Raw genomic sequence first — 115,343 nt, 5'->3', positions numbered from 1 at the left:
CAGTTGCCTGCCGACGAGTTCTATGCAGATTCGTTTACTTCTGAGGCTGATCTGGCGAATTGATATCAGCAAACTTTTTGCGTCTGTGCCAGAAATTATTTTGACGCAGTGCGCAAAAAGTCCTATTATCCGTTTTATGAAAATTTTTACTGACATGTCCTCACCAAATATTGCACGACGTCGCAACTCGCTGAGCGAGCCTGGGCCGATGTAGGAGTGAGCGTGCGCGTAAAAAGCTGCACCACGAATATCCAGCCACAGGTTCCGCCCTGTGGCTTTTTTTATTAGGACTTACGTAAAACTGCCCCAGCTGCGTTGCAGCTCCTCTCCTAGGAGCCGCGTACTAAAGTACTGTCGTCGTCGCTGCCGGTGTAGTCGGGGTTTCAGACAATGTATTGTCTGCCGACGTAACGAACCGCCCCTGTAAGGGCGGTTTCCTAAAGCGATAGCCTTGCTGGGACAATTTTGCGTAAGCCCTATTTATTTTTGAGTTTTTGTCTACCCCACCCACTGTAACGACCTTAGGAGTCTTGAAATGGAATTCAGTCAGTACAACGTAAATTCCCTGATGTACATCACCCCACGCCCCGAACTGGTGTTCGTTGAAGGCAAGGGCATGTACTTGACTGATCACAAGGGCAAGCGATATCTGGATTATCTGCAAGGCTGGGCCGTCAACTGCCTCGGCCATTGCCCTGACGTGATTCACGATGCCCTGGTAACGCAATCAAAAAAATTGCTGAACCCCTCCCCGGCTTTCTACAATGCCCCGATGGTGGAGTTTGCTGATCTGCTGACCAAGAACTCTTGCTTTGACCGCGTGTTTTTCACCAATAGCGGCGCAGAAGCCAATGAAGGCGCGGTCAAACTGGCGCGCAAATGGGGGCAATTGAACAAGAATGGCGCATTTGAAATCATTACCTTCGACCATGGTTTTCATGGCCGCACCCTGGCGATGATGTCAGCCTCCGGCAAACCAGGCTGGGACACGATCTTTGCCCCGCAAGTCAGCGGCTTCCCTAAAGCGGATCTGAACGATATCGCTTCAGTAGAAAAACTGATCACCGACAAAACCGTCGGTGTCATGCTGGAACCAGTACAAGGCGAAGGCGGTGTCATTCCAGCCAGCCCTGAATTCATGCAAGCCCTGCGTGAATTGACGAAGAAGCACGGCCTGTTGCTCATCGTTGATGAAGTGCAGACTGGCATGGGCCGCACCGGTGAATTGTTTGGCTATCAATTATCCAACATAGAACCAGACATCATGACCCTGGCCAAAGGCATAGGTGGCGGCGTACCACTGGGTGCCTTGCTGTGCCGTGAAGAAGTAGCCTGCTTCGTGCCCGGCGACCAGGGCGGTACTTATAACGGCGCACCTTTGATGGCAGCAGTCGGCAAAGCGGTATTCAATGAATTGAACAAACCTGGCTTCCTGACTTCGGTCAAGGAAAAAGGCGAATACCTGAGCCAGCAACTGGAAAAGCTGTCTGAAGAGTTTGGCATGCAAGGCGAGCGTGGTTTTGGTTTGCTGCGCGCGCTGAAGCTGGGCGACAATATCGGCGGCAAGCTGGTGGAAGCTGCCCGTGATATGGAGCCAGTAGGTTTACTGATCAATTCCCCCCGCCCTGACCTGCTGCGCTTCATGCCAGCCCTGAATGTGACGAAGGAAGAAATTGACGAGTTGATCAGCATGTTGCGTGTGGTGATTGCTGAAGTAAAAAAATCAGACGCCGGTAAATAATCTCTCCTGCAGGAAGGCCACGAAAGTGGCCGTTTTCAAAGCCAGCCAGTCGCGCGCTGGATAAACTGCATACACTGGTGAGCCACTGGGCAATTGATAATTGTCCAGCACGGCCACCAACTCTCCACTCTTCAAATGCTTGCTGACGATGAGTTTGTCGATCAGCAGGATACCCGCCCCCGAGCAGGCAGCAGTCACCAGGGCAATGCCATTATTTGATTGAAAATGGCTGGTCACCCTGATCTTTTTTGGTTCGCCATCCTGTAGCAAAGTCCATTCATCGTTCGCGCGGCCTGCATTGATGTAGAGCAAACAGGCATGTTGCGCCAGGTCTTCAGCCACTACAGGCTTGCCTGCCTTTGCCAGATAAGCTGGCGAAGCACAGAGTATGCGCTGGCTATCCACCAGTTTGCGGGCAATGAGGTTGGAGTCATCCAGATGAGCAACCCGGATGGCAACATCAATTTGCCCGGCGATTAAATCCACCAGGCGGTCTTCCACTTGCAGGGCAAAGTCGATTTGTGGGTAACGCTGGCAAAACTCCGTCATGACTGGCACCAGTCTGGCGACGGCTGGCATGGGGCAAGTGACGCGCAAACGCCCTTTGACTTCTTGCTGATGCTGGCCAGCCATCTGCTCTATGTTTGCCAGCGCAACATCGATGCGCTGTGCCTCATGCAAGACTTGCTCACCGATTTCAGTCAGGGTCAGCTTGCGGGTCGAGCGTTGTATCAGGCGTGCGCCCAGGTCTTCTTCCAGCTTGGCCAGTTGCCGCGACAGCAAAGACTTGCCACACCCGAGCTGTATGGCTGCCTTGCTGATGCTGCCAGCACGGATAATCGTGGCAAATACCGCCAAGTGTTGTGGATTCAGCATGGAATGCCCTCTTTCATTGTCCCGTTTTAAGCAACAATATTATGCAATATACCTGTCTTATCAAGCAACAATATCCTGCCTATACTGCTCTCCATGGTCAGCGCATCGCTGCCTTAAACAACAGCCGTAAAACTCTGATAAGGACACAATATGAACGCCATCAACTATCAATTCAAACTCGCAGCCCGTCCACAAGGCAGCGTCAAAGCCAGCGATTTCCACCACGTTACTGAGCAATTGCGTGAATTGCAAGATGGCGAGGTTCTGATTAAAAACCTGTACATCTCGCTTGATCCTGCCATGCGTGGCTGGATGAGTGACAACAAGAATTCTTACATGCCACCAGTGGCGTTAGGCGAAGTCATGCGCGCCCTGGCTGTTGGTGAGGTAGTTGAATCAAATAATCCTAAATTTGCAGTCGGCGACCATGTCAGCGGCATGCTGGGTGTACAGGAATACGCCTACTCTGACGGCAAGGCCATCAGCAAGGTAGATCCCAAGCTGGCACCACTGCCGCTGTATCTGAGCACCCTGGGCATGCCAGGCATGACAGCCTACTTCGGCTTGCTGGAAGTAGGCCAGCCCAAGGAAGGCGATACGGTAGTCATATCCGGTGCCGCCGGTGCGGTGGGCACTATCGTCGGCCAGATTGCCAAGATCAAGGGAGCGCGTGTCGTGGGTATTGCAGGTGGCGCAGACAAAGTCCGCTACCTGACAGAAGAACTGGGTTTTGATGCTGCCATCGACTACAAGAGTGAAGATGTCGCTGCCGCTTTGAAGCAGCATTGCCCTGATGGCATTGATGTGTTTTTCGATAATGTCGGTGGTGAAATTCTCGATGCTGCCCTGGCCAACCTGGCTTTTGGTGCCCGTGTCGTGATCTGCGGTGCGATATCCCAGTACAACAATACGACGGCGATCAAAGGCCCATCCAATTATTTGAACCTGATGGTCAAGCGCGCAACGCTGAGGGGCGTCATGGTATCTGACTTTTATCCACGTGCGATGGAAGCAGCGATGGTCATGGGTGGCTGGATCATGTCCGGCAAATTGAAAAGCCGCGAAGATATCGTCGATGGCCTGGAAAATTTCCCTGACACTTTCCAGAAACTGTTCACAGGTGAAAACAATGGCAAGCTGATCTTGAAAGTCACCAAGGCTTAAGCATTGTATGAAGTAGCCACCAGTTTGCAGGTGGCTACTTCATCTTTCAAGATTTCAAGGTTTCAGGACAAAGTGCAGGACAGAGCGCGCAGGCAAAGTGTAATTGAATTTATTTTGCGTAATATTATTCAAACCTGTCCTGACCGTAATCGCGGCATTGCTGCCACTGACACCCCAGACCTGGGCATACTTCAGATTCACAGGATGGCTGAGCTGGAAGCTGCTCGTTACATTGCTGGCCTGGCGGTTAATGGCAATCACATGAATGACGTTCGGGTCATTGACATCGACTGCAGCATATACCGCCGCATTCGCATTATTGCTGGCGACTGCCTTGACTGAGGTAGCAGGAAAGACAGACTTATTGCCATCATAGTTTCTATAGATTTTAAAACCGGATGCAATGAACTGTTCGGCGTCACCGAAATAAGTCGCCAGATACACACCCTGCTTGCCAAAAGCACCCAAAGCATCGGCCTGGGCAATGGCGCCGGTGATATCGCTCTTGCCACCAAAATCATATTCCGTCACGGCCAGCTTGGTGCCTGGATAAAAATCACTAATGGATCTCTGTAACTTGGGCAGCATTTGCAAGGCCCGGCCATCGGTGAAACCATTGCCATTCTGGGTGATCCAGCTTGGCTCTACATAAGTGGCATCCCACAGGCTGCGCGCTGCCTGCACGCGGTCTGTCGCATTGTAAGAAGCTTGTGGATAATAGTGAAAAGAAAACACATCCAGCAAACGGCGGCCCGCAGTTTGCGATGCCTGATTCATTTTTGCCAGATAGGCATTGGCCAGGCTCATGCCATTGTAGCGATAACGGTCGCCAGTGTTATTGCTGTAATAAGGCTCGACATTGTATTGTCCCCAGTCAGCAGGTTGATGCGAGGCTGAACCATCCCACACGGCCCACAAACTGAACAAGCCCAGATAACCACTTACTGCCGGGCCAAAGGTCTCTGCACTGGCATCCATGCGCTTGATGGTCTTTGCCAGACCTATGTTTTTTTGTATGACGTCAGTTACGGTCGTCACTACAGGATAAAGATTGGCATGCGTACCACTCTCGCCGCTGTTCGTTGTCCAGTGATGCCAGAGGTCAGGCTCGTTATCGAGTTCATAGCCTTTAATACCTTGCGCAGAAGAGGCGGCGCCATATTTCTGCAACAGGAAATTGATCTCTTCATCAATATACACGACACCATCGTTCAAACCGGGGGTCAGGCTCAGGCCACCAGCAGATGCCGGTTTGTCATTGACGATATTCACCCAGCGCGAAGTATCAACATTGGAAGGCCCGGCGGTGCTTTGCCATAACTGGTAACCCATGCAAGTTGATGGCGGGTTCAGGTTGACGATGTCTTTGGGTAACTTGCCAGCAGCAGGCAATTGCAACAGGGAATAAGTGCCCAGTACCAGTGACTGGTCCTGGAAACTTTGCAAGGCCGCACCTGGCGCGTAATAGGCAAGACCATTGTTGGAATTGGGATTACCCGCTCCGGCTGTGGCACTGACACCAGCATTGGAAGAATGGCACCAGTCATTGCCAGAATTGCTGACACCGTTTTCCCAGTTATAGCTGGTCATATTATTGCCGCCCAGGCGGCGTGAGCGCATGTTCAGGCTTTGCAGGCTGGCTTGCCCGCCCTGGTTTTCCCAACCAGCACGATTGGTGCCATCGGCATAGGCGTTATAGCCATAGATCAGCGGGCTGATGGTTTTGCGTTCGGCCTGGGTATCGATAGAAAACGTGACACTCTGCGCTGAGGATGTCGAAATTTCCGCAGAAATACCTAAAATTAAAAGAACTTTGCACAAGCTGACTTGTCTCATGATGCACCTTTGGTCTGCCCGTAATTTATTAAGTCCATGCGTAATTTCCACGCGTAGTTTCCATGCGGAAATCCAGCACCCAGAGTACGACATATTTTTTAACATTTCAAGGCAGGTGTAAGCGCCAAATGTAAGCTTAAAACCTCATGTAAGCGTATTTCCCCCGTAAGCTTGAAAAGCTGCTTACAGTTTGTTGCAATTACCTGTATAAAGCTTTGTTTTCAGGCAATACCAGTTTGATATGAATGTATGCGTAGTGAAAAATAAGCAATGAGCAGTATGGCAATACAAAATTCGGTTCCTTTATTCGTTTCCTTTTTAAGCAGCTTCACCATAACAACATCCACCTCCTAATTCGAGACCACAAATGAGACTTTCCAAACTCACCCTCGCACTCAGCCTGACCAGCCTGATGACCTCGGCATTGGCCGCACCTGCTTATTATCGTTTTCCCAGCATACGCGGCGATGCAGTGGTGTTTACTGCAGAGGGTGATTTATGGAAAGTAGGCAGCAATGGCGGCCAGGCACAAAGACTGACCAGCCACCCGGCATCCGAAGTATTGCCAGCCATCTCGCCAGACGGTAAATGGCTGGCATTTTCCGCTGCCTACGAAGGTGCGGCGGAAGCCTATGTCATGCCCATGGCAGGTGGCGTGCCGAAGCGCATCAGTTTTGAAAACGACCAGGTAGGCGTACTGGGCTGGACCGCCAGTGGCGAAGTGCTGATCAGCACGCTCAATAGCACAGGCCCGGCCTCGCACCGCATCGTCGCGGCCATCAATCCGCAAACCCTGATACGCAAGGTCTTCCCGGTCGCGGATGCGAATGAAGCCGTGCTGGATGATAGCGGCAAATACCTGTACTTCACCCGCTTTGGCTTGCACATGACCAATGACAATGCCAAGCAATATAGAGGTGGTGCCATCGCCCAGCTCTGGCGTTACGATGTGCAGGGTAAAACCGAAGCCCAGCAATTATTTGCCGATGACAAAAGCAATAACCGCCGTCCCATGCTTTGGAAAGGCAAGCTGTATTTCATCAGTGACCGCAATGGTGCCTACAATATCTGGAGCGCCAATCCTGACGGCACCGATGCCCGTGTCCTGACCCAGCACAAGGATTGGGAAGTGCGTAACCCCAGCCTGGGTGACGGCAAGATCGCCTACCAGCTGGGGGCAGATTTGCATGTACTCGATATCAGCAGCGCCAAAGACCAAACCTTGAATATTGATCTGGTTTCTGATTTTGACCAGCAGCGCAAACGCCTTATCAGAACGCCGCTGGATTATCTGAGCAATGTAGAAATCGCAGGCAAGGAAGAGCGCCTGTTGTTCACCGCCCGCGGCCGCCTGACGATTGCAGGCACAGGCCCGCAAAGACGTATAGATTTGCCAGTGCCTGAAAACGCACGCGCACGTGAAGCCGTGTTTTCTCACGATGGCAAATCCGTCTACGCGATAGTCGACACCACAGGTGAAAACGAAATCTGGAAATTCCCAGCCGATGGCCTAGGCAAACCCGAGGTATTGAGCAGCAATGGTGACGTACACCGCTACCGCATCATCCCCTCCCCTGATGGCAAATGGCTGGCACATACCGACAAACGTGGCAGGCTGTGGCTGCTGGACCTGGCGACCAAAGCCAATCAGTTGATAGACGATGCAGGCAAGCTGGGTGCCGAGAGACAGGAAGAAGTTGTCTGGTCACCGGACAGCAAAACCATCGCCATCATCAGGGCCAACAATAAACTGCAAAGACCGCAGATAGGTTTGTACTCACTGGACAGCAAGCAACTGCATTTTGTCACCAGCGACAAATACAACTCGCATGCGCCGGTATTTTCCTCTGACGGACGCTGGCTGTATTTCTTCTCTGAACGCAATTTCCAGGTTAGTAATCGTACCCCCTGGGGCGACCGCAACATGGGCCCACATTTCGAAAAACGCACAGGCCTGTATGCACTGGCACTGCAGAGTGGCAACCGCTTCCCCTTCAAGGCTGACGACGAGTTGAGCAAGTCGCCAGCGAATGACAAGGCAACAGAAAAGCCAGCCGATAAAGTAACTGATAAGTCGACGGATAAAGCAGCAGAAAAAACCACCGACAAAGCAACAGACAAGCCAGACGAAAGCAAAAAAACATCCAAGCCCGCCATACAGTACGCTGGTCTGGCAGAAAGGCTGTACCAGGTGCCACTGGCCTATGGCAACTACCGCAGCCTGGCGATGGATGACAAGCGCATCTACTTCACTGAACAGGATGGCACGGATGGTAAAACCATCCTGAAGACACTGGCCATCAGCAAGAGTTCGCCACAGCCAGAAACCTTTGCCAGCAATGTGCGCCAGTTCGACTTGTCTGCCGACATGAAACACGTGTTTTACCAGACCCATAGCATGACGGGCGCTGGCGATTTCTACATTGTTGAAGCTGGTGCAAAACAACCGGGCGACCTCAGCAAAGCCAGAGTCAATGTCAGTGACTGGAGTTTCTTCCTCAGCCCCAAACAGGAATGGCAACAAATGTATGCCGACGCCTGGCGCATGCACAGGGATTATTTGTTCGACGACAAAATGCGTGGCGTAGACTGGAACAAGGTACGCAGCAAATATGCACCTCTGGTCGACCGCATTACCGACAGGACAGAATTGAATGACGTGCTGGGCCTGATGGCCAGTGAAGTCAGCACCCTGCATTCACAATCCCGCCCTGGCGATATCCGCCGCGCAGCGCCTGAAGGCCAGGCGACTTCCCTGGGCGCGGTATTGAGCCGCACGGCAGTGGGCTATCGCATCGACCACATCTATCGTACCGAAGCAGAATTGCCATCAGAACGCGCACCGCTGTCGCAACCAGACCTGGATATCCGTGAAGGTGATGTCATCACCGCCATCAATGGCCAGCCAGTGCTGGAAGCACGTGATATTTCTGACCTGCTGACCAACCAGGCTGACAAACAGGTGTTGATGCATGTCAAACGCGGCGAGCAGGCCAGCCGTGCGGTGATCGTGACGCCAGTCAATATGGTAAAACATGCCAACCTGCGTTATGGCGACTGGGAGCAAAGCCGTAGTGAACAGGTCAACAAGGTCTCACAAGGCCGCATCGGTTACCTGCATTTGCGCGCCATGGGTGCGCAGGATATCAATAGCTTTGCACGCGAGTTTTATAGCAATATAGAACGCGATGGCCTGATCATCGACGTGCGCCGCAACCGTGGTGGCAATATCGATAGCTGGATCATAGAAAAACTCTTGCGCAAGGCCTGGGCTTTCTGGGCGACACCGACTTCTGCACCGTACACCAATATGCAGCAAACCTTCCGCGGCCATCTGGTGGTGCTGGTGGATGAACTGACTTATTCCGACGGCGAAACTTTTGCTGCCGGCGTCAAGGCTTTGAAGCTGGGGCCACTGGTTGGCAAGCGTACGGCAGGTGCAGGTGTCTGGCTGTCTGACAATAACTCCCTGTCTGACAATGGCATGATCAGGGCAGCGGAAAATGCACAATTCGGCATGGATGGCCGCTGGCTGGTGGAAGGTGTGGGCGTCTCACCGGATGTTGAAGTCGACAATCTGCCGCACGCCACCTTCAATGGCAAAGACCAGCAACTGGAAGCAGCCATACAATTGCTGGAAAAAAAACTCAAGGAGCAACCTGTCAAACCCATGGTGCCGCAAGTCATTCCACCATTAAAATAATTTGTTCTTAGCTTACTTAAAATCCTCATAGCCAAGCGCTATGAGGATTTTTTTATCATAGAGACTGATGAAGCTATCCGTGAGCCAGCGCACAGAGTGCACATAAATACCAGCACATACTGGCAAGACAGTCTGGCTTATCGAAAGCAGGTCCATTATGATTATCGCTCCCATCAGCGCAGTTGCAGCACCGTTTACAGCAACTGCAACACCATCAGTGCAAAACACGCTGGCAATTGATATTGTCAGCAATGATGCAGTCTTGCCTGTCACCAGCAATCAACAAAGCGAACTGGAAGCGATTCGTGGCACCAGTGTGCTGGTCGATGTCTCTACCCTGGGCCAATTGCTCGACAGCACAGCACGGCTGCAAAGCAGGCAAGCTACCCAGGCAACGACGAACGTTCCCCAAACTAATACTACAAACGCCTCAGCCCAGGCAGATACCAAACAGACCAGCGCGAACATTGAGCAAATCACCACCATTGCCGGGCTGTTTGTTGATACTTTTAATCGCCTCCAGGCAAGCAATTCTAATCTTACTGAGAATCCCCTCATCCCAACCAGCAATGACAGTTTGTTGCAGGCGCTCAATGCCGCCAGGCCAGATGCGGCAGAAGCTGGTTTGTTCGAGCAATTATCAAAAATCGGAATTAGCTTACAGAGCCCTCCCGCACCAGGAAGTGACAGTTCACTGACGCTGGACGTCATCGACTTTCAAAGTGCGCTGGCGCAAAATCCTGGTGAGACCCTGACTTTGCTGACACAGGCATTGCAGGCTTTGGGCAATGCGGAAAACGATGTTCTTGCACAAAATCAAGATCTGGCCTCAGGCAATATCGCAGCCAGCTTAAGCGCGGGTCAGGCAACAGATGCTATCGCCGCCGCTACGATCAACCCGGATATCACGGCTGCTGCGAACACTGCAGCGACAGCAAGTGCGACAAATTCTGCCAACGCGCCAAATGCCAACAACAATTTTGCACTGCCAGTAGATGTAGATGAACAAGTGCCTGCAGATGCTGATGTCCAGCTCCAGCAAGTGTTGACAAATGAAGCTTTGCAATCGGCGATCATCAGCACCTCCAATACTGTTCAGGCAGATAATGCAACTGCTGAAAGTCAAACTGCAACGACCGCTAATATCCAGGCTGGAGCTACCAATAACGCTACAGCAAATGAGGAGCCTGCTGGTGCCGATGTAAATGCGGTTCCAGCGACAAACACTCAGGTCAGTGCATCTGCAAGCGCAAACCCTCTCAATGTTGATACAACACTGGCGGATAATCTGCTCAACAATATAAGCACGCCAGCATCCCTGCTCAATACCCAGACAGCCAATGCCGGTGAACCGGACATCGCAAGCAGCGTGCAGGAAAATGTATTCACGCAAAACCAGACTAATCCGCCTGTGAATGCCAATGCTTTAGCGGGCAATTCTTTGACGGCAACCGAGCCGGATGCTGCTGCACAAACGCAGACTAGCAATGCAGCCACTCAGTTGAATGCGCAGTTGAATGCGCAACTGAGTACAGCAGCTACATTAAATCAGAGCAGTACCACCAACACCAATCGCAGCACGGCGTCAGAAGCAACATCGACCAAAGCCCAGGCCACACTCAATAACAACAATAAGCCCGCAGAAGCAGCGAATACACAAAATCAGCCCGTGTCTTCTGCAATTGCCAGCAACACCAACGGCATTCTTATCAACAACCCTCTTGCGACTACAGGTTCACCGGAAGCGACTCAAAGAACAACGACAAATAACCCGGCGACGCAACCCAAACCCCTTGTCCTGGAAAACGAAGTCATCGTCAACAACAACGCCCGAGCCCCTGCGACAAGCGCACAGGCAAATGTCAATCCCCTGATTTCTGCTGCCGTAGCAGCCTATCGCGTGCGTGATGGCCTGCCGCAAACGCCAGCAGAAAAACCACGACAAGCACAGGCCGATGCCGTCACAGCACCAGAAGCCGTGTCAGCAGTAGAGCCAGTAGAGCTGGATTTACATGAAAACTCAGATGGTCAGCACCGTGAAGCTCAGGCTGAGCTGGAATATCAGCGCGCAGCAGATCTGGCGCGAGACAGAAGAAATGCAGCGACTGCCAGTAATCCAGATATTGATATCAATATCTGAAGCGCAATGCGCATAAGCATGAATGCTTGAAGCAGCGCTGATAATAAAAAACCTCCCGCATGCTACCAGAGCTGTGGGAGGTTTTCAGATGAACTCAGTTCAAACAAAATAATCAGAACTGATCTTCCGCCAGAGCCATGACGCCGGCACTACCTTCAACGATAGCAGAACGCAGGCCTTGAGCTGCCGACAGGATGTGGTCAGCAAAGTAACGTGCAGTCGCGATCTTGGCTTTCAGGAAGGCTGCATCACCCTCGCCTGCATCCAGTTTTTGCTGGGCGATGATGGCAGCACGTGCCATTTGCCAGCCACCGAAAACGATGCCCGCCAGTTTCAGGTACAGGACACTGCCGGCAAACACGCCCTTGATGTCTTGCTTGAAGTTAGTGACGACATAATCAACCACGTCTTCCAGCGCTGCAGTACCTGCTGCCAGTTGGCGCTGTATCGCCAGCATGTCGACAGAACCAATTGCCGTCAATTGTGCTTCTGTTGCGCGCATGTCAGCGATGAATGCTTTTGCAGTAGCGCCGCCATCGCGTGAAGTTTTACGGCCTACCAGGTCATTCGCCTGGATGGCTGTAGTACCTTCATAGATGGTCAGAATCTTGGCATCGCGGTAGTGTTGTGCCGCGCCAGTTTCTTCGATGAAGCCCATGCCGCCGTGGACCTGCACACCAGTCGATGTGACATCCAGCGACATTTCTGTCGACCAGCCTTTGACGATAGGCACCAGATATTCATACTTGGCCTGGTTGGCCTTGCGCACCGCTGCATCGGCATGATGATGGGCAAAGTCACTGATACCGGCAGCAACGTAGGCCAGCGCACGCGCGCCCTCAGTCTGGGCACGCATGGACATCAGCATGCGGCGTACGTCAGGATGATTGATGATGGCAACCGGGCCAGCAGAGCCAGCCAGGTCACGCGACTGCACGCGGTCTTTGGCGTATTGCACTGCCTTTTGGTAAGCGCGTTCTGCCACGCCTATGCCTTGCATGCCAACGCCAAAGCGGGCCGCATTCATCATGATGAACATGTATTCGAGGCCGCGGTTTTCTTCGCCAACCAGTGTGCCTATCGCGCCACCGTTGTCACCAAATTGCAGTACAGCGGTCGGGCTGGCCTTGATCCCCAGCTTGTGTTCTATCGATACGCAGTGTGCGTCATTGCGTGCACCCAGGCTGCCATCGGCATTCACCAAAAACTTGGGAACGATGAACAGGGAAATACCTTTGACGCCTTCTGGTGCATCAGGTGTACGTGCCAGCACCAGGTGGACGATATTTTCTGCCATATCGTGCTCACCATAGGTGATGAAAATCTTGGTACCGTAGACTTTAAAAGTACCATCGCCTTGAGGCACGGCACGGCTGCGCACCATCGCCAGGTCAGAACCAGCTTGTGGTTCGGTCAGGTTCATGGTGCCTGTCCATTTACCAGAAATCAGGTTTTCCAGATAGATGGCTTTTTGTTCGTCGCTGCCAGCAGTCAGCAGGGCTTCAATCGCGCCATCAGTCAGCAACGGGCACAGGGCAAACGAGATGCTGGCTGCATTGAGCATTTCTATGCATGGCGTTGCCACCAGCTTGGGCAAGCCCTGGCCGCCAAATTCTTGCGGATGCTGCACACCCTGCCAGCCTGCCTCACCAAACATCTTGAAGGCTTCTTTAAAACCCTTGCTGGTGAAGACTTCGCCGTCTTTCCAATAGCTTGGTGCCAGGTCACCCGGGAAGTTCAAAGGGGCAACCACTTCGCCAGCAAACTTGGCGTTTTCTTCCAGCACAGCTTCTACCGTTTCTGCCGTTGCATCTTCACAGCCAGGCAAGGCATTGACTTCCGCCAGACCAGCCAGTTCGTTGATGAGGAACAGCATGTCCTTGACAGGGGCAACATAGCTCATTTTTGTATCCCAAAAAAGAAAAAGGGGCAGGTCAGGAAGATCGCCTGAATAATGCGATAAACCGCTTACCTGCCCCGTCAGGCCGCCGCAGCGGCCAAAAAAATTAACCTAATTCAGCTACCAGTTGTGGAACGATATCAAACAGATCGCCAACGATGCCATAGTCAGCGACCGAGAAAATCGGTGCTTCTGGATCTTTGTTAATCGCCACGATGACTTTGGAATCTTTCATACCGGCCAGATGCTGGATCGCGCCAGAGATACCGACGGCGATATACAGTTGCGGAGCAACGATCTTGCCGGTCTGGCCAACTTGCCAGTCATTCGGTACAAAGCCTGCATCCACCGCAGCACGGGAAGCACCCATGGCAGCACCCAGCTTGTCAGCCAGTGGCTCCAGAATTTTGAAGTTGTCGCCAGAACCCATGCCACGGCCACCAGAAACAATGACTTTCGCAGCTGTCAGTTCAGGACGGTCAGACTTGGCTACTTCGCGGGAAACAAATGCAGATTTGCCAGAGTCAGCAACTGCAGTAACAGTTTCCAAAGCAGCAGAACCACCAGTAGCAGCAGCATCAAAACCTGTTGTACGCACAGTGATGACCTTGATGGCGTCTGTCGATTGTACGGTAGCGATGGCGTTACCGGCGTAGATAGGACGCTCGAAAGTGTCAGGACTGTCTACCTTGGTGATTTCAGAGATTTGCGATACGTCGAGCTTGGCAGCAACGCGTGGCAAAATGTTTTTGCCGTAAGCAGTTGCCGGTGCCAGGATATGGCTGTAGCCAGATGCAATTGCCAGTACTTGCTCAGCAATGTTTTCTGCCAGGCCATCAGCAAAATGCGCTGCATCTGCATGCAATACTTTACTGACGCCAGCGATTTGAGCGGCAGCCTGTGCTGCTGCGCCAGCATTGTGGCCAGCAACAAGTACGTGTACATCTGCGCCGCATTGTGCAGCAGCAGTAACAGTGTTCAATGTGCTGCCCTTGAGGCCAGCGTTGTCGTGTTCAGCGATGACGAGTGTAGTCATGATGTTTTCCACTTGATGTGTTGTCAGGATCAATATCCCGGCAACAAAAATTATTCTTAAATTCTGTCTTTATGAAAGCTGAAAACTATCAGCCAATAACCTTGGCTTCATTGCGCAGCTTGGCAACCAGGGTTGCTACGTCAGGTACTTTGATACCGGCGCTGCGTTTTGGTGGCTCAGTGACTTTCAGAGTCTTGACGCGGGAAGCAACGTCCACACCCAGGTCTGCTGGCTTGACATTGTCCAGTTGTTTTTTCTTGGCCTTCATGATGTTAGGCAAAGTCACATAACGTGGCTCATTCAAACGCAAGTCTGTCGTGATGATGGCTGGCAGTGTCAGGGACAGTGTTTCCAAGCCGCCGTCTACTTCACGAGTTACCGTAGCTTTACCGTCAGCAACGGTAACTTTGGAAGCGAAAGTCGCTTGTGGCCAGCCCAGCAGGGCTGCCAGCATCTGGCCAGTCTGGTTGCTGTCATCATCAATCGCCTGTTTGCCGAGGATGATCAGTTGTGGTTGCTCTTTGTCAGCCAGTGCCTTGAGCAATTTGGCTACTGCCAGCGGTTGCAGTTCTGCATCGCTTTCGACCAGGATGCCGCGGTCAGCACCAATCGCCATGGCAGTACGCAGGGTTTCCTGGCATTGCACTACGCCACAAGAGACAGCGATGACTTCAGTCACGACGCCAGCTTCTTTCAGGCGGGTCGCTTCTTCAACAGCGATTTCATCAAATGGGTTCATGGACATTTTGACGTTGGCGATATCAACGCCAGAGCCATCAGATTTAACACGTACTTTGACGTTGTAATCGACGACGCGTTTGACTGGTACCAGGACTTTCATAGTTCTGCCTTTATGAGCTAATTGGGGAATACCGAATTTAATACCGATTTATACGAAACTTGCTACGAATTTTAAAGCTTGATACTGAAAATTTGCTGCCTGACGTTCCATCACTTTGCTTGCGAGTAAGAAAGCCTGCCGGACTTCTGCATTGAGCAGGACCTCACAGGTCTGGTACTCAATAAGACCCGCACGAAGACTCTAATATTACTGCGCTTTCGCACCTGCAAATTGACGTATACGTAAATTCTATTGATTATAAAACGAAAACATCAAGATTTTGCACAATTTAGCACGAGCGTTCTTTTTAATCCACTTTGCCACTAGAGCAGAATGCCTAATCCAATATGGCACAGCATGCATACGAAGCCAATTCAAACCATATTAAATCGAAGATAAATCGCAATTTTTGGGAAAATTAAAGAGAAACTAAAATACAGAAACGAAAAAACCCGCAACAGAGTGCGGGTTTTCTTGCGCTGCTTTGCCGGCGGGTAAGCAGGCTGAACAAACTATCTGGCTTATTTGCGTTTGATGAAGTACTCAAACTCTTTGCTGTTTTCCTGATGCGACAACAGCTCATTGCCGGTTTGCTTGGAAAAGGCCTTGAAGTCCCTTACCGAACCAGGGTCAGTCGCCAGCACATGCAACACTTCACCAGTGAGCATTTCGGCCAGCGCCTTCTTGGTCTTTAAAATTGGAAGAGGACAGTTCAGTCCGCGTGCATCCAGTTCTTTATTGAATTGCATGATTTTCCCAGTAATACAAATTGAGTAAGCACATACGCTCTACAATTAATGCACCAATTCTACCGGAATTTTCATTCGTATGGTGCGTCGCAGCAGACTAACAACAAAAGAGCAATTATTTTAGAAAGTTTCTGCACTGAAATAGTGCAAATCCAGGAATTATTCTTTTATAGCCACTGCTCTCATCTTAGTCACTAAACTTACTGTTGACTTACTAAATCCAGATATTTCATCAAAACAATTGTAAAACTGCCTTTTAATTGCATTGCAGCATGAATCAGGCACTCATTCTTTTCCTAAACTGCAAGCCTTGTTTGCATTGCAAAAAAATGCTTACTTGCTTTCCCATTCCCTATAAACCGGCTCCAGGCCACGCTTGCGCATCCAGTCTGCCATGGCGTGACCGGTACCGGCATTCCAGGGCCGGAGTTTTTCAGGTTCTATGAGGCGGTATTCCAGCAATTCTGGCGAGAGGCTGACTGTGCCCGATGCCTTGACGTGATAGGCAATGATGAGCTCATTCTTACGAATGAATTCATAGACACCTATCAGTGTCACTTCATCCGCATCGAGATTGGTTTCTTCCTTGAGTTCACGCGCCACGCCCTGCTCGGGGGTTTCGCCGCGCTCCATGAAGCCGGTGATGAGGGCAAAGGTATTTTCTGGCCATGCTGCATTGCGGGCCAGCAGTATTTTGTCTTCAAATTCGACCAGGGCAGCCAGCACAGGAAGGGGATTGTCCCAATGGGTCCAGTGGCCTTCAGGGCAGGCCAGCCTGAGCTTGCCGGCTTCCTGTTCATCGGGACGTTCTATCAGAGATGTTGCACATACCGGGCAAAACTTTAATTCCATACTGACCTCAGAATTCCCTCAGCGGTATCATGGCCTGCCTGGGGTGCAGGCGCGCCATGGCATAACTGTCGACATACTGACCATTGCGAAAAGCATAGGCACGCATGGTGCCTTCTTTTTCAAAGCCAAATTTTTTATACAGATGGATGGCGGCAGTGTTATCGCAAAACACTGTCAATTCTATGCGCAGAAGATTGAGCCAGTTATCTGATAGATTCAGTAACTCGGTCAACAGCGCAGTGCCTATGCCGCGTCCGGAAAAAGAGTCGGCCACGCCCATGCCTAGCGAGGCAACGTGGCTACGTCTTTGCTTTTTTTCCATATGCAGGCTGGCCATACCCACCACCACACCATCATAGATGGCAACCAGGCGGGTATCATTGGGGTCAGTCTTTTCCAGCCGCTCTTGCCATATCTCTGTTGTTGGATGAGGCAATTGCAAAGTACCTGCATAGGTGCCGCCACTAGCGAACACCCGTTGCAGTTGTGCCGCATCTGAAATTTCAGCGCGACGTATGTGTATCATAGACGTGAAGTTACCCATTCAGTCACACCCTCCAAGGCTTTTGCCAGGCCACTGGCATCAGTACCACCCGCTTGCGCCATGTCAGGACGGCCACCACCTTTGCCGCCAACTTGCTGCGCCACGAAATTGACCAGATCACCCGCCTTGACTTTGGAGGTGCTGTCTGCCGTCACACCAGCAATCAGGCTGACCTTGCCATCATTGACCGCGGCCAGCACGATGGCGGCTGTTTTCAGCTTGTCCTTGAGCTTGTCCATGGTTTCGCGCAGGGCTGTCACATCAGCGCCGTCCAGCGTTGCTGCCAGTACCTTGATGCCTTTGACATCCACAGCCTGGTTCACCAGATCATCGCCCTGGCTGGAAGCCATTTTTGATTTCAGTGTTGCCAGTTCTTTTTCCAAAGCCTTGACATGATCCTGCACCTGGCCGATACGCAGCGTCAATTCTTCTGGCTGGGTTTTCAGGGCAGCGGCAGCTTCATTGATACGGCTATTCAGGTTTTGTACCAGTGCCAGTGCAACTTCACCAGTCACGGCTTCTACACGACGGATACCGGCAGCCACACCGCCTTCAGCCACGATCTTGAACAGGCCGATATCACCAGTACGGGATACGTGAGTACCACCGCACAGCTCGCGCGAAGTACCGATGTCGAGCACGCGCACTTCATCGCCATATTTCTCGCCGAACAGTGCCATCGCACCATGCTTGACCGCGTCGTCATAGCCCATGACTTGCGCCTGGGTTGCGGCGTTAGCCAGAATTTCACGGTTGACGATGGTTTCTACCTGACGAATTTCATCGGCAGTCATAGGGCCATTGTGGCTAAAGTCGAAGCGGGTTTTTTCCACATCAACCAGAGAACCTTTTTGTGCGACATGGCTGCCCAATACTTCACGCAAGGCCTTGTGCATCAGATGCGTGGCGGAGTGATTGCGCATGGTTTGTGCACGGATTTCTGCATTCACTTCCGCTTTGAGGCTTTGTGCCAGGCTCAGGCTGCCGGATTTCAGTACGCCGTGATGACCGAATACATCGGCTTGTACTTTCAGCGTGTCACTCACTTCAAACACCGTACCATCCGCTGTCACCAGTACACCGGAATCGCCAGCCTGACCGCCTGATTCAGCATAGAAAGGTGTAGTGTCGAGCACGACTACAGCTTGCTGGCCAGCCTTGATTTCATTGACGGCGCTGCCATCGACATACAATGCAACAACCTTGGCTTCGTGTTGCAATTGATCGTAGCCAACGAATTTGGTTTTGTCGCCGCTGTATTCCATTGCAGCAGCCATCTTGAATTTGCCGCCTTCGCGTGAATTCGTGCGCTGCTCTTCCATCGCTACGTTAAAACCAGCTTCATCCAGGACAACCTCGCGCTCACGGCAAATATCTGCTGTCAGGTCCAGCGGGAAGCCATAGGTATCATACAAAGTGAAAGCTGTTCTGCCATCCAGATTTTTGCTGTCTTTGGCAAGCGCGGCTTCCAAAATCTTCATGCCGTGTTCCAGCGTTTCACCGAAGCGCTCTTCTTCCTGCTTCAATACTTGAGCAACACGCTCAGCCGCTTCGGCCAGCTCAGGATAGGCAACTCCCATTTCCTTAACCAGATCAGGCACCAGCTTGTAGAAGAAAGGCTGGCTTTGTCCCAGCTTGTGACCATGACGCAAGGCACGACGGGTAATGCGACGCAGCACATAGCCACGGCCTTCATTACCAGGGATGATGCCGTCAACAATCAGGAAGCCTGCACAGCGGATATGATCGGCAATCACGCGCAGTGAATTGTTTTCCAGATCCGTACAGCCGGTTTCACGCGCAGCTGCCTTGATCAGGTTTTGGAAAGTATCGATTTCATAGTTGGAATGCACATGCTGCAAGACCGCAGACAGACGCTCCAGGCCCATGCCGGTATCCACGCATGGTTTAGGCAGAGGGTTCAGGACACCTGCTTCATCTTTATTGAACTGCATGAACACCAGGTTCCAGATTTCGATGAAACGGTCGCCGTCTTCATCTGGCGAACCTGGAGGGCCGCCCCAGATTTCCGGACCGTGGTCATAGAAAATCTCGGTACAAGGGCCGCAAGGGCCAGTGTCAGCCATTTGCCAGAAATTGTCGGATGCGTAACGCGCGCCCTTGTTGTCGCCGATGCGGATTATGCGCTCTACCGGCACGCCGATTTCGTTTTTCCAGATATCGTAAGCTTCGTCATCTTCCTGATAGACGGTGACGGTCAGCTTGTCTTTTGGCAAGCCGTAGACTGTGGTCAGCAATTCCCAGGCGTAGTGAATCGCATCTTTCTTGAAGTAATCGCCGAAAGAGAAATTGCCCAGCATTTCAAAGAAAGTGTGGTGACGCGCGGTGTAACCCACATTTTCCAGATCATTATGTTTACCGCCGGCACGTACGCTGCGTTGCGCTGTCGTGGCACGGGTGTAGGCACGTTTGTCCTGGCCGAGGAACACGTCCTTGAACTGCACCATACCGGAGTTGGTGAACAGCAGGGTAGGATCATTGCCGGGTATCAGGCTGGAAGAGCGCACACGGGTATGGCCCTTGGATTCGAAAAAGCTAAGGAATTTATCGCGGATTTCTGACGAGTTCATAAATGATGGTTCTAAGCTGAAAAATGGGTGTAATTAATGGTGGTAACTGCCGATTATACGGTATAAATTCAGCACATTATCTATGGTGCCTGGTGACAGACAAGCAAGTTTGTTGAAAAACCTTGTTAAAAACAGAAGACCTCTCAACACAGAGGCACAGAGACACAGAGAAAAACAGGAAGAAAACTGTTTATATTTCCTTCAATTTATCGTTGTTTTATCGTCATCACCAGCAGCGATAAGGGTAGTGATACGCAAAAATTGTGATTATCTTTTTACAAAAAGAAAACCGCCAGCGGTAACTGGCGGCTTGCTTTAGATATGTTCCAGCTTAACCAGCAACATTGGCATTGTGTTTTTTATTACGGATTTTCTTGCTGGCACGGTTTTCTTCATGCTCAAGCTTGGCGCGCTCTGCCTTGGTGACAACGCCGTCGGCTTTGGCGACTTGCTTGTCGGCTTCTATTTTGGCTTCGCGCTTTTCCAGATTGGCAGATTCTTTTGCGGTCAATGCACCGCTCTCCATACCTTTGGCAATGCGCTTTTGCTGCACTTCCTGGCGCTTGTCGATATTCGGAGTATTGGTCTGTGCAAAAACCGAACCAGCGATCAGGGTAGCGACGAGGGCAGCAGCAAATTTGATGGATTTCATGGTTTTTCCTTTAAAAGAAGAATCGGTGTACATCGGCTTGTCAGGATGAGCAAACTGCCCATGCGCCATTAACGAAGTCGGAATTTCTTTTGATGACAAGGAAAATGTAATCGGTGTAAGCACTCGTAACCATATTTTCCTGAAGGAATTTTTAAAAATCTGCCGGTATCAGGTCTATCCTGTCAGTGCAAAATGCATCGACTCCCCAATGCAGGATTTCTGCTGCTCTCTCAGGCGTATTGACTGTGTAGCAAAACACACCATAACCAGCATCCTTGACTTCCCTCACCTGCTCAGGTGTCAGATATTTATGATTGGTATGCAAGGCTTTGGCTGCCAACTCCTGCAGGCGCGCTTTCCAGTCGGGTGTGACTTTATCCACCAAAAAACCGCGTGGTATGGTGGGCGCAGCATGTTTGGCTGCCATCAAAGCGGCAAATGAAAACGAAGAAAACAGCGGCAGATGCAAGGCATCGACTACAGCAACATCGGCAAACAGGGTTTGCGTCTGTTCTGCCACTACCCGCCCGGTTTCTTCTTCGGTACCTGGGGACGGTTTGATTTCCACATTCATCCAGATGCCATGCTGGCGGCAAAAACGCACAACTTCCGCATACAGGGGGACTGGCTCTCCCTTGAAGCTATCTGCGAACCACTTTCCTGCATCCATCGCCTGCAAATCTGTCGCCAAAGTGTCAGCCACGCTACCACTGCCAGGCACGGTTCTGCCAAATTCAGGGTCATGCATGAGCACAGGGACGCCATCCTTTGATAACATGACATCAAATTCCACGGCGGCAAAGCCGTGCTCCCATCCACAGCGCATCGCTGCCAGGGTATTTTCTGGCGCAAGAGTTCCACCACCACGGTGGGCGATGACTTTAGGATAGGGCCACATGATGCGCTCCGTACAAGTAGATAAATATAATATTAATAGGATAATCGAAGATGCCGACATCGTCGCTACAAAAAACTGCTCTTGGCCATATCCGTGTGCTGGACTTGACGCGGGTACTGGCAGGCCCCTGGTGCGCACAAAACCTGGCCGACCTGGGAGCAGAAGTCATCAAGGTTGAGCGGCCAGGCAGCGGCGACGATACCCGCAGCTGGGGCCCACCTTATTTGCGCGATGCAGAAGGCAACAACACGACGGAGGCAGCTTATTACCTGGCGGCTAACCGTGGCAAGCAAGCCATCACGGTAGATATCGCCACGCCTGAAGGCCAGCAAATCATCCGTGAGTTGGCAGCAAAATCTGATGTGGTGCTGGAAAACTACAAGGTTGGTCAGTTAAAAAAATATGGTCTGGATTATGAATCCCTGAAACTCGTCAAGCCTGATCTGGTGTATTGCTCGATCACCGGCTTTGGCCAGGATGGCCCTTATGCCCACCGTGCTGGTTATGATTTTATTGTGCAAGGCATGGGCGGCTTCATGTCGCTGACGGGTGAACGTGATGACTTGCCTGGTGGCGGCCCGCAAAAAGCCGGTGTGGCAATTGCTGACCTGATGACAGGCATGTATTCCACCATCGCCGTCATGGCTGCGCTGACGCACAGGGACAGGACAGGCGAAGGCCAGTACATCGACATGGCGCTGCTGGATGTACAAGTATCCATGCTGGCCAATATGAATATGAATTACCTGGCCAGTGGCAATGCGCCCAAGCGCTGGGGCAATGCCCATCCAAATATCGTGCCTTACCAAACCTTTGCGACGGCAGATGGTCATATCATTGTGGCCGCAGGTAATGATGGCCAGTATAAAAAATTCGTGCAGATAGGTGGCTTGCCTGAGCTGGCAGATGACCCGCGTTTCAGCACCAACCCAAAACGGGTTGAGCACAGGGATGTGCTGGTGCCGATACTGGCAGACATGGTCAGGCGCAAGTCCAAGCAGGAATGGATCAGGCTGCTGGAAGAGGCTGGTGTGCCTTGCGGCCCCATCAATACCCTCAATGAAGTATTTGAAGACCCGCAAGTGCTGGCGCGCCAGATGCAGATCAATCTGCCCCACCCTACTGCAGGGCAAGTGAAGCTGGTGGCCAGCCCGATGAAGTTGTCGGCCACGCCCGTTACCTATCCTTCTGCACCGCCTTTACTGGGGCAACATACCGGGAGCGTTCTGGCTGCCGTGCTGGGTTACGACGAGCAACAACTGCAAGCCTTGAAGGCCAAAAACATCATATAAGAAGCTGGTTCATATCCTATGGCGTGGCTTGCTCACGCCAGATTTGTCGGTCTTTACGACAAAAAACACTGCCTTTGTCCTGTTTATCTATTGCAGGAAGAGCAGGCAGGTTAAGCTGCAAGCACGAAGATACCCGACTACTGATGAAATGAACAACAAATTTTTGCATCAAATACAGACTTATTTACAGTCTAAATTAAAGTCTGAACATTATCAGAGCCTGGTAGGTGTTATCGGTGACATGCCACGCCTGCTTGCCATCAATCTGGCCTGTGGCTTTGGTGTTCACTATATCCTGCACGCCCGAGGTAAGCTGTTTGAGCATATCGTGTTTTCCATGTTCATAGGCTTTTCAGCTTATTTACTGATCAAGATATTCAAGCGTTTGTTCTGGGGCGCCGGGACACCAAACACCATAGGCTTTTACATCATGTGTATCGTGGTGGCACCACTGGCTTTAATGGTAGGCATGTCTATTGCAGCGCTGGCATTCAACTATCCTGTTCCTGATGTGACTGCGATTAAGTCACCATACCTGCTCAGCTCTATAGCCATGACTTGTATCGTCAGCTTTATCGCTGCCTGGTCATTCTGGAGCCGTGCCAGAATTTCAGAGTTACAGGCCGCTGCCGAAGCAGAAAAAGCCAAAAATGCTGCGATAGAAAAACAAGCTATGCAAGCGCAGTTGCAAATGCTGCAGGCACAGATAGAACCACATATGCTGTTCAATACCCTGGCTAACCTGCAGGGTCTGATCGCGATAGACCCGCCACGCGCCCAGCACATGCTGGCGCAACTGATTGTCTATCTGCGCAATACTTTAAGCTCTTCCCGCGCTGAGCAAACCACGCTCAAACAGGAATTCACACTCATGCAAGCCTACCTGGAATTGCTGGCAATACGCATGGGAAAACGCCTGCAATACACCCTGGATTTGCCAGACGAATTACAGCAAACCCCGATAGCGCCGATGCTGCTGCAACCACTGGTGGAGAACGCCATCAAGCATGGCCTGGAACCCAAGATGGAAGGTGGCAGCATCCATGTCGTCGCAGAAAAACAAGGTTCACAATTACACCTGAAAGTCATAGACACTGGCCTGGGCCTGCCCTTCAATTATGATGACAGCAAAAATGTCAGCAACGCAGCAAATAACATAGGCAATGCCAATATCCGTGAGCGCCTGCTGGCTCTGTATGGACCACAAGCCAGCCTGAGCCTGCAAGCCAATCAACCTGAGGGGGCAATTGCCCATCTCAATATCCCTATCAAAGAATAATCGCCATGACAGCCAAACGCGCCCTGATTGCTGAAGACGAACCCATACTCTCGCTAACCCTGCAAAAAATGCTGGAAAAACTCTGGCCTGATCTGCAACTCTGTGCAGTGGTTGAAAACGGCGTACATGCAGTGCAGGAAGCCCTCGACAAGCAGCCAGATATACTCTTTCTCGATATTAAAATGCCAGGCAAGACAGGGCTGGAAGTAGCGCAGGAGCTGGCAGACGAATGGCCGGACGACAAAGCCTTTCCACTGATCGTGTATGTGACTGCTTACGATGAATATGCGATAGAAGCCTTTGAACATTCAGCCTCTGACTATGTCTTGAAACCCGTCACTGAAGAGCGCCTGGCCAAGACCGTACAAAGACTGCAAGCCAGGCTGGCAGATGGTGTGCAAAGGCCAAATGAGCTGGATCGCGTGCTGGAACAATTGCGCCATCTGGTGCCCGGCCAGGCTCTGCCCGGGGGCAATAGCAGCAACCAGGCGACACCAGAACGTCTGCGCATTATCCGCGCCGCCGTCGGCAACCAGATACGCATGATCAATGTCGATGATGTACTGTATTTTGAAGCGACTGACAAATACATCAATGTCGTCACCAGAGAACATTCATCCCTGATACGCAGCAGCCTGCGTGAACTCTTGCCGCAGCTGGACAACAGCATCTTCTGGCAAATCCACCGCAGCACCGTCGTCAACACCCTGCATATACAAGTCGCCAACAAGGATGACACTGGCAAGATCACGCTGAAACTCAAAGGCAGTGAAGACAAGCTGCAAGTCAGCCGGGTCTATGCGCATTTGTTCAGACAGATGTAAGCTATATCCTCAAAATTAAAATTGCGCACCAATGACGAACCCAAAAAACTTAAACGATTTGCAATGGCAATGCACCAGCTTTGCCGAATTAAGCAATTTGCAATTGCATGCAATATACCAGGCGCGTTCTGCTGTATTTGTCATTGAACAAAACTGCGTGTATCAGGACGTGGATGGCAAAGACCCTTTGTCGCATCACCTGACTGCCTGGACGCCGGAAGGCGAAGTGGCGGCTTACCTGCGCATAGTCCCCGCAGGCATCAGCTTTGATGAGGCGTCTCTTGGCCGTGTCATCAGTACCCAGGAATGGCGTGGCACGGGTGTTGGCAAGCAGCTAATTGCAAATGGCATCAAGGCTTTGCATGCGCTCTACCCTGGCGCCCCTGTCCGTATCGGTGCCCAGGCTTACCTTGAAAAATTCTATGGCAGCTTTGGTTTTGAGACGGTTTCTGACATCTATCTGGAAGATGATATTCCCCATATCGAGATGCTGTTGGTCGCAAAAGCCAGATTAAATCGCTTATAATGCTGCCAAATCAATGACTTACTGAATTTCATCATGCCCGCTGTAATACAAACACCCGATAAACCCTACGTCAATATTTCTGCCTACAAGTTCATCACCTTTGATGACACTGCTGAAAAACGCCAGGTATTTCTGGATAAATGCAAGGAACTGAATCTGAAAGGCACGGTATTGCTGACGCCTGAAGGTATCAATATGTTCCTGGCCGGTTTGCGCCATGAGATTGATGCCTATATGGACTGGCTGCATCAGGACCCGCGTTTTGCAGACGTTGTCGCCAAGGAGAGTTTTTCTGATCACCAGCCCTTCACCAAGATATTGGTCAAGCTGAAAGCAGAAATCATCACCATGCGCATGCCGCTGATCAAGCCTGAAGAAGGCCGTGCACCTGCAGTGGATGCCCACACACTGAAACGCTGGCTGGATCAGGGCCATGATGACAATGGTAAAGCCGTGGTCATGGTCGATACCCGCAATGATTTTGAAGTTGACGTTGGCAGCTTTGACAACACCATCGATTATCGCATTGCCAAGTTCACAGAATTCCCGGCTGTTATCGAAGCCAATCGCGATGCATTAAATGACAAGACCGTCGTGACTTTCTGCACTGGTGGCATACGCTGCGAGAAAGCCGCCATCCATATGCAAAATGTTGGCTTCGACAGCGTCTACCAGCTTGAAGGCGGCATTCTCAAATACTTTGAAGAAGTGGGTGGCGATCATTACCATGGCGACTGCTTTGTATTTGACTACCGCACCGCACTGAACCCGCAGCTTGAAGCAACCGACACCAAGCAATGCTTTGCCTGCCGTGCCGTTGTCACACCACGTGAGCAATTGTCACCCTGGTATATTTCCGGCAAATCTTGCCCGCATTGCAAGAAAGAATCCACAGGCGCAACTGAAGCGGAAGCCACTATTGCTCAATAGTCAAAGCTGCTGAGATAACTCTTTCAGATCAAAGCATTACTGTTTAAAGCAGTAATGCTTTTTTTATTTTCCGCAATGAACTTCACCAGGTTCAATCAGTCTATTCTTCCACTAGTTCTATAAACAAGAGCGCCTGCTCAGACAAAAAAACATCCTATCCAGAGACCTCCTATGAAACGCTTACTACTCAGCACTCTCGCCCTCAGCCTGCTGGCCAATGTTGCCCAGGCAGCAGACCCCAGCCCGACCACGGTAGTTGCCAAAGCGACTGCCCTTGGTTCTGGCATTTATCCCGAGAACATGGATAAGGCCGTACGCGCCCAGGATGATTTTTATCGCTATGCGCAAGGTGCATGGTTAAGCGCCAATGAAATTCCGGCAGACAAATCTGACTGGGGCACGTTCATGAAGGCGCGTGAAGATGTGCAGCAGCAATTGCGCACCATCGTTGAAAGCGCAGCCAAAGATGGCAACAAGCGCGCAGGTTCAGATTTGCAGAAAATCGGTGATCTTTACAATAGCTTCATGGATGAGAAAAAACTCAATGCCCTTGGCGTTGCCGCATTGAAAAGCGAACTGGCACAAATTGCATCCCTGAAAGATAAAGCTGCCATCGCCAGACTCATCGCTCATTTCCATGAAATTGGTGTCAACACGCCTATCCGTGCAGGCGTAGGCCAGGACAGCAAGAATTCCAGTCAGTACGCAGTCGATATATCCCAGGGCGGGCTGGGCTTGCCAAATCGTGATTATTACCTGAAGCAGGATGATGCCAGGATGGCTGACATCCGCGCCAAGTACAAAGCACACATAGAAAAAATGCTGACCCTGGCTGGCGAAAAAAATGCCACGGCACAAGCGGACAATATCATCGCACTGGAAACCGCACTGGCCAAGGCACAATGGACAGCCGTGGAAAACCGCGACCCGGTCAAGACTTACAATAAATTGGCAGTCAGCGAGTTGAACAAGATGACACCGGCCTTCAACTGGACCAGCTTCGTGCAAGCCGCCCACATACATGGCAAGGTCAATGAGCTCATCATACAGCAGCCAAGTTTCATCAAGGGCTTTGACGAGAGCCTGAACAATTTCTCACTGGATGCCTGGAAGTCTTATTTCAGCTGGCATCTGATCAGTGCCTACAGCCCTTTCCTGTCGTCAGATTTTGTCAATGAAGACTTTGGCTTCAAGGGTGCCACCATCGCCGGCATCAAGGAAAACCGCAGCCGTGATAAACGCGGTGTCGCACTGACAGATCAGGTGCTGGGCGAAACCGTAGGCAAGATTTATGTAGAAAAATACTTTTCACCTGAAGTCAAACAGCGCACGGAAAAAATGGTGGGCTACTTCCTCGAAGCTTTCAAACAAAGCATAGAGACACTGGACTGGATGAGTCCTGAAACCAAGAAACAGGCACAGATCAAGTTGTCCAAAATCAGCGTCAAGATAGGCTACCCAAGACAGTGGCGTGATTATTCCAGTCTGACGATAAAGAGCGATGATCTGGTAGGCAACCTCATGCGCGCACGCAAGGCACGTTATGACAGGGAAGTTGCCAAGCTCGGCAAACCTATAGACCGTGAAGAATGGCATATGACACCGCAAACGGTGAATGCCTATTACAGCCCTGAGATGAATGAAATCGTTTTCCCTGCTGCACGTTTGCAATCACCCCTGTTTGATGTGAATGCAGAAGATGCATTCAACTACGGCGCGCTGGGCATTTCCATCGGCCATGAAATCAGCCACGCTTTCGATGACCAGGGCGCGCAGTATGATGGCGACGGTAACTTGCGTAACTGGTGGACCGCAGAAGACCAGGAAAAATTCAAGAAAAAAACCAGGGTGCTGGTAGAGCAATACAATACCTACAGCCCCCTGCCTGGCCACTTCCTCAATGGCGAGCTGACCCTGGGCGAAAACATTGCCGACAATGCTGGCATAGTCATGGCATTGCGTGCCTACAAGCTGTCGCTGCAAGGCAAACCTGCACCGGTGATTGATGGCTGGACTGCAGAGCAACGTCTGTTCATGGGCCTGGCACAAGCACGCCGTGGCAAATCGCGCGAGCAACGTGCAATTACCCTTATCAAGACAGACCCACACTCCCCTGGCGAATTCCGAGTCAATGGCAGCCTGGTCAACCATCCTGATTTTTACTCTTCCTTTGACGTCAAACCTGGCGACAAGATGTATCTGACGCCGGACAAGCGTGTCAGCATCTGGTAATCGATATCCAGTAGCATCGGCATCATCATGCTACCTGCTCTACTCAATACGTATGGCAGGTAGCATGTACAGTATCAATTTTCCCATCAAGTACGGTTTCAGGAACTCATTTGCCAGTAGGAACCCAGACTATTCTGGTATCACATTCCACGACTTCTTCTGTAACTATTTGCTACTGACGACAAATAGCTTGTGATTTTGTGGTCTTATATTATTGTAGATGTACTTTCATCTACTAATCAGGAGACCAAATGTCATTCGCTTTCCGTAAAATCGCCCTCATTGCTGCCCTTTGTACCAGCAGCCTGTTACCGCTTTCTGCACATGCGGGCCGTGGTTGCATCTCTTGCGGCCCCTCGGGCGGCTCTGAAGCCCTGTCCATGGGCGTAGGCATTATCATGCTTGGTGGTTTTTCCATGGTGGCCGGATCAGGTGAGATGATCGTTGATACCGTCAAGGCAGGTGCTGACGGCGTGACTGTCGTACTCAAAGGCTCTACCCAGGCCGTCAGTACCACGGTCAGGTTATCTGGCAAGGGCATAGAAAAAGTCGGCCTGGTCAGCGGTGCTGTGGTCGAAGTCAGCGCGACGACAACCGGTTATCTGCTGGTAAGTGCTGGCAAGGTAATCGCGTTTATCCCTAACGAAATAGGTACTGCACTGATGCATCACAACAAGGTCTGATCACTTCATATGCGCAAAAACTCACTGACGTCCCCAACCACGCTGGTGCTGTTACAGCGTGCCTTGATTATCCTCACACTGGCTTGTACAGCCCCGGCATTTGCCGGACGCTCCTGTGAGGAAAATGTTTATGACCCCAAGAAAGTCATGCAAGCATTGGAGTTTGCGCACAAGACGCAAATCAAGCTGGATGAAAGCCAGGCCAGGGTGGCCATCATTGCCCGCGTAGGCCAGGATTTATCCAAATACAATTTGCGCTATTCACATCTGGGCCTGATAGAACGCCTGCCCGATGACACCTGGTCAGTCATGCATGAGCTGAACCAGTGTGGCACGGCCAATTCAGAATTATTTAGGGAAGGACTGGGTAATTTCTTCATGGACGACATGTTCGCCTTTGAAACCATGATCCTCATCCCCAACCCTGAATTGCAGCTAAAACTGCAGCAAGTCATGGCGGATGGCCGCGCCAAAAACTTGCATGCCGCACGCTATAACATGCTGTCCTATGCGTATTCCACCACCTACCAAAACTCTAACCAGTGGGCGCTCGAAGTCATCGCAGCAGCGCAAGCCAATGACGTGCGCATAGAAAACCGCACACAGGCACAAGCCTGGCTGAAGTCAGCATCGTATAAACCGGACACCCTGCAAATCCCTTCGCTGACTCGCCTGGGCGCGCGCATGTTCCGCGCCAATGTGGCATTTGATGATCACCCCTTTGATCGTCGCATGGCAGGGCAAATTGATACGGTCACGGTAGAGTCCATAGCCCGCTTCATGATGTCACGCGACAGCAAGACCGAAAAAATCGTAGTGAAGTAATAGCGGAAATAATAGCTAAAGCAACAGACCAGGAAAAGACACCCGCCTTAGCAGATACATGGCCAGATTTCACCTGCTGGCCATGACTGGTATTGCACGTTGCCGCTATCGATCAATAGCTCATCTCATAAAAAAACCACACACTCACGAATTAGAAGTTTTATTCAAATACCAAGAATAATCCTTGCCCGCCATCCCCGCTTCCCGCTAGCATGCTTTTAGAATAATAATAAGTTTGCCAATATCAAGATGCAGGCAGCTGCTACAGCCCGCCCTGCATTGCCAGATTTCTATAACAATCAGAGACAAGAGGTAAAAGCATGGATAAATTTTGGCTGCAATCCTACCCCAAGGGCGTACCCGCAGAAATCAACTATCAACAATACACTTCCCTGGTGCATATGCTGGAGGATTCTTTCCAGAAATATGCAGCACGCAAGGCCTATGTTTGCATGGACAAATATCTGACCTATGGCGAGGTGGATGACCTGTCGAAAAAGTTTGGTGCCTGGCTGCAAAGCAAGGGGCTGGAAAAAGGCGCACGTGTCGCCATCATGATGCCAAATGTCTTGCAATATCCTGTTGTCATCGCCGCAGTCCTGCGTGCGGGCTATACTGCAGTCAACGTCAATCCCCTGTACACACCGCGTGAACTTGAGCATCAATTGAATGACTCAGGTGCAGAAGCCATCATCATCCTGGAGAACTTTGCCACGACCTTGCAACAGGTCTTGAGCAAAACAAAAATCAAGCATGTCGTCGTCACCAGCATGGGCGACTTGCTGGGCGGCCTGAAGGGCACCATCGTTAATTTCGCAGTACGCCATATCAAGAAAATGGTGCCAGAATTTTCTCTGCCAACTGCCATCAGCTTCAAGAAAGTGCTGGCAGATGGTGCGTCCCTGCAGCTCAAACCTGTGACCATCACGCATGATGATATCGCCTTCCTGCAATACACAGGCGGCACTACCGGCGTCTCCAAGGGTGCCACTTTGTCGCACCGCAATGTCACAGCAAATGTCCTGCAAAATGAAGCTTGGGCACAGCCTGCGCTGAATAAGGCTCCCAAGGTAGAGTCCATGACCATCGTCTGTGCCCTGCCGCTTTACCATATCTTCGCGCTGACAAGCTGCTGCCTGATGGGTACACGCCTGGGTGGATTGAATATTCTGATCCCCAATCCCCGCGATATTCCTGGCTTGGTAAAAACCTTGTCCGGCCACCAGATCAGCATGCTGCCTGCCGTCAATACCCTGTACAACGGTTTGTTGAATAATCCTGATTTTGCCAAGCTGGATTTCTCTTTGCTGAAAGCCTGCAATGGTGGTGGTACTGCCGTGCAAAAATCAGTGGCAGAACGCTGGCAAGCCGTCACTGGCTGCCCTATCATCGAAGGCTACGGCTTGTCTGAGACTTCGCCCGTTGCGACTTGCAACCCAACTGATTCAACCGTCTTCAGCGGCACCATAGGCTTGCCACTGCCCTCGACAGAAATTGCCATCCTCGATGATGCAGGCAACCGAGTGCCTCTGGGTGAGCCAGGTGAAATTGCCATCCGTGGCCCGCAGACCATGGTAGGTTACTGGAACCGTCCGGATGAAACCGAGAAGGTCATGACAGCCGATGGTTTCTTTAAATCAGGTGACGTTGGCATCATGGAAGCCAATGGCTTTATCCGGGTTGTCGACCGCAAGAAAGACATGATACTGGTGTCCGGTTTCAATGTGTATCCGAATGAAATAGAAGGTGTGGTTGCCGGTCATCCTGGCGTGTTAGAATGCGCATGCATAGGTGTGCCAGATGCCAATTCCGGTGAAGCCGTGAAACTGTATGTCGTCAAAAAAGATGCGCAGTTGACCGATGACCAGTTGATGACTTATTGCAAGGAACAACTGACTTCCTACAAAAAACCCAAATACATAGAGTTCCGCACTGAATTGCCTAAATCAAATGTGGGCAAGATTTTGCGACGTGAATTGCGTGACGAGAAAAAAGTCGCGTAAGTATTTTGAAGGGAAAGCATTGCGCGTTTCCCTTTAAGAGATAAAACAAAAAACGCCTGACTGTGGGTTTAACCCATTGTCAGGCGTTTTTTTATGTTAGGAAACTGTTCCGGCTTTTTGCAAGAGGCTCTGCCAGCGCGTAGCCTGCTTACCCAGTCGTTTGCTGCGGCCTATATACGACCAGGGGTTGATGAAGCGCGTCACATAACGCCATACCACCAGCGCCGTATCACCCGGCCTGCGTGGTATCACGTGCAGGTGTACGTGGGCCACATGCTGGTTGGCTGCCTTGCCATTATTCAGGACCACGGCAGTCGCTTCACTTTCGCCTCCCAGGCGCAAGGCTGATGAAAAACGGCTCGCCAGTGCAAACAGGTAGGCCACTGTTTCTTCCGGCAATTCTTCTATATGCTGCTGATGCTGATGCGGTATCACCAGCAAATGCCCGCGCGTCATTGGAAAAGCATCAAGTATGGCGATGCAATGCTGGTCGCGGTAAACCACCGCAGCTTCACTCTGCCCATTCAGGATGTCGCAAAAAATGCATCTGTGTGTGCTTGCCATCAATTCTTCCTCGTGCAAGTGGATCAATTAATCAAGGTCAATAAGCTAAATCAATAAGCCGAATCAATAAGCTGAATCAATAAAAAACCCGCCAGAGTATGGCGGGCTGGCCTCGTCATTCTTTATTTTCTTTATAGTCCCTGCGTCACCGCTTCTCGTTTCAGCTTATCACCATCACCCGCCATTTTTTGCAGCGCCGGATAATCGATCTTGCCATTGGAATTGAAGGGCATCTTGCGCAGTTCTATCAAATCCTGAGGCACCATATAGGCAGGCAATTGCAAGGTGCACGCCTTGAGGATTTCCATTGATGATACGGTAAAGCCGCAGCCATACGCAAGCAAGCCTTGCACGCTGCCGTCAGCAGCCAGGGGCCAGGGTACGACGGCGACCAGATCAGACCCGCCCAGGCGGCGGATGACCGCCTCCACTTCTTGCACCTCGACCCGATAACCGCGTATTTTTACCTGGTTATCAATACGGCCACCATACAGCAAACCGGCCTGTGCATCATGGCTGGCCAGATCACCGGTACGATACCAGCGGCTGGCCTGTTTGCCCTCGAAGCGCATATTGAGAAAGCGTTGTCTTGTCAGTTCTGTGTTTTCCCAATACCCCTGGGCCAGTTGCGAGCCACCCAGGTAGAGCTCGCCAGTCTCGCCATCGGCTACCGGTGCAAAATGCTCATCCAGTATCACGACTTCCTGTCCCGGCAAAGGCGTACCTATCGGCACTACGGGCAAAGCAGCTATGCGTTGATCGTCTGCCTGGTAAGGGTAGACGGTAAAGGCAATCGTCGCCTCAGTAGGGCCATACAAATTCTCTATGACGGAATTGGGTGCAGCGGGTTGCCAGTCCTGCGCCAGGCTGGTGGGCAGGGCTTCGCCACAAAACAGGCTGTATTTGAGGCTGGGCAAAATACCAGGGCGCAATGCGTTATAGCGCTTCAGGCAAGCCGCCAGTGAAGGTACGGAAAACCAGTGCGTCAATTCATGTTGCTGAACAAACTTCAACGGCATCATCATCACGCGCCCTGGCACACTGTACAGACAGGCTCCGGAACTCAGACTGACAAAGATATCATGCACTGACAAGTCAAAAGTGAAGTCAAAGAACTGGGTAAAACGGTCACCCGGCCCAGGCTGGTAGCGTTCGATGATGTTGGCAACATAGGTGCTGGCATTGTCATTGGTGACGGCCACGCCCTTGGGCAAACCCGTGCTACCTGAAGTGAAGAGTACATAGGCGACGGCATTGGCTTTTTGCGGCAAGGCCAGGTTGGCCGTATCAGCCTCTGCCAGCTGGCGCTTGAGTATATAGGTATGCTGGCTGGCACTGGCGGCCCAGGTGGGCAGGCTGTCTGTCTCAGGCATGAGTACCATCAAGGGGTCGGGATAAGCTTGCAGGATTTCTTTAGCCGCATCCATGGAACGTTCATCGACAACGATGGATGTCGATGAAGACAGTTCCAGCATGCGCAAATTACGCTGCGCCGGGAACTTGGCATTCAGAGGTACATAACTCATCCCTGCCAGCAAACTGCCCAGCACCGAAGCATAGGCAGTAATGCTGCGTTCAACCAGCACGGCACAACGTTGCTGATGTGCGTTTTTAATTTCTCTGCCGAGAGTGCGCGATATCCTTGCTACCCGCAGCAGCAACTCGGCATAGGTATAAACCTGTTCATCCACCCACAATGCATTGCTATTGGGATGATTTCTGGCGGCATTGAGAAAACCGCTAATCAATAAATTTGCTGTTTTTTTCATGGCAATACCTCTCCCTGGCCACCGTAGCGGCCATGTGTGCGAAACGCTGTATCAATTGCGCAATGCCTGCGGCAATCAATCCGCAGGGCATTGCTTTAGTTCAAGGTAGCTATATCAACTTGCGATCAACGCATCCTGTGCCTGAACCTGGTGCTGATGCTGAGCAACAAATTGCTTGATCATGCTTGCCAGGTCTTCGTCATAGAAATGCGAGAAGTGATCGCCGTTTTCATCAAAGGACAACACGCCGTTTTCCAGTCCGGCTACCAGGAAGCGGCCCACATCAGGATGGGTCACCAGATCATTGCCGCCTACATGCACTAGTACAGGATGTGGTACATCAGCAGTCCATGCATCGGCACGCTCACTGAACAAACCATTCATCATGTTGGCATACCTGAACAGGGATTCCGGCGTGCGGAAAGGAACGCTGGTCATATATAGGAGGAAAGGGTCGGTACTGGTCAAAATGGTGGAGATCATTTTCCTGTCTTCACCATCATCCGAGGTCGCATGTGCACCATAAATCAGGTCGCAGTATTTTTGCGCAAAGCGATAATTGGCAGCGATTTTCGGGAATAGTGTACGGATATTTTTTTCAAATTCCGTGATCTTGATCTCATTCGATGCCGGCAATGAAACACCGCCATTGAGCAAGACTGCAGATGAAATACGATCAGGAAACTGGGCCATGGTACGCAGGCAGACCTGGGCACCACTACTCCAGCCAGCCACCGCAGCTTTGGCAATGCCAAAGTGATCAAGGATGGAAACCAGGTCCCTGGCATGGGTCAGGGAATGACATTTCGCCAGATCAAATTCATGCGTGATTGCAGGCACCCAACGGCTTTCCCAGGTGATGACCTGGAACTGATCAGACAGGCGTTTGGCCAGCGGGAACATGAAATCAGACGGCATGCCATAGGCGTTTGCCAGCACCAGTGGTGGCTTGCTGTTATCACCCAGTGTCAGCACGCACAGTTCCGTGCCATCTTCTGCCGTCACCTGAGTGCGGTTGAAAGTCGTGCCGCTTTGCTGTTCATCGAGCTCCTTGATGAAGGCAGTCAGATAAGTGCCATAGTCGGCCCAGCTCAGACCAGCATGTTTGGGCAGGCTGCGGGCGAAATTCTTGATGGTGCGGTAGTAGCCACCGTAGAACACGGTACGTTTGTCGAATAATTCTTCTATCGCTGTTGCCGGGGTATCACGCTCAGGGACGAAGTTGATGCTCTTCATGCCCAGTGCCACATCGATTTTTTCCAGCATTGTCTTGACGTTCAAGTCGCTGGAGTTGGTCAGGTGATACACCTTTTGATCGCCAAAACCGATATTGCTGAGATAAATCATATCGAACACACATTGATCCACAGGCACCAGATTGCCAGCTGCGGCCAGGTCACCGATGAGACGCAAAGGCGTCTGCAACTTGCTCAGGGTTTCGCGCAGGCGATACATTTCCTGTGTCAGGCCATAGATACCAAAACGTGTACCACCACTGCGGCGCGAAGCCAGTGGTCCCATGATGATGGCCGGGCGCAGGATGCGGTAATCCAGGCCATTGGCATCACAGTATCTGGCGACTTCATGCTCGCCTTCATTTTTACTGCTTTCGTAGAAATTGTTATAGGCAATATCGACAGGATGCAGGGTCTCAGGTATATCTCCAGCCACGCGGCCAGAAGTGTAGGCAGTGGAGATATGCAGATAGTGTTGGCAATTGGCGCGACGAGCCAGGTCCATCACATTTTGCGTGCCATTGATATTGTGATGATAGATTTCTTCTTTGTGGCGGTCTTCAAACTTCAGGCTGGCTGCACAGTGCCAGAACTCTGAGATATTGCCAGCCGCGAGCTTTTCCATATCAGCCTTGCTGATCGCGCACATGGTTTCTGTCATGTCGCCGAGTATGTATTCCAGCTTGCTGTCTATGTCAGCCTTGGGAATGGGCTGATTGTAAGCCGAGGCACATACTGCCAGCGCATCATAGACGCGCTGTTTCGCATGCTCCTGTGACTCGCCCCTGACCAGGACATAAATCTTGCCGCTCTGACGCAAACGCCAGAACAGGAAATTACTGCCGAGGAAACCGGTAGCGCCGGTCAGGATAATATTTTTTGTCGTATTGCGGTGGCGGTTAGTCAATTCCAGCAAATCACCGTAGCGATAATCAGTTAATTGGTGTTCCATCTTGTTTGTCCTTGTAATTATTCTGCAGATAAGCGTGTCGTTAAGGGAGCGGATTGAATGTGATTTACTGCATGTAATGCAGTTGCACCCTGTCCAGCGTCCTGACTTTGTCGAGTACGGTGTCGTCAACAACAACTTCCTTGCCACTGATTTCTTCTATGACGAGTACATATTCCACAAAGCTGAGGGAATCGACTACATCGTTTTCTATTAAATCAAGGTCGAGCGGGATATCGGATAGATATTTTTTCTTCGACAACAGCCACTGTCTGACTTCATTGATCTTGTCAAGATTGATAATCTGGTTCAAAACTTGTCTCCTTCTGGATTAAATTGGTGTCTCCCAGCAAAGCCAGGACTTTCTTGAGCAATTCACGGGTATGAAATTCTTGCCGCACTGGATGGCTCAGCAATGCGCTGCGCACGGCAATGCCACTGGCAAAACCGGCATCGCGATACATGGTCGGGTTGTATAAGGATTCGATCGTGACCTGCACATACTTGCGCAAGTGATTCGAAATTGTCTGCAATACTTCTGGCGGATAATCTTCGGTAATACCTTCAGCGAGCCTGGCCAGCAAGATGCGGCCAAAGGTGATGTGGCGCGATTCATCATTGCGATGCGCTTCATTGATTTCACGTATGAAAGGGTGGACCCTGTCATCCAGCGCGATCTTCAGGTTGTAGTAATGGCCGACTTCTTCAAAAATGAAAATCTGGGCGAAACGTACCAGCACAGCAAGCCGCGGATCAAGTTTCAGCGTCGTGATCTGTAATTTTTTATTGCCGTAAATCTTGCCTGCATAGTTTTCGCAAAACTTGGCGAAGTACCACATATGCTGGTTTTCTTCATCGATGAAATGATGCAGGTAATCATTTGCTTCTTTCAGCATGGGCGTATGCAAGAGTTCTGCCACGCCTGAGATCAACTCCTGCTCACCGGTTACATTGAGGCTGAAGAGATTGATGCATTCCCATTTGCTGAGCAATTTGCGCTGGGCTTCTGTTGCCTGCTCGTAATAGGGTGTGCCATAGATCGTCAATAATTCAGGGCTTACCCACCAGTCGGCTTCGCTGATATCGTCTACCCAGTCAAAGCGGGTAAAACTGAATACATGTCGCTCACGGGATAGCTGGACCAACTTGGCTATCCTGTCGGTGTACATGGTTTGTGTGATGCTCATCGTTTCCTGTCTCCAACATTACTTATTAATCAGTTAATTTTTATATTGCCATTTTGTGATATCGCTTTAACCACATTAATAAAAGTCCAACATTGACGTCCATCAAATTCGATAGAATTTTTCATCTAAGTTTCTGGCACAGAACTTGATCACGATAGGCCGGAAAAACCTAAGCCAGGGATGTAAAAATCACCAGATTGAGACACAGAAGGGAGAATCCGCTGATATTTCTCAGCAGAATTTTTGTTGATGGCGCAGGCTTGATGAGCAAGCAGACCAGTGCATAAATAGTGGCAAAAAAGACACACACTATCATTTCCAGAGAAAATAACTTGCGGCCGGAAACTGTGATCAAAATAGCACAACTCATACAAGCCAGCAAATTCATCAATCCTATTCCGAAACAAGTCTGGAACAGCGTCAGGACACCCGCATAACCGCTATGCAGGTCAAGCTTGCGACTCAGTTCATATTGCAGGGCACCGGCATATAACACCAGCATGAACAAGGCATGCGGTACATCAAAGTCAGCCCAGTCTGTGCTCAGAGAGAATTGCCAGGCAGCAAAACCGGGCAGCAAAAGGTAATGCAACAGCGAATACAGAATCGGCCGGCCTGCCAGACCAGGATGGGCCAGCAGGAAGGCACTTAGCATCAGAGCAAACCAGGTGAGCAGCGCCTGGCTGCGTTGAAAGGACAGCAAGTAACATAATTGCGCCAGCAAGACCAATAAGACCACTAGCCACAATTCCTGCTGGCTGACTTCGCCGCGCAGCAAGAATGAATCTCGCCCCGCTCTCTGATCCGTGGAAAAATCCAGCAGTTCATCCAGCAGCTTCAGCAGCAGGAAAAAGCTCAGGGACACTATCCAGGCCAGGATCACAGCCCAGGTGGCAAGTGAGTGCACAGACAGTACACACGTCGCCAGAAACACACTGGAAAACAACAGCCAGTCCTGCCATGAAAATGCCTGCCGCCCCCAGGTCAGGCAGCGCATTGCGGTTTTCATCTGCGACACACCAGGCCAGCAGCCCCATCCAGTTGCACTTCGTCGCCATCTTTCAGCAAGGCACTGATGCCACGCAAACCCACTACGGCGGGGATGCCCATCTCCCGCGCCACCACGGCAGAATGTGAAAGCACACTGCCGCGCTCGACGATCAAACCCGATATGCAGGGGAAGAATGGCACCCAGCCCGGATCAGTGCGGCGCGTCACCAGTATCTCGCCATTCAACTGCACATCACGGGTATCGTGTACCACCTTGACCCTGCCCTGCACCAGGCCAGAGCTGCAAGGCGTGCCTTTGTAGAGGCCCGCAACATCATCAATCATGCCTGCCGCGGCTGTGTCATCGGCACTGACCACGACCATGCGTTCTGGTCGCAGTTCACCATAGAAATGCAAACGTGGCGGTACTTCATCAAGCGTATGAAATGCGGCTTGTTCACGCTGGCGCAAGGGGATAATCCCGTTTGCCACATCCTGGCTGACGGCGCGTTGTTCTATCAGGCCAAATACTTCATCTATGCTCAGCAGATAGATATCTTCCACTTTTTGCAACTGCCCATTCTTGACGAAGTTGGCCCCCATCGCCCTGGTCAGATAACGCACAAAACCAAACACCTTGGTCCGGTAGAAGCGCAGTTCTTCCCTTTCTTTCACACAAGCGCGGGCATTGCGTATCAGCCACCAAGCCAGCAGGCGCAACAGGATATTGTTGCCACAGGCTTGCAATACGCTTTGCTCGGCAGTTTTTGCAACCTGGGTGTGTTCGCCATCAGCATCCTGGCTAATGGCATCATCGGGCATGAGGTAGTTTTTAAGCGCCTGTATGATAAAGGCAGGGTCATCCTTGATACTGATTTCTTCCAGCTTCAACTCATTGATGCAGCGAAATCCAAATTCATGTCGATAGGCATCCATGCGCTGCTTCAAGGCTTGCCATTCTGGCCCATGAGCTGCCTCTATCATTTGCTGCAATTCACGCACGCCATAGTTGCGCATGGCAAAAGTCAGATCAGGCACCTGCCTGATCCAGGCAGCGATGTCCATCAACATATTGGTAGGAGCCACGCTGGCCATGCCACCCTGCCCGCACAGCAAGTCATTATGCAATAGCGAAACTTGCTGTTCATCCTGGCAGATATAGCGCTTCAGGAACAGACGCAACAAACCATGGAAAGTCTCGGCAAAAAAATCATTGATGATAGGCGCACGCCAGTCGTTCAGGAGACGCTGTTCCACCCTGTCATAGGTGGCCAGCAATTCGACATTGTTCAAACCTGACATATCCAGTTGCATGTATGGCTGCATGAATACATCAAAATCACTGGCAAAGCAGCGGCATATGCTGTGGCGGCGCAGATAGAAATAAGTCATGCGCACACCCGCAGTCAGGGCACGCCAGCCAGATGCCAGACGCCCGCGCTGCATGGTATGGGCAAGCCCGGCCGTACCCGACCTTGCCTGCACACCGATGGAGGCGTCGAAGTTCTTTTTATTGGTATCAAAAAATGGCAGCAATGAAAGGCTGCGATACCAGCTATTCAAATTGTAATAAACATGGCCCTGATAGTAAGCGAGCATATTGCGAAATACTGGCTTCAAACTCTGTATCTCAGATGCAGGCACACCAAACAAGCCATAAAATTGTTCATAGACTTTTTCATATACCCTGCTGGCAAAAGAAAAAGTCAGCGGTGAAGTCACGCCGGAAAAACTTTCTACAATATTGGAATTGTCCAGTATGGTCCTTGCCGAGAACTTGCAGATATGCGAGAGATTGGAAACTGGCCTGGCCTGCAGTATGTACAACTGGTCTTTAACAAATCCCCATTCTATGTCTTGCGGTATGCCACCATAAGCGAGTTCTATATCATGTGCTACCTGAGCCAGTTGTCGCACTTGTTTCTCAGTCAGGCAGTCCTTGTGCGCGATCGCTGCATCGACATTTTTACGCTTCAGGCCATGGCGTTGCTCCTCATCGAAAAACAGGCCTGCCGCTTTTTCGACGATGACTTTTCTGGCGACAGCGCCTGACTCATCTATATACCAGGTATCACAATCCATCTCGCCGGAAACCACGCCCTCGCCTGCGCCATAGCTGGCACTGATGACCATTTCATCGGGATTGCAATTCATGGGATTGCCGGTAAACACCAGGCCAGATACATCGGCAAACACCATGCTCTGCACGACAACGGCAGGCCGTATGCAATCGCGCGTCAATGCATGCTCAGACCGGTAGGCAAAACTGCGGTCGTTATAGGCTGAGGCATAACATGCCAGTATCTTGCCGAAGATGGATGCATCCGCAGGGACGAACAGGAAACTGTCCAGTTGACCAGCAAAAGAATGCGTGCTGGCATCTTCATCTACGGCGGAAGAACGGACAGCAAAATGCTCACCCTGCCCCGCCAGCAGACGCAAGATTTCTTGCTCAGTGTTGGCGTCGAGTTTCTTTTCCAGTATTAGTTGACGCGCTGCGGCCATGGCAGCATCACGCTCAGGCCCAGCGCTATTGGCTGCAGCTAGGCAAAGCCCGTCGAGTATGGGCAAGTCTGCACCCATCAATTCTTCAAAGAAGGCGACCGGCAAGACGATGAAGTAAGGGACCTGGAAACCCGCGAGTTTCATTGTCAGCAAATTCTTGCCCTTGCCGCCCAGTTGGGCAACACTGGGATTCGCCTGTGTTGAAGACGAAGAAATAATTTCAGTTTGCATGTGTTTCCTGGATGCTGGATGGAGTCAGCAATGATGGGGTCAGTAATGATGGGTTCAGCAATGAATAAGCAATACCCTCCCCCTGCCTGACCAAGGTCTCTATGCCTAGTGCGCTGTGCTGCCGGATATCGGCATCAATGCTGATGACCCCAGCCTTGAAAAGTAAAATGATGGTAGAACCACCAAAATCGAAATAGCCTTTTTCTTCACCGCGTTCAACCAGGCCACCATCGACCTTGTGCTGGGTGATGCGGCCAACCACCAGGGCGCCCACATCAATTTGTATGACCTCACCAAAGTTGCGGGTTTGTATGCTGCAATATTCACGCTGGTTTTCTGTGAACACTGCCAGCATGTTTTGCAGGGCCAGGGGGCTGACTGAATGCAGGTAGCCATTGATACGCCTGACTGGCCCCTGCATGCCGTGGTCGATATGGATGTAGCGGTGATAATCGGCCGGTGCCAGCCTGAATACCAGGCAATCACCATCACGATATTTATCTGCCAGTTTTTCATCTCGCAGCAATTGCGCCAGGCTGAAATGCCGCCCCTTGACTGGCAAGACCTGGTCAGCCTGTATCTTCCACACTGACAATCGTGCATCAGCAGGAGAAAACAGGATGCGCTGGTCAGCAGGTACAGGACGCGAACCAGCTTTCAGTTTGCGCGTGAAGAAAGCACTGAAACAGGGATAGGCATGCAAGGGCAGCTCAACCTCGGCAATATCAATGTCGTGCAGCACAACAAATGCCTGGATTTGCCTGGCAGAAGACTTGCGCGACTTCAGCCAGCCATACAGTCTTGAAAACCAGGTTCTCTTGATGAAGATATCCGCCAGTGCCAGGCCAAGAGGGTGGCCGTAAAAAAACTGCATGAAGCTTTTTTCAAACACTTGCTCGCTGACCAGACGTGCCTGCTTCCTGTCATATAGCGTGATTTCAGAAACAGCACTCATGCACCGGCACTCACAGTTCTGGCACTACCCGGTTTGCGAAAACGCAGGCGTGAAATAAACAGGCTGCCAATCAGCAATGGCCATACATGCAACAACCACAATAGCCACGACAAAGGCCATGACAGCAAACCCGGCAGCATGGTCACAGGCAGCAGCAAGGCAGCATATGTCACGGGCAAGCCGCTGTAATACTTGCCCCGGCTATCTTCCAGCAAGCCATGCACAGTAAAATAAGCCAGGCGCAATACGGCGCAGGCTACATAAAATCCGGCACACAAATAAAAACTGACAGATGGTGAAGGTTGCAAGGCATAGATGAACACCATGGGTGCCATGCCAAAATTGATAACGTCGACCAGGCTATCAAGCGTCTGGCCAAACTGACTTTGTGCATCGCTGCGCTTGCCATGAGCAGACATGCTGCGCGCCACATGGCCATCCAGCAAATCGCAAATGCCTGCACACACCAGGGCCAGCAGCGCAAACCCGGGATAAGCATGCAATGACAGTATCATGCTCGACAAGCCACACAGCATGCCAGTCAGCGTAATGAGATTGGGAAGATTAAGATAAGCGAGTATCAGCATGGCGCAATCAGAATTTTTGATTTTTCAATTTCAACTGGAACAGCAACCAGTTCACCATCAGATGCAAACCACCGCAGATAATGACGATCTTGACGGCATCTATCCATTGCACGGGCATCAGCAACATCGCCAGCAATAAACAGCCAAGGACAGAATCAATCTGGTCAATGACGATGAATAGCCTGCCCTTCCAGCCATGGCTATTCTGACCGGGTGCGATGTCGAGGCGACGCTTGATATAACTGTTAGGCAGTTCTGCCAGCACATAGGCCAGGCCCAGCAGGGCACCTGTCAGTGCGGCCTTGAACAGGCAGTCAAGGCTGATAGTCGCTGCCAGATTGAGGAGCAAGAAAATCATTGCGGACCAGCAGGCAGTGCCTATCACCATGCCCCAAAAACCCTTCCAGGTTTTGTTGGCACCAAACAGGCGGCGGCCATCGCTGGCAAGGCGACCTGCATCCATGGGATGTTTCCAGCTATCAAGCCACTTTGATTTGACAAACACCATATTGCTGACACCACCCAGCAGCACAGGTGCAATCACCTGCGTCCACAATGCTGCCTCATTCATGGATGACCTCGACCAGACCACGTCCGCCATCTATGCGCACCAGTTGCCCATCCACCAGCAAGCCTGTCAGGTTTTTGACGGCCAGCACAGCGGGGATGCCATATTCGCGTGAAATCACCGCGGCGTGCGACAGCAAACCGCCTGTCTCAGTCGCCACTGCTGCCAGCAAGGGAAATTTTGCAGTCCAGCCCGGATCGGTAAATCGGGTGATGAGAATATCGCCCTTTTCCAGCCTTTCTGCATCCTGGATATTGGCGATCACCTTGACCCGGCCTTCGACTACGCCCTGGCTGCAAGGTATGCCCTTGAAACTGGTAGCTGCTGCGCTGGCATCGGACAATTCTGCCGTTTGCAAGAAACCCGCACCTATCTCGTCTGGTGGTGTGAAATGGCGGAAGGACTGGTAATAGTCGCGATTCTTGCGCCAGCGCTGGCTGGCACTGGTCGCATCCAGGCTGCCATCCAGTACGGCAACAACTTCATCTTTGCTGAGATGGAAAATATCTTCGACCTGTTCGAGTATGCCTGCGCCTTGCAAGTGCTTACCAACGCGTAGCGTCAGTTGTCTGACCCAATAGTAATAAGCTGTCGACAGGTCACGCAATTCTTCACGCCACCACAGGTAAAAGCGTAATTCTTCTATCTTCTTCAACATGCCAGCACGTTTATGGAAAGGCAGGCTGGCTGCGAATTGCCGCATTTTTTCTGCATGCTTTTCTGCCTGTTCATGGACACCATCATGTGGATTACTGCCGCCACCCAGCGCCAGGCATTGCTTGAGATTTTCAAATATGAATTGCGGGTTTTCGCCAAAGCGTTCTACGGTAATATCAAGTTCGCGGGTAGAACGATACTTGTGACGTTCCACTACGGCGGCCACCTTGTCCATGCCCATGAAGGGTGAACCGTTTCTCCAGTCGGCGATCAGTTGCGCCATGGGTGTATCAGACCAATAGGCGGCGGCAATCTCATTCTTGCGCAAGTCTTGTGCGCAATCCCATAAATCTATATTCAGATGCAGATGGGACAAACCTGCCAGGCCGGAAATGAAATCCAGTACAGTGTAGCTGGATTTCAATTTCTTGAAATCGTCACGGAACAGTGTCATCACATTATTGGTGCTGAAGATGTGATGGAAGTAGGTGTACTCGCTGCGATAGTATTCTTCGTTGACAAAGCGGGTATAGAAAGCAGGCAAGTCTTTATCCTGCAAGTTTGCCAGCACCTCAGGCAAGGCTTCCAGCCTGGCCATTTGCTCTTGCTTGAAGCCAGTCAGGCGAGACTTGCTGCGCCAGATGATCCATTTCAGCCGTATCAGCACATTCACACCACGTGCCAGTATCTTTGCTGTCATGGGTGTGACATGACCATTGCCTTCATAGTTGACCTTGACACCCACGCTTTCATCGAATTCACGTTCGACAAAGCCAGGCAGGGTTTTCACACCGGCCTTGATGGCACTCAGGTTCCAGTAAGGACGGGCAAAGAACATGCGGCCCCAGGCATCGACCTTGAACTCGGGATGTATGCGTATGCTGCTGGTGTAATTAGGGCAAATCGCTTCCCAGATATAGTCGTAGAGCGACCACATATACGTCGAGCATACAGAGGAAGAGACACCACCATCCTTGAAGTCGGCATTACTCCATTCCATATTGACGCCGGCATAATGGATGGCGGTAATCGGCCTGGCCTGCACGAAGTAAAACTGCCCACCCTGCATGGTCCATTCTATGTCCACCGGAAAGCCATAGGATTTTTGTATTCGCAGGCATTCTTGCGCCAGCATCAATACCTGTGCTTCATCCAGCACATGGCGCGAGCCTTGCTGCTCATCCAGCATCTCGGTTACATTACTGCCATCTGCCTGCGCCAGGATGCGCAAGGCCTTGTGATTTATGTCTCTGCCAGTTATTTCTTCGCAATACCAGTCATAACGATATTGATCAGGCGTCATCTGCCCGGCCACCAGGGCTTCACCCAGGCCGAAGCAGGCTTCAATCACCATCTCTGTATCATGCCCGCTTTGCGGATTGACTGAGAATGCCACGCCGCTGGCGTCGGCTATCACCATGCGCTGGAGTATGACTGCCATGCTCCCCTGTTCAAGCGCAATGCGGTTATGCGCGCAATAGCGCACCACACTGTCACCGAACAGCGAAGCCCAGCACTGCCTGATGGCATCCTGCAAGGCCAGTTCACCGCGCACATTCAATACTGTTTCATAGATACCGGCAAACGAAGCACCTGCCAGATCTTCTTGCGTGCAACTGCTGCGCACAGCCCAGGCCGCATTTTTCTGAGTCTCACTCAAATGGCGCAAGGCAAGGCTGATATCAGGCGGCATGCTACCAGCCAGCAGGCTTTGCCGGAAAGCGGCGACGGCATCATCGACACCGACTGCATCCGGCGTGCGCAGTTGCTGCAACACTGACTCCTGCATGGCCGAGAGCTGGTTATGCACGATGAAGTCGCGGAAAGCCTGGGTGCTCAGCACCAGGCCATCTGGCACCTGCACACCTATTTTCAATAAGGCCAGCTGCGAAGCAGCCTTGCTGCCAACAATGGCCAGCGCATCGTCCTGCTCCTGCAGTTCAGTAAAGGTATAGAGGTTTTTCATTCGTGACATCATTAACATTAATAACTCGCTTCCAGGCGCGGACGCGCCAAAGTCAATCCATGTAATTTGGCGAGCCGGGATATTTCCTGCACCTGGTCCTTGGTAATCTTGCCGTAGCTATAGTGGGATTTCAGATTGGCAAAGCCCATGATGATGGTTTCTGCATTGCAGGCAAAAGCCAGGCCCGGCTCCAGTGGTATGCCTGGTATGGTGTAGGCAGAATCCAGTGGCAGCCTGACCATGCCACCCTGTATCACCACGACATTGCTGCATTGCTCACGCACCGAGGCGTCGACATCCAGCGGTACTGCAATATCGCAAATAACCACGGGGCCCTCTGCTATGTGTTGCGGATAAATCAGGGCGGCAGGCGTGGTGCTGGCACTCAGTATCAGGTTGGCTTCTGTCAGGTCATCCAGATTTTCACTGATACGGATGGGTGGATTGAGCGTTTCCTCCTGCAATGCCTGATACAGATAGGCACCAATATCGACAGGGCGGGCAGCAGCAGGCAGGGCCAGCAGTTTATCGACACAGGCATAGGTAGCCAGGGCGCGCGGCACACCACTTAATGCCGCCCTCGTTTCCCGTTTCGCCAGCAAATCTTCAAACGCTTCATCGTAAATATTTTTTGCAAGCTGTTGCATGCGCCTGATCGATGCAGTAGTACCTATCAGCAGCAGGCGTGGCACGTGGCTGGCCATGAGTTCAGAATAAATACTGGCGATATTGCCAGCCGCCCCTACGGCAGCAAAGCAGCTTTTTTCCAACTCTATGCCTTGCTCGGCAGCTGTGTCCAGCAGGGCCTGTATGCCCATGGCCACGGTCAGCGAATTGCCACTGGTCAGGGCAACATCCTGGCGCAACTGCACGCGCTTGCAGTTGCCAGTCACGACAGAACTGTAGCCACCAAAACCTATGGCTTCGCAACCACGTTCAACGGCATAGTCAACTGCCCTTTGCACGCAATCCCTTATTTCATGCTGTTTGCCTGCCTTGACTTGCTCGACGATCATTTCAGAATCAAAATAAAGCGTGATGAATTCCAGCAGTACGCGCTCACCCGTGATGGATTCTATGACTTCCGATTTATGTACCAGCGGCCCCACCATGGGACTGAGTTTGCGCAGCCAGGCAGATGCCTCGGCATCGCTGAAATTGGCCAGCGAAGGGTCCCAGTGACGCAAATTGGAAATGATGGACAAGTGGCCGAGAAAAGCGACTTTCTTTTGCACATTTATTTCTTCATCTGCGTCTGCATCTGCTGTGCTTGTGGCATGTGGGAACATGGCGCGGTAATCATCCATCTCATCCAGAGCAGGCACATGCCGGTTACCGATGATGTAATTACTCATCTCATAGGCATTTTGCCGGCGCAGGATTTCACAGACATGGGTCAGTGCCGCCATCAGTTTCTGGCATTCTTCATCCGTGATCAGCGCCGCAGGTTCCAGCCTGATGGTGGCCGGGCTGGATAAGGTAGGTGCCACCCGTATGCCATGCTTGTTCAACAGGTAACCAGCAATCACATAGCCGAGCCGCCCTTCCATGAAGATATCGCGCAAGGTCGTGCTGCCTTGCTCACGTGGCATGAACTCCAGGCCCAGCAAAAGACCTGCACCACGCACTTCACGTATGACTTCAGGGTAAGTTTGCTGCAAGCCATTCAGCGCCTCTGTCAGCTTGCGTCCCTTGCTGGCACATTGTTCAAGCAGGCCTTCTTGCTCAATCACATCCAGTACCTGGCAAGCCAGGCTGGAAGAATAATCATCTTCAGCAAAAGTGGAGCTGTGCAAGAGGCCAAATTCTGGTTCATACCACTCCTCGTCCACCAGTATCGCGCTGATTTTTGCCAGCGCGCCGCCCAGGCTTTTTCCTAACAGACAGATATCCCCGCGTATGCTCAGTTGCTCTGCATACAGCAGGCTGCCTGTGCGCCCCATGCCGGTTTGTATTTCATCAATCACCAGCGGGAAATCGTGGGCATCTGCACATGCGCGCAAACCCTGCAGATACCCGATATCAAGAGGATGGACACCGCCCTCACCTTGTATGGGTTCCACAAAAAAAGCAGATACATTGCTAAATTCCTGCCTTTGCAGAACAAGCTCACCATCGCTTTCCAGCACTGTATACAAATGCACCCTGCTGCTGACGATCACATCCTGCACCGCATCAAGCTTGCCTGGTTCAAGAAAATGCACGGGTGCGCCAAGGCGTTCGAATGGTTGCCGGTAGCTGCTGTTGTTCGTCAGTTGCAAAGCCCCGGTAGTCTTGCCATGGAATGCCCTTTCCAGGCCCAGCAAGACTGGCCTTGCCGATGCAGCCTTGTGATTGAATTCCGTCAGCAAGGCAAACTGTTCAGACAGTGGCAAAGTGCTGGCAGCTTCACCCAGCAGATCATGCAAAATGTTCAGATCAGCAGCCCGCATGCTCAAACCTTCGCTTGATGCTCTGGCGGCTTCATACAAATCGCCATCTATACGTTTTTGCAGACGGTCTATGCGGGCGCGCTTGCCAAATTCAGCCAGCTTCAGCGCCAGCTCTACTGCTTCAGCACCAGAATTGGCCTGCAAGACCATATGCGGCCTGCCAGTGGTAGCTTGCATGTGCTCTGCCAGTCGCCGCCCCAGTTCGCCCGCATGCCGGCGCATGCCGAGTTGGCCGTGATGCACCATGCCGCCCTGTAGCATGGCGACTGCATGTGTCACCAGTTGTGGATGATTGTGTCCCAATAGCGTGGAGCCATAGCCACCCAGAAAGTCGATAACTTCTTTTTCACTGCCATCGTCATCGTGATACCAGAGGCGACTGCCTTCGCCCTTGAAATAATGCTTGTCCAGACCTGCGATATTCAACATTTCACTTAGTCTGGGCTGGCAGTACTGCGCATAATCAGAGGAAGAAGCTGTATTCAACTGCGGATTCATCTTATTTCTGTTTCCTGAATAAAAACATTGCCCGGTGATACAAAAGCCTGGCCTGAGTACAAAATCAAAGTGTGAAAATACCTGAACCCAGGCCATGAAATGGCAGGCACATACTCACAATAACGATCCAGACAACGAGGGGAGGACGGACCAAGATGGCCCGAAGATTTGTTTTATATTAATATCAATTAAGCATGCCCCACAAAGATTACGATAGAATCATCCATCTATTTTTCTGGTACATAAAATGCTAAATATCAGACGCCTGGCGTTGTTATACGGGCAAAGAACAGGTATCAACCCATGCAAGGGGCATGCATGAATCAGGCTGACAAATCCCTGCATCAGGACATAGACCGCATTTATCAGCAGGAATCGCGGCGGGTATTTGCAACCCTGGTACATTTGCTGGGCGATTTTGATCTGGCAGAAGAAGCCCTGCATGAAGCCTTCAAGGCAGCGCTGGAACAATGGCCAGAGAAGGGCATGCCCGAATATCCCTACACCTGGCTGGTGTCGGCAGGACGTTATAAGGCGATAGACAGCATACGCAGGCAAAAACGCTTTGATCCATTGGATCAGCACATGGAAACCGTGGAAGCGCTGGTGGATGAAAGCGCACAGCCGGGTGAGCCTGCAGCCACATCATTGATTATGGAAGACGACAGGCTGCGCCTGATCTTCACCTGCTGCCATCCAGCCCTGGCTGCCGATGCCCAGGTCGCGCTGACGCTGCGCGAAGTCTGTGGCCTGACAACGGAAGAAATCGCTCATGCCTTTCTGACGCCGCCCCCCACCCTGGCACAGCGCATCGTGCGCGCCAAGGCAAAAATCCGTGATGCAAAAATCCCTTATCAAGTTCCTGAAAAAGAAGAATTGCCAGCCCGCCTGCATAGTGTGCTGAGAGTAATTTATCTGGTTTTTAATGAAGGCTATTCCAGCTCAGCCGGTGCATCTGCGTTGCGCCTGGACCTGGCAGCAGAAGCCATACGGCTGACACGCCTGTTGCAAGACTTATTGCCCGAGCCAGAAGTCAGCGGCCTGCTGGCCCTGATGCTATTGCATGAGTCACGCCGCCCTGCCCGCACTGACGCCCAAGGTGAATTAATCGCACTTGACCAGCAAGACCGGCAGTTATGGAATCAGGCACTGATACAGGAAGGCTCAGCCTTGGTGGAGCAGGCTTTGCGTGCCGGTCGCTTTGGGGCATACACGCTGCAAGCGGCAATTTCTGCAGTCCACGCAGAGGCGACCGCATACACTGATACCGACTGGCCGCAGATTGTCGGCTTATATGATGCACTATTACGTGTCGAAGCCAGCAGCATCATAGAATTGAACCGGGCCATCGCTATCGCCATGTGTGCCGGTGGCCTGCAGAATGGCTTGCAACTGGTGGAAGCCCTGCTGGAAAAAGAAGAAATGCAAAACTATCACCTCGCTCATGCAGCGAGAGCCGACCTGTGTCGCCGCAATGGTGACATGGCACAGGCAAGGCGGTCGTATGAGCAGGCGCTGAAGCAATGCAGGCAAGAACCTGAGAAACGCTTTATAGAACGCCGCCTGGCTTCTTTAACATATTGAAATGCATGACAAATTTTTTATAAAAAACAAAATAAATCTGTCACACTCAGGCAGCAAAAAAATCACCCCATCTAGTTTATCTTCAGGAGATATATGCCAGAACTGCACCGCGTACTACCCGCTTTACTGATGAGCTTGCTTCCTGCATTTTGCATGGCTGAAGCTAAAGTCGAAACAATTTCAACCAGCCCTGCCTGCAAGACAGCAACACAGGCAATCAATGAAGAAGGCTATGTTGACATAGGTGGCATACAGCAATGGGTCACCATCAAGGGCAGGCATTGCAGCAATCCTGTCATCCTGATCCTGCATGGCGGACCTGGCAATACCATGAGCCCTTATGCCAGTTCTATTTACGGCGCATGGGAAAAAGATTACACCGTAGTGCAATGGGACCAGCGCGGTGCAGGCAAAACCTTTGGCAAGAACAAGCCCGACGAAGACACACCATTGACTGTTGCTCAGATGGCAGATGATGGCGTCGCACTGGCCGACTTTCTTACTCGCCATCTGGGCAAGAAAAAAATCATTTTGACAGGCAGTTCATGGGGTTCGATACTGGGTGTGCAGATGAGTGTATCCAGACCTGAATTATTTCATGCCTATGTCGGTACCTCGCAAGTCGTCAGCTACAAGGCGAACCAGGCAAGCAGCTACACCAGGGTACTAAGTCTGGCGCAAGCTGCCAATGACCAGGAAACCATCACAAAAGTGAGTGCCCTGGGCCCGCCACCGTGGAGCAACCCGCGCAATTTCGGCATCTTGCGCAAGGCTATCCGCAAATATGAAACACAACGCACAGACCCTGCTCCCAAAGCATGGTGGGTATCTGACCCAGCCTATTCCACACCAGAGGCGCTGGCGGATTACGAAGGGGGTGAAGATTACTCTTTCCTGAAATTTGTCGGCTACAAGGGTGACGGCATGTTCAGTAAAGTAGAATTTGCTGAACATGCCACCAGATTTGCCATCCCGGTGTTTTTTGTCCAGGGTGCAGAAGACTTGCTCACCATGCCTGAGATTACCCGCCAGTATGTGGATAGCATTACTGCACCGCACAAGGAATATATTCTGGTGCCACGTGCCGGGCATGATCCAAATTTACCGTTTATTGAGGCACAATTAAAACTTCTCAATGAGCGCGTGCGTCCACTGAGCAAGTAATAATTCAGCAGCATAAAATAATGCCCCATGGAAATTTCACGTATTTCAAAAAAAAATTTAAAAATATTTTTGTATTAGTGTCGATTTACCGCGCAGCCATTCGACTATCAAATGTGGAGACGCTTTCACACGATAATCCAACCTAATTGATAAAGGAAATGACCATGCCACATCCTATCGCCTATCTGTCCTTCAATGGTAACTGCAAGGAAGCCATGTACTATTATGAGCAAGTCCTGGGCGGCAAAATCACAGTCATGATGAGTGGTGCAGATTCTCCCATGGCAGCCATGATCCCGGCAGAATCTGCCCACCGCATCCTGCATGCACGCCTGGAACTGCCAGATGGTGGCTTGCTCTATGCAGGTGATTGCCCACAGCAAATGCCGTATGACGGTATCAAAGGTGTTTCTTTTACGCTGAATTACGATACGACAGAAGAAGCCACCAAGATCTTTAACGCGCTGGCAGAAGGCGGCCAGATCACCATGCCAGTGCAGCCTGCATTCTGGGCCAAGTCCTGGGGCATGCTGGTCGATAAATATGGCACGCCATGGATCATCAATGGCGAGCAACTGCCACTGTAATCAGATCAACATTAATCCATCCTTGCTGGAGCCACTATGAAATACCTATGTCTGGTGTATCTCGACAATGAGCACTGGAGTGCCTGCCCTGACGAAAAGTGTGCTGTGTATGCTCAGGGCTTGCTGGACAGTGGTCACATGCTGGCAGCAGAACCCCTGCATCCGGTACACACAGCCACAACGGTCAGGGTAAGGAATGGGCAATTGTCGGTTACCGATGGTCCATTTGCTGAAACCAAGGAAATGCTGGCTGGCTTTTATCTTATCGATGCCAGGGATTTGAATGAAGCCATACAACTGGCTTCAAAAATCCCGCCAGCCCAGCATGGCAGCATAGAAGTACGCCCGGTGCGCGCCCTGGACTTGCCAACTGCTGCAGCTACCTAGCAAATTAAAGGAGAACGACATGCACAAGCAAATTTTTGTCAACCTGCCTGTTAAAGACCTGGCCCGTGCCAAGGAATTCTGGAGCAGCCTGGGTTATAGCTTCGACTCAAAATTTAGCGGTGAAAAATCCGCCTGCATCATCATGGGTGAAAGCATCCTGGTCATGTTGCTGGTAGAAGACCTCTTTGCCAGTTTCGCCCACAAACCCGTCTGCGATGCGCATGAACGTGTAGAAGTTTTGCATGCACTCTCTTGTGACAACCGCGAGCATGTTGATACCCTCATTGCCAAAGCCAGGGCAGCCGGTGCCACCATCCCTGACGAAGCGGAAGACCATGGCTTCATGTATGCGCAAGGCTTCTATGATCTTGATGGCCATGGCTGGAATTGCTGCGCCTGGGTCCCTGAAGCTGAAAGTAAATAAGACGGCACAACTCAATGAGTCTGCGCACATCAGCACAACAAATTAAAGGAAGACAAAATGCATAAGCAAATTTTTGTAAATCTGTCGGTCAAGGACCTGCCTCGCTCCAAGGAATTCTGGAGCAGCCTGGGTTATAGGTTTGAAGCCAAATTCACCAATGACCAGGGTGCCTGCATGGTGATGGGAGACAACCTGTTCGTCATGTTACTGGTAGAAGAGTTCTTTGCCGGCTTCACCAACAAACCTATCAGCGATGCGCGTGAACGCACTGAAGTATTGAACTGCCTGTCTTGCGACAGCCGCGAACATGTAGACAGCCTTGTCGCCAAAGCAAAAGCAGCGGGTGCCACCGTACCAAAAGAACCAATAGATCATGGTTTCATGTATGGGCACGGCTTCCACGATATCGATGGTCATGTATGGGAATTGGTGCACATGGTAGCTGAAGGTGAGTGCCAGTAAATCTGTATGAGCTGAACCCGATTTACCAGATGAATTACCAAACCGCCTGTTTCTTCAGGCGGTTTTTTTATGCGTGTTCATTTTCACTTCCACGCAATTCGTCACGGCAAACTATGGCTTGGTCACACTGTCTGCCACCTCTCTTTTCTGGCGCGGCATACTTGAATATCTCTATGCAAACCCCTTCATGTCGTGGGAAATATAAAATGAAAATTCTTGGCCGGACAAACTTCACCTCTTTTTTATATCGTCTGATCAACTGTATCACGCTGAGCCTGCTGACGGCCGCTTCTGCATATGCGGCCATGCCAGATGCAGGCTATGATATTCAACAAGGTATCGTCTACCAGCGTATTGGTGATGAAGTGCTGACCGGTGATTTATACCGCCCCAGGGGAGACGGAAAGCATCCCGTATTGATCGCAGTGCATGGTGGCGACTGGCGGTTTGCCGATGCCAGTCTGTATAAACACTGGGGCCCCTATCTGGCAAAAAGTGGCTATGCCGTATTTGCGGTCAATTATCGCCTTGTGAAAGACAAGACCAATCTCTACCCGACAGCAGTGCATGATGTGCGCACTGCTGTGCAATTTTTGCGGCAGCAGGCAGCGACTTACCAGCTCGATCCTGAGCGCATGGGCCTGATGGGTGATTCTGCCGGAGCGCAGCTAGCCTCTATCGTCGCGCTGGCTGGTGATCAACCGCCGTTCTCGGATGGCATGAATCCCACCACAAAGGTCAAGGTATGCGTAGGTATTTATGGCAGTTACGATTTGACAGCAAAATGGGAACATTCGAATCGCTACTACCCTGACAATAATATTGCTCAGGGATTCCTGGGTAGCAGTCTGATTGATAACCGTAAAATCTATGTTGAGGCATCACCGCTGTCGTATGTGACGCGGGATAATAATCAAACACAGTTTTTGTTGAGCTGGGGGGCGAAGGATAAATTTGTTGATCCGAAAGAGCAGTCGATGGCTTTCATGCATGCATTGAAGCAGGCGGGCTTTTCTGTGAGTTCTGTTGTACTGAAAAATGCGGGGCATTATTGGGCTTCTGAGCCTATCAAAATCCCTGGGAGTGATTCTGGATATTTGGCACCGCGATTATTAGAATTTTTGAAGGAGAAGCTGTAGGCGGCATTTTTGCTACGTGTATGCTGTAAAGCGACCATTATTTGGATTGTTTGTGCAATATTGCATTGGCCGAGTTACAGCAATCTCAAAGTCGTCATTCCAGCGTGCTTTTAGCTGGAATCCAGTGGCGTTCGTGTAAGCTATTTCAAGAATTAGTTCAGATTCATCGTGATTGCGTATTGGAGTTTTTAAGTGCGATCACAAGTCATTGACGATTGCAGGTCGGGGGTAGCCCGACAGCTACATTCTTTTCTTGTCTCGCCAAGAAAAGAATGCAAAAGAAGGCGACCCAGGCGTCGCTGCCCCCTGATGGGGGTTCCCTTTGCTGCAAGACAAAAAATGGGAAGGCTCGAAAACTCGCTGCGCTCAAACATCGATCCTTCTTTTTCCATTTTCTGCCTTGCAGCAAAGGCATCGACACATGGGAACTGCAAAAGTCAAAAACAACGTCAACATCAACGTCAACACCACCTGCTTTCATATTCCTTAGGCTGGTGGCGAATCAAGGTTCCGGAGTCTCATAAAAAAACCCGCCAATCAATCCGGCGGGTCTTTTTACTTCAACAACTCATCTCACTTAAACTTCGCAGCCACTTCCGCAATACGCTTACCAAACAATTTCGCCGTTTCCAGATCACCTGGCAGTGGGCCTTCTTCTGGTGAAGAGTCAGATGGGGATTGCGTCATCAGGCCACTAAAGCTGCCGACGTAGTTGATGTCATTGCGTGTCGCTGCTTTGCTGTTGGCTGGCATCAGGCCTGTGCCTACCCAGATCATGGAGTGTTGCTGGGACAGGGTGAACAGGTAATGCAGGGTGGACAGTTTGTCGCCGTTCATCGTGGCAGAATTGGTGAAGCCTGCGGCAATCTTGTCTTTCCAGACCTGGCTATACCATGGCTTGGAAGAAGCATCGGCGAATTTTTTGAATTGCCAGGATACTGTGCCCATATAGGTTGGTGAACCAAAGACGATAGCATCAGCGGCGGCAAGGGTTTCCCACTGCGCGTCTGTGATATTGCCTTCGGCGTCAATCTTGATGAGTTCAGCATCGGCTCCTGCAGCGGCGGCACCTGCGTGGACTGCTTCTGCGGCCTTGGTGGTGTGGCCATAACCTGAATGATAGATAATCGCGACTTTAGACATGTGTTACTCCAGTGTGGATGTTGAGTTTTTACGCAAAAAGACAAATCACTGACGTATTTTCTCGCCAGCGATTTGCCTGTCTTTTCAGCTTAATGTGGCAGATCGAATACCAGTACTTCTGCCTGTTTGCCCTGCTCCAGCACGAGTTTTTCTTCGGCTGACATCATCACGGCATCGCCCTCTTTCAAGGCCATGCCATTTACCTGCAATTCACCACGCGCTACGTGGACATAGGTCAGGCGATCCTTTGCCAGTGCTACTTCCTGCTTTTGTTCTGCATCAAACAAGCCAATTTGCAGACGTGCGTTCTGGCGGATCTTGATGGAGCCATCAGCGCCATCGCCAGAAACGACCAGACGCAAACGACCCTGTTTTTCTTCACGGCTGAATTCTTTTTCACCGTAAAGAGGTTCGCCACCCAATTGGTCTGGCTGTATCCAGATTTGCAGCAAACGTGTGTGCTCGTTATTGGCCGGGTTGAATTCCGAATGGCGCACACCAGTACCTGCACTCATATACTGCACATTGCCTGGACGTATCGTACTGCCATTACCCATGCTGTCTTTGTGCGCAATCGCACCTTCAAGCACATAAGTAATGATCTCCATGTTCTGGTGAGGATGCGTACCAAAGCCCATGGCAGGAGCAATCCAGTCGTCATTAATCACGCGCAAGGGGCCAAAACCCATATGCTGAGGATCGTAATATTCTGCAAAAGAAAAACTATGATGCGATTTCAGCCAGCCGTGCTCGGCGTGGCCGCGTTCTTGTGATGGTCTGAGCGTAATCATATAAGTCCCTTTCAAATTTCCTGAAGAATGTGTTCAGGCGATGTACACACTATATACATGCAAATTCTTCGACATAAGGGTAGAATTTCATACAACTCATTCAAATTATTTGAACAAGCATGAATCTGACTCTGGAAGCCCTGCAAATCCTCGATGCCATAGACCGCAAGGGCAGCTTTGCGGCAGCTGCAGCGGCCCTGGATAAAGTACCCTCAGCCATCACCTACAGCATACGCAAGCTGGAAGAAGATCTGGATGTGCTGCTATATGACAGGCGTGGCCACAGGGCCAAGCTGACCATTGCTGGGGAGGAATTATTACTGCAAGGCAGGCATTTGCTGAATGCCGCACAGGAGCTGGAAAACCGCGTCAAACGCGCCGCCAGCGGCTGGGAGGCAGAGTTGCGCATTGTCATCGATGGCATCATACAATTCGAGGATATCATCCCCTTGATCAAGGAATTTGAACAACAGGCGTGCGGCACACGTATCCGTATCAGCCAGGAGATATTGTCTGGTGTCTGGGAAACCATGGTATCTGGCCGTGCTGACCTGGCGATAGGCGCTGCCTACTACGGGCCGGATGCCATACGCATGCAGGGTGAATTCCAGACCCGTTTGCTGGGCAGTGTGGAATGGGTGTTTGCCGTGGCACCACAGCACGCGCTGGCAGAGGCTGCAGAGCCGCTGACACCGGCGATTTTACAGGCCCACAGGGCGATAGCTATCGGTGATACTGGCCTGACCCTGCCATCGATGACAGCAGGCTTGCTGAGCGGCCAGGACACCCTGACCGTGCCCACCATGCAGGCCAAGCTGGCGGCACAACTGGCAGGCCTGGGTTGTGGGCATTTGCCACGCCGCCTGGCATTACCCCACCTGCGCAGCGGTGCGCTGATAGAAAAGAAGACCAGCGCGCACCGTCCGCCAGAAGATAACCGTCTGGTCTGGCGTAATGCCAACAAGGGCAAGGCGCTGCTGTGGTTTTTACAGAAGTTGCAAGACCCTGTCGTGCAACGTATGTTGATAGGTAACTGAAGAACATCCACGCCAACAAAACAGATGAAGCAAAAATACATAGGACGTTTCGCCCCCTCACCAACCGGCCCCTTGCACATGGGTTCACTAGTCGCTGCCATGGCTAGCTATCTGGATGCCAAAGCCCATGAGGGGCTATGGCTGCTGCGCATGGAAGACCTGGACTTTGACCGCAATGTTAAAGGTGCTGACCAGCACATTATCCAATCTCTGCAACGCAGCGGCATGCTCTGGGATGGTGACATCAACTGGCAAAGCAAGCGTCAGCACCTTTATGAGGCCGCCTTGCAAAAACTGGGCGACAATCTCTACCCCTGCGCCTGTTCACGCAAGGAAATCGCTGATTCGCGCCTGCGCCTGGGTGAAACAGCCAGCCAGATTTATCCGGGCACTTGCCGTCACGGTCTGGCAGAAGGCAAGGCAGCGCGCGCCTGGCGCTTGCGCGTGCCAGATCAAATCTATCGCTTTGAAGACAGACTGGCTGGCATGCAGCAGCAAAACCTGGCGACCGAAGTTGGGGACTTTGTATTGAAGCGCGCTGATGGTTTTTGGGCTTATCAGTTGGCAGTGGTAGTCGATGATGCTGCACAAGGCATCACCCATGTGGTGCGCGGTGCTGACCTGATAGATTCAACTGCGCGGCAAATCTACCTGCAAGAATTGCTGGGCTTGCCCACGCCAGCTTATTTACATGTACCTGTCGTCACCAATGCAGATGGTGAAAAATTGTCCAAGCAAACCGGGGCACTGGCATTTGATCAGGGCGATAATGATATATTGCACGATGCCCTGATGCCAGCAGCAAGCTTTTTAGGTTTGCAACTGAGTACAGGTATTGGCAGCAAAGAAGAATTCTGGGGCATGGCAACCCTGGCCTGGAAAAACAAACTGGATAACACGAAAAAGTAAACGCCTGCCTATGTCACATAACCTCATCAAAGCTGCCAGCGAAGGCAAATTCGATAAGCTAGTCACTCGCCTGGAACAAGGCGACGAAATAGAGAGCATCCACAAAGGCACGGGCAGATCAGCATTGGCAGAAGCCGCATTGAATGGTCACGCAGATATCGTGCACCACTTGTTGACCCTTACAGCAAAATTCGACGAACCTGACAAAGCCATGAGTTACACACCGTTTTTGTGGGCATGCGCACAGGGACATTTACCTGTCGCACGCCTGCTGGCTGAACATGGTGCAAATGTGGGATTTTCCAGCAAACCACATGGCTGGACGGCGTTGATGGTGGCCGCAGCAAATGGCCATGCAGAAGTTGTGCAATTTCTCCTGGGTCTGGGAGTTGAGCCAGGAACACTCAGCAGCGATGGCCGCAATGCTTACAGCATGGCTGTGAAAAACAGGCGTCAGCATATTGCCGACATCCTGGCACAAGCTGGCGCGACTACACCTGAACCACCGGCAGCGCCAGTTTATTTGCCCTGGCCTGCCAGCATTGGTGATGCAGGCGTTGACAGCAGCAATGCAGCATCAGTCCTGCAGCACTTCATACTGGCCATGCACCAGTGGGAAAAAGATGCTGCCAGCAAGCATGTCAAAATAATCGAGGGTAGCAAAGTACATGACTGGCCAGCCATGCAGGCTGAGATGGCTGCCATTTTTGAACGTTACTGCACGCCCAAAGAACGCCCCTATGGCAGAAATGGCGGCAGTTTCAGCACACCACCGGCCTATCAGCCTGCAGAAAGCCTGCTCAGCATGACAGATATCAGCAAACAAAAGAAAGAACTGCAAACCCGATATCTGGATCGCGAATTCAGCTATATCGCGATCTTGAAAAAAGGCGAATGGCGTCTCGATAGCAAGCGACAACGTCTCGTGGGTAGTGACTGGATACGGGATAATTTATAAGCACCCGATTCACAGAAGTAAGGGCATCATAAAACAAAGGCTGCATTGCAGCCTTTGTTGTTTATGCTTTCAATTTATTACCTTATTTCTTACCTTAATTCCTTAAGGATCAGTGCTCAGGATGTTCCCTGCCGCGCCCATGTCCATGGCGGTCATGTTCATCATAGCGCCTGTCATCACGCCTGTAGTCATTACGACGATCATCGCGTCTGTATTCATCACGACGGTAAGCATCGTGTCTGTAATTATGGTCACGATAATAACCATCACGATAACGCGGTACTACCTGGGTGTTGTACCAGTTTTCCTGAACAAAATATACTTGGCGGCCACAGGCATTGTAGCGATAGCAATGCTTTTCCCATTTATTTCTGTGGCCTGGTGGCACCACCAGATATACAGGAGGTTCAACTACTCTCACCCTTTCCACTATGCGTGGCTCACGATAAATAACCTGAGGTTGCGGAAAATTACCAACGTCAACACGGCCATAAAATCCAGGCTGTCCGAATTGCACAGAGACACCCACATCCTGTGCCTGCGTCTGTGCCGTCATGAAGAGTGCTGCACATGCAGAGGTCGCCAGCAATACTCTTTTACATGTCATGTTAATCATTGTGTACTCCATTTCCATTACGTAAACCAAAGAAGCAATACAGTGCTTACATCACTACAACGTTTGAGAAGCATATCTGTTGACTTCAAGAGTGAATTTACTTCTGCATGCACATCAAGTCTGTGCGTTAGCCAACACAAAACAAGCATGAAAAAATGTAAGCATCACATGCAGCAACTTATTTAGCCGGGAAATCCGCTGCCCATTGCTGTGCTCTTTGATCAAGAATGGCGCGACGTTCTGCCGGCACTTTAGTCGTCAACTGTGCCAGCGTGGTCCTGTGTGATGCACAGGCATACTGCGCATCACGTTTGCCAAACTTGCGCTTGAGCACGCATTCCAGTTGATTGGCACCAGCCACATCCTCATAGGCAGTTTCTAATGCTTCTGGCAAGACAGATTGATAACGCAATACCAGTTGTGCCGACATGCCGCGATATGCCGGGTCACTTACGCCTGCCAGGTGGGTGTATTTGACCGCATCCTTCAGTGCAGCGTATGCATCAGGATTTTTCTTGATATTGGGGATGCCTGGATTTGAAGTGGTTTCACTAGTACCGTCACCACTGCTCATGGTCATGGTCCAGCCTGATTTTTCTGTGATTTTTTCTTCGATACAGGCCAGGCGATTATTTGCCTCCGCTGCGACATAGGCTTGCGCTTCTGCATTACCTTCTGCTGCCAGTTTGCGGTTCTTATTCAGCCATGCCCGAAAATCAGCACGCAAAGGTTTGGCTGTAATCAAGTCGCAGTCATCAAGACTGATTTTTGCAGCCTGTGAACTTGCACTAGTCAGTGCCATACAAATCAGGAAACCGAGTTGTGGAATTTTAGGAAGAATTTTCATCAATATTTTTTATTTAATTTACTAACTCAATTAGAAATCTGAACCAAAGTTCAAGGGCGCTCATGCTGCCAGAGAGAAAATTGGATGGGAAACAATTTTACAAATTAACACTCTTGCTTTATTCAAAAGCCATCAAAACAACTTTCAATCACTTCTGTTATTAAAGCGAAATCGAAGCTTGTTTTAGCTACATGATTTCAACAATCCTTGACATTTTTTTGCTTCCTTTTGGCAAGGAATATTCATACCCTGAAACTGCAATTTTTAATTTCCAAACTTGAGGGCAAACTCGTTGAAAAGCGAGGACGCAAAGCTACCGGCCTACAGCGCAGATGCGCCATGGCAGCGGGGTTACCGGTGATGTCATGCCAGGGCGTTTGATCGCTCAGGCTCTTTATTGACTACCGAATCACCGCCCTCTGCTTACATCGGAGTGCATCGTGATGACCACAAAAAAAATAGGCAGTAAATTGCTCAAACCAATTGGCTGGATGAGCATCTTCTTCACCATCAACCTGCTCAGTGCGTGTGGCGGTGATAGTCCCCAAGCCACAAATGCAAATATCGCTTTGCCACCAGCAGAAGTAGCCACTGGTGTCAGCACACTGCAAACCACATTACCAGTCTTGCCAGACGATATCGCTACGCAGGAAACGCAACCTACGTTTCATCTGGCACCGGTGCTGCTTGATGCCCCGGCAGACCTGGATGCAAAAGATGCCAGCCGTTCTGCCCATATGCCGGTTGCCATGCAAGCCCTGCCACGTGACCTGCAGACTGTGCGTGGTCGTGGCCTGACTGTATCTGCCATACGTTCACTGCCACGTCAGCAACTTGCACCAGCACCTGCAAATGACAACGTCTTGCCGATGGCGGGTACCACACAAGTATCAACTTATACACCAGCGCAGATCAGAGCAGCCTATGGTTTGCCAGCACTGCCAGCCAGCATGAGCAACCTGACTGCTACACAAGCTGCGCAGTTTGGTGCGGGACAAACTATTTATGTCGTCAACGCAAAACATGATCCCAACATCCTTGCAGAACTGAATGCCTTTAATCAGAAATTTGGTCTGCCTGCCTGTACCGTGAAAAGCATACCAGTGACGACCAGCCTGCCACTGGCAGCAGCGTCTTCCAGTGCCTGCGAATTTTCAGTGGTATTCAGCACCAGCACTGGCGGCATGAGCAGCACAGCGCCCGCCTATGATTCTGGCTGGGCAACGGAAATTGCGCTGGATGTGCAATGGGCACATGCAACTGCACCTCTGGCACGCATCATCCTGATAGAAGCAGCAGACTCTTCCATGAGCAATATGGTAGGTGGTATCCGTCTGGCAAATGCCATGGGGCCTGGAATAGTGTCCATGAGTTTTGGTGCCAGTGAAGGCAGCTGGACTGCAGGTGTGGAAAGCACATTCAGCACTGCAAAAATGACTTACCTTGCGGCATCTGGTGATAATGGCCCCGCGGTTGAATGGCCTGCTGTTTCACCCAATGTGCTGGCAGTTGGCGGTACCAGCCTGACGTATTCAGGTTCAACCAGGACAGAAGTTGCCTGGTCCAATACCGGCGGCGGTGTCAGCGCCTACACTGCAACGCCCAGCTACCAGACCAATACCATCCCTGGCCTGGGCACGCCTGCGCGCAGGGCGGTGGCAGATGTATCCATGAATGCAGATCCCAATACTGGTCAGTACGTCGCCATCATGACGCCTGGCAGCAGCACGGTGAACTGGGTCAGTGCAGGCGGCACCAGCCTGGCTACGCCACAATGGGCTGGCGTCATCGCCATCGCCAATGCGACTTTGGCACAGGCTGGCAAGCCTGTCATGGGCGCACCACATGCTGTGCTGTACAACAAAATCGCCACAGTGCCAGGTACTTATGCCAGTGCTTTTGCCGATATCGCCAAGGGCAGCAACGGCACTTGCAGCAGTTGCACAGCAAAAACCGGGCATGACTTGTTGACAGGTCTTGGCACTCCCAATGTCAGCAGCCTGGTCAGCGCCCTGAATGGCACGGTACTTGTCGCGGCACCTGTGGTCAACTCTGCCAGCATCAGCGGCGAAGTTGGTACCGCCCTGAGCTTTACTGTATCGGCAACAGCCAGCAATCCTCTGACTTACACCCTGGGTGGCAACCCTGCTGGTATGAGCATCTCCAGCGCGGGCATAGTTACCTGGGTGACGCCTGTGGCAGGTTCTTATGCCGTGACTGTCACCGCACTGGATGCAAAAACCGGCCTGAGTGGCAAGGCCGTATATACCATCAACATCACCACACCTCTGCCACCCGTTGTGACGGCGGCCAGCATCAATGGCAAAGTGGCGACACCGCTGTCATTCAATGTAACAGCCAGTTCGGCTAATCCTCTGAGCTATAGCCTCAGCAGTGCACCTGCAGGCATGACAATCAACAGCACAGGCCTGGTGAACTGGTCATCCCCAGTCCTTGGCACGTATGCAGTCACAGTCAATGCGACAGACAGCAAAACCGGGCTGAGCGGCAAAGCCGTCTACACTGTCGTCATTGCACCGCAAGCGCCACCTGTAGTTACTGCTGCCAGCATCAACGGTGTAGCGGGTGTGGCATTTTCCTACAATGTCGTCGTCAGTGCCAGCAATGCAGTCAGCTATAGCCTGAGCAGCGCACCTGCAGGCATGAGTATTAATGCTGCCGGTACGATAAGCTGGACCAGCCCGCTCGCTGGCAAATACCTCATCACCGTGATTGCCAAAGACAGCAAGACCGGCTTGAGTGGCCAGGCCGTGATCAGCCTGACTGTTGCAGCTTCCGGTATCAGCATCAATGCGCCAACATCGATGACAGGTGTGGCAGGTAAGGCGCTGACGGGCACGATCAGCATTACAGCACCTGGTGCAAGCTCGATTTCAGTGTCCATCACCGGAGCACCGCTGGGCCTGAGCTTTGCGATGAGTGGCTTGGATATCACAACCAGCTGGGCCAGCCCTGTTACTGGCAGCTATACCTTGAAAATCACGGCAACAGATAATGCTGGCAGAACTGCTACGGCGAGTGTGCCTATCAGTATTACGGCGAAGTAAGCAAAATAAGCGAAATAAAAGAAATAAAAGAAATAAGCAAAAAAACGGGATCAATCAATTGAATTGATCCCGTTCTTCTTTCAGCTTGTCAGACTTTAATGCCCGCTATGTCCCTGCGGTTTCCTTACCTGCACTTCGACTTCTGAAGCAGTATGCGCACCACGATGTGCAGCATGCTGCATACCTGCATGGGCATGGGCAGGCTGACGCGGTGCTTCGCCAACGGGGCCACCATATTCATAGGCGACAGTCCCTTGGGGATGCTTATACCAGCCGGGGTCTTTATAGTCGCCCGGCTTCTGGTCCTTGCGCACCTTGACAACGCTGAACATGCCGCCCATCTCCAGGCCGCCAAATGGCCCTTCGCCTGTCATCATGGGAATGGTATTGTCCGGCAAGGGCATTTCCATTGCGCCCATGTCAGCCATGCCCTTATCCCCCATGGTCATGTAAGCGGGAATGAGCTTGTTGATTTTGCCTGCCACGTCTTTGTGATCAACACCTATCATTGACGGTACATTATGACCCATGGCATTCATGGTGTGATGGCTCTTATGGCAGTGGAAGGACCAGTCGCCCTCTTCATCGGCGACAAACTCCACCTGGCGCATCTGACCGACGGCAATATCCGTCGTTACCTCAGGCCAGCGTGCGGTTCTGGGCACAGGCCCACCGTCTGTGCCAGTCACGGTAAATTCATGGCCATGAATATGGATGGGGTGGTTGGTCATCGTCAGATTGCCTATGCGTATCCTGACCCTGTCATTCTTGCGTACATTCAGGGTATCGATGCCGGGGAAGATACGGCTATTCCATGACCACAGATTGAAATCTGTCATGGTCATGATATTGGGCTTGTAGGCACCAGGTTCTATATCATAGGCATTGAGCAGGAAGATAAAATCCCTGTCCACTTCATCAATCTGGGGATGTTTATTTTTGGGATGGGTAATCCATGAACCCATCATGCCCATGGCCATTTGCGTCATTTCATCGGCATGCGGGTGGTACATGAAAGTGCCGGGGCGGCGTGCCACAAATTCATAGACAAAGGTCTTGCCTGGCTGTATTGATGGCTGGGTCAGGCCGGATACACCATCCATGCCGTTCGGCAGGCGTTGGCCGTGCCAGTGAACGCTGGTATGTTCTGGCAAACGGTTGGTGACAAAGATGCGTACGCGATCACCCTCCACCACTTCTATTGTCGGGCCGGGACTCTGGCCGTTATAACCCCATAGATGCGCCTTCATGCCAGGTGCCATTTCACGCACCACGGGTTCTGCCACGAGATGGAATTCCTTGACGCCATTATTCATGCGCCATGGCAGGGTCCAGCCATTCAGGGTTACCACCGGATTATACGGGCGGCCAGTTTTAGGCTGCAGTGGCGGCATGGTGTCCGGGCTGGTTTGTGTGACTGCTTCTGGCAAGGCTGCCAGGGCCACTTTACTGACCGTACTTGCTGCCAGTGCGCCACCGGCGATACCAGTGATACCTGCCAATTTAAAAAAATCTCTTCTTGTACTCATTCTATTTCCTTCGCAGATCTTGTGATCAATGCGCTGCATCTGCCGTGGCAGTTGCTTTGACGGGGTTCAAATTACTGGCTGACGGGCGACCGATCAGCTCAGCCTGCAAGGCTGCATCTGCCAGCCAGAATTGTTGTTCTGCATTGATAGCAGCCAGCACGCTATTAATTTGCTCGCGGCTGTCGGCCAGCAGTTCAAACACGCTGATGAACATGCCGTTATAGCGCAACTGGTTTTCTGCCGAAATACGTTTGCGTAGCGGCAGGATTTCGTCGCGATATTGGCGGGCAATATCGTACATGCTGCGATAGGCTGAATAGCTGACGCGCAGATGTGAACCCGCATTATTCACCGTCGCTTGCAGGCGATAACTGGCGGCCAGGGTTTTGGCATTCATCGCTGTTCTCTGTGCATCGCCCCAGTCAAATAAGGGCAACCTCAGGCTGACTTCAAAGCCGCGTTTGATCTCGCTATGCCCTGCTGCATCAAAATTGGTATCGCGCCTGATACCCAGTTCAATATCCGAAAAACTGCTGACCAGGCCCAGACCCTGGCGCGCTGCGGCAGCGTCCAGTTCTTGCCTGGCCAGTTGTATATCAAGACGGTTTTTTGTGGCTTGCGGGCCTATGCTTTCTGGTGCCAGTGGTGTTGCTGGCAAATCAGGCAGGCGTTCTGGCAAGCGGAGAGTTTTCTCCTGCTCATCTGTCAGACCCAGCAAGCGCACCAGTTCTTCCCGCGCAGCGAGGCTGGCATGAAGGGCAAAGCTGAGCTGGGCCACGGCATCAGCCTTGAAAGCTTGCTGGCGCGCTGCCTGCAAGTTATTGAAGTTACCCGCCTTGAGCATGCGCTCAGCCAGCATGGCACTGGCATCAGCGGCTTCACCAACTTGTCTGGCGTATTCCAGGCTTTGCTGGGCCGCGACTGCCTTTACCCAGGCAACACGCACCTGGCTGACGCTGGCAATAACATCCAGACCTAACTGCGTCTGTGCGTGCGCCAGGCCATGTTGCGCCATGCTTTGTCTTTGCGGCAGGCTCAATAAATCGAGCAGGCCAAAACTCAGCAGGCGGCCAATTTCCAGTTCACCGGACTGGCGGCTGCGCTCAAAGTTAAAGAGAGGATTCTGGATGCGCCCCTCTTGCTCTGTATCCGCCCCACTTGCCTGGTGCTGCGCCAGCATGGCTTGCAAGGCCGGGCTATTGAGCAAGGCGATTTGTACGGCTGCATCTTGCGACAAGGGTACACGCAGCAAATTCGCTGCCTGGTCCTGCCTGTCCTTATGCTGTGCAGACGTGCTGGCCAGTGCCAGCCTCCCCTGGGTGTAAGCGGGATATTGCTGATTGATTTTTTGTGTACTCTGGTCGATATCAAAACTGGCACAGCCAGTCAATGCCAGCAAGGCTGGCAACAGATATCGGTAATGAATGTGCGACATGAGTCCTCGCGATATGAAGTGTGTTCTACCAAATTTGGGAATGCGTGTGATTGTCGCAGGTTCGGTTGCTTCGTAGGTTGGGCTACGGTTTACCAGCCCAACACTCGGCCTTAACAAACGTTTACCTTATTTCAACGCCCAGTGTTGGGCTGATAAGGCGTAGCCCAATCTACGAATTAATACGGTCTACGAGGTAAGTAAGCTGCGCAAGCTATTAATTCAGGCAAAAACAGCCCTGGGAGGACGTTCCAGCATGCGCGCAGCCACAGATGCTGGCAACAAGACCGGCAGCACCTGGGCATCATCATGCATGGGAATAAAGGCAGAAATTGAAGGAGCAGGCATCAGGGCGATGCCCATGCAACAGGGGGAAGTAGACTTGCAATGATTGCCCACTTTGGCCTTCACGGCATCAGTGCTAGTGCTGGCATTATCAGCGTCAGCGGCTGGCTGGCAGTGTTCATTGCCACTGGCAACAGAAACATCAGCCTGGACAGGCATATCCATGGCGCAGCCCAGTTTACTGGCAACAGCAAAGCCCTGCAGGGGCAGCAGTACCAGTAACAGGCAAGCAATCAATAAACGCCATGATTTTTTCATGTGCCGAAGTTATCACAATTCGGGCTTTTCAACAAACGGCCAAATCAACCCATCATTAAATTGAGTGCCAGCATCAACATCACAATACCCACCAGACTATCCAGCACCCGCCAGGCCATGGGTTTGGCGAACCAGGGGGCCAGCAGGCGGGCACCAAAGCCCAGAGCGGCAAACCAGATCGTGGCGTTCAAGATGGCACCCACAGCAAACCAGTATTTGCCATCACCAGGCTGCTGGCCGCCTATGGCACCCAGCAATACCACCGTATCCAGATAGGTGTGGGGGTTGAGCAAAGTCGCTCCCAGCACCGCCAGCGCGGCCTTGCCCGCCGTCAGGCTTAGCTCCCCCGCTTCAGCCACCAGGCTTTGCTGACTGGCGGCAGCCCGCAGAGAGCGCACGCCGTACCAGATCAAAAACGCCGCTCCGCCCCAGCGGGCTATCGTCAGCAAGACTGGCTGGCTATTGATCATGCCACCTATCCCCGCCACACCAGCCAGTATCAACAGCATTTCACAAGCGATGCAGATCATCACGGTCAAACCCACATGCTGCTTACGCAAACCCATGCGCAAGACATGCGCATTTTGCGAACCGATAGCCATGATCAAACCCGCACTCATGCCCATGCCCTTGAGTATAAAAGCCAACATCATCTGTCTCCCCGTTTGTTGATGCAGGGAGTTTGGACAAAAAAGGGTTTAATATGAAGTAAATTTAAAATATTTACGAATTCATTAAAATTTCTTAATTAACTTTTGAATGCATTTAAAGAAACATGCAAACAAGACTAGACAGCCGCCAATGCGAAGCCTTCCTCAGTGTCATTGACCATGGCAGCCTGGAACTAGCTGCGCAGGCCCTGAACCTGACCAGCTCGGCCATTTCCCAGCGCATCAAGGCACTGGAAATGGAGTTGGGTAATACCCTGCTGATACGCAGCCGTCCATGTCGTGCCACCGCTGCCGGGCAAAAGCTGGTGCAACATTTGCGCCGTGTGGCAGAACTGGAGCAGGATTTACAGAGTGAATTTGCGGGCCAGCAAAGTGCCGCTATCAGCATTGCGCTGGGTGTCAATGCCGACAGCCTGGATAGCTGGCTATTGCCCGCCCTGGCAGAATTCCTGATTGCAGAAAACATCTTGCTTGATGTTGCCATTGATGACCAGGACCATACCCATGACTTGCTAGAAAGCGGCATGGTACTAGGCTGCATATCGGCAGAGCCGCAAGCCATGCGCGGATGCCAGGCAGTGCCACTGGGGATCATGCGTTATCACCTGATTGCCAGCAAGGCATATTGCCAGCGCTGGTTCCCGCAAGGCATGACACGTGAGACAGCAAGGCTGGCACCAGTGCTGACCTTTAATCGCAAGGACAAATTGCAAGCCCAGATTTTGCTAGAGCATTTTGGTTTGCCGGAAAATGCTTATCCCACCCATTATGTACCCGCGACAACGCCCTACAACCGCGCCATCCTGCTGGGCCTGGGTTGGGGAGTCATCCCCGATGTGATGCTGAAAAACCTGGAACAGGACAAGCTCACCAGGCTGATGCCCGACCGGCCTGTGGATGTAGCGCTGTACTGGCATCACTGGAAAGTACAAACACCAAGGCTGGCGCGTCTGACAAATACCCTGGTCAGACAAGCAAGGGCAAGTTTGCTACCGATTAAACCGGTTGCGTGATTGCTTGTAAAACCGGTTCCAAAACTGGCTTGGAAATTACATCGGGAACAGCCTCGAATGCAGGTTGCACCTGATTACGTCCCTGTGACTTGGCGACGTAAAGGCGTTCGTCTGCACGCTGCACCAGGCTTTCCATGGTATCCGTGACTTTCAGTTCTGCCACGCCAAAACTGGCGGTGATCCGCAAGACTGTTCCATCCGGCATGCGAACGAAGAGATGCTGCTCCACCTGCCTGCGTATCCGCTCTGCCACTTCCAGCGCTGCCTGCAAATTTGTCTCTGGCAAGACCATGAGAAATTCTTCACCGCCGTAACGGACTATCCAGTCCACATCAACACGCAATTCTTTTGCCAGGCTTTTTGCGAAGGCCAGCAATACATGGTCACCGATGGCATGACCATACTCATCATTGACCTTCTTGAAAAAATCTATATCGCAAAAGATCAGGGACAAATGACGCTGATAGCGCACGGCTCTTTGTATTTCTGCCGGCATGCGTTCATTGAACAACAGGCGGTTGTAACAAGCAGTCAGGCCATCGGTGATGGATAGCTGCTTCAGGCTTTTCATGGCTGCTTCAAGCTGGCTGGTTCTTTCTGCGACCAGGGCATCCTGGTGGGCGATATGCTTTTGCAGGCTGTCTTGCATGGTGCAAAAACCATCGACGACGAGGTCAATTTCGTTATAGCCATTTCCTGGCTTGCGTTGTAATTCCAGCTTGGTCGACAACTGGTTGGCTTGCAGGTTTTTGACAAAATCTGCCAGTTGGCGCATGGGTTTTTCCAAGTCACGCCGCAAGATTGCCACCACAGCCATGAAGATAAACACCGACAAAATCACCACTTCGATGAAGACGATGATAAAACTGCGCAATAACTCCTTACGCAGCACTGCCTTGTCCACCACAAATTCAGCCTTGCCGACTGAGGTGCTGGCATCTGCAGGTGCAGGTATATCGAACACCATATGCTGCCCACTGACAAGATGATTGATATCTCCACCAGTAAAATGTTGCCCGGTACTGGCCTTGATGGCGACATAGGCAATACTTGGGTTTTTCAGGATCAGGGCGATTTGCTTTTGTATGGTTTGCGGTTCTATATCCCAGATGGCGACTGACAGCAAAGGCAAATGCGCGCGTGCGACATCGTTGACTGTCATATCAAAATTCTCTTCTATTGCGCGGTAATTCAGCCAGGCTTGCAGGCTGCTGACGCACACGACACACAGAATGACCCATTTGAAAACGCGACGTATCAACAAACTGGCAATTGGTTGCAATGCTGTATGGCTCATCTGCGTAAGTCTGCCTGGTTCAATAATTGACGAAAACTGAAATCATATTTTTTTGCTGCCGGATTGAGCACCTTGCTAAACCGCCTGAAGTCCAGCCGTTCATAATTCTGTGCGCCAAACAAATACTGGAAGCGACGGGCTTCGTGAGGAGTGAACAGGATAAACATCGATCTCTCAAGTTCGAGGCCTTCATCAGCAAAATCCTTGCCGTGATGGTAGTCGTACAGCATCACCAGGCTGAATGCCCCTGTGATGAAATGACCACCCGCCAGCGAGCTCAGGCTGCCTGATTCCAAAGCCGTGAAAGCTTCGGATGAAGTATTGATGCCACTGAAATAAGCGTCCCGCCCAGGCTTGCCACCGCGGGCACGCCAGCTCTCCATGGCACCAAAGGCCATCAAGTCATTGCCTGCCCAGACCAGCCTTGTATCTGGATAACGCTGATACAGCCAGGTACTTTGCTCCTGCGCCTTGGCTCGATTCCAGTCAGCGTAAATCACCTGGTCGATGACGACATTTTTTGCTTCGGCAACGGCGCGACGCATGCCTTCGTTGCGCTTATAAGAAGTGGTGGTTGACCTGTCACCTGCTATCGCCAGCATATGTAATTTACCGTCAGCCCCCATCAGTTTTTCTGCCATGCCACGCTGTATCAGCGCACGAGCAGTCAGATAACCAGCATCTCCGGCACGAGGCTCCAGTCCACCTAGCCAGCCTTTATAGATTTGCCGCGGCAGGCCAACTTTGTCACGTTCACCGGCATCACTAAAACCACTATAAGCAAAAAAGGTTTTGATATGGGCGGCATCAAGTATGCGCATGGCTTCGGCACCGACGGCATAGTCATTGGACAGAATCACATAGTCAGGCCGGGCGCTGACAGGCCGCGCTGCAATTTTTTTTGCCAGCTCCAGGGTTTTTAAATGATCGCGCTCGACATAGATGATTTCCAGTTGCATGCCCAGATTGTGGGCCGCAGCCATCATGCAATTATTGGCAGTCACCCAATACACTTCATCCGACCGGCCAGGATTGAGAAAGGTCACAGTCATGGCCATCACTGCAGCAGGTACGAAAAACATACAGCCGATAATCAGGCCAAGCATCAGGCCAAGCATCAAACGATAAATCCACATATCCGCCTCAGGGCATTCGATCATGCCTTAGTGAATACCGCAGATGTAAGCACTGCAGATCGCATAAGTCATCACCTGCCCGCAAATCCATAAATTTGCAGGCATACAGGTTTTTTGTCAGACTCTATTTTGGCGGTTTTGAAGAAAAAAAGTTGCTTACTTCACAAAAAATCACATTTATGCGCCAGTGCACACCGCTCCGCTGAAATCCCGTAGGAGCGGCTTCAGCCGCGAATTTCCAAGCCCATAAAAATGGCCGCAACGACAAAGTGGCGGCCAGGGAAAAATGTTCGCGGCTAAAGCCGCTCCTACATAATTAGGAACTCTGTTTCTCTAATTGCGCTTTTTCACGCTTGAGATTGATGATGGCCTGGCTGGTATACAAATCAGCAAACCAGGCGTCGGTGAACAGCTTGCCTGTTTCGGCCAGGCTTACAAAATAACTCAAGACTCGCCCCCGGCCAGCACGATACGCATCTTCTTCCACTTCGTCATACTCCATCCTGACAGCGGCAGCATAGGCATCATAAGTATCTGCAGCTTGCCCCAGAATTGCGAGGTCAACACTCAGCATGGCGTCTTTCAAAAGATGCACGAGGCTGGCGCTCTGGAAGTGGTCAGTCACGCGTATGAGATCTGCCACCTCTTGCAGGTGTTGCGTACCCAAAGCTGCATCCAGCCACAGCCTGGCGCTTTGCTCTTCATTCGACAGATCAGCGTGCTTGCCACCATAGACAGCATCATGAAACCAGAATGCTTTTTTCAATATCGCCACATCTGCTTTGGCAGCACCAGTATTGCTCGCCCAGGCCGAGATTTCGCTCAGGCCATGCACAAGATGATCAAGATTATGATAAGTGCGGCGTGTAGCGCCATAGGCATCATCACCAGTCAGATAATCAAACCAGTGGTCCAGCTTGGCACTGTCAACACCGGCCTCGCCTTCCCAGAGTTTTTGCCAGTCAGTGCGCAACCAGCTTTTGATCCAGGCGATATAAGCTGGCACGGGCATGAATTTTTTTACTGTCCAGTGCCAGCCCACTGGCCCTTGCAAGGCACGCACAAAACTGGAACTGACAGAACCAAGATCACGTGGCGGCATGACGAAGATAGTCTTGGCACCGTCGAGCACATCGACATTGGTTTGCTGTATCAGGTTTTCATAATCGAAGTCTGAGGTATTACGTATGCCGCGCACCAGATACTCTATGCCGTGGCGCTTGGCAGCGCGGGCTGTGTAATCGCCTTTGACAATGACGACACTGACATTATCCCAGCCGCATTCAGCCACACTGCGTTCAATGATGTCCTTGCGCTCAGGGGCAGAAAACTGCGGCTTCTTGCCAGGATTTTCAGAAATGAAAACCACGACCTCATCTGCCAGTGCACGTGCCTCTTGTATCACCCACAGGTGACCATTGGTGATGGGATCAAGAGTGCCAGAGAATGCGATTTTTTTCATTTGTTATCCCAGTGTGACTTATAAATAAGATGCTGCTGCAAGACCAGCCTGCTCAATTCTTCGCTGCTACCCTGATTGACCATCAGGGTATGGGCTTGTTCCCGGAAAGCATATTCATCTGCCTGCATATTGAAAACCTGCCGGATCTCGATTTCAGTCCAGTCTGGATTACGAAGACGTATCCGCTGCATACGTGTTTCTTCATCGGCCTGCAATAGCAAGACGCTATCGTACAGCAAGCCATCAACTTCATCAGGCAGCAGTGCCGATTCCCAAATGACATAAGCGGCTGTTTGCTGCAAAGTCCATTGCCGCATGGCTTGCATTACGTATGGTTGCAGCAAATTCCGCAAGCAACGATTGACATGACTATCGGTGGCCAGCACTGTGCGCAAGATGCCGCGCCGCAGGCAACCATCTTCTGTCAGCAATTGCGGCAATGCCTGAGCGATGTGGGCCATTACCGGATGCTGGCTATCCTGATGTATTGCGCGCGCCACCAGGTCTGCATCAATCACTGGCACGCCCAGCTTGAGAAAAGCAGCCGCAGCACTGGATTTGCCGCAGCCCATGCCACCAGTCAGTAGCACCACACGAGGCGGCCTGACTTTGTCAGCAGCGGAAATGAGAGCAGAACCCATGTCAATCTCCAATACTGGTTAATCAACCAATATTGAGAGATTAATACACCAACACTCAAACCGCAAGCTTATTTTGGTCATTTAACCAAATTAAAAAATATGATTGCTTGCCACCAAGGCCGACTCGCATGGTCAAGCTGGCGCTGTCATATCTCCGACATATTACAAATATATTATGCGACCACATCTACACTGACAAAGCTATACTTGATAAAAAAGGAAGAGCAATGATTTCTGACAGCCGGAGAAAGTTTCTGCAGTTTTCAGCCGCAAGTGCGGGTGCCAGCATGTTGCCAGGGGTGATACAGCAAGCTCTTGCTGTCCCCGCAAACAATGCCACTGGTACGCTGGCCGATGTTGGCCATGTGGTGATTTTCATGCAGGAAAACCGCTCCTTTGATCATTACTTTGGCACGCTCGCCGGTGTACGTGGCTTTGAAGACCCGCGCGCCATCAGTCTACCAAATGGTGCGCCAGTCTGGCAGCAACCCAATCCTGCCGGTGGCAGCGTCCTGCCTTTTCATTTCGATGCCAAGAACACCAGCGCCCTGTCCGTGGGCACCAATCATTCATGGAAAGGCTCGCAGCAAACCTGGCAAGGCTGGAATGCCTGGGTCAGCCAGAAGACCGTGCAAACCATGGGTTATTTCGACCGTGGTGACCTGCCGTTTTATTACGCACTGGCAGACGCCTTCACGATTTGCGATGCTTATCATTGCTCTATCTTCGGTGCGACCGACCCCAACCGCATGTATTCATTGACTGGAACAAGCCAGGGCTGGATAGGTGCCATGGGCAGCCTGTATAACATTGATGCCAAGGGTTATTACAATGGCGACCCGGCCAATGACAATGTCTCTGCCGCTGTCACAGCCAGTGCCCCCAACTGGCAAACCTATGCAGAAGTGCTGGAAGCCAGTCAGGTCAGCTGGAAGGTCTACCAGGAATGGGATAACTATGGCGATAACTACCTCGCCTATTTCAAGAATTTCCGCGTCAATGCAGACGGTAGCAGATTGAGCAGCAACTCGCCGCTGTACCAGAAAGCCCGCAGTCTGGCACCCGGTGCCAGTGTAGGTGGCAGCAAAGGTGATGGCCTGGTCAGTGCCTTTGCCAATGACGTGCGTAACAAGCGCCTGCCACAAGTATCATGGATATGCGCGCCCAATGATTACACCGAGCATTCGCCGAATTCCCCCAATGCAGGTGAAAACCTGACGGCCAGATTGCTGGCGGCCCTGGTGGCAGAGCCTGAAGTCTGGGCCAAGACCGTGTTTTTGTTGATGTATGACGAAAACGATGGTTTCTTTGACCATGTTCCGCCTCATATCCCACCCATTACCGCAGCCATGGGCCGTTCTACCCTGGCAGACAATGGTGTCTATGAAAAATACGGTACTGAGCCGGTCGGCCTGGGGCCTCGCGTCCCCATGCTGGTGATTTCACCCTGGAGCAAGGGTGGTAAAGTATGCTCCCAGGTTTTTGATCACACTTCCAAGCTGCGTTTTCTTGAAGAATGGCTGGTGAACGGTCTGGGCAAGGACAGGGCCGCCGTCAGTTGCAAGCAGATATCGCCGTGGAGGCGTACAGTCTGTGGCGATTTGACTTCTGCTTTTGATTTCAAATCACCAGACCAGAACTGGCCCGCGACAGTGCCAAAAACAGCAGCCTACGTCCCGGTCAATGGCAAACCCTATCCGGTGCCACCAGCCATCCAGATACAGCCGCGCCAGGAAGCATATCAGGCTGCACAAGGCCCACGCCCGGCCTGCCGCCTGCCTTACCTGCTGACGGCACAGGCAAAGCTCAATACCAGCAAGCAACTAGAAGTAGGCTTCAGCAATGCTGGCACGGCTGGTGCTGCGTTTATCGTGTATTCAAAAGTGCGCTCAGACGGCCCCTGGTATTACACCGTTGAAGCAGGCAAGCAGATACAGAAAGAAATCTGGAACTGGAGCAGCGATACCTATCACCTCAATGCCTATGGACCGAATGGTTTCATGCGCGAATGGGCTGGCAGCACCAGTGCAGTCATCAAGCCTGAGATACTGGCTGTGCATGACAACACTACCGGCAAACTGGTACTGACCTTATCCAATATCGATAATGCACAAGCTTGCACTTTCACCATCAGTGACAATGCCTATGGCAATCTCAAAAGCAGCCACTCACTCACCGGTGGACAAAGCTTGCGCCTGGAATATCCATTGATCAATAGTTTTGGCTGGTACGACTTCAGTATCACCAGCAATGTCGATACTCAGTTTTTGCGCAGGATTGCAGGCCATGTGGAAGCGGCAAGCGGTACTAGCAACAATAACCGCACGGATCCACTGATAGGCGGCAGCCGCAATGAAGCCCGCCTGAGCACGGCCACCCCACGCATCACACGCGGCAGCAATCTTGTCGTCTCTTATGCCGTACCGCAAGCCCAGGTCAATGCCAAAAACTGGATAGGCGTGTACGCAGCCGGTGCAGTGCCTGGTACGGTCAATTCATTGGTCTGGCAATATGCAGGCAATGCGCAGGGTAGTCTGACACTCAATACGGCCAACCTGGCCAGCGGCAATTATGCGGTCTGGTATTTATACAATGATGCTTATACACCGCTGACCAGTTCGCTGGCAGTGACTATTGCCTGAGACTGTTGAAATGAAAAGCCAGGTAAATAAAGATTTACTTGGTTTGCCAGCTTCATGTTTTTGGAAATATCGACGCAATGCTTCCAAAAGCACAATCATTTCAAAGCAGCAATACTAGTAGCACGTCAAAACCCCTCAAGATAATTGTCGATTTAGCATCTACTCTTTATATTCATCCCAAACACAGTTGATAAATCTACCAGGTTAATGAAAACAAGCCCTAAACAAGCCCATAAGCAGGCATACAAAATTGCAGCTAAACCACTGATTATTAAAGAAATATTAGTTTACTCATTTTTTAGCTCTTGAAAAGCATATCCCCCGCCCATATACTTAGCACTCGTTGGGAGAGAGTGCTAACAAAGTCTTTCCCCAGCTTAATTGAATTCCAATAGTAATTACTCGCAAATTTAAAGGAGCTTGTATGAACCTTCGTCCCCTGCATGATCGCCTGATCGTGAAACGCCTGGATCAAGAAACAAAAACCGCATCCGGTATCGTTCTGCCTGACGCTGCTGCTGAAAAGCCAGATCAAGGTGAAGTACTGGCTGTTGGTCCTGGCAAATTGCTGGACAACGGTACTGTGCGCGCCCTGGACGTCAAAGTCGGCGACCGCGTTTTGTTCGGTAAATATTCTGGTCAGGCTGTCAAAGTTGACGGCAACGAAGTTCTGGTGATGCGTGAAGAAGATATCTTCGCGGTCGTACAGAAGTAATCGACATCCACGATATCAATTAAAGAATTCGGAGAATTAATATGGCAGCTAAACAAGTAATTTTTGGTGATGACGCACGTGCGAAAATCGTCAATGGCGTCAACATCCTGGCGAACGCAGTTAAAGTAACTCTGGGCCCTAAAGGCCGTAACGTTGTTCTGGAACGCTCTTTCGGCGCGCCTACAGTAACCAAAGACGGTGTCTCAGTTGCTAAAGAGATCGAACTGAAAGACAAGCTGGAAAACATGGGTGCACAACTGGTGAAAGAAGTGGCTTCCCGCACTTCTGACAACGCTGGTGACGGTACAACGACAGCGACAGTTCTGGCACAAGCCATCGTTCGCGAAGGTTTCAAATATGTAGCAGCTGGCTTCAACCCAACTGACTTGAAACGCGGTATCGACAAAGCGGTGACAGCCATCGTTGCTGAAATCAAAACTCTGTCCAAGCCAACAACAACCAACAAAGAAATCGCTCAAGTTGGTTCCATTTCCGCTAACTCCGATGCAAACATCGGCGACATCATTGCCAAAGCAATGGACAAAGTCGGTAAAGAAGGCGTGATCACTGTTGAAGACGGCAAATCCCTGGACAACGAACTCGACATCGTTGAAGGTATGCAGTTTGACCGTGGCTATCTGTCACCATACTTCATCAACAATCCAGAAAAACAATCCGTTATCCTGGAAAATCCGTTCATCCTGTTGTTCGACAAAAAAATCTCGAACATCCGTGACCTGCTGCCAGTGTTGGAACAAGTTGCAAAATCCGGTCGCCCACTGCTGATCATCGCTGAAGATGTAGACGGCGAAGCGCTGGCAACTCTGGTTGTGAACAACATCCGTGGCATCCTGAAAACTGCAGCTGTTAAAGCTCCAGGCTTCGGTGACCGTCGCAAAGCCATGCTGGAAGACATCGCTATCCTGACCGGTGGTCAAGTGATTGCTGAAGAAGTTGGCCTGACACTGGAAAAAGCAACTCTGGCTGATCTGGGTCAAGCTAAACGCATCGAAATCGGCAAAGAAAACACGACAGTGATCGATGGCGCTGGCCAGGCTGTAGGTATCGAAGCACGCGTTAAACAAATCCGCGCGCAAATCGAAGAAGCAACTTCTGACTACGACCGTGAAAAACTGCAAGAACGCGTTGCCAAACTGGCAGGCGGCGTTGCTGTGATCAAGGTTGGTGCTGCAACTGAAGTTGAAATGAAAGAGAAAAAAGCACGCGTTGAAGATGCTCTGCACGCAACTCGCGCTGCCGTAGAAGAAGGCGTTGTTCCTGGCGGTGGCGTTGCCCTGCTGCGCGCACGTCAAGCTGCTGGCGACATCAAAGGCGACAATCCAGATCAAGAAGCAGGTATCAAACTGGTTCTGAAAGCAATCGAAGCACCTCTGCGTGAAATCGTTGCTAACGCCGGTGGCGAACCTAGCGTTGTTGTTAACGCCATCATCAATGGCAAAGGCAACTACGGCTTTAATGCTGCCAATGACACATACGGCGACATGATAGAAATGGGTATCCTGGACCCAGCTAAAGTAACTCGCTCTGCATTGCAAAATGCAGCGTCTGTTGCTGGCCTGATCCTGACTACTGACGCTCTGGTTGCTGAATTGTCTGAAGACAAACCAGCAATGGGTGGTGGTGATATGGGTGGTATGGGCGGTATGGGTGGCATGGGCGGCATGATGTAAGAACCCGTTCACGATCTTAAGCGCGAGCGCGGTTGTTGCTTATGTGGGGCTCATGCGCTGCTCAAAATGCTCATGTACTTAAGTACATTCCGCTTTTTGCGCTGCTCTTCACCCCGCTGACGCCCGCTCGCTACAGATCATAAACAGGTTCTACTAGCTGCTAGCTACTCTCAGTGATCCAACCGAGAGCCGCATTGCTCAAAACCCCGCAACTTGCGTTGCGGGGTTTTTTGTTACCCCTCACGATTTATCCACTTCGGCAACATCCCATTCAGGCAGCGCAGTTGAACATCCATTGCACGCCAAACTGGTCGGTCAGCTTGCCAAAATAATCTCCCCAGATTTGCACGGCCAGCGGCGTCGTCACATTTGCCCCCTGGCTCATAAGCGCAAATAGCTGATCAGTTTGCTCACGGCTATCCATCATCAGTATGTGGGCAGAACCCCGCATAGGCTCTGCATCATCATTGTCTGAGGCATAGAAAAGCACGCCCGGCCCCTCGAATCTGGCATGCATGATCTTGCCGCGCATGGCCTCGGTCTTCAGCGACATTCCGCCCTCACCATGACGCAGCATGTCGGTCACCCTGCCCAGGCCGCACTTCGCATAAAACTCCAGCGCCTGCTCGCATTGCGTTGTAAAAAACAGATAATTTGATTGCTGCATTGTACTTACCCCTGTTTAATGAAAACCTTGCTGCACCGCCTCATCCATCTCTGCATTGGAATAGCCCTTGCCCGCAATACCCCAGGTGCCATCTACGGCATATGTCACGTTGACATACGTCCGTTCCCGCGGATGCTGGCCCTGTTTAAGCTTGTCTATGATGTCCGTGACCTCACTGACAAAAGCCTGCTTGACCTCGGCGGTAGGAAAAGTGACTGAAGGAACCTTCACTTCGATAACCGCCAGCGACTGGTGCTTGCCACCAGCATAGCTGTGCGCCTCCGGGCTGACGACCAGGTGGCCGACTACGTTATGTGTCATGAACTTGTTGCCACTCAAGCCGTGCACGCGTAACAAAGCGTCTGCGACGAGAGGCAGCACTTCACGCTCCCCTTCAAGAGTAAGAAGGTCTGTAGTAACTTGAACTGAGATAGGCATAGCTTAACTCCTTGATCAAAATGAATGGTCGAGCCAAGGACCAGCCCTTGACTCCCGCATAACGGACGTTATATAACGGTCGTGATGTGATGTATCATTACATAACGATCGTTATTTTGTAAAGTTTTAAATAGCACTTTTATTCTGGAGATTTTTTACATGGCACACCGGGCGGGACAAAAAGAAGAAAGCAAGGCAAAGATACTTAAAAGCGCAGGTCGTGGATTTCGCAGCCGGGGTTTTGGTGGTTCCGGCGTTGATGGCTTGGCAAAGGACGCCGCAGTAACATCAGGTGCTTTCTATGCCCATTTCAAGTCGAAGGCAGATGCTTTCCGCGAAGCGGTGGTCGCCGGGCTGGAAGAGCTGAAGCTGGGAATCAGCCAGGCGCGCGAGCAACTGGGAAGTGGCTGGCGCACGGCATTCATCGATTTTTACCTCGGGGAGCGTCGCACTTGTGACCTGGCCGATAGCTGTGCATTACAAAGCCTGTCGCCTGAAGTGGCGCGGGCAGAGGAAAAAACGCGACAAGCCTATGAAACCGAATTACTGGCCATCATAGAAACAGTGGCTGCAGGCCTGGATGGACAAGCTGATACCAAACGCGAAGAAGCAACTGCCTTGCTGGCACTGCTGGTCGGCGGCGTCACCCTTGCCAGGGCTGTCAATGATCCTGCCATAAGCAAGGATATTGCTGCGGCAGTTCGCAAGGCAGCTTTGGATTTGAACAGCCACTGACGCCCGAATTTGCATGCATGGAATTCTGCCCCGGTCACGCTGACCGGGACAATTCAGGTCGGGGACAGTCATGCGACGATGCCAATTTCGCTATAAATCAAATAGAACAACAGCAAAATCCTTTTTTTCAACAAGCACGCTTGACAGAAAACATCTGTCGCTTGGATACTGCCGCACCTGAAAGAAAATTTTCATATTTCCGGCTTCGTGTTTCATATTTGCAATGATCTTGCGTATGCATCAACAAGCCGGGCATCATCATCAAGCAAGACAACCGCTTTGGAGAAAATATGGCGCTGCAACAATTAAGCGATGAGCAAATACGAACCTGGACCCGTGCCCAAAAGGACGAGTGGTGGTTCGCCAATATTTATCGGGGGGACATGGCGCAGTTGACCATACGCTCGGCATTCACTGGCTTTTTGCTTGGCGGCATATTGTCTGCAACTGCTTTATACATCGGTGCCAAGACCGGTATCACCATAGGTGTAGGCCTGACATCTGTCATTCTGGCCTTTGCGATTTTCAAAATACTCGCCAACCTGGGTCTGGCCAAGGATTTCACTATCCTTGAAAACAACTGTACGCAATCCATCGCCACAGCTGCTGGCTATATGACCATGCCGCTCAATACCGTGCTGTCAGCCTATATGCTGATCAGTGGCACGGTAGTCAGTTGGTGGCATCTGGTGGTGTGGATGAGTATCTGCTCCATCCTGGGTGTACTGGTGGCCTTCCCGATGAAGCGCCGCTTTATCAATGAAGATCAACTGCCCTTCCCTGAAGGCCGTGCCTGTGGCGTGGTGCTGGATGCGGTATATACGGGCGAAGCAGCCAGCGGCATGTACAAGGCGCGTCTGATGGCTTTCACCGCCATGTGGACAGCCATCTACCAGATGATCACCAGCGATGGCTGGATGAAATTCATCCAGTTCAAAATCCTGCGCATGGATAAATGGGCAGGCATGACAGAGGCCTGGCATTTCCAGGAGCGCGTTGACTCTTACTATTACGCAGCGGCAGTCAAATATGACATGCTGATCCCAAAAATCCTGGGTACAGACTTCCGTGCACTGGGCCTGCGCTTTACCATGGATGCTGCCATGCTGGGCGTTGGCGGCCTGATGGGCATACGTGTCGCCAGCAGCGTTTTGCTGGGCACCATCATCAATTTCGTTTTTCTGGCACCGTGGATGATACAGCGTGGCGACATCGTCGAACGTATCGCTCCTAGCGGTAAACTGGTACCGATTTCCCGTACCGAGATCGTCAACCAATGGGGTCTGTGGTGGGCGGTTTCCATGATGGTGGTGGCTTCCTTCATCAGCCTGGCAGCCAAGCCTGAATTGTTCACCAGTCTGTTCAAAAAATCTGACACCAAGAAAGTGGCTGACCAAACCAGCACTGTTCTTGATCATATCGAAGTACCGCTGATCATCTCTTACATCGGCATTCCTGTATTCAGTATCCTGGCTGCATGGACCACGCATGAATTCTTTGGCGTGCCATGGCTGATGTCCATCATCACCCTGCCGCTGGTGTTCATCCTGACCATCATCTGCGCCAATGCGATGGCCCTGACTTCATGGACACCAACTGGCACACTGTCAAAAATCACCCAGTTCAGCATGGGCGCTATCGACAGCACCAACCCTGCCAATAACCTGATACCTGCGGGCATGACAGCAGAAGTGGCATCGAATGCATCCAACCTGTTGTCTGATATCAAACCTGGTTACATGCTGGGTGCAAAACCAAGGCAGCAGGCGATAGGCCATATCATCGGTATTTTCTCAGGCGCGCTGGCTTGCGTACCGCTGTACTTCCTGCTGTTCTTGCCGCCAGATGCTGACGGCATACGCTCCACTGCCACTATTGTTTCCGACAAATTTGCCTTCCCAGGTGCGATGCAATGGAAGGGCGTTGCCGAACTGATCGCCAAAGGCTTCAGCAGCCTGCCAGCATCTGCCATCACCGGCATCATCGTGGCAGCCGTAGCCGCCACCATTATCGAACTGGCCCGCATCTTCACCAAAGGCCGCTTCCCCTTGTCCGCTGTTTCCATTGGTCTGGGCGTCATCCTGCCACCAGAATCCTGCCTGGCAATGTGGATAGGCGCAGCCATATTCTGGTGGATGGGTCGCAAGAACAGCACGCCTGGCAGCAAAGGCCATGATTTCTGGGTAGAGGGTTGCGAACCTATCTGCGCTGGCCTGATCTCTGGTGCAGCATTAATAGGTATCGGTAATGCGATTATCAATGTGTTGATCTGATACTGCGCTGAAACCTCGGACTTATAAACAACTGGCCCCGCTTTTGCGGGGCTTTTTCATGGATGTTTTTAAAAAGAAAATTATCAAATGCCAGGAACAAACACCTGTATTGCTGGTCAAGCTAAAGTGACACTCATTATTTACATGAGTTTTACATGAGCAAGGCAATACGATTTCCAGTATCAAGCTAGTAGCACTCGACATCAACAGCTTTAATCAACAGGAACACCAACCATGCCCATCGCAACTTTTCTTGCCACTGCAGCCCTGCTTGCCAGCCCCGCTGCTGCCACGATTCCTGGCACAATCCCCGGAACGACAGCCAATGTCGACGCTGCAACCCTTGCCGCCATCGAAGCGACTTGCTACGACTATATCGATGGCCAACTGGAAGCCGATCCAAAACGGGTAGCCCGGTCCCTGCATCCAGACCTGGCAAAACGCTCGGTGATAGGCGACACACCAGACGAGCGCCTGGGCTTGCGACGCATGTCCAAAGAAGAACTGGTCAGCCTGACCAAGGCGGGCGCACTAAAAACACCCAAGGCAGAATGGAGCCGTACCTGCGCCGTCCTCGATGTAACAGACAAGGCAGCCTCAGTACGTCTGGAAACCCCATGGTTTGTCGATTACTTCCACATGGGCAAATTTGAAGACCGCTGGATTATTGTGAATGCGCTTTGGTATAGCAAGCCGAAGAAAAGCAGTTAAATGAGAATGAGATAAGTGCCTGGCGATCATGTACTGGCTATAGAATTATCTCTGGCAACCACTTTATGCAAAGGTAAGAAGACAATGAATGCAATTATGCAATTGCACTCTCAATACGTATTGCTAAAACTGGGGATAGCAAATATTACCCCCTGCATCGATTGGGCAATCAAGCGTCTGCAATTAGATGAGGAAGGCGATGACCTTGAGGTAGTACTGTTAGCTGCAGCAAATGATAGTGAAGAAGCCCTACCCTTAATCGAAATCGTGCTGGAACGTTACATAGGTTTAGCTTCGATAGATTATGAATTTCTAGCTGGAAAGTACATCGCTGGTTTGCATTCGCGATACCTGGCAGGAGAAGAGTCGATACAATCAATTGACGCGATACTTACCAAACTCAGCTACAAGATAGATTATCCATCATGGTTTGTCATGCTTAGTCGAAACTGCGAATACGCGACAGATGTAGAGGATTTTCGAGAACCGTTCGAACAAGAATTTGAATACATTAGCAATTTATGGGATTCAGCTAATTCTAGAAGCGAGTTTGAAGCAAGCTATAGTCGTGAAGTATCAAACAGTCATGATTTTAAATAAGACCGAGAAATCACCTTTCATTTCCTTGCTATTTTTCATCTCAAATTTAAGAGGAAAAATACGCGGTTTTGACATTAGAATCAGGCACAAACGAAACCTTCCCAAGAGAACCGATTGAATGGAAAAATTTTCAGACCAAGTCTGGGCATGGTGGATGCAGGATGAATTCAAAAAAATTCTTTCCCTATGCGAGCTTTGCACTGGATTGAGTTTTTTGGCTTCATCCGCAAACGATCAAAGCGCTACAATTCCATACTGTCCAGCTTGTGAAGTCTGGATTGAAAAAATTCTTCCAGTCAATGACTTCTTAAACGAAATACGTGAGCCATCGTACATTCAGTTACGGCTGTCACTCGAACTCATCTTTCATCGGTGCAACTCTTTAAGTCATGATGCTTTTCATTGTGGTGACTGGAATATTTTTTCCAATACCGAATGGGAACCAGTCAGGGCAGCAGCACGTCAGGCTCTTGATTTAATAGGATGGTCAGAGTTCAAGGACGAGAAAGAACGGTTTGAACTCGATTGCAGGCAGAAACTTTATCCCCATCTGTATAAAACTTGATTATTTACTAAACGTTGAAAATTACAAATGAGCAGAGATATAGACTTTGAAACTACCCCCTACGTTCTGGAGTATTTCCAGCACTTGATGACTGACGAAGAGCGCGAAGCGGTAAACTCATTCACGTTTAACGTTGTAGCATCTGAAAAAACTGAATTAATGATTTTCACACCTGGGCGTAACGAGCCTAGTGAAAGCACAAAAAAACTATATTCGATTGGGAGTGCAAACTTCAGGGATCAAATAAAAGAGCGTTTACTGCTTGAACATCGCGCAGAAATTTACGCAAACGCATGCCCTACACCTAAATACGGCAAATTACCCAAAACACCTAAAGCAAAGCAGTGTCTGTCCTGCTCTCATTCATGGCGTGAAACAATAAGCTGAACCAGATCAGTATGTCCAAAGCAAAGCAATTACACATCAACATCCAGACCTGAACCCCATCTGCTGCCCCACAAACCCATCAAAAGCTTGTAACAGCGGCTGATATTTTGCCTCATCCTGCTCCAGCTGCATGAGCGCATAACAAGCTGCCTCCAGGGTCGACAACTGATCAGGCGCATGGGCTTTGCGGATGCGGTAATGGGATGCAGGCATGTTTTGCAGGCTCAGGCGCGGCAGTTGTTGCAAGACTGGGTTCAGATACAGCATCTTGCGGCTCTTGCGCCAGGTGGCGTCGATAATCACCAGTCTCAAATTCCCCAGGACATGATCCTGCAAGACAAACTCTGGCGCTTCATATTTCAGGTCAGTTGCTTCATTTTGCGTGGTTGCCGGATAAAGCAAGACGGCTTGCTTGCCATCTGCTTGCAACAGGCCAGTCAATAATTGTTCGTCAAATTGCTCAGCCTCGACCATGCGCGAATCTTGCAGGCACAGGTCAAGCAGGCGTGCGCTGCCCTTGGCATTATTCACTTCCAGAGGATGTTGCAATACCAATACCTCTGGCGTATTGGCAATACTGCAAATCCAGCTGCATATGCAGGCACTGGCCGGGCGGAAACAGCGTGGACAGGTTTTTCTTTGGGGCTTGGGTTCTGACATGCCAACATTGTGAAGGATTGTTATTTAAGCGGCAAGCCTGAACTGCACTCAAGCAAGCATGGATAGCTTCGTCTATCATGAACAAATACTTTTGACGCAACATTGACGAAATATTGACGCAACAGCCAGTCTTATGAAACTCCCAACTCTCCTTGCAGCAAGCTTGTTACTGGCTACCAGTGCCTGCGGCGGTGGTGGTGGCTCTACTGCCGCAACCACGACCACTACTGGCACGACTACCACGGGTACAACTACCGGCACGACTACAGGTACAGGATCAAATACTGGTACCACAACGGGAACAGGTACCGGGACAAGTACAGGTACAACGACTGGTACAGGAACTACGACAGGTACCGGTACAACTACGGGTACTGGCACAACGACCGGCACCACCGTCGTTACTCTTGAGAAAAAAGCTGCTGCCCTGGTTGCCAAACTGGGCAAGTCCAGCCGCTTCCTGGTTGGTCTCGGCAGTGCGGACCTGGCAGATATACAAAAGCAAGGCATTACCCCGGATATCTATGATCAGTACCTGGTCGGCGTAGGTGCAGGCTCCTGGCCGACATGGAATAGTCCTTCCGGTGCATATGTGCAAATCGTTGCGCAAAATGCCGACAAGCTGGGTGCTGTTCCCATGTTCACCCTTTATCAAATGGCCAGCAACGGTGACGGCAACCTGAGTGGCTTGACCAATACAACTTTCATGAAGGGCTATTGGGATAATGTGCGTCTGATGTTCCAGCAGATCAAGGCCTACGGTAAGCCAGCCCTGGTGAATTTTGAGCCAGACTTTTGGGGTTACACGCAAAGGATATCGAATAACGCTGACCCTGCGACCGTACCAGCCCAGGTCAACAGCAACCCTGATTGCAGCAACCAGCCCAATAGTGTCGCTGGTATCAGCTTATGCCTGATCCAGATGGCGAGAGCCATTGCACCAAACGCCTACATTGGCTTCCCCCCTGCCCTGTTTGGCGACCTGCATTCAACTGCCATGTCCTACATGCTGAAGCTGGGCGCAGACAAGGCTGACTTTATCGTCATGCAAACACTGGACAGGGATGCCGGTTGCTTTGAAACCGTTCCCCAGGTGTCATACTGCACCCGTGCGGGCACAGGCTGGTACTGGGATGAGTCCAACCTGACCTCACCCAATTTCAAGGAACATTTTGCGCTGGCCAAGACTTACTACCAGGGCTTGCAATTGCCTGTGCTGTGGTGGCAAACCCCGCTGGGAGTGCCATCCACACAACTGGGTGGCTCTGCCGGTAAATGGCGCGACAATAAGGTACGCTATTTCCTGACCCACACATCAGAAATGGTGGCAGTTGGTGGCCTGGGTGCTGTGTTCAGTACCGGTGAAGTGAACCAGACTTCCATCAATACCGACGGTGGACAGTTCAAGCTTTACTCAACAAATTATCTGGCAAAGCCTGCTGCCTTGCCTTAAATGAAGAAGCCAGCTATTGAAATTTTAGCTGGCTTTTTTTCTTAGTTAATTTCCAGTAAGGGAATGTGTTTCTGCTTCTTCCCCTCTGGCATTCTATCCATGGTTTGCCTCGCAATGCTGCTGCGTATTTCTTTCAACCTGCTGGCTTCTCTGTACAGCAAGTTATAACTCTCAAACGGTATCATCTTTCCATCTGGCAGGGCGAAGTGGATGCAGGACTTTTTCAATGCGCGCACGTCGAGTGAATAAGCATCCATGAACTGCACAATCAATACACGAAAGACATTGTCGTACCTGAGATTTTGCGGTGCAGAGATCAATGGCAGACAGCACATCAGTTCTGACAGACAATTAGCCTGTGACTCAGGCGAATGATTGGTAGAGAAGAGTTTGAAAATCTGGTCTTTCATACCCTGCTTTAAATTCTCGTCACGCTCGAAGACGATGGTATTGCCACTACCCTCCACCAAAGACTGTGGATCAAGATAGCGCGTCAGTGGTACGGTTTTTTCTTCCGTCTTCAAAGCATAGGCCATCGCAAGCGTATCTGGATTACAAGGTACGGGCACGATATCCTTGAGACTGAACAGGCTGCATTGCTCAGTGATTTTTCTGCGTATTTCTGATACCGTCAATCTATGCAGGCGCGGGTCATAATTCTGGACACGACCCGCATCCTGTATGGGTTGCAAGGTCACGCCGCGCACGCATTTTTGGGTCAGCCCAAAATTGATGATGTCGCCTATCTCATCGTCATTCAAACCTTTTTTCAGGGTCACGACCAGAGTGGTAGATAGATTAACTGCATTCAGATTTTCCAGTGCCTGCTGACGTATGCGGCGCAAGTCTGCACCACGCAAGGCCTTATGCACTTCTGCCCGGAAAGAATCAAATTGCAGATACACTTCCACACCCGGCGCATAGCTCGCCAGGCGCTCAACAAAGGCCTTGTCCTGCGCCAGCACTATGCCATTGGTATTGATCATGACATGCTTGATGGGGCGAGCTTTGGTAGCATCCAGAATTTCCCAGAATTGTGGATGCAGAGTTGGCTCGCCACCTGACAATTGCATGACGTCTGCCTCGCCTTCATTGGCAACCACGGTATCAAGCATCTTGATAATGTCAGCCAGTGGCTTGTGCTGTTCACGGTGTGTGCCGCTTTCTGCATAGCAGACCGGGCAATTCAAATTACAGTTATCTGTAATCTCAACGATGGATAAACAGGAATGCTGCATATGATCGGGGCACAAGCCACAGTCATAAGGACAGCCATATTCCATTTTGGTATTAAAAATTTGCGGCATTTCTGGATGCTTGACGAATACTTCGCGGCACAGCCTGTAGTATTCAACATCATCACTGACCAGCACGCGCTCAGTACCATGCGCGCTGCACCACTTGTCCATATAAACTTTATCATCCTTGAAAATGATCTTTGCTTCTACAGGGTGCAGGCAGCTGGAACATACCGAACTGGTGGTGTCGTAAAACAGATAAGGGCGGACTTTTCGGGACATATTATTTTTTACCCTTATAGTTAGTAGGATCGGGATATTCTTGTTCTGACTGGCGAACGGCCAAACGAAGTTCTTGTGCTATTGCCTTGGCTTCCTTGATCTGCTCCGAATTCAATGTGGCAGCAAATGCTGAGGCACGTTCTCTGTAATATTTGGGTAAAGGGCTGCGCGAGTTATCCAACAAATAAAGGAATGCTAAAGTTTTTGCATCTGAAAAATATTCATGACCAAACAAGCGCCATTTTCCCTTGGATGAAAACCCAGATTGCCCGCCGCAATGCAGGATAAATCTCGCAAACCAAAGATCAGAAATTTGTTCATTTCTTAAAACATATTTTCCGTCCAGATAGATGTTCTTCAAATCCTGGGCTGGATAATTCCAATTTCGCGAAAACGACGCTGCACATATTTTCTTTGCCGAATTTTCTATCAGCCTTATCCCTTCAGAATAAGAAAGTTCTATATCCCCTTGCTCCAGCTTAATCTGGTAGTCACTTTCGACAGGTGTCCCCTTAAGTAATAGCCATCCATAATAATACTCAGCATCTGGGTGTCCATCATCCGCGGCGCTTTTAATCAGAGCAATTCCCTTTTTTACGTCTTTTGGGAAATACCCAATATTCTTCAAATACTCTATACCAAGCTTGGTTTTGGCAGCAGGGTCATTTGCATTTGCTGCAATCACCAAATTATTATATTCAAGCTCGTACTTTCTCCTGCTTTCTTCTCTTGCAAGTTCCGCTTTCTTTGCAATCTCTTCTTTTTCCTGTGCAGTTAATTCTCTAGGAACGCTGACTGGATTTGTATTATTCCTCGAGCCAGAGCTAGAGCTCGCCATCAGATAATGCACACACCCAGTCCCACCTATCAAACTCAGCGCCACCATCAACATCGCAATACGCGAATTTCTATTAAGGTTCGAGTCCAAATTTTTCTCCTGTATTCAATCTAAGCATCTGACGCACAAGCAAAGGCAAGTAAATCACAAGCGCAATGATGCACAAGATTTGTATGCCACTAAAATAAGAAAAATAATAGTAAGGCACAGGCTTGATGCCATCGACAAGCAAGCGCCAGAACAGATAGCCTGCCAGGTACATTTTGAACATCAGGCCAGACTGGCTTTGCCAAGTCTGCCTGTATCGCAATAAATAGCTACCCCATGCCAGGACAAAAATCATGTCGTAAATCTGGGTGGGATGACGCGCGATACCATCACCAAAATCGACGCCCCATGGCAGACTCGTGGCATTGCCATAGGTGCCGTCATTTAAGCCAGCTAGAAAGCAGCCTATACGGCCTATTACGGTAGCCACCATCAAAGGGAAGACAAAATTATCTCCCGTTGATTGCGGCTGTTTGAGCAAGGCTTTGGCAAATTCCACGCCAAGCAAACCACCCAGCAAACCTCCGACGATGGATTGTCCTGACATCAATAGCTGCAGTTTATCTGACGCTGCCGCCCACATATGCGGGTACTCTATCCAGAATGCAGCTTTGTTCCCTATCGCTGCACCCAATACGCAACCGATAATCACGCCATAATGCCCGGGCGCCAGCAAACCCGCCAGCTGCTTACTTGCGCGCTGGCGGCGATACAGTTGCACACCGATGGCAATCGCCAGCCATTCAAAGATGAAATGCAAGATGTGCGCATCACTTGCTGAAAATACGTAAAGTTTCATTGTGAGGATAGATATAGCCTTGCCAGTGTGGCGCAGCCTGCAAGCCAAAAATCTGGCTTTTCATTATTAAGAGGATATGTTTTGAATTAACTTGTACATCAGCGCACAAACAAGCAAACCAGCTACACCCAGAACAAGAGGAATGAGGCTAAAGGAGATAGCAGCAGTAAATATGCCCATCACACCACAAGCACCAAAGCCTACCAGGGGAATAAAGCAGAGGAGGACAAGAAGGGCACGAAGAATTTTTTTAAAGCTGTCCATGGGCAAGCATTGTTGCATGACTTAATCAAATAACATCATAGCGTAAATACTTAGTCTTACCAGCATTGCCTTGTCAACATCGTCAAGAAATTTAGCCTGGTTCACTTTTATCGGTGTCAGAATTTTTCCTGGAAACGATAAGTTTCCTGAGAAAGAAACCACACACTGCGCTGATACCCAGACCAAGCGCCGTTAAACCTGCAATTGAGAGATTAAATGGTGTTTCGCTCATGAATGCAAGACCTAATATCCCACAGGCACCAAACCCTATCATCAACATCAGACAGAAAAAAATAGCGATGGCGCGGGCAAATATCTGTAGTTTCATGATCACTATTCGAGAATGAGAGAGAATCTTGTTAAAGTCAAAAGTATCGCTACCTGCTGATCAATTTTCGTGTTTCCCCATCCAGATAAACTCTTTGCCAGCGCGAAGTTCTATGGACTAGCGCAACTCTTCAACCAGTCTCAGATTGTCTTCAAAATTCCAGATACGACGTATTTCTATGACGTCATACTGTGCTGCGATATTCGGTGGGAAGGCTGAATATTTTGCATTCAGTCGCACGATACGGCGCACTGCCTCATCAATGTCAGCACGACCACTGGAGCGCACTATCGTAATATCTTCAACACTGCCATCACTACGGATGGAAACAACCACGACCGGGTCACCGCGTGCCCTGTCCTTGGCAAGCTGTGAATAATTCAGGCTACCATTGCGTTCTATTTTTTGCTTCCAGCTATCGATGTAAAGACGCAAAGGTACGTCTTTGTCCTGGCTGCCAAACAGGCTGCGGCGACGTGGTTTATCTTCAGCATCGCTACGTATAACTGGTGGTGTACCACGTAATACGTCAAGGCCACGGGCTTGCTCCCTGGCTTTGCTGGCCAGGTCACTACCCAGTACATTCTTGGGCAAGGTAAATGGGTCGGACTTATTACCCTGACCAGCACCATTGCCGGGGGTATTGGTGCCTGCGTTATTTTGCTGGCCTGAGCTCTGACCTGTGCTTAGTCCGGGGCTGACGCCAGCGTTGCTGCCCGGATTATTGGCGGCAAGCTGGGCTGCTGCGGCAGCAGCTTTTGCCGCTGCTGCGGCTTGTGCCTGAGCTGCGGCCTGGGCTTGCGCGGCCGCTTGAGCTTGAGCCTGTGCACGTTGTTCTGCCGCGACTTGTTCTGCACGCTGGCGTGCCGCTTGTTCATCAGCTTTTTGTCTGGCTGCCAGCTCTTCAGATTTTTGCTTCGCCAATAATTCTTCGTTCTTTTGCTTGGCGACTAATTCTTCTTGCTGCTTTTGGCGGACAGCAGCTTGCTGGCGTTGTTCATCCTGCTTGCGCTTTTCTGCCTCAAGGGCGATTTGCTGTTCTTTTGCTTGCTGTTCTTTTATCTGCTGTTCTTTTACCTGCTGCGCCAATTGCTGTGCGCGTTGTTTTTCTTCTTCCTGGCGTTTGCTATCGTCCTGGCGTTTTTGTTCAGCCAGCTTCACTTCTTCAGCCTGCGCCGCTTCACGCTGGGCGCGACGGTTTTGTTCTTCTGCTTCCAATTGTTTTTGCAGGGCTAGTGCGGCCGCCTGCTTGCGACTGGCTTCGTCAGCATCCTTGCGATTTTCTTCATCAAGCTGTTTGCTCATTTGCCTGACCTCGGCCTTGCCGTCTGTGGCCGCTTGTTGTGCCAGGTCTTCGGCTTGCTTGCGCATCAGCTCTTCACGCTTTTTGCGTTTTTGCTCTTTCTCGCGGGCTTTGGCAGCCAATTCTTGCGGCGTTTCCTGGTCTACCCCGTCTTGCGTAACATTGTCATATTGCTTCTTGGGATCAGGCTCGGCATCGGCTTTTTTGGGTATATCGTCAGGATTGGGGACTGCCATGGCAAAACTGTCATCACGCTGTATATCCTGAGTGATCACCCTCGCCACATCGGGTGCCTGTACTTTGCGCTGCTGTGCCGCAGGTGGTGTAGTATCGATTTTGGCTTTGCGCGCTGCGCGTGGCTTGGCAGTGGGCTTGCTTTGTACCGGCGTTGGGACGGGTGCCGCCTTTTGCGGAGCAACCAGGCGTATGCCTGCTATGGCAGCTTTGCTTTCTGTTTTGTCAGCGGCAGCAACTAGCGGGACACTGCTTGCGCTTACAGGGCTGGGCTTGGGTGTAACTTCCTTGCTTGACTGAAGCGGTGGCGTGGCAGTGGAAGTGGGAGCTACGGCAACAGGTTTTTCGCTCGTCGCTGCGGCACTGGCAGGCGCAGGCACATCTGCACTATTGTTTGGTGTTGAATTGGCAATCTGTATGCTGATTTGTGGCGACTCTGCCCTGCGCTTGGCCCATGGCGCCTCCAGCCCCGGCATGCCGAGTCCAGGCAAGCCAAACTGCAGGGAAAGGATAAATGCATGCACTGCGATAGAGATGAGCAAACCGCCTGTCAGGCGCTGCTTGATCTCTTTGGGCATCGTAGTTTCAGTTTGGTCTGGATACAGATTCATGCAACAGGTTTAATCAATTCCTCAGGTTTTGCAATAGCGTATGGCAATGACGCCTTGCAAACATTATCGCATGGCCAAAATGCGAAACGTACTTTACCATCTGTATGCATCAAAAAAGTGCTTCAGCATCATAAATTCATCACCTAAACTTGCTGGATAATCAAAAAGGAGCTGTAAATGAAACCATCCCTACGCATCTGTACTGTCACAGCCTTGTTCATTTTGTCAGGCCTGAGCGCTCCTGTCATGGCAGAAGTTGTGAGCGTCAGCAGCAATGGCTTCCAGGTCCGCCATGAAGTGCAACTGAATATCCCGCCTGAAGAAGCGTATGAATTGCTGGTGAACGTAGGTAGCTGGTGGAATGCTTCACATACTTATACTCACAACACAAAAAACTTGAGCATTGATGCACGTCCGGGTGGCTGTTTTTGCGAAAAATACCCAAATGGCGGTGGCGTGCAGCATATGAGTGTGGTCCATGCTGCACCGGGCAAAGCCTTGCGCATGGCAGGCGCACTTGGCCCCTTGCAGGCACATGGCTTGTCTGGCAGCATGAGCTGGGACTTTATTCCACAAAAGCCGGCAGGCAATAGTCCAACTTTAAGCAAGCTGGTGCTTACTTATAGTGTGGGAGGCTATATGCTGGGTGGTTTTGAAAAGTTTGCGCCCATGGTGGACAATATGCTGAGCGAGCAAATCACCCGCTACAAGAACCTCGCGAATACCGGCAAGGTGGACTGAGACGCCGTTTTCGCTCTGAAGCACAGACAATATTATCAGCATGACTATGCTGATTTCGTCGCGCACCTGCCAAATTTGTGTCAAGACAAAAATAGCCATTTTGTCTAAGCTGATGCCAATATCATCACGATTAATTCTACATTCAGGCTGTCCCGCAAACCGGGCAGCCTGATTTGGCAAACTTTCTCCACATCGGCAAAAAAACATGAAAAAAATCTCGGTCATTGACTCACACACTGGTGGTGAACCTACGCGCATTATTGTTGATGGCGGCCCGGACTTAGGCGCGGGAGATCTCGCTACGCGCTTGCAGATATTTCGTGACAAATTTGATCATTATCGCTCAGCTACAGTATGTGAGCCGCGCGGCTCTGATGTCATCGTAGGTGCACTGGCTTGCACCCCGCATGACCCATCCTGCACCGCTGGTGTGATTTTTTTCAATAATGTTGGCTACCTTGGCATGTGCGGCCACGGCATGATAGGTTTCATCGTCACCCTCGCTTATCAGGGCAAGATCACCGCAGGCAAGCACAAGATAGAAACCCCGGTAGGCATAGTCGAAGCAGAACTGCATGCCGATAACACAGTGACGGTGCACAATGTACCGGCTTATCGCTATCGCCAGGCAGTGCAAATCGATGTCGCAGGACATGGCCAGGTGACTGGCGATATCGCCTGGGGCGGTAACTGGTTCTTTTTGATCAACCAGCATGGACAAGACTTGCGCCTGTCGAATGTCGATCAATTGACAGACTTTAGCTGGCGCGTCAGGAAAGCACTGGAAGCCCAGGGCATCACCGGTGAAAACGGCGCACTGATAGACCATGTAGAATTATTTGGTGCACCGATGTCCGCCGACAATCATAGCCAGAACTTTGTGCTGTGCCCCGGCAAAGCCTATGACAGATCGCCCTGCGGCACTGGCACCAGCGCCAAACTGGCCTGTCTTGCTGCAGATGGCAAGCTGGCAGAAGGCCAGGTCTGGCGTCAGGAAAGTATATTGGGTAGCGTCTTTGAAGCCAGTTATCGCTATACAGAAGATGGCAAACTCTTGCCCAGCTTGCGTGGCAGCGCCTTCGTGAATGCAGAAGCGCAGTTATTGCTGGATGAGCGCGACCCCTTTGTCTGGGGCATACGCTAAATGGATTTGCCGCTTGATGCTCAATGAGCACTCAAGCGGCAAAGTCAATAATCACTTACTCAAGCTAAGAGTCAGCTTCAAAAATTAGCGTAAGAAGCGTCCGTCTTTCGATACCACGGTCAGCTCTGCATAATCAGAACCCTGGTGATTGTTTTTGCTGAAGTTAACGATAAAGCCATCAAAGTCAGTACGGCCCATGCCTTCGAGTGCTGTGATGATGCGATCGCTATTGACATCCTTGCCTGCACGTTTGATCGCTTCTACCAGCACCTTGGCATCCAGAAAACCTTCTATGCCCAGATAAGAATATTCCTTGACACCCATCTTGCTCATGACCTTCTGGTATTCACGCACCAGCGTGGTCGTGGCAGAGTAAGGGAAAGGCAAGACCTGGGAAATGATCACGCCCACACCGTCCTTGCCCAATGCCGTAATGCCCGCCTGCGATGCCAGTACCGACAGGGCAAAATATTGCATGCCCTTGACCTTTTTATTGAAGGCCTGGATAAAGTCACTCGATGGCTTGCCAGCAGTAATCAGGATGATGGTCTGCACATCGGCCGCTTCCATGGCGCTGACTGCCTTGTCGAGATCAGAAGAGTCGCTGTTGATGCTGACGGTCGCTGTCAGCTTCAACTGATGTTTGGTGATCGCCTGTTCTATGCCCGCCAGGCCTTCCTTGCCAAAGGCATTATTCTGTACCACCACACCTATCTTCTTGATGCCGCGTACATTCAGGTGATCAATGATTTTTTCTGTCTCTGTCGTGTAACCGGCACGGATATTGAAGATGCGGCGGTTGAATGGCTTGCGCACCACGTCAGCACCTGTCACCGGGGCAAAACTCAGGATATTGGCCTCTTCCAGCACTGGTAACAAGGCGGTATTGGCTGGTGTGCCCAGCATGCCAAACAGGGCGACGGCTTTTTCTTTTTCTATGAGTTCTTTTGCATTGGCAAGTGACTTCTTGGCGTCATAAGCATCATCCAGGGTAATCAGACGTATCTTGCGGCCATTCACGCCGCCTTGAGAATTGACGTAATCAAAATAGGCCTTGGCACCGGTGGAATGGGCAACCCCCAGTTCAGCCAGGATACCTGTCAGTGCAGTGGATTGACCAATCACGATGTCATTCGCATCAGCATGGGCGCTGACACTGCAGCACAGTATCAAATTGACGAGCAAAAGCCTGACCATCGCTTTACAGCGATTTAATTTTAAAAACATATTGTCTCCAGTTTTTCTTATCCCCCTGTACAAGATGCCAGGAAGTGTTTTGGTTTTCTGCGCCCGGGGTTCATTTCCTCAAGGCACTGTGCAGAGAATAAAACACATTTTTGTTAAAGATTGTCATCCGGATGACTATTGCCAAAATGAAATATTTTGGCTTTCTCTGGTTTTCATTTGCGCAGCATGACGTCGCGGTACTCGCTAGGCGTCATCCCTACTGTCGCCTTAAAGATACGGGAAAAGGCACTATGGTCCTGATAGCCACAGGCAACGGCAATATCCGTGATGCTCAATTTTGACTCTGCCAATAGCGAAGAAGCCGCATCCAGGCGTATCTTGACCATCATCTGTCTGGGTGTCAGTGAAAATATCTTGTGGAAATTACGCTCCAGTTGCGCCACAGACAGACCAGTCAGTTTGACGAGATCAGCCATGGCGATGGTCTGGGTATAATTTTGATGCAGGTGTTTGACGGCTGTGGCTATCTTGGCATACACAGGATGGCGCTGGTCTGGCATGGCCAGGTCGCGTGAAATACCGGTCATACCTATGATTTGATGGCGTGTATCCCGCAAAGGGATTTTTTGCGTCAGGCACCAGCCGGGTGAGCGGTTGGGATACAGATGCAGTTCAAGCTGATCATGAATTTCTTTCTTGCCACTCAGCACCAGCGCGTCCTGCGCCGCATAACTGGCGGCCAGCGAAACTGGAAAAAGCTCTTCTGCCTTCTTGCCCAGCAGAGCCTCCTTGTCGCGACCACCGCAGCGCCTGACCAGGGTGTGATTGACGACCAGGTAACGACCTTCGCTATCCTTGACGAAGAAAACAATGTCCGGCATGGCATCGAACAGGCTTTCAGAAAAAAACACATTCGCCATCTGGCTGGCCATTAGCTGGCGTTTTTCCTGAGCAGGAAAAGTGGATGATGGTAAAGGCAATTGATCAACTCCAAGGGCAAAGATAGTTCCGAAATATTTTTATTGCAATTAAAATAATTTATAAATATATTTAAATTATATTAATAATGCCTAGCTTAACTTAAAATCCGGTTTAAAATCTACACCTATGCTGATTTCTGCGCAAATCACCAGCAAATACGGACAGTCCATGGCAAAATCGAGTAAAGGAATATATTGCCACAGGTCAAAAAACAGCCTTAATAATACAAAAACACGTAGAATTTGAAGAGTACGGCTTTTTACAAGGTAAAATTCGTACACGAATAGGTAAAATCCATACAAAATACAGAACATGGATATCTGATGCTTGCTACTCCTGAAAAAATACTGACTTTCCCTCCCAAGCTGCGTGCAGCTGACGTTGCTTACGACGCCATAGAAAGCATGATAGTCACGCTGCAGTTAAAACCCGGCTCACCTGTAGTCGAGTCTGAACTGGTAGAAAGAACCGGCCTTGGTCGCACTCCGCTGCGCGAAGCCCTGATGCGGATGTCCTCGAATGGCCTGATACAACAGATGCCCAGGCGCGGCCTGATCATCAGCGACATCGAAGCTGCTGAACACATGACGCTGATAGAAACCCGCCGCGTCATAGAACGCCTGATCGCCGCCAGCGCCGCCCGCCGCGCCACGCCACAACACCGCAAAGACATCATAGAATGCGCCGACAAAATGCTGGTCGCCGCCAAACGCAATGACCTCAACGACTACATGGCAGCCGACCAGGCTTTGGACCATGTCGTCCACGAAGCCTGCCGCAACCCATCTGCCGTAGCAGCCGTCATCCCCCTCATCATCAAATGCCGCCGCTTCTGGTACGCCTTCCAGCACGAAGGCGACATAGAAGAAGGCGCCCGCTGCCATATGCTGGTGGCCAAGGCGATTGCCAAAGGCAACGAAGAACAGTCAGCCAAGGCGGCTGACGGTCTCATGGATTACCTGGAGTCGTTTGCGCGTAAGGTGATTGGGTAGGTTTGGCATCTTGGGGGTTAGAAACTCCCGTTGACTACAAATCCAACAAATATGCCCAAGGTCTAAGTGACGTCGAGGCTGCTTTTGACGTTGGGGTTGCTTTTGACGTTGGGGTTGCTTTTGACGTTGGGGTTGCTTTTGACGTTGGGGTTGCTTTTGACGTTGGGGTTGCTTTTGACCTTCAGCAGTTCCCATGCGTAGACGCCGTTTGTGCAGTACAGAAAATGGATTAAGAAGGACCGCTGTTTGAGCGTAGCGAGTTTCGGGCCTTCCCATTTTTTGTACTGCACAAACGGGAACCCCGTAGGGGCGGCTACGCCTGGGTCGCCTTTTTGGCCCACCTTTTTTGGCGAGACAAAAAGGTGGGTAGCCGCCGGTCTACCACCGGCCGGCAATCTTAAAATACGTGTGCAGGCACTTAAAAATCAGATACACAAAAAATTGAATCTGAAATTAGTTTACCTGCCAATGTGCCATGAACGTCGCTGGAGCGCCAGCCCGGTGGATTCCTGCTAGAAGCACGCAGGAATGACGTTACGAAGATTGCCCCTGAAATTGCATCCCAACGGTAGCAAACTGCACGATTAAAGAATGCCACAAAACCCACTCAATTGTGCCCAATTCTTTAGCAGCTAAGAGTATAATCTTGCCCCTATGGCATTCCACCCTTTTATTTCCAAACCCAACACCGAAGCAATCGCCCTGTCGACTGTCGTGTATGGGGTGCTGTATTTCGTGTTTATTGCGGTGCTCAAAGCATCCATGGCACCTCCAACTCTGGTGAATACAGATACTGGCTTATGGGGAAACCAGCTATTCATGGCAATCTTTGGTCTTGCTCAATATGTGGTGCCAGGTTTGCTGGTGGGATATCTGGCAGAGAAATCGCCAATGATGCATGGGTATTTGCTGGGCATAGCAACGACAGCACTGGTGTACTGCTATGCCAGTTTCGCCTATAGCGATAACCCTGCCCAGTTGCCAAATACTTATACCGTCTTGTACACCTGCTTTGTCGCTGGTGTCTGGTGTTCACTCGGTGCGGTCATTGCCGACCATCTCAGGACCAAAGATCCTGAGCCTGAACAATAAGAACGATATCAAGACCAGTCAGGTCTGCGTTTTTCCAGAAAAGCCTGTACACCTTCTTGCGCCGACGCATCCAGCATATTGCAGGCCATGGTTTGTCCGGCCAGTTGATACGCCGCGTCCACACCCATTTCCAGCTGTTTATAGAATAATTGCTTGCCCATGCTGATCGCCACAGCAGGTTTGGCGATGATGCTGGCCGCCAGTTCTGCGACACAGGTATCGAGTTGTTCGAGGCTGACGACACGATTGATCAAGCCACGCTGCATGGCGGTATGAGCATCAATGAAGTCACCCGTCAGCAGCATTTCCATGGCTTGCTTGCGCGAGATATTGCGCGACAAGGCGACCGCAGGCGTGGAGCAAAACAGGCCTACGTTGACGCCTGACACTGCAAAGCTGGCATTATCACTGGCAACAGCCAGATCGCACATGGCCACCAACTGGCAACCGGCTGCAGTGGTCAAGCCTTGCACACGGGCGATGACAGGCTGAGGCAGCTTCTGGATAGCCAGCATGAGCTTGCTGCATTGCTGGAACAGGCTCTTGTAATAGGCTTCCGAAGCATTTGCCTGCATTTGTTTCAGGTCATGGCCAGCACAAAATGCCTTGCCAGCAGCAGCCAGCACAACGACCCGCACACTATCATCAAGCGCGATGGCCTTGAACTCAGCCTGCAAGGCAGCCAGCATTTCTTCTGACAAAGGGTTGAAGCGTTCGCCACGATTCAGTGTCAGTGTGGTGACACCTGCTGCATCGCTGCGCAATACAAACGGTGCTTCTGCTGCGACACTCATTCTGCGTCTTCCGCTTCTGGCTCCATGCCAGTCTGTACACTCTTGCCCTGCCCCAGCAAGACTGGCGGCACATAGGTTGCCAGCAAATGCTCGCGGCTGGCCGGGGTTTCCAGGCTGACGCGTCCCAAGGCACCGCTGCGGTAATCGAGCAACAGGGTGTGAGAGGCTTTTTCATAATCCCAGTCACCACCTTTGAGCTTGTAGCCACGTTTTTTGGCTACGCCTTCAATAACGGAGACTGCATCGATGCCTTCGACTGGAAAGCCATAGCGCGCTGTGATGAACTTTGGATAATGAATCAGCAATTGCTCAGCCAGGAAGGTTGCGATTTCTTCCTCGATCAGCGCGTTCACGCCGACAGCATGGCTGGCTGCCAGCATCAGGCCGTCAGTAGGATGTTCTATCTTGGGCCAGAGCATGCCGGGTGTATCGGTCAAGATCATGTTCTTGCCGAGGTACAGGCGCTGCTGGGTCTTGGTCACAGCCGGTTCATCACCGACATTGGCGACACGTTTTTTGAGCAAGGCATTCATCAAGGTCGATTTACCGACATTGGGTATGCCCATGATCATCATGCGCAAAGGCTTGGTCGGCACGCCGCGATGTGGTGCCAGCTTCAGGGCAAGGCCCGGCACTTTGGCAACATCAGATGGCTTTTTGCAGCTCAGGGCGACAGCGAACACGCCTTTTTGGGCATTATAAAAATCCAGCCAGGCCTTGGTGGCATTGGGGTCGGCCAGATCAGCCTTGTTCAAGATCTTCAAACAAGGACGTTGGCGGAAGGTGCGCAGCGACTCAACCATGGGGTTGCAAGAGGCTTGAGGAATGCGGGCATCCTGCACTTCTATCACCAGATCGGTGTTTTCCATGGTTTCCGCCGCCTTCTTGCGGGCGGCGTTCATGTGGCCGGGGAACCATTGTATGGACATGCTTATTCTTCTTTTTAGCAAAAACAAAGCGATATTGTACGGAACTCTGCCCTGCTTGCGCCGGATTTTGCCTTATTCGTCTTAAAACAAGGTAATTTGCGGGCTATTTCTTGCTATCTGATGGTCTATTTTGCAAACTTATCTGCTTGAAAGCATGGCCCACTTGATACCTTGCTTGCTACTTAGTCATCATCAAGGTTTTGGATGACATTATTTCTTTGGCGTTTGCCCTGCCTGCTTTTCTTCCAGCTTTTTCACTCCTGCTGCCAGATAGTCTGTTAAATCATTCGGCACGGTTAATGACAGCTGGTAATGCCTGATTTCAAAACCTTTGGCGGTTTGCTCTATCACACCGGTCGCCTGACAGATACCCATCTGGGTTTGTAATTGCTCATCAAACCAGATGAATTTACGGTCTTCTGACATGCTGATATGGCGGTTAAACGACTTGAAGGCCCAGGCAGACGGGCGTTCGAAAAAGCGTTTGGCCCAGGCTTTGAATTCATCCCTGGTCCAGCGTTCAGTCTTGTCAGTGCCTATGTAGACGCCGTCTTTTGCCATTTTGTCGAAGTATTGCAGCCTCGCATGGGCAGCATCGTCATGCCATTCATCGATGAACTGGGCGACTTTGGCGGTGAGGCTTGCAGTGTCGTCTGCCGCATGAACCAGAGTCGTTTGCATCGCCAGTAGAGCCAATAGTGTGGCCAGTGCTTTTTTCATATTCATGTCCTGTGATGAAGGTCAGTTCTGCTGGTCCAGGTACTCTGCGCGGGTGATGCGATAAATCAGGCTGGCAGCTTCACCCGGCACATCGTCAACTTTGGAATAAAGCTGCATGCCAATTTTTTCCAGGGTGCGGCGCGAGGGAAGGTTGGCAGGTCTGACCAGGCCATACACTGCGTCTTCTGCCAGCGCGACAAAGGCGGCATGCAAGGCAGCCCTGGCCATTTCCGTCGCATAACCCTTGCCCCAGGTATGGGCAGCAAAGCGGAAATACATGTTCAAGCCACTGAAGTCACCAATCTGCTTGTGCATGATGCCACCGAAGCCCAGCACCTGATGTGGTTCGTCTATAGTGCAAACGGTCCAGTAACCGACAGGCTGGCGATCCCAGGCACCTGCCCAGTCATCCAGCAAGAGTTGGGTGGCCTCTCGCGATCTGGGGCCGCTGGGATTATGGATATTGGTGGCGGGATCGCCATGAATAATGGCGGCAGCGTCGATGTCGCTACGCTCCAGCTTGCGCAACAAGAGACGCTCCGTCTTCAAGGGGCTGAGACTACTGTAAGCTATCATGCGTCAGTCCAGATCAGCCAGAACTTTGAGGTGAGCCACCACACTCCTTGCCAGCGCAGACAGGTTATACCCGCCTTCGAGGCAACTGACGATGCGCTTATTGGAAAACTCCTCAGCTATCTGCATGATTTCTTTGGTGATCCAGGCATAGTCGGCTTCGACCAGACCCATCTGTCCCATATCATCTTCACGATGGGCATCAAAACCGGCAGAGATGAAGATCATTTCTGGTTCAAATTTGCGCAAGGCCGGTAACCACTGCTCGGTAATCAACTGGCGCACAACGTCACCATAGCTGTGTGCAGGCACAGGGATATTCACCATATTGCTGGCCGGATGCTCAGTACCGGTATAGGGATAATAAGGGTGCTGGAAAAAACTGACCATGAGTACCCGCTCATCATTGCGAAAGGCTTCTTCGGTACCGTTGCCGTGGTGAACATCAAAATCGACGATGGCAATGCGCCGCAAACCGCGCACTTCCAGCGCATGTTTGGCGGCCACGGCGACGTTATTGAACATGCAAAAGCCCATGGCTTCGCTGGGTGTCGCATGGTGACCAGGCGGGCGTACGGAGCAAAAGGCATTTTCCACTTCACCATTGAGTACCGCATCGGTCGCGGCAACTGCCGCACCTGCGGCACGCAAAGAGGCGCGCCAGGTATAGGCATTCAGTGAAGTATCGGCATCCAGCGGGAAATGGCTGTATTCCGACTTTTCCGAAGGACAGTTCTCTCTTATCCGGTAAATCGCATCGGCAGTATGGACACGCGCCAGATGCGCTTCAGTGGCTTGTGGCGCCTCGCGGTAATCAAGCAAGGTGCTGATACGGCTGGCGATCAATTGATCATCAATAGCTTGCAGGCGGTCTGGTGATTCAGGATGCCATGATCCCATTTCATGGCGTTTGCAGTCAGCATGGGTGTAGTACGCAGTTGTCATGTCTCTGTGCCAGAACTGTCACAAAACTGGCCAGTCACGTTCATGCCAGCCCGGGGTTTGTGAGAATTGTTCCGTTTATCTTATCTGTGTTCTTATCAGTTTCACCCTATTTGCCTGATTTTGCAAATCCGTTTATCTGAAACTTTTCACCATGGGCAACAGTTTTTGACAATTCCGTTTACACTATCCGTACAGAAATTTGACAATTCACGGGCAAATGCGCTTAAGTATGACGCCAGGCCCAGCGGATTTCAGGCAAGCACAACCATTCATCAATAGGGGAAAACATGTTTTCCAAAGTACATAAAGTCGCCAAACAGGTCAACAATGTCATCATAGGCAAGGAGCTACAAATCCGGCAGGCCCTGGTTTGTTTGCTGGCAGGCGGCCATCTGTTGATAGAAGATTTGCCAGGGGTAGGCAAGACTACCCTCGCGCATGCGCTGGCAACGTCTCTTGGCCTGAAATTCAACCGCCTGCAGTTCACCAGTGACTTATTGCCTGCTGACGTCGTTGGCATTTCGATTTTTGACAGGGAAAAGTCGCAATTCGTGTTCCACCCTGGCCCCGTCTTTGCCCAGGTACTACTGGCAGATGAAATCAACCGCGCCACGCCAAAAACACAATCATCCTTGCTGGAAGCGATGGAAGAAAAGCAGGTCTCGGTAGAGGGTCAAACCCGCAATCTGCCCAAACCTTTCTTTGTCATTGCCACACAAAATCCAGCCCATCAGGTGGGTACTTTTGCCTTGCCTGAATCGCAACTTGACCGTTTCCTGATGTGCCTTTCACTGGGCTATCCTGATGCCGCGGCGGAGCGTGCGCTCTTGCTGGGGGAAGACAGGCGTAGCCTGCTGGCGCAACTGCCTGCCGTTATGCAGGCAGAAGAATTGATGGAAGCCCAGCAGGAATTAAAAAAAATCCATACATCACCCGCACTGATCGACTATGTGCAATCACTGGCCCATGCCACACGTCAGGGTGATTTGTTTGCCGAAGGCATGAGTCCGCGTGCCTCTATCGCGCTCTTGCAGGCCGCACGTGCGTGGGCTGCAATGGAGGGTCGTGATCATGTCTTGCCAGAAGACGTACAGGCAGTCCTGATCCCGGTCATTGCTCACAGGCTGCGTCCATTAAAATCCATGACAGGCAAAGTCAGTGCCAGTAGTGAATTACTGGCGCAACTGATGAAGCGTGTCAGTGTCTGATCTTGCCTGCAAAAAAATACAATATTTAACGGCATGTTCACATCGATTAAACAAAAGCTGCGCAAGATCGTTTTTCTGGAACATAAACCAGAAAGCGGCGAAGTCTTTCTGAGCCAGCGAAGGGTATTCACCCTGCCCAGCAAACCTGGCCTGGTATTTGTGGTCCTGTTATTGCTGATGTTTTTGGGGGCGACCAACTACAGCCTCAATCTTGGTTTTGGCCTGACTTATGTGCTGGGAGGCGTGGCCATGGTCAATGTGTTTTATGCCTTTCGCAATCTGGCCTATCTCCATTTATTGGCCGGACCAGCCAGGGCCGTTTTTGCCGGTGAAGAAACCGAGTTCACGGTCTACCTGATCAACCGGCGCATGCACCCGCGTTACGCCATCAGTGTAGGTTTTGCCGACAAGGGTCATCCAGAAAAATTTGTCGATATCGGTGCTGACAGCCGGGTTGCAGTACAACTCAGCTATCCCACGATCAGCCGAGGATTACAGGCCATTCCCAGGATACGCTTGCAGACCAGTTATCCACTGGGTTTACTGCGCGCCTGGAGTACCTGGCTGGCGGACTCCCATGCGCTGGTCTACCCCCAGCCAGAAACCAATGCGCCACCTTTGCCAATGTCAGGTCAGGGTAAAAAAACCGAGGTGCAGGGACACGCCGGTGATGAAGATTTTGCCGGCGTGCGCGCCTATCAGGCAGGAGACTCCATGAAACATCTGGCATGGAAGCAGATTGCCAAAGTCGATACTGCGCTTGGAGGTCAATTGGTGACCAAGCAATTTGCCGGTGGTTCTGGTAGTGATGTCATGCTCGATTTTTCTGCGCTGCCAGGCAACATGGATACAGAGTTAAAACTTTCACGTATGACCAGTTGGGTACTGGAAGCAGACCAGCGCGATCTGATGTTTGGCTTCCGTCTGGGTCACACTACATATCCACCAGCAAATGGGCCCGAGCATTGCAATGCCTGCCTGCGTGCATTAGCGCTTTACGACAGGTGAGCACATGAAGACTCCCCTATTCCGTACCATCCTGTCTCGTGACAAGTCTGATACCCTTTTACTGATCTTCGCCTGCGCCTTCGTCCTCTTGCCACATGCCGACCATGTGACCTGGTGGGTGAATGCATGCTGTGCCTTGCTACTTACCTGGCGCGGCTGGCTAACCTTGAGTGGCCGCCGCCTCCCGCCTGCAAAGTTATTGTTGCCTGTAGCTTTCCTGATGATGGCATGCGTCTACCTGACGTACAGAACTTTTTTGGGACGCGAAGCTGGCGTTACCATGCTGGTCTTGCTGTTGACTTGCAAACTGCTGGAGATGCATGCAAAGCGCGATTTATTCGTGGTCATCTTCCTTGGCTTCTTTATCTTGCTAACGAGTTTCTTTTACCAGCAAACCATATTGGCAGCCCTACTTACCATGACAGGCTTGTGCTTATTGCTGACGGCACAGTTATCTTTCCACTATACCGGTGTGGTGCCGCCATTAAAACAAAGGCTCAAGTTTGGCGCCACCATACTGGGGTTGGCGATTCCGCTCACTGTTATTGCTTTTGTGCTCTTCCCGCGCATACAGGGACCGTTATGGGGTTTGCCAGGAGATGCACAATCAGCACGCAGCGGTTTATCGAATTCCATGTCGCCAGGCAATATCAGTGAGCTGGCACAATCCGAAGAAATCGCCTTTCGTGTCAAATTCGATCAGGCAGTACCACCTAAAGCCTTGCTTTACTGGCGTGGCATCGTCATGGACAAATTTGATGGCCGCAACTGGTCACACGAAGACAGGAGATCTCTCTACAAAAAAGATGGGGAACCCAGCTGGATTAACTATGCAGGCAAGCCCATACGACAAGAAATAACACTGGAAGCAAATGGCCAAAACTGGTTGTTCGCACTGGACATGCCTGCTGGCAAAGCAGAAATAGAAGGCAGTGCAGAGGCCAATATCGTGACTAACCGGCAAATGGAAACCCGGCGTGAGCAAAGTACACAAGAGAGAATTAAATACACGATAAGCTCATACCCTCGCTATCAACTGGAAGCCGATAGCAACCGCGAAAAACAGATACATGCACTTTACCTGCCCGTGGGCTATAACCCACGCACTGCAGCTTTCGCGGCCAGTCTGCGGCAGCAATATCATGATGATATGCAACTTATTTCGGCCGTGCTCAAATACTTCAACAGCCAGGGCTATACCTACACGCTGGATGCGCCACTGCTAGGAAAAAATAGTGCAGATGAATTTTTATTTGATACCAAGGCTGGATTTTGCGAGCACTATGCCAGCGCCTTTGTGTTGTTGATGCGGGCAAGTGGTATACCAGCACGTGTAGTGGCTGGCTATCAGGGTGGAGAAGTCAATTCTGTTGATGGTTTCCTGGAAATCCGTCAATCCGCTGCACATGCCTGGGCCGAAGTCTGGCTCGAAGGCAAAGGCTGGCTGCGGGTAGATCCAACTGCCGCTGTTGCTCCTGAGCGGGTACAGCAATCGCTCAATTATGCGGTGCAACGACAAGGCCTGGCGGGTTTGATGAACCTCAGTCCTGCCGGGATTTCCTTTTTCAACCAGATACGCATGCAGTGGAGTGCCGCGAATAACTCATGGAATCAGTGGGTACTGAACTACAATCAAAGCAGGCAGATCAGCCTGCTCAACTCTCTGGGCTTTCAACACATAGACTGGACCCAGATCAGCCTGCTGTTTTTTGCCATCGCCAGTCTGGTGCTGGGTTTAATGGCCTTGCCTTTGATGCGTAACCAGCCTCATGTTACTGCGCTTGATAAGGTATACTTTTCTTTCTGTCGCAAGATGGAAAAAAAGACCGCAGCACGCGCTTTGCATGAGGGGCCAATAGACTATCTGAATAGATTGCGCACCAGCCTTCCTGCCAGCGACTTTGAAAACGCTGAGCGTTTTCTGAATTTGTATACAAGCGCACGCTATGGCAAAGACCCAGGTCCGGAAAGCAACTTGATCCGGCGTTTAAAAACCTTGCTGGCAGCATGCCGCTAATTTTTATTGACGTATTTTGATCTCTTACACCACACCAGTAATAAGCAAGTTTGGCACTCTGAAAAATTGCATCTGTTCTCTCTTCATTGCAACGGCCCTCGTCACTGCAGGTGAGGCCAGTGCCAGCACTAAGAAACAAGTTAAGAAAGCTGCCCATAGTGCCGCGCCGGTAGCTAAAAAAGATGAAAGCCATTTCCAGCAATGGAAAGAAGTATCCAGTTTCATCGACAGCATGGTCAGCAAACACGGCTTTACTGAAGCAGAATTGAAAGCCACCTTCAAGCAAGTCAAATATATAGAAACTGCCAGACAGTTGATGCGTCCGGCTCCACCGGGCAAACCAAAGAACTGGAAAGCCTACCGCGCCCGCTTCGTTGAACCTTATCGCATCGAGGCAGGAGTCGCCTTCTGGGATAAATATGCAGATGCGCTGGCAAAAGCCGAGCGTGAATATGGTGTGCCACCAGAAATCATTGTTGGCCTGATCGGTGTCGAAACCATCTTTGGCAAACAGACTGGCGGCTTTCGCGTTATGGATGTCTTGACCACGCTGGCATTTGATTATCCGGATACGCCCACCCGCGATGCCCGCATGCAATTTTTCCGTGGCGAACTGGAAAATATGTTGCTGATGGCCAGGGAGTCTTCACTTGATCCCTTTGTCTTCAAAGGCTCTTACGCAGGTGCCATAGGCTGGCCGCAATTCATGCCCGGCAGCATCAGAAAATATGCCGTCGACTTTGATGGCGATGGCAAAATCAATCTGACGGATTCACCTGTCGATGCCATTGGCAGTGTTGCCCACTATCTGTCCATGCATGGCTGGAAGCGCGCTTTGCCGGTTGCCTTCCCCGCCACGCTGGTGGTTGCAGAGAAAAGTGAGCAACTCAACACTGCCCTGGGGAAAGGTTTGCTGGCTAGCTATCAGTTGCAGGATTTAAAAGCCATCGCGACAACAGCCAGTGTCGAAGCGCCAACAACTATTCAATACGGACTTGTTGATCTGCAAAATGGCAATGACGCAACAGAATACTGGCTTGCAACAGAAAATTTTTACGCCATTACCTTGTATAACCGCAGTTATTTTTATGCAATGTCGGTCTATGATCTTGGCCGTGTCATCGCTGCGGCCAGACAAAAATAATTCTCACTTAATGCGTTTAGCGGCGCATCACAGAGTGATGGGAGAAGAAGCTGGCAATTTAACAGATTTTAATAAACCAAATAAAATTGTTAATTTATGTTATTCTAGTAACTAATTACTGGAATAAACATTGCCATTCAGTATTTTCTAAACTAAAGTGTTGTTATCTAGTTGACACATTTACTTCTTAACTAAGCAAAGTGTCAAGAGATTTAACAATGGTTTGCTATTTTTCTGACAAGCAAATTATATTTTAAAGATACAATATTACCGTTTGATTAATTTTTTATTGAAGCAACTAATTAAGCGTCAATAAACTACACAGCGAGGTAATTATGGCAAATTTGACCCAGCTTGAATCCGATGAAATCGACTATGATCCAAACAATCTGTTGGATACTCTGATCAAGCAATTGCATTTGAAAAACGATGCAGCACTCTCCAGAGCATTGGAAGTGGCACCACCAGTAATCAGTAAAATCAGGCATCGTCGCCTGCCGGTCGGCGCATCACTGCTGATCCGCATGCATGAAATCAGCGATGTCAGCATCAAAGAACTGCGCGAATTGATGGGCGACCGTCGTGCGAAGTTCCGCATCAGCGACAAACAATTCAAACCAAAAGACGCAGCATAAGTCTTTTTATTTGATAGGTAGTCGCTGCCTGTTAAATCTTCGGATTTTTCAGGAAGACTGCTTTATTGAAAAATACCGAAAACGCGCCACAAGCGTGATTTCGGTATTTTTTTTCGTCTTTGTTTTATTTTGCACGTGATTTGTGACAGCTTGATGTAGCAAACTGTCTTTTCCTGCAAACTATGTTTTTATGTAGATAATGAGCGCGAATAATGAGCGCAAAGCATGCGCCCATCAGGTGATAGCCGATTTAAAATCCTGGCATCGATAATCAGGCGGGAAATACACCTGTCGACAAATAACGGTCACCGCGGTCACAAACGATGAAAACGATAGTAGCGTTTTCCACGGTTTGGGCCACCCGCAAGGCTATTTCGCAAGCGCCTGCGGCAGAAATACCACAGAATATCCCCTCTTCCACTGCCAGCCTGCGCGCCATGTGTTCGGCATCAGCCTGGGTCACAGACTCCACCTGATCAACCCTGGCCTTATCATAAATCCTGGGCATATAGGCTTCTGGCCATTTGCGTATGCCAGGAATTTGCGAGCCTTCTTCAGGCTGAGCACCAATGATGTGTATCTGCGGGTTTTGCTCTTTCAGGTAAGCAGAGACGCCCATGATAGTACCTGTAGTGCCCATGGCACTGATGAAATGGGTGATCTTGCCCTTGGTATCGCGCCAGATTTCCGGCCCTGTGCCTTCATAATGTGCCAGCGGATTATCGGGGTTAGCGAATTGATCGAGGATCACGCCGCGCCCTTCTTTCTGCATTTGCTCAGCCAGATCACGCGCATATTCCATGCCGCCAGTCTTGGGCGTGAGCATGATCTGTGCGCCATAGGCAGCCATGCTTTGACGGCGTTCTATGCTGAGATTTTCTGGCATCAGCAAAATCATCTTGTAGCCGCGCATGGCCGCAGCCATGGCCAGAGCTATGCCAGTATTGCCACTGGTTGCTTCTATCAGGGTATCGCCAGGTTTGATCTGGCCACGTTCTTCTGCCCTTTTGATCATGGACAAGGCTGGCCTGTCCTTGACTGAGCCAGCAGGATTATTTCCCTCCAGCTTACCGAGGATGACATTATTGCGTCGCTGATTTTCAGCGCCAGGTATGCGCTGCAATCTAACGAGCGGCGTATTGCCTATGGTGTCTTCAATGGTCAGATAGGTCATGGTATGCAGCTGAAAAATACAAACTCTTATTCTAAACGCAGTTACCCTTAGACGCTTGCCGCATAAGCTTCCTGCCTGAGCGCAGAAGGGCGCTTTGATGATGCAAAAATACCCTGTTACCCTGGCAAACCCAGACAAATCAAGGGCTGTACCATGATATTTGATATCTCACACAGGTTTATACAGAATTTGAATAAGCTAATAAAAAACCCCAGGGTCACCCCTGGGGTTTTTGCATCTGCCAGCTTGAACAACTACATTAGCAACTAAGTTGGCAACTTCGTATGTAAATAAGTCAGCAGATCATCTTGCAGATTCTATTTACTTGGCACTGGCCTTGGAAGCTGCGGAGGCGGCAGATGCTGCTGAAGCCTTGGAGGCTGCAGATGCGGCCGAGGCAGCAGAAGCAGCGGAAGCTTTTGATGCAGCCGATGCTGCTGACGCGGCAGGGGCGGCTGGTGCTGCTTTCTCTGCTTTTTCAGCTTTCGCTGCACTTGCTGCCGGTTTTGCTGCAGCGCCTGGTTTCGCCTGGCCATTGACCGTCAAACCAGCAGCAGACAATTTGGCAGAACTCTTTTCGCCTATACCTTTGACGCGGCTTTCAAAATCAGCCCAATCCTTGAAGGCACCATTCTTGGTGCGTTCTTCTATGATGGCCTTGGATTTTGCCGGGCCTATACCCTTGATACCATCCAGTGCAGCCTGATCACCCTTATTGACATCAACATCAGCAAATGCAAAACCAGTAGCAGCCAACAAAGCCATCAGACCAAATATAATTTTCTTCAACATGCGAATACTCCCTCAATAATTGAACATTTATCCAAGCGGTATAGTTCAGTGTAGTTCAGCGTAATTCAGTACTGTCACTGCCTATATGGATATCAACGGAACCAACATGATTCCGTTGACAAGTATTTCATAATTTAGTGTCAACATGATCAATCACCCAGCCTGGATATCAAAAAATCGATAAAACAGCGCAACTTGGGCGGCATCTGGCGACGGCTGGCGTAGACGGCATACAGATTACCGGTAAAACCAGGTTCATTACCGGCTACCAGTTGCAAACGGCCTGAAGCCAGATCATCGTCGACCAGCCACTCGGGTAAAAATGCAGCACCCATGTCAGCCAGCACGCAGTGATAACTCAGCGTAGTGTCACCGCACTTCATGATGGCATCCAGCTTCAGCGGTGCAGATGCTGTTTGCACGGGTAAATGAAATCGCTCCAGTTGCACATAGTTGGGCAAAATCATGGCCGTAGTGACGGGTTCGTCTTTTTTGCCAGCGTCCAGTTTTTTCACAAATGCAGGCGTCGCCACCAGATGAAATTTCACCTGACACAAACGTCTGGCGATCAGGGCAGATGAAGGCTCATCCGTAGCTCGCAAGGCCAGGTCAAAACCGTCAGCCACCAGATCAACCATATGATTATCAAGATGCAGGTCCAGCCTGATTTCTGGATAGTCTTGCCGGAAATCTGCCAGCAATCTGGCAAAGCCAGGGTTGGCACACCAGACGGGTGCGCTGATTTTCAATTCGCCACGCGGCGGCCCGCTTGCCTGAGCAACAGAGGCAACGGCAGCATCGAGGATATCAAGCGCCTGCCTGCCCTGTGCAAAAAAGTCCTTGCCTGCTTCGGTCAGGCTCATGCTACGGCTGCTGCGGTTCAATAGCCGCGCCCCAAGTTTGCGCTCCAGCCTGGCGATATGCTTGCTGACCATGGGCGCAGCCATACCCAGGCGATCAGCCGCTGCGGTAAAACTGCCAGACTCAACGATTTCGCGAAACACCCTGATACCGTTGATATCGAGTTCGTCCATGATCTACCTTTTATTCAATGTTTCCACTTTTGGAAACAATACAATTACTTTACCACCATCGATTTCCGCATTGGGAAACATTATGATGGATTACATCAGGCTCCATCATCAAAACCATGAGCCTCTGTGCTGCTTAGCCTAACAAGGATACTCATATGAACCTGCCTACCTATTTCATCTCCCATGGTGGCGGCCCCTGGCCGTATATGGAAGACATGCGCAAAGCCATGCATGTGCTGGAAGAATCACTGGTCGACATACCAAGACAGCTGCCGCATAAGCCCAAGGCCATCCTGATGATCTCGGCCCACTGGGAAGACCATGCTTTCCGTGTCATGAGCAATCCCGCGCCTGGCATGTTGTATGACTATGGTGGTTTTCCAGAACATACCTATCATGTGCATTATTCCGCCCCAGGCTCACATGAACTGGCAGAACGGGTAATCGAACTGATCAGAAGTGCAGGTTTGCCAGCGCTGGCTGATGCGCAACGCGGCTTTGACCATGGTGCATTTGCGCCCCTGGCAGTGATGTACCCTGATGCTGACATGCCCGTGGTGCAGTTATCATTGCGCGCAGGATTGGCCCCTGCAGAGCATCTGGCTTTGGGGCGCGCCCTCGCGCCTTTACGGGCGGAGGGCGTGCTCATCATAGGCAGCGGCCTCAGCTACCATAACCTGCGTCGCTTTGGCCCGCTGGCGAAAGAACCATCATCGAGCTTTGATGACTGGCTGCAGGACAGCCTGATCGCCAGCAGCACGACAGAAAGAGTCGCCCGTCTGATCAACTGGGAAGAAGCACCGGCAGCACGTGTTGCTCACCCAAGAGAAGAGCATTTACTTCCACTGATGGTGGCCGTGGGTGCGGCAGAGGATGAAGTTGCCAGTTGTGTTTATCATGAAGAAAACATCTTTGGCGGCGTGGTGGCATCGAGCTTTCGCTTTGGGGCAATTGCCTGAAGCATTTCAGGAAATCTTGTCGGCTATTTTGTTACCGGCATGGTTTTGTAATCCACGCCCGCCGACCAGCGGCTTTCCCAATGGCGAAGAAATGACTTCGCCAACTCCGGGTTACGCCAGAACACGATGACATTTTCACTGTTATCTTCTGCAGCATCGCGGGTGTAATTGAAGCTGCCGTTCTGCACAGTTTGTTCATCCGCAATGATGTACTTGTCATGATGAATCGCATACACAGAAATGGTACGCGTAGCAATGCCTGCTGCAACGAGGCGGTTCAATGCCGTCCAGTTAGGTTTTTTCTGGTTGCGACGATAATCAACCAGCACCATGATATTGACGCCACGCTTTTTTGCATCAAGCAGTGCCTTGACTACAGTTGGCGAACTAAATGAGTAAGCCGCCAATCTGATGCTGGAGGTAGATGTATTGATGACCTTGAGTACCAATTCTTCTGCTTTGGCATCGGGAGAAAAAGCGTTCTCAATCTGCGCAGACGCTGCCTCCAGGATAGTCCCGGCAGGCTTATCTTCCGTGGACGCTGCATGGCAAGATGGTGCGATCAGCAAAGCAAGGCTTGCTGCAAGAATGAGACGTTTGCTACTCAAGAAAGACATAGTAAAACCCTTAGCTTACATGTTTGAGTGTACGCCTCGTTCGTATCACTGACCCGGCATGCGGGTCAGCAAATCAGGCTCATTGTGCAGCCTCAGGAAACAACTCTTCCCGCGTCACCGTCGCCGTACCCAGCTTGCCTACGACTATGCCACCAGCGCGGTTGGCGATGACTACCGCCTCTTGCATGGACTTGCCTTGCGCCAGCATGACGGCCATGGTGGCGATGACGGTATCACCGGCACCAGAGACATCAAATACTTCACGCGCCATGGCGGGTACATGGGTTACACCATCAGCGGTGAACAGGGTCATGCCTTCTTCTGAGCGGGTCAGCAGCAAGCCTTCGATGTTCAACTCTGCGCGCAATTGTTGGGCCCTTGTTGTCAGCTCTTCTTCGTTCGGCCAGTCGCCTATGATTTGCTTCAATTCAGATTTATTCGGTGTCAGCAGGCTGGCACCGGCATAGCGTTTGAAGTCACTGCCCTTGGGGTCGACCAGCACGATCTTGCCTGCTGCCTTGGCCGCAGCGATCATGGCACTGACATTCACCAGGCTGCCCTTGGCATAGTCGGACAAGACAACCACGTCATAACCAGTCAGGAAGGAATTGAAGCGATTCAGTTTGTCGCGCAAGACATGTTCCGTCGGGCGCTCTTCAAAATCAATACGCAACAATTGCTGCTGCCGGCCAATGACACGCAGCTTGATGATAGTAGAAATTTGCTGATCACGACTCAGGTAAGCTTCTATGCCTGAAGTCTTCAGCAAACGTTCCATGCTGTTGCCAGCATCATCGTCACCAATGACACCCATTAGCGCAGCCTGCACGCCCAGGGCGACGGCATTGCGCGCCACATTGGCTGCACCGCCAAGGCGCTCTTCACTTTTTTCCACGCGCACGATGGGTACAGGGGCTTCGGGTGATATGCGGTTGACCTCACCAAACCAGTATCTGTCGAGCATGACATCGCCAGCGACCAGGATACGCTTCGCCGCTATGTCTTTCCTTGTATCTTTCTTTGCATCCATATTTTGTATTATTTGTTCGTCAATACGGAACGGC

At 51.0% G+C, this 115,343-nt stretch carries 103 protein-coding genes and 1 riboswitch (2 of these 104 running past the window's edge); of the genes, 46 read left to right on the top strand and 57 right to left on the bottom strand.

What is annotated here, in order from left to right:
- On the top strand, window positions 1-63 hold the 3' portion of the coding sequence (locus DFR42_RS21485) for a CDP-6-deoxy-delta-3,4-glucoseen reductase (protein ID WP_110257087.1). It extends 963 nt beyond the left edge of the window; 63 of the gene's 1,026 nt are visible here — the last part of the coding sequence; its start codon lies off the left edge, out of view; the stop codon is at window positions 61-63.
- Window positions 64-535: 472 nt separating this feature from the next.
- On the top strand, window positions 536-1,741 hold the full coding sequence (locus DFR42_RS21480) for an acetylornithine transaminase (RefSeq protein WP_110257086.1): 1,206 nt from the start codon (window positions 536-538) through the stop codon (window positions 1,739-1,741).
- On the opposite strand, the gene DFR42_RS21475 is transcribed toward DFR42_RS21480, so the two are convergent.
- Window positions 1,724-2,617, bottom strand: coding sequence for a LysR family transcriptional regulator (locus tag DFR42_RS21475; protein ID WP_110257085.1), 894 nt, complete (start codon window positions 2,615-2,617; stop codon window positions 1,724-1,726). The two genes, DFR42_RS21480 and DFR42_RS21475, sit on opposite strands and share 18 nt — an antisense overlap.
- A 150-nt stretch (window positions 2,618-2,767) precedes the next feature.
- Between DFR42_RS21475 and DFR42_RS21470 the strand changes: the two genes are divergently transcribed.
- The gene (locus tag DFR42_RS21470; RefSeq protein ID WP_110257084.1) at window positions 2,768-3,781 is read left to right on the top strand and encodes an NADP-dependent oxidoreductase; all 1,014 of its coding nucleotides are present in this window, start codon (window positions 2,768-2,770) and stop codon (window positions 3,779-3,781) included.
- 54 nt (window positions 3,782-3,835) lie between these two features.
- On the opposite strand, the gene DFR42_RS21465 is transcribed toward DFR42_RS21470, so the two are convergent.
- The gene (locus DFR42_RS21465) at window positions 3,836-5,617 is read right to left on the bottom strand and encodes a glycoside hydrolase family 44 protein (protein ID WP_170133620.1); all 1,782 of its coding nucleotides are present in this window, start codon (window positions 5,615-5,617) and stop codon (window positions 3,836-3,838) included.
- Between the two features lie 367 nt (window positions 5,618-5,984).
- Between DFR42_RS21465 and DFR42_RS21460 the strand changes: the two genes are divergently transcribed.
- Window positions 5,985-9,320, top strand: a complete 3,336-nt coding sequence (locus tag DFR42_RS21460; protein ID WP_110257082.1) for a S41 family peptidase — start codon at window positions 5,985-5,987, stop codon at window positions 9,318-9,320.
- Window positions 9,321-9,477: 157 nt separating this feature from the next.
- On the top strand, window positions 9,478-11,460 hold the full coding sequence (locus DFR42_RS21455) for a RodZ family helix-turn-helix domain-containing protein (protein ID WP_110257081.1): 1,983 nt from the start codon (window positions 9,478-9,480) through the stop codon (window positions 11,458-11,460).
- Window positions 11,461-11,572: 112 nt separating this feature from the next.
- On the opposite strand, the gene DFR42_RS21450 is transcribed toward DFR42_RS21455, so the two are convergent.
- The 9 genes from DFR42_RS21450 to ugpQ all read right to left on the bottom strand — a co-directional run bounded on the left by DFR42_RS21450 (window position 11,573) and on the right by ugpQ (window position 21,523).
- Complete coding sequence (locus DFR42_RS21450) at window positions 11,573-13,363, bottom strand: acyl-CoA dehydrogenase (protein ID WP_110257080.1); 1,791 nt, start codon at window positions 13,361-13,363, stop codon at window positions 11,573-11,575.
- A gap of 103 nt (window positions 13,364-13,466) precedes the next feature.
- The gene (locus DFR42_RS21445; RefSeq protein WP_110257079.1) at window positions 13,467-14,396 is read right to left on the bottom strand and encodes an electron transfer flavoprotein subunit alpha/FixB family protein; all 930 of its coding nucleotides are present in this window, start codon (window positions 14,394-14,396) and stop codon (window positions 13,467-13,469) included.
- A gap of 88 nt (window positions 14,397-14,484) precedes the next feature.
- Entirely contained in the window at window positions 14,485-15,237 is a 753-nt protein-coding gene (locus DFR42_RS21440; protein ID WP_110257078.1) for an electron transfer flavoprotein subunit beta/FixA family protein, read from the bottom strand.
- A gap of 521 nt (window positions 15,238-15,758) precedes the next feature.
- Window positions 15,759-15,986 (bottom strand): sulfurtransferase TusA family protein, encoded by a 228-nt coding sequence (locus DFR42_RS21435; protein ID WP_110257077.1) that lies wholly within the window; start codon window positions 15,984-15,986, stop codon window positions 15,759-15,761.
- 333 nt (window positions 15,987-16,319) lie between these two features.
- Window positions 16,320-16,838: an NUDIX domain-containing protein gene (locus DFR42_RS21430; protein ID WP_110257076.1), complete on the bottom strand. Its 519-nt coding sequence runs from the start codon at window positions 16,836-16,838 to the stop codon at window positions 16,320-16,322.
- Window positions 16,839-16,845: 7 nt separating this feature from the next.
- Complete coding sequence (locus DFR42_RS21425; protein WP_170133619.1) at window positions 16,846-17,364, bottom strand: GNAT family N-acetyltransferase; 519 nt, start codon at window positions 17,362-17,364, stop codon at window positions 16,846-16,848.
- Entirely contained in the window at window positions 17,361-19,973 is a 2,613-nt protein-coding gene (gene alaS / locus DFR42_RS21420) for an alanine--tRNA ligase (protein WP_110257074.1), read from the bottom strand. The genes DFR42_RS21425 and alaS overlap by 4 nt, the downstream gene beginning before the upstream one ends.
- A gap of 331 nt (window positions 19,974-20,304) precedes the next feature.
- Complete coding sequence (locus DFR42_RS21415; RefSeq protein WP_211324383.1) at window positions 20,305-20,625, bottom strand: hypothetical protein; 321 nt, start codon at window positions 20,623-20,625, stop codon at window positions 20,305-20,307.
- Window positions 20,626-20,776: 151 nt separating this feature from the next.
- Window positions 20,777-21,523, bottom strand: coding sequence for a glycerophosphodiester phosphodiesterase (ugpQ, locus tag DFR42_RS21410; RefSeq protein WP_110257073.1), 747 nt, complete (start codon window positions 21,521-21,523; stop codon window positions 20,777-20,779).
- A 50-nt stretch (window positions 21,524-21,573) separates the two neighbouring features.
- On the opposite strand from ugpQ, the gene DFR42_RS21405 reads away from it, so the two are divergent.
- The 9 genes from DFR42_RS21405 to DFR42_RS21365 all read left to right on the top strand — a co-directional run bounded on the left by DFR42_RS21405 (window position 21,574) and on the right by DFR42_RS21365 (window position 32,117).
- Entirely contained in the window at window positions 21,574-22,815 is a 1,242-nt protein-coding gene (locus DFR42_RS21405) for a CaiB/BaiF CoA transferase family protein (protein ID WP_110257072.1), read from the top strand.
- Between the two features lie 148 nt (window positions 22,816-22,963).
- Window positions 22,964-24,094 carry a sensor histidine kinase gene (locus DFR42_RS21400; protein ID WP_110257071.1) on the top strand — a complete coding sequence of 377 codons (1,131 nt, stop codon included), beginning with the start codon at window positions 22,964-22,966 and terminating at the stop codon, window positions 24,092-24,094.
- Between the two features lie 5 nt (window positions 24,095-24,099).
- On the top strand, window positions 24,100-24,918 hold the full coding sequence (locus DFR42_RS21395; protein ID WP_110257070.1) for a LytR/AlgR family response regulator transcription factor: 819 nt from the start codon (window positions 24,100-24,102) through the stop codon (window positions 24,916-24,918).
- A gap of 31 nt (window positions 24,919-24,949) precedes the next feature.
- On the top strand, window positions 24,950-25,444 hold the full coding sequence (locus DFR42_RS21390; RefSeq protein WP_110257069.1) for a GNAT family N-acetyltransferase: 495 nt from the start codon (window positions 24,950-24,952) through the stop codon (window positions 25,442-25,444).
- 33 nt (window positions 25,445-25,477) lie between these two features.
- The gene (locus DFR42_RS21385; RefSeq protein WP_211324382.1) at window positions 25,478-26,374 is read left to right on the top strand and encodes a sulfurtransferase; all 897 of its coding nucleotides are present in this window, start codon (window positions 25,478-25,480) and stop codon (window positions 26,372-26,374) included.
- A gap of 171 nt (window positions 26,375-26,545) precedes the next feature.
- Window positions 26,546-28,606, top strand: a complete 2,061-nt coding sequence (locus tag DFR42_RS21380) for a M13 family metallopeptidase (protein WP_110257068.1) — start codon at window positions 26,546-26,548, stop codon at window positions 28,604-28,606.
- Between the two features lie 251 nt (window positions 28,607-28,857).
- The gene (locus tag DFR42_RS21375; protein WP_110257067.1) at window positions 28,858-29,289 is read left to right on the top strand and encodes a hypothetical protein; all 432 of its coding nucleotides are present in this window, start codon (window positions 28,858-28,860) and stop codon (window positions 29,287-29,289) included.
- 9 nt (window positions 29,290-29,298) lie between these two features.
- Entirely contained in the window at window positions 29,299-30,114 is an 816-nt protein-coding gene (locus DFR42_RS21370; RefSeq protein ID WP_110257066.1) for a DUF2145 domain-containing protein, read from the top strand.
- 320 nt (window positions 30,115-30,434) lie between these two features.
- Window positions 30,435-32,117, top strand: coding sequence for a long-chain-fatty-acid--CoA ligase (locus DFR42_RS21365; protein WP_110257065.1), 1,683 nt, complete (start codon window positions 30,435-30,437; stop codon window positions 32,115-32,117).
- Between the two features lie 96 nt (window positions 32,118-32,213).
- Here DFR42_RS21365 and DFR42_RS21360 read toward each other — a convergent pair whose 3' ends face one another.
- The 12 genes from DFR42_RS21360 to DFR42_RS21305 all read right to left on the bottom strand — a co-directional run bounded on the left by DFR42_RS21360 (window position 32,214) and on the right by DFR42_RS21305 (window position 49,210).
- Window positions 32,214-32,681 carry an HIT family protein gene (locus tag DFR42_RS21360; protein ID WP_110257064.1) on the bottom strand — a complete coding sequence of 156 codons (468 nt, stop codon included), beginning with the start codon at window positions 32,679-32,681 and terminating at the stop codon, window positions 32,214-32,216.
- A 131-nt stretch (window positions 32,682-32,812) separates the two neighbouring features.
- Complete coding sequence (locus DFR42_RS21355; protein WP_110257063.1) at window positions 32,813-34,450, bottom strand: amino acid adenylation domain-containing protein; 1,638 nt, start codon at window positions 34,448-34,450, stop codon at window positions 32,813-32,815.
- 114 nt (window positions 34,451-34,564) lie between these two features.
- Window positions 34,565-36,637: an alpha/beta fold hydrolase gene (locus tag DFR42_RS21350; RefSeq protein ID WP_110257062.1), complete on the bottom strand. Its 2,073-nt coding sequence runs from the start codon at window positions 36,635-36,637 to the stop codon at window positions 34,565-34,567.
- A gap of 64 nt (window positions 36,638-36,701) precedes the next feature.
- Entirely contained in the window at window positions 36,702-36,947 is a 246-nt protein-coding gene (locus DFR42_RS21345) for an acyl carrier protein (RefSeq protein WP_110257061.1), read from the bottom strand.
- Entirely contained in the window at window positions 36,925-37,821 is an 897-nt protein-coding gene (locus DFR42_RS21340) for a diiron oxygenase (protein WP_211324381.1), read from the bottom strand. Before DFR42_RS21340 ends, DFR42_RS21345 begins: the two co-directional genes overlap by 23 nt.
- A 169-nt stretch (window positions 37,822-37,990) precedes the next feature.
- On the bottom strand, window positions 37,991-38,830 hold the full coding sequence (locus DFR42_RS21335) for a hypothetical protein (protein ID WP_110257060.1): 840 nt from the start codon (window positions 38,828-38,830) through the stop codon (window positions 37,991-37,993).
- The gene (locus DFR42_RS21330) at window positions 38,827-41,547 is read right to left on the bottom strand and encodes a PEP/pyruvate-binding domain-containing protein (RefSeq protein ID WP_110257059.1); all 2,721 of its coding nucleotides are present in this window, start codon (window positions 41,545-41,547) and stop codon (window positions 38,827-38,829) included. Before DFR42_RS21330 ends, DFR42_RS21335 begins: the two co-directional genes overlap by 4 nt.
- Complete coding sequence (locus DFR42_RS21325; RefSeq protein WP_110257058.1) at window positions 41,537-42,502, bottom strand: phosphatidylserine decarboxylase; 966 nt, start codon at window positions 42,500-42,502, stop codon at window positions 41,537-41,539. Before DFR42_RS21325 ends, DFR42_RS21330 begins: the two co-directional genes overlap by 11 nt.
- Window positions 42,499-43,089 (bottom strand): CDP-alcohol phosphatidyltransferase family protein, encoded by a 591-nt coding sequence (locus DFR42_RS21320; protein ID WP_110257057.1) that lies wholly within the window; start codon window positions 43,087-43,089, stop codon window positions 42,499-42,501. Before DFR42_RS21320 ends, DFR42_RS21325 begins: the two co-directional genes overlap by 4 nt.
- 7 nt (window positions 43,090-43,096) lie before the next feature.
- Complete coding sequence (locus DFR42_RS21315; RefSeq protein ID WP_110257056.1) at window positions 43,097-43,660, bottom strand: CDP-archaeol synthase; 564 nt, start codon at window positions 43,658-43,660, stop codon at window positions 43,097-43,099.
- Window positions 43,653-46,280 (bottom strand): PEP/pyruvate-binding domain-containing protein, encoded by a 2,628-nt coding sequence (locus DFR42_RS21310; RefSeq protein WP_170133618.1) that lies wholly within the window; start codon window positions 46,278-46,280, stop codon window positions 43,653-43,655. Before DFR42_RS21310 ends, DFR42_RS21315 begins: the two co-directional genes overlap by 8 nt.
- Window positions 46,281-46,297: 17 nt before the next feature.
- Window positions 46,298-49,210: an aminotransferase class III-fold pyridoxal phosphate-dependent enzyme gene (locus DFR42_RS21305; RefSeq protein WP_170133617.1), complete on the bottom strand. Its 2,913-nt coding sequence runs from the start codon at window positions 49,208-49,210 to the stop codon at window positions 46,298-46,300.
- Window positions 49,211-49,528: 318 nt separating this feature from the next.
- Between DFR42_RS21305 and DFR42_RS21300 the strand changes: the two genes are divergently transcribed.
- The 7 genes from DFR42_RS21300 to DFR42_RS21270 all read left to right on the top strand — a co-directional run bounded on the left by DFR42_RS21300 (window position 49,529) and on the right by DFR42_RS21270 (window position 54,957).
- A complete protein-coding gene (locus DFR42_RS21300; protein ID WP_110257053.1) occupies window positions 49,529-50,794 on the top strand; it encodes an RNA polymerase sigma factor in 1,266 nt (421 codons plus the stop codon).
- 93 nt (window positions 50,795-50,887) lie between these two features.
- Window positions 50,888-51,958, top strand: a complete 1,071-nt coding sequence (locus tag DFR42_RS21295) for an alpha/beta fold hydrolase (RefSeq protein WP_211324380.1) — start codon at window positions 50,888-50,890, stop codon at window positions 51,956-51,958.
- Window positions 51,959-52,122: 164 nt separating this feature from the next.
- Window positions 52,123-52,545, top strand: coding sequence for a VOC family protein (locus DFR42_RS21290; RefSeq protein WP_110257052.1), 423 nt, complete (start codon window positions 52,123-52,125; stop codon window positions 52,543-52,545).
- A gap of 36 nt (window positions 52,546-52,581) precedes the next feature.
- Complete coding sequence (locus tag DFR42_RS21285; protein WP_110257051.1) at window positions 52,582-52,932, top strand: YciI family protein; 351 nt, start codon at window positions 52,582-52,584, stop codon at window positions 52,930-52,932.
- A gap of 19 nt (window positions 52,933-52,951) precedes the next feature.
- Window positions 52,952-53,356 carry a VOC family protein gene (locus DFR42_RS21280; RefSeq protein WP_110257050.1) on the top strand — a complete coding sequence of 135 codons (405 nt, stop codon included), beginning with the start codon at window positions 52,952-52,954 and terminating at the stop codon, window positions 53,354-53,356.
- A gap of 57 nt (window positions 53,357-53,413) precedes the next feature.
- Entirely contained in the window at window positions 53,414-53,818 is a 405-nt protein-coding gene (locus DFR42_RS21275; protein ID WP_110257049.1) for a VOC family protein, read from the top strand.
- Between the two features lie 206 nt (window positions 53,819-54,024).
- Window positions 54,025-54,957 (top strand): alpha/beta hydrolase, encoded by a 933-nt coding sequence (locus DFR42_RS21270; RefSeq protein WP_170133616.1) that lies wholly within the window; start codon window positions 54,025-54,027, stop codon window positions 54,955-54,957.
- Window positions 54,958-55,530: 573 nt separating this feature from the next.
- Here the strand turns inward: DFR42_RS21270 and DFR42_RS21260 are convergent.
- On the bottom strand, window positions 55,531-56,100 hold the full coding sequence (locus DFR42_RS21260) for a flavodoxin family protein (protein WP_110257046.1): 570 nt from the start codon (window positions 56,098-56,100) through the stop codon (window positions 55,531-55,533).
- An 89-nt stretch (window positions 56,101-56,189) separates the two neighbouring features.
- Window positions 56,190-56,891: a pirin family protein gene (locus tag DFR42_RS21255; RefSeq protein WP_110257045.1), complete on the bottom strand. Its 702-nt coding sequence runs from the start codon at window positions 56,889-56,891 to the stop codon at window positions 56,190-56,192.
- 119 nt (window positions 56,892-57,010) lie between these two features.
- Here DFR42_RS21255 and DFR42_RS21250 point away from each other — a divergent pair, with 119 nt between their 5' ends.
- The 3 genes from DFR42_RS21250 to DFR42_RS21240 are packed head-to-tail and all read left to right on the top strand — an operon-like array spanning window position 57,011 to window position 59,795.
- Window positions 57,011-57,928, top strand: a complete 918-nt coding sequence (locus tag DFR42_RS21250) for a LysR family transcriptional regulator (RefSeq protein WP_110257044.1) — start codon at window positions 57,011-57,013, stop codon at window positions 57,926-57,928.
- A gap of 24 nt (window positions 57,929-57,952) precedes the next feature.
- Entirely contained in the window at window positions 57,953-58,837 is an 885-nt protein-coding gene (gene gluQRS, locus DFR42_RS21245; protein WP_110257043.1) for a tRNA glutamyl-Q(34) synthetase GluQRS, read from the top strand.
- A 10-nt stretch (window positions 58,838-58,847) separates the two neighbouring features.
- Window positions 58,848-59,795, top strand: coding sequence for an ankyrin repeat domain-containing protein (locus tag DFR42_RS21240; protein ID WP_110257042.1), 948 nt, complete (start codon window positions 58,848-58,850; stop codon window positions 59,793-59,795).
- Between the two features lie 109 nt (window positions 59,796-59,904).
- Here the strand turns inward: DFR42_RS21240 and DFR42_RS21235 are convergent, their stop codons facing one another.
- Both DFR42_RS21235 and DFR42_RS21230 read right to left on the bottom strand, forming a co-directional pair.
- Window positions 59,905-60,411 (bottom strand): hypothetical protein, encoded by a 507-nt coding sequence (locus DFR42_RS21235; RefSeq protein WP_245937040.1) that lies wholly within the window; start codon window positions 60,409-60,411, stop codon window positions 59,905-59,907.
- A 178-nt stretch (window positions 60,412-60,589) separates the two neighbouring features.
- The gene (locus DFR42_RS21230; RefSeq protein ID WP_146218938.1) at window positions 60,590-61,258 is read right to left on the bottom strand and encodes a hypothetical protein; all 669 of its coding nucleotides are present in this window, start codon (window positions 61,256-61,258) and stop codon (window positions 60,590-60,592) included.
- A gap of 272 nt (window positions 61,259-61,530) precedes the next feature.
- Window positions 61,531-61,617, top strand: a riboswitch (cyclic di-GMP riboswitch).
- A gap of 84 nt (window positions 61,618-61,701) precedes the next feature.
- On the opposite strand from DFR42_RS21230, the gene DFR42_RS21225 reads away from it, so the two are divergent.
- Window positions 61,702-64,326, top strand: a complete 2,625-nt coding sequence (locus tag DFR42_RS21225; protein WP_245937043.1) for a S53 family peptidase — start codon at window positions 61,702-61,704, stop codon at window positions 64,324-64,326.
- A gap of 95 nt (window positions 64,327-64,421) precedes the next feature.
- Here DFR42_RS21225 and DFR42_RS21220 read toward each other — a convergent pair whose 3' ends face one another.
- From DFR42_RS21220 to DFR42_RS21205, 4 genes are all read right to left on the bottom strand, one after another.
- Entirely contained in the window at window positions 64,422-65,855 is a 1,434-nt protein-coding gene (locus DFR42_RS21220; protein WP_110257040.1) for a multicopper oxidase family protein, read from the bottom strand.
- A gap of 25 nt (window positions 65,856-65,880) precedes the next feature.
- Window positions 65,881-67,290, bottom strand: a complete 1,410-nt coding sequence (locus DFR42_RS21215) for a TolC family protein (RefSeq protein ID WP_110257039.1) — start codon at window positions 67,288-67,290, stop codon at window positions 65,881-65,883.
- 219 nt (window positions 67,291-67,509) lie between these two features.
- A complete protein-coding gene (locus DFR42_RS21210; protein ID WP_110257038.1) occupies window positions 67,510-67,890 on the bottom strand; it encodes a hypothetical protein in 381 nt (126 codons plus the stop codon).
- Window positions 67,891-67,934: 44 nt separating this feature from the next.
- Window positions 67,935-68,540 (bottom strand): LysE/ArgO family amino acid transporter, encoded by a 606-nt coding sequence (locus DFR42_RS21205; RefSeq protein WP_342766855.1) that lies wholly within the window; start codon window positions 68,538-68,540, stop codon window positions 67,935-67,937.
- A gap of 125 nt (window positions 68,541-68,665) precedes the next feature.
- On the opposite strand from DFR42_RS21205, the gene DFR42_RS21200 reads away from it, so the two are divergent.
- On the top strand, window positions 68,666-69,574 hold the full coding sequence (locus DFR42_RS21200; protein WP_110257036.1) for a LysR family transcriptional regulator ArgP: 909 nt from the start codon (window positions 68,666-68,668) through the stop codon (window positions 69,572-69,574).
- Here DFR42_RS21200 and DFR42_RS21195 read toward each other — a convergent pair.
- The 4 genes from DFR42_RS21195 to coaE form a co-directional block, all read right to left on the bottom strand.
- On the bottom strand, window positions 69,558-70,871 hold the full coding sequence (locus DFR42_RS21195) for a sensor domain-containing diguanylate cyclase (protein WP_110257035.1): 1,314 nt from the start codon (window positions 70,869-70,871) through the stop codon (window positions 69,558-69,560). The genes DFR42_RS21200 and DFR42_RS21195 overlap by 17 nt on opposite strands.
- The gene (locus DFR42_RS21190) at window positions 70,868-72,031 is read right to left on the bottom strand and encodes an ABC transporter substrate-binding protein (RefSeq protein WP_245937039.1); all 1,164 of its coding nucleotides are present in this window, start codon (window positions 72,029-72,031) and stop codon (window positions 70,868-70,870) included. The genes DFR42_RS21195 and DFR42_RS21190 overlap by 4 nt, the downstream gene beginning before the upstream one ends.
- Window positions 72,032-72,323: 292 nt before the next feature.
- The gene (coaD, locus tag DFR42_RS21185; RefSeq protein ID WP_110257034.1) at window positions 72,324-73,469 is read right to left on the bottom strand and encodes a pantetheine-phosphate adenylyltransferase; all 1,146 of its coding nucleotides are present in this window, start codon (window positions 73,467-73,469) and stop codon (window positions 72,324-72,326) included.
- Complete coding sequence (gene coaE, locus DFR42_RS21180; protein ID WP_110257033.1) at window positions 73,466-74,110, bottom strand: dephospho-CoA kinase; 645 nt, start codon at window positions 74,108-74,110, stop codon at window positions 73,466-73,468. The genes coaD and coaE overlap by 4 nt, the downstream gene beginning before the upstream one ends.
- Window positions 74,111-74,337: 227 nt before the next feature.
- Here coaE and DFR42_RS21175 point away from each other — a divergent pair, with 227 nt between their 5' ends.
- From DFR42_RS21175 to groL, 3 genes are all read left to right on the top strand, one after another.
- Window positions 74,338-76,752, top strand: a complete 2,415-nt coding sequence (locus DFR42_RS21175) for a phosphocholine-specific phospholipase C (RefSeq protein ID WP_211324378.1) — start codon at window positions 74,338-74,340, stop codon at window positions 76,750-76,752.
- A gap of 424 nt (window positions 76,753-77,176) precedes the next feature.
- Window positions 77,177-77,467, top strand: a complete 291-nt coding sequence (gene groES, locus DFR42_RS21170) for a co-chaperone GroES (protein WP_110257032.1) — start codon at window positions 77,177-77,179, stop codon at window positions 77,465-77,467.
- Window positions 77,468-77,508: 41 nt separating this feature from the next.
- A complete protein-coding gene (gene groL / locus DFR42_RS21165) occupies window positions 77,509-79,158 on the top strand; it encodes a chaperonin GroEL (RefSeq protein ID WP_110257031.1) in 1,650 nt (549 codons plus the stop codon).
- 271 nt (window positions 79,159-79,429) lie between these two features.
- Here groL and DFR42_RS21160 read toward each other — a convergent pair whose 3' ends face one another.
- Both DFR42_RS21160 and DFR42_RS21155 read right to left on the bottom strand, forming a co-directional pair.
- A complete protein-coding gene (locus tag DFR42_RS21160) occupies window positions 79,430-79,825 on the bottom strand; it encodes a VOC family protein (protein WP_110257030.1) in 396 nt (131 codons plus the stop codon).
- Between the two features lie 15 nt (window positions 79,826-79,840).
- Window positions 79,841-80,263: a tautomerase family protein gene (locus tag DFR42_RS21155; protein ID WP_146218937.1), complete on the bottom strand. Its 423-nt coding sequence runs from the start codon at window positions 80,261-80,263 to the stop codon at window positions 79,841-79,843.
- A 159-nt stretch (window positions 80,264-80,422) separates the two neighbouring features.
- Here DFR42_RS21155 and DFR42_RS21150 point away from each other — a divergent pair, with 159 nt between their 5' ends.
- The 6 genes from DFR42_RS21150 to DFR42_RS21125 all read left to right on the top strand — a co-directional run bounded on the left by DFR42_RS21150 (window position 80,423) and on the right by DFR42_RS21125 (window position 85,534).
- Complete coding sequence (locus tag DFR42_RS21150) at window positions 80,423-80,998, top strand: TetR/AcrR family transcriptional regulator (RefSeq protein ID WP_110257028.1); 576 nt, start codon at window positions 80,423-80,425, stop codon at window positions 80,996-80,998.
- Window positions 80,999-81,288: 290 nt separating this feature from the next.
- Complete coding sequence (locus tag DFR42_RS21145; protein WP_110257027.1) at window positions 81,289-83,271, top strand: OPT family oligopeptide transporter; 1,983 nt, start codon at window positions 81,289-81,291, stop codon at window positions 83,269-83,271.
- Between the two features lie 234 nt (window positions 83,272-83,505).
- Window positions 83,506-83,982, top strand: coding sequence for a nuclear transport factor 2 family protein (locus DFR42_RS21140; RefSeq protein WP_110257026.1), 477 nt, complete (start codon window positions 83,506-83,508; stop codon window positions 83,980-83,982).
- Between the two features lie 84 nt (window positions 83,983-84,066).
- A complete protein-coding gene (locus DFR42_RS21135; RefSeq protein ID WP_110257025.1) occupies window positions 84,067-84,582 on the top strand; it encodes a hypothetical protein in 516 nt (171 codons plus the stop codon).
- A gap of 118 nt (window positions 84,583-84,700) precedes the next feature.
- Window positions 84,701-85,147 (top strand): hypothetical protein, encoded by a 447-nt coding sequence (locus DFR42_RS21130; protein ID WP_110257024.1) that lies wholly within the window; start codon window positions 84,701-84,703, stop codon window positions 85,145-85,147.
- Window positions 85,148-85,174: 27 nt separating this feature from the next.
- Entirely contained in the window at window positions 85,175-85,534 is a 360-nt protein-coding gene (locus DFR42_RS21125; protein WP_110257023.1) for a hypothetical protein, read from the top strand.
- 36 nt (window positions 85,535-85,570) lie between these two features.
- Here DFR42_RS21125 and DFR42_RS21120 read toward each other — a convergent pair whose 3' ends face one another.
- Window positions 85,571-86,194: a tRNA-uridine aminocarboxypropyltransferase gene (locus DFR42_RS21120; RefSeq protein ID WP_110257022.1), complete on the bottom strand. Its 624-nt coding sequence runs from the start codon at window positions 86,192-86,194 to the stop codon at window positions 85,571-85,573.
- A 133-nt stretch (window positions 86,195-86,327) separates the two neighbouring features.
- Between DFR42_RS21120 and DFR42_RS21110 the strand changes: the two genes are divergently transcribed.
- On the top strand, window positions 86,328-87,647 hold the full coding sequence (locus DFR42_RS21110) for a hypothetical protein (protein WP_245937038.1): 1,320 nt from the start codon (window positions 86,328-86,330) through the stop codon (window positions 87,645-87,647).
- 41 nt (window positions 87,648-87,688) lie between these two features.
- Here DFR42_RS21110 and DFR42_RS21105 read toward each other — a convergent pair whose 3' ends face one another.
- The 6 genes from DFR42_RS21105 to DFR42_RS21085 form a co-directional block, all read right to left on the bottom strand.
- Window positions 87,689-89,167: a radical SAM protein gene (locus tag DFR42_RS21105; RefSeq protein ID WP_110257021.1), complete on the bottom strand. Its 1,479-nt coding sequence runs from the start codon at window positions 89,165-89,167 to the stop codon at window positions 87,689-87,691.
- Between the two features lies 1 nt (window position 89,168).
- Window positions 89,169-90,095 (bottom strand): tetratricopeptide repeat protein, encoded by a 927-nt coding sequence (locus DFR42_RS21100; protein WP_146218935.1) that lies wholly within the window; start codon window positions 90,093-90,095, stop codon window positions 89,169-89,171.
- Window positions 90,079-90,852, bottom strand: a complete 774-nt coding sequence (locus DFR42_RS21095; protein ID WP_110257019.1) for a prolipoprotein diacylglyceryl transferase — start codon at window positions 90,850-90,852, stop codon at window positions 90,079-90,081. Before DFR42_RS21095 ends, DFR42_RS21100 begins: the two co-directional genes overlap by 17 nt.
- A 66-nt stretch (window positions 90,853-90,918) precedes the next feature.
- Entirely contained in the window at window positions 90,919-91,116 is a 198-nt protein-coding gene (locus DFR42_RS21090) for a hypothetical protein (protein WP_146218934.1), read from the bottom strand.
- Window positions 91,117-91,207: 91 nt separating this feature from the next.
- Window positions 91,208-91,444, bottom strand: a complete 237-nt coding sequence (locus DFR42_RS29030) for a hypothetical protein (protein WP_146218933.1) — start codon at window positions 91,442-91,444, stop codon at window positions 91,208-91,210.
- Window positions 91,445-91,561: 117 nt separating this feature from the next.
- A complete protein-coding gene (locus tag DFR42_RS21085) occupies window positions 91,562-93,559 on the bottom strand; it encodes a TonB family protein (protein ID WP_146218932.1) in 1,998 nt (665 codons plus the stop codon).
- Between the two features lie 210 nt (window positions 93,560-93,769).
- On the opposite strand from DFR42_RS21085, the gene DFR42_RS21080 reads away from it, so the two are divergent.
- Complete coding sequence (locus DFR42_RS21080; RefSeq protein WP_211324377.1) at window positions 93,770-94,333, top strand: SRPBCC family protein; 564 nt, start codon at window positions 93,770-93,772, stop codon at window positions 94,331-94,333.
- A gap of 205 nt (window positions 94,334-94,538) precedes the next feature.
- Complete coding sequence (locus DFR42_RS21075; protein WP_110257016.1) at window positions 94,539-95,477, top strand: 4-hydroxyproline epimerase; 939 nt, start codon at window positions 94,539-94,541, stop codon at window positions 95,475-95,477.
- Window positions 95,478-95,561: 84 nt separating this feature from the next.
- Here the strand turns inward: DFR42_RS21075 and DFR42_RS21070 are convergent, their stop codons facing one another.
- A complete protein-coding gene (locus DFR42_RS21070; RefSeq protein WP_110257015.1) occupies window positions 95,562-96,704 on the bottom strand; it encodes an ABC transporter substrate-binding protein in 1,143 nt (380 codons plus the stop codon).
- Between the two features lie 173 nt (window positions 96,705-96,877).
- Window positions 96,878-97,645, bottom strand: a complete 768-nt coding sequence (locus DFR42_RS21065; protein WP_245937037.1) for an AraC family transcriptional regulator — start codon at window positions 97,643-97,645, stop codon at window positions 96,878-96,880.
- Window positions 97,646-97,969: 324 nt separating this feature from the next.
- Between DFR42_RS21065 and DFR42_RS21055 the strand changes: the two genes are divergently transcribed.
- Together DFR42_RS21055 and DFR42_RS21045 are read left to right on the top strand one after the other, a co-directional pair.
- Window positions 97,970-98,638 carry a GntR family transcriptional regulator gene (locus DFR42_RS21055; RefSeq protein WP_110257012.1) on the top strand — a complete coding sequence of 223 codons (669 nt, stop codon included), beginning with the start codon at window positions 97,970-97,972 and terminating at the stop codon, window positions 98,636-98,638.
- Between the two features lie 654 nt (window positions 98,639-99,292).
- Complete coding sequence (locus DFR42_RS21045) at window positions 99,293-99,730, top strand: hypothetical protein (RefSeq protein WP_110257010.1); 438 nt, start codon at window positions 99,293-99,295, stop codon at window positions 99,728-99,730.
- 8 nt (window positions 99,731-99,738) lie between these two features.
- On the opposite strand, the gene DFR42_RS21040 is transcribed toward DFR42_RS21045, so the two are convergent.
- The 5 genes from DFR42_RS21040 to DFR42_RS21020 form a co-directional block, all read right to left on the bottom strand.
- On the bottom strand, window positions 99,739-100,524 hold the full coding sequence (locus DFR42_RS21040) for an enoyl-CoA hydratase (RefSeq protein ID WP_110257009.1): 786 nt from the start codon (window positions 100,522-100,524) through the stop codon (window positions 99,739-99,741).
- A complete protein-coding gene (gene ylqF, locus DFR42_RS21035; protein WP_110257008.1) occupies window positions 100,521-101,453 on the bottom strand; it encodes a ribosome biogenesis GTPase YlqF in 933 nt (310 codons plus the stop codon). Before ylqF ends, DFR42_RS21040 begins: the two co-directional genes overlap by 4 nt.
- Before the next feature lie 210 nt (window positions 101,454-101,663).
- A complete protein-coding gene (locus tag DFR42_RS21030; protein WP_245937036.1) occupies window positions 101,664-102,173 on the bottom strand; it encodes a nuclear transport factor 2 family protein in 510 nt (169 codons plus the stop codon).
- A gap of 21 nt (window positions 102,174-102,194) precedes the next feature.
- Window positions 102,195-102,749 carry a GNAT family N-acetyltransferase gene (locus DFR42_RS21025; protein WP_110257007.1) on the bottom strand — a complete coding sequence of 185 codons (555 nt, stop codon included), beginning with the start codon at window positions 102,747-102,749 and terminating at the stop codon, window positions 102,195-102,197.
- Window positions 102,750-102,752: 3 nt separating this feature from the next.
- Window positions 102,753-103,691: a histone deacetylase family protein gene (locus DFR42_RS21020; RefSeq protein ID WP_110257006.1), complete on the bottom strand. Its 939-nt coding sequence runs from the start codon at window positions 103,689-103,691 to the stop codon at window positions 102,753-102,755.
- Between the two features lie 287 nt (window positions 103,692-103,978).
- On the opposite strand from DFR42_RS21020, the gene DFR42_RS21015 reads away from it, so the two are divergent.
- From DFR42_RS21015 to DFR42_RS20995, 5 genes are all read left to right on the top strand, one after another.
- The gene (locus DFR42_RS21015) at window positions 103,979-104,899 is read left to right on the top strand and encodes an AAA family ATPase (RefSeq protein ID WP_110257005.1); all 921 of its coding nucleotides are present in this window, start codon (window positions 103,979-103,981) and stop codon (window positions 104,897-104,899) included.
- 33 nt (window positions 104,900-104,932) lie between these two features.
- A complete protein-coding gene (locus DFR42_RS21010; RefSeq protein WP_110257004.1) occupies window positions 104,933-105,907 on the top strand; it encodes a DUF58 domain-containing protein in 975 nt (324 codons plus the stop codon).
- 4 nt (window positions 105,908-105,911) lie between these two features.
- Window positions 105,912-107,924, top strand: coding sequence for a transglutaminase TgpA family protein (locus tag DFR42_RS21005; RefSeq protein WP_110257003.1), 2,013 nt, complete (start codon window positions 105,912-105,914; stop codon window positions 107,922-107,924).
- Between the two features lie 19 nt (window positions 107,925-107,943).
- Entirely contained in the window at window positions 107,944-109,068 is a 1,125-nt protein-coding gene (mltB, locus tag DFR42_RS21000) for a lytic murein transglycosylase B (RefSeq protein ID WP_425450897.1), read from the top strand.
- A 335-nt stretch (window positions 109,069-109,403) separates the two neighbouring features.
- Window positions 109,404-109,703 carry a hypothetical protein gene (locus DFR42_RS20995; protein ID WP_110257001.1) on the top strand — a complete coding sequence of 100 codons (300 nt, stop codon included), beginning with the start codon at window positions 109,404-109,406 and terminating at the stop codon, window positions 109,701-109,703.
- Window positions 109,704-109,974: 271 nt separating this feature from the next.
- Here the strand turns inward: DFR42_RS20995 and cysM are convergent, their stop codons facing one another.
- From cysM to DFR42_RS20980, 3 genes are all read right to left on the bottom strand, one after another.
- On the bottom strand, window positions 109,975-110,877 hold the full coding sequence (gene cysM, locus DFR42_RS20990) for a cysteine synthase CysM (protein ID WP_110257000.1): 903 nt from the start codon (window positions 110,875-110,877) through the stop codon (window positions 109,975-109,977).
- 321 nt (window positions 110,878-111,198) lie between these two features.
- Window positions 111,199-111,669, bottom strand: coding sequence for a ComEA family DNA-binding protein (locus DFR42_RS20985; RefSeq protein WP_110256999.1), 471 nt, complete (start codon window positions 111,667-111,669; stop codon window positions 111,199-111,201).
- 149 nt (window positions 111,670-111,818) lie between these two features.
- Entirely contained in the window at window positions 111,819-112,703 is an 885-nt protein-coding gene (locus DFR42_RS20980) for a LysR family transcriptional regulator (protein WP_110256998.1), read from the bottom strand.
- 155 nt (window positions 112,704-112,858) lie between these two features.
- Here DFR42_RS20980 and DFR42_RS20975 point away from each other — a divergent pair, with 155 nt between their 5' ends.
- A complete protein-coding gene (locus DFR42_RS20975) occupies window positions 112,859-113,662 on the top strand; it encodes a DODA-type extradiol aromatic ring-opening family dioxygenase (protein ID WP_110256997.1) in 804 nt (267 codons plus the stop codon).
- A gap of 23 nt (window positions 113,663-113,685) precedes the next feature.
- On the opposite strand, the gene DFR42_RS20970 is transcribed toward DFR42_RS20975, so the two are convergent.
- The 3 genes from DFR42_RS20970 to DFR42_RS20960 all read right to left on the bottom strand — a co-directional run.
- Entirely contained in the window at window positions 113,686-114,279 is a 594-nt protein-coding gene (locus DFR42_RS20970) for a phospholipase D family nuclease (protein WP_110256996.1), read from the bottom strand.
- A gap of 79 nt (window positions 114,280-114,358) precedes the next feature.
- Complete coding sequence (gene rfaE1, locus DFR42_RS20965; RefSeq protein WP_110256995.1) at window positions 114,359-115,309, bottom strand: D-glycero-beta-D-manno-heptose-7-phosphate kinase; 951 nt, start codon at window positions 115,307-115,309, stop codon at window positions 114,359-114,361.
- 8 nt (window positions 115,310-115,317) lie between these two features.
- Window positions 115,318-115,343: the 3' end of a UDP-glucose dehydrogenase family protein gene (locus DFR42_RS20960; RefSeq protein ID WP_110257123.1), read on the bottom strand. It continues 1,348 nt past the right edge of the window; 26 of the gene's 1,374 nt are visible here — the last part of the coding sequence; its start codon lies off the right edge, out of view — the gene reads right to left on this strand; the stop codon is at window positions 115,318-115,320.

The organism is Undibacterium pigrum (genome assembly GCF_003201815.1).
In the GTDB taxonomy this organism is placed as follows: Bacteria; Pseudomonadota; Gammaproteobacteria; order Burkholderiales; family Burkholderiaceae_D; genus Undibacterium; species Undibacterium pigrum.
Note: the sequence above shows the minus strand (reverse complement) of the source record. Positions and strands in the feature narration are given on the sequence as shown.

Excerpts from the sequence above, each read along its gene's own strand:
- DFR42_RS21390 (WP_110257069.1), top strand. The coding sequence starts at position 24,950 with ATGACGAACCCAAAAAACTTAAACGATTTGCAATGGCAATGCACCAGC.
- DFR42_RS21315 (WP_110257056.1), bottom strand. The coding sequence starts at position 43,660 with ATGAATGAGGCAGCATTGTGGACGCAGGTGATTGCACCTGTGCTGCTG.
- DFR42_RS21240 (WP_110257042.1), top strand. The coding sequence starts at position 58,848 with ATGTCACATAACCTCATCAAAGCTGCCAGCGAAGGCAAATTCGATAAG.
- DFR42_RS21005 (WP_110257003.1), top strand. The coding sequence starts at position 105,912 with ATGAAGACTCCCCTATTCCGTACCATCCTGTCTCGTGACAAGTCTGAT.
- DFR42_RS21150 (WP_110257028.1), top strand. The coding sequence starts at position 80,423 with ATGGCACACCGGGCGGGACAAAAAGAAGAAAGCAAGGCAAAGATACTT.
- DFR42_RS21070 (WP_110257015.1), bottom strand. The coding sequence starts at position 96,704 with ATGTTTTTAAAATTAAATCGCTGTAAAGCGATGGTCAGGCTTTTGCTC.
- DFR42_RS21385 (WP_211324382.1), top strand. The coding sequence starts at position 25,478 with ATGCCCGCTGTAATACAAACACCCGATAAACCCTACGTCAATATTTCT.
- coaE (WP_110257033.1), bottom strand. The coding sequence starts at position 74,110 with ATGGGTTCTGCTCTCATTTCCGCTGCTGACAAAGTCAGGCCGCCTCGT.
- DFR42_RS21075 (WP_110257016.1), top strand. The coding sequence starts at position 94,539 with ATGAAAAAAATCTCGGTCATTGACTCACACACTGGTGGTGAACCTACG.
- DFR42_RS21450 (WP_110257080.1), bottom strand. The coding sequence starts at position 13,363 with ATGAGCTATGTTGCCCCTGTCAAGGACATGCTGTTCCTCATCAACGAA.
- cysM (WP_110257000.1), bottom strand. The coding sequence starts at position 110,877 with ATGACCTATCTGACCATTGAAGACACCATAGGCAATACGCCGCTCGTT.
- DFR42_RS21055 (WP_110257012.1), top strand. The coding sequence starts at position 97,970 with ATGCTTGCTACTCCTGAAAAAATACTGACTTTCCCTCCCAAGCTGCGT.
- DFR42_RS21140 (WP_110257026.1), top strand. The coding sequence starts at position 83,506 with ATGCCCATCGCAACTTTTCTTGCCACTGCAGCCCTGCTTGCCAGCCCC.
- DFR42_RS21155 (WP_146218937.1), bottom strand. The coding sequence starts at position 80,263 with ATGCCTATCTCAGTTCAAGTTACTACAGACCTTCTTACTCTTGAAGGG.
- DFR42_RS21465 (WP_170133620.1), bottom strand. The coding sequence starts at position 5,617 with ATGAGACAAGTCAGCTTGTGCAAAGTTCTTTTAATTTTAGGTATTTCT.
- DFR42_RS21200 (WP_110257036.1), top strand. The coding sequence starts at position 68,666 with ATGCAAACAAGACTAGACAGCCGCCAATGCGAAGCCTTCCTCAGTGTC.
- DFR42_RS20985 (WP_110256999.1), bottom strand. The coding sequence starts at position 111,669 with ATGTTGAAGAAAATTATATTTGGTCTGATGGCTTTGTTGGCTGCTACT.
- DFR42_RS21085 (WP_146218932.1), bottom strand. The coding sequence starts at position 93,559 with ATGCCCAAAGAGATCAAGCAGCGCCTGACAGGCGGTTTGCTCATCTCT.
- DFR42_RS21080 (WP_211324377.1), top strand. The coding sequence starts at position 93,770 with ATGAAACCATCCCTACGCATCTGTACTGTCACAGCCTTGTTCATTTTG.
- DFR42_RS21125 (WP_110257023.1), top strand. The coding sequence starts at position 85,175 with ATGAGCAGAGATATAGACTTTGAAACTACCCCCTACGTTCTGGAGTAT.
- DFR42_RS21355 (WP_110257063.1), bottom strand. The coding sequence starts at position 34,450 with ATGAAAAAAACAGCAAATTTATTGATTAGCGGTTTTCTCAATGCCGCC.
- DFR42_RS21310 (WP_170133618.1), bottom strand. The coding sequence starts at position 46,280 with ATGAAAAACCTCTATACCTTTACTGAACTGCAGGAGCAGGACGATGCG.
- DFR42_RS21215 (WP_110257039.1), bottom strand. The coding sequence starts at position 67,290 with ATGTCGCACATTCATTACCGATATCTGTTGCCAGCCTTGCTGGCATTG.
- DFR42_RS21435 (WP_110257077.1), bottom strand. The coding sequence starts at position 15,986 with ATGCAATTCAATAAAGAACTGGATGCACGCGGACTGAACTGTCCTCTT.
- DFR42_RS21130 (WP_110257024.1), top strand. The coding sequence starts at position 84,701 with ATGGAAAAATTTTCAGACCAAGTCTGGGCATGGTGGATGCAGGATGAA.
- DFR42_RS21335 (WP_110257060.1), bottom strand. The coding sequence starts at position 38,830 with ATGAAAACCGCAATGCGCTGCCTGACCTGGGGGCGGCAGGCATTTTCA.
- DFR42_RS21210 (WP_110257038.1), bottom strand. The coding sequence starts at position 67,890 with ATGAAAAAATCATGGCGTTTATTGATTGCTTGCCTGTTACTGGTACTG.
- DFR42_RS21135 (WP_110257025.1), top strand. The coding sequence starts at position 84,067 with ATGAATGCAATTATGCAATTGCACTCTCAATACGTATTGCTAAAACTG.
- groL (WP_110257031.1), top strand. The coding sequence starts at position 77,509 with ATGGCAGCTAAACAAGTAATTTTTGGTGATGACGCACGTGCGAAAATC.
- DFR42_RS21340 (WP_211324381.1), bottom strand. The coding sequence starts at position 37,821 with ATGAGCATCACACAAACCATGTACACCGACAGGATAGCCAAGTTGGTC.
- DFR42_RS21040 (WP_110257009.1), bottom strand. The coding sequence starts at position 100,524 with ATGAGTGTCGCAGCAGAAGCACCGTTTGTATTGCGCAGCGATGCAGCA.
- DFR42_RS20995 (WP_110257001.1), top strand. The coding sequence starts at position 109,404 with ATGGCAAATTTGACCCAGCTTGAATCCGATGAAATCGACTATGATCCA.
- DFR42_RS21020 (WP_110257006.1), bottom strand. The coding sequence starts at position 103,691 with ATGACAACTGCGTACTACACCCATGCTGACTGCAAACGCCATGAAATG.
- DFR42_RS21330 (WP_110257059.1), bottom strand. The coding sequence starts at position 41,547 with ATGCAAACTGAAATTATTTCTTCGTCTTCAACACAGGCGAATCCCAGT.
- DFR42_RS21025 (WP_110257007.1), bottom strand. The coding sequence starts at position 102,749 with ATGATAGCTTACAGTAGTCTCAGCCCCTTGAAGACGGAGCGTCTCTTG.
- ugpQ (WP_110257073.1), bottom strand. The coding sequence starts at position 21,523 with ATGTGGCCCTATCCTAAAGTCATCGCCCACCGTGGTGGTGGAACTCTT.
- DFR42_RS21015 (WP_110257005.1), top strand. The coding sequence starts at position 103,979 with ATGTTTTCCAAAGTACATAAAGTCGCCAAACAGGTCAACAATGTCATC.
- DFR42_RS21230 (WP_146218938.1), bottom strand. The coding sequence starts at position 61,258 with ATGAAAATTCTTCCTAAAATTCCACAACTCGGTTTCCTGATTTGTATG.
- DFR42_RS21105 (WP_110257021.1), bottom strand. The coding sequence starts at position 89,167 with ATGTCCCGAAAAGTCCGCCCTTATCTGTTTTACGACACCACCAGTTCG.
- DFR42_RS21350 (WP_110257062.1), bottom strand. The coding sequence starts at position 36,637 with ATGGAACACCAATTAACTGATTATCGCTACGGTGATTTGCTGGAATTG.
- DFR42_RS21445 (WP_110257079.1), bottom strand. The coding sequence starts at position 14,396 with ATGACTACACTCGTCATCGCTGAACACGACAACGCTGGCCTCAAGGGC.
- DFR42_RS21380 (WP_110257068.1), top strand. The coding sequence starts at position 26,546 with ATGAAACGCTTACTACTCAGCACTCTCGCCCTCAGCCTGCTGGCCAAT.
- DFR42_RS20970 (WP_110256996.1), bottom strand. The coding sequence starts at position 114,279 with ATGTCTTTCTTGAGTAGCAAACGTCTCATTCTTGCAGCAAGCCTTGCT.
- DFR42_RS21365 (WP_110257065.1), top strand. The coding sequence starts at position 30,435 with ATGGATAAATTTTGGCTGCAATCCTACCCCAAGGGCGTACCCGCAGAA.
- DFR42_RS21300 (WP_110257053.1), top strand. The coding sequence starts at position 49,529 with ATGAATCAGGCTGACAAATCCCTGCATCAGGACATAGACCGCATTTAT.
- DFR42_RS21175 (WP_211324378.1), top strand. The coding sequence starts at position 74,338 with ATGATTTCTGACAGCCGGAGAAAGTTTCTGCAGTTTTCAGCCGCAAGT.
- DFR42_RS21375 (WP_110257067.1), top strand. The coding sequence starts at position 28,858 with ATGTCATTCGCTTTCCGTAAAATCGCCCTCATTGCTGCCCTTTGTACC.
- DFR42_RS21325 (WP_110257058.1), bottom strand. The coding sequence starts at position 42,502 with ATGAGTGCTGTTTCTGAAATCACGCTATATGACAGGAAGCAGGCACGT.
- DFR42_RS21120 (WP_110257022.1), bottom strand. The coding sequence starts at position 86,194 with ATGTCAGAACCCAAGCCCCAAAGAAAAACCTGTCCACGCTGTTTCCGC.
- DFR42_RS21110 (WP_245937038.1), top strand. The coding sequence starts at position 86,328 with ATGAAACTCCCAACTCTCCTTGCAGCAAGCTTGTTACTGGCTACCAGT.
- DFR42_RS21320 (WP_110257057.1), bottom strand. The coding sequence starts at position 43,089 with ATGCTGATACTCGCTTATCTTAATCTTCCCAATCTCATTACGCTGACT.
- DFR42_RS21475 (WP_110257085.1), bottom strand. The coding sequence starts at position 2,617 with ATGCTGAATCCACAACACTTGGCGGTATTTGCCACGATTATCCGTGCT.
- DFR42_RS21430 (WP_110257076.1), bottom strand. The coding sequence starts at position 16,838 with ATGGAATTAAAGTTTTGCCCGGTATGTGCAACATCTCTGATAGAACGT.
- DFR42_RS29030 (WP_146218933.1), bottom strand. The coding sequence starts at position 91,444 with ATGAAACTACAGATATTTGCCCGCGCCATCGCTATTTTTTTCTGTCTG.
- DFR42_RS21460 (WP_110257082.1), top strand. The coding sequence starts at position 5,985 with ATGAGACTTTCCAAACTCACCCTCGCACTCAGCCTGACCAGCCTGATG.
- DFR42_RS21045 (WP_110257010.1), top strand. The coding sequence starts at position 99,293 with ATGGCATTCCACCCTTTTATTTCCAAACCCAACACCGAAGCAATCGCC.
- DFR42_RS21360 (WP_110257064.1), bottom strand. The coding sequence starts at position 32,681 with ATGGCAAGCACACACAGATGCATTTTTTGCGACATCCTGAATGGGCAG.
- rfaE1 (WP_110256995.1), bottom strand. The coding sequence starts at position 115,309 with ATGGATGCAAAGAAAGATACAAGGAAAGACATAGCGGCGAAGCGTATC.
- DFR42_RS21285 (WP_110257051.1), top strand. The coding sequence starts at position 52,582 with ATGAAATACCTATGTCTGGTGTATCTCGACAATGAGCACTGGAGTGCC.
- DFR42_RS21400 (WP_110257071.1), top strand. The coding sequence starts at position 22,964 with ATGAACAACAAATTTTTGCATCAAATACAGACTTATTTACAGTCTAAA.
- DFR42_RS21470 (WP_110257084.1), top strand. The coding sequence starts at position 2,768 with ATGAACGCCATCAACTATCAATTCAAACTCGCAGCCCGTCCACAAGGC.
- ylqF (WP_110257008.1), bottom strand. The coding sequence starts at position 101,453 with ATGTCCATACAATGGTTCCCCGGCCACATGAACGCCGCCCGCAAGAAG.
- DFR42_RS21275 (WP_110257049.1), top strand. The coding sequence starts at position 53,414 with ATGCATAAGCAAATTTTTGTAAATCTGTCGGTCAAGGACCTGCCTCGC.
- DFR42_RS21425 (WP_170133619.1), bottom strand. The coding sequence starts at position 17,364 with ATGATACACATACGTCGCGCTGAAATTTCAGATGCGGCACAACTGCAA.
- DFR42_RS21395 (WP_110257070.1), top strand. The coding sequence starts at position 24,100 with ATGACAGCCAAACGCGCCCTGATTGCTGAAGACGAACCCATACTCTCG.
- DFR42_RS21290 (WP_110257052.1), top strand. The coding sequence starts at position 52,123 with ATGCCACATCCTATCGCCTATCTGTCCTTCAATGGTAACTGCAAGGAA.
- DFR42_RS21405 (WP_110257072.1), top strand. The coding sequence starts at position 21,574 with ATGCCGACATCGTCGCTACAAAAAACTGCTCTTGGCCATATCCGTGTG.
- DFR42_RS20975 (WP_110256997.1), top strand. The coding sequence starts at position 112,859 with ATGAACCTGCCTACCTATTTCATCTCCCATGGTGGCGGCCCCTGGCCG.
- DFR42_RS21260 (WP_110257046.1), bottom strand. The coding sequence starts at position 56,100 with ATGTCTAAAGTCGCGATTATCTATCATTCAGGTTATGGCCACACCACC.
- DFR42_RS21190 (WP_245937039.1), bottom strand. The coding sequence starts at position 72,031 with ATGATCGAATGCCCTGAGGCGGATATGTGGATTTATCGTTTGATGCTT.
- DFR42_RS21295 (WP_211324380.1), top strand. The coding sequence starts at position 50,888 with ATGCCAGAACTGCACCGCGTACTACCCGCTTTACTGATGAGCTTGCTT.
- DFR42_RS21010 (WP_110257004.1), top strand. The coding sequence starts at position 104,933 with ATGTTCACATCGATTAAACAAAAGCTGCGCAAGATCGTTTTTCTGGAA.
- DFR42_RS21250 (WP_110257044.1), top strand. The coding sequence starts at position 57,011 with ATGAATCTGACTCTGGAAGCCCTGCAAATCCTCGATGCCATAGACCGC.
- DFR42_RS21255 (WP_110257045.1), bottom strand. The coding sequence starts at position 56,891 with ATGATTACGCTCAGACCATCACAAGAACGCGGCCACGCCGAGCACGGC.
- DFR42_RS21225 (WP_245937043.1), top strand. The coding sequence starts at position 61,702 with ATGACCACAAAAAAAATAGGCAGTAAATTGCTCAAACCAATTGGCTGG.
- DFR42_RS21220 (WP_110257040.1), bottom strand. The coding sequence starts at position 65,855 with ATGAGTACAAGAAGAGATTTTTTTAAATTGGCAGGTATCACTGGTATC.
- DFR42_RS21305 (WP_170133617.1), bottom strand. The coding sequence starts at position 49,210 with ATGAATCCGCAGTTGAATACAGCTTCTTCCTCTGATTATGCGCAGTAC.
- groES (WP_110257032.1), top strand. The coding sequence starts at position 77,177 with ATGAACCTTCGTCCCCTGCATGATCGCCTGATCGTGAAACGCCTGGAT.
- DFR42_RS21415 (WP_211324383.1), bottom strand. The coding sequence starts at position 20,625 with ATGAAATCCATCAAATTTGCTGCTGCCCTCGTCGCTACCCTGATCGCT.
- DFR42_RS21090 (WP_146218934.1), bottom strand. The coding sequence starts at position 91,116 with ATGGACAGCTTTAAAAAAATTCTTCGTGCCCTTCTTGTCCTCCTCTGC.
- DFR42_RS21205 (WP_342766855.1), bottom strand. The coding sequence starts at position 68,540 with ATGTTGGCTTTTATACTCAAGGGCATGGGCATGAGTGCGGGTTTGATC.
- DFR42_RS21145 (WP_110257027.1), top strand. The coding sequence starts at position 81,289 with ATGGCGCTGCAACAATTAAGCGATGAGCAAATACGAACCTGGACCCGT.
- DFR42_RS21440 (WP_110257078.1), bottom strand. The coding sequence starts at position 15,237 with ATGAAAGTCCTGGTACCAGTCAAACGCGTCGTCGATTACAACGTCAAA.
- DFR42_RS21160 (WP_110257030.1), bottom strand. The coding sequence starts at position 79,825 with ATGCAGCAATCAAATTATCTGTTTTTTACAACGCAATGCGAGCAGGCG.
- DFR42_RS21095 (WP_110257019.1), bottom strand. The coding sequence starts at position 90,852 with ATGAAACTTTACGTATTTTCAGCAAGTGATGCGCACATCTTGCATTTC.
- gluQRS (WP_110257043.1), top strand. The coding sequence starts at position 57,953 with ATGAAGCAAAAATACATAGGACGTTTCGCCCCCTCACCAACCGGCCCC.
- DFR42_RS21455 (WP_110257081.1), top strand. The coding sequence starts at position 9,478 with ATGATTATCGCTCCCATCAGCGCAGTTGCAGCACCGTTTACAGCAACT.
- DFR42_RS20980 (WP_110256998.1), bottom strand. The coding sequence starts at position 112,703 with ATGGACGAACTCGATATCAACGGTATCAGGGTGTTTCGCGAAATCGTT.
- DFR42_RS21030 (WP_245937036.1), bottom strand. The coding sequence starts at position 102,173 with ATGAAAAAAGCACTGGCCACACTATTGGCTCTACTGGCGATGCAAACG.
- DFR42_RS21480 (WP_110257086.1), top strand. The coding sequence starts at position 536 with ATGGAATTCAGTCAGTACAACGTAAATTCCCTGATGTACATCACCCCA.
- alaS (WP_110257074.1), bottom strand. The coding sequence starts at position 19,973 with ATGAACTCGTCAGAAATCCGCGATAAATTCCTTAGCTTTTTCGAATCC.
- DFR42_RS21270 (WP_170133616.1), top strand. The coding sequence starts at position 54,025 with ATGAAAATTCTTGGCCGGACAAACTTCACCTCTTTTTTATATCGTCTG.
- DFR42_RS21370 (WP_110257066.1), top strand. The coding sequence starts at position 29,299 with ATGCGCAAAAACTCACTGACGTCCCCAACCACGCTGGTGCTGTTACAG.
- coaD (WP_110257034.1), bottom strand. The coding sequence starts at position 73,469 with ATGAAAAAAATCGCATTCTCTGGCACTCTTGATCCCATCACCAATGGT.
- DFR42_RS21195 (WP_110257035.1), bottom strand. The coding sequence starts at position 70,871 with ATGAGCCATACAGCATTGCAACCAATTGCCAGTTTGTTGATACGTCGC.
- DFR42_RS21235 (WP_245937040.1), bottom strand. The coding sequence starts at position 60,411 with ATGATTAACATGACATGTAAAAGAGTATTGCTGGCGACCTCTGCATGT.
- DFR42_RS21280 (WP_110257050.1), top strand. The coding sequence starts at position 52,952 with ATGCACAAGCAAATTTTTGTCAACCTGCCTGTTAAAGACCTGGCCCGT.